General features: G+C 65.8%; 100 protein-coding genes and 3 tRNA genes (2 of these 103 only partly in view). 44 read left to right on the forward strand and 59 right to left on the reverse strand.

The features are described from left to right. Both arsH and ACOYJQ_RS02760 read left to right on the forward strand, forming a co-directional pair. A protein-coding gene (arsH, locus tag ACOYJQ_RS02755; protein WP_183754321.1) for an arsenical resistance protein ArsH crosses the window boundary here: on the forward strand, positions 1-378 show its final stretch. Its footprint begins 378 nt before the window's first position; the window shows 378 of its 756 coding nt (coding positions 379-756); its start codon lies off the left edge, out of view; the stop codon is at positions 376-378. Further along, positions 375-1457 (forward strand): ArsO family NAD(P)H-dependent flavin-containing monooxygenase, encoded by a 1083-nt coding sequence (locus ACOYJQ_RS02760; protein WP_183754323.1) that lies wholly within the window; start codon positions 375-377, stop codon positions 1455-1457. Before arsH ends, ACOYJQ_RS02760 begins: the two co-directional genes overlap by 4 nt. Here ACOYJQ_RS02760 and ACOYJQ_RS02765 read toward each other — a convergent pair. The 4 genes from ACOYJQ_RS02765 to ACOYJQ_RS02780 all read right to left on the reverse strand — a co-directional run bounded on the left by ACOYJQ_RS02765 (position 1445) and on the right by ACOYJQ_RS02780 (position 4934). Next, on the reverse strand, positions 1445-2614 hold the full coding sequence (locus ACOYJQ_RS02765; RefSeq protein ID WP_183754382.1) for an MFS transporter: 1170 nt from the start codon (positions 2612-2614) through the stop codon (positions 1445-1447). The genes ACOYJQ_RS02760 and ACOYJQ_RS02765 overlap by 13 nt on opposite strands. 62 nt (positions 2615-2676) lie before the next feature. Continuing rightward, entirely contained in the window at positions 2677-4074 is a 1398-nt protein-coding gene (locus ACOYJQ_RS02770) for an NAD(P)-binding domain-containing protein (protein WP_183754325.1), read from the reverse strand. 48 nt (positions 4075-4122) lie between these two features. Beyond that, positions 4123-4446, reverse strand: coding sequence for an ArsR/SmtB family transcription factor (locus tag ACOYJQ_RS02775; RefSeq protein ID WP_183754327.1), 324 nt, complete (start codon positions 4444-4446; stop codon positions 4123-4125). A 119-nt stretch (positions 4447-4565) separates the two neighbouring features. Next, entirely contained in the window at positions 4566-4934 is a 369-nt protein-coding gene (locus ACOYJQ_RS02780; protein WP_210281741.1) for an ArsR/SmtB family transcription factor, read from the reverse strand. Positions 4935-5099: 165 nt separating this feature from the next. Between ACOYJQ_RS02780 and ACOYJQ_RS02785 the strand changes: the two genes are divergently transcribed. The 6 genes from ACOYJQ_RS02785 (at position 5100) to pstB (ending at position 11086) form a co-directional block, all read left to right on the forward strand. Continuing rightward, the gene (locus tag ACOYJQ_RS02785; RefSeq protein WP_183754329.1) at positions 5100-5678 is read left to right on the forward strand and encodes an arsenate reductase ArsC; all 579 of its coding nucleotides are present in this window, start codon (positions 5100-5102) and stop codon (positions 5676-5678) included. A 124-nt stretch (positions 5679-5802) separates the two neighbouring features. After that, positions 5803-6912 carry a phosphate ABC transporter substrate-binding protein PstS gene (gene pstS / locus ACOYJQ_RS02790; RefSeq protein WP_377590811.1) on the forward strand — a complete coding sequence of 370 codons (1110 nt, stop codon included), beginning with the start codon at positions 5803-5805 and terminating at the stop codon, positions 6910-6912. Positions 6913-7237: 325 nt separating this feature from the next. Beyond that, positions 7238-8275, forward strand: coding sequence for a PstS family phosphate ABC transporter substrate-binding protein (locus ACOYJQ_RS02795; RefSeq protein ID WP_183754333.1), 1038 nt, complete (start codon positions 7238-7240; stop codon positions 8273-8275). Positions 8276-8341: 66 nt separating this feature from the next. Continuing rightward, the gene (gene pstC / locus ACOYJQ_RS02800; protein ID WP_183754335.1) at positions 8342-9265 is read left to right on the forward strand and encodes a phosphate ABC transporter permease subunit PstC; all 924 of its coding nucleotides are present in this window, start codon (positions 8342-8344) and stop codon (positions 9263-9265) included. Next, positions 9265-10215 carry a phosphate ABC transporter permease PstA gene (pstA, locus tag ACOYJQ_RS02805; protein ID WP_183754337.1) on the forward strand — a complete coding sequence of 317 codons (951 nt, stop codon included), beginning with the start codon at positions 9265-9267 and terminating at the stop codon, positions 10213-10215. Before pstC ends, pstA begins: the two co-directional genes overlap by 1 nt. 22 nt (positions 10216-10237) lie before the next feature. Further along, the gene (gene pstB, locus ACOYJQ_RS02810; protein ID WP_183754340.1) at positions 10238-11086 is read left to right on the forward strand and encodes a phosphate ABC transporter ATP-binding protein PstB; all 849 of its coding nucleotides are present in this window, start codon (positions 10238-10240) and stop codon (positions 11084-11086) included. A gap of 96 nt (positions 11087-11182) precedes the next feature. Here pstB and ACOYJQ_RS02815 read toward each other — a convergent pair whose 3' ends face one another. The 5 genes from ACOYJQ_RS02815 to ACOYJQ_RS02835 form a co-directional block, all read right to left on the reverse strand. Then, positions 11183-12049 (reverse strand): metalloregulator ArsR/SmtB family transcription factor, encoded by an 867-nt coding sequence (locus ACOYJQ_RS02815; RefSeq protein ID WP_377590809.1) that lies wholly within the window; start codon positions 12047-12049, stop codon positions 11183-11185. Between the two features lie 256 nt (positions 12050-12305). Then, complete coding sequence (locus tag ACOYJQ_RS02820; protein ID WP_433456173.1) at positions 12306-13571, reverse strand: acyl-CoA dehydrogenase family protein; 1266 nt, start codon at positions 13569-13571, stop codon at positions 12306-12308. A 423-nt stretch (positions 13572-13994) separates the two neighbouring features. Continuing rightward, positions 13995-15968 (reverse strand): copper-translocating P-type ATPase, encoded by a 1974-nt coding sequence (locus tag ACOYJQ_RS02825; protein ID WP_433456175.1) that lies wholly within the window; start codon positions 15966-15968, stop codon positions 13995-13997. Positions 15969-16067: 99 nt separating this feature from the next. Further along, the gene (locus ACOYJQ_RS02830) at positions 16068-17534 is read right to left on the reverse strand and encodes a multicopper oxidase family protein (protein ID WP_183754348.1); all 1467 of its coding nucleotides are present in this window, start codon (positions 17532-17534) and stop codon (positions 16068-16070) included. A gap of 108 nt (positions 17535-17642) precedes the next feature. Further along, on the reverse strand, positions 17643-18077 hold the full coding sequence (locus tag ACOYJQ_RS02835) for a hypothetical protein (RefSeq protein ID WP_377590805.1): 435 nt from the start codon (positions 18075-18077) through the stop codon (positions 17643-17645). A gap of 300 nt (positions 18078-18377) precedes the next feature. Between ACOYJQ_RS02835 and ACOYJQ_RS02840 the strand changes: the two genes are divergently transcribed. After that, positions 18378-19196 (forward strand): chromate resistance protein ChrB domain-containing protein, encoded by an 819-nt coding sequence (locus ACOYJQ_RS02840; protein ID WP_183754352.1) that lies wholly within the window; start codon positions 18378-18380, stop codon positions 19194-19196. Between the two features lie 11 nt (positions 19197-19207). Further along, positions 19208-20605, forward strand: a complete 1398-nt coding sequence (gene chrA / locus ACOYJQ_RS02845) for a chromate efflux transporter (RefSeq protein ID WP_183754354.1) — start codon at positions 19208-19210, stop codon at positions 20603-20605. Here the strand turns inward: chrA and ACOYJQ_RS02850 are convergent. Then, the gene (locus tag ACOYJQ_RS02850; RefSeq protein WP_183754356.1) at positions 20590-21960 is read right to left on the reverse strand and encodes an ATP-binding protein; all 1371 of its coding nucleotides are present in this window, start codon (positions 21958-21960) and stop codon (positions 20590-20592) included. The two genes, chrA and ACOYJQ_RS02850, sit on opposite strands and share 16 nt — an antisense overlap. Beyond that, positions 21957-22616, reverse strand: a complete 660-nt coding sequence (locus ACOYJQ_RS02855; protein ID WP_183754358.1) for a response regulator — start codon at positions 22614-22616, stop codon at positions 21957-21959. The genes ACOYJQ_RS02850 and ACOYJQ_RS02855 overlap by 4 nt, the downstream gene beginning before the upstream one ends. 141 nt (positions 22617-22757) lie before the next feature. Between ACOYJQ_RS02855 and ACOYJQ_RS02860 the strand changes: the two genes are divergently transcribed. Together ACOYJQ_RS02860 and ACOYJQ_RS02865 are read left to right on the forward strand one after the other, a co-directional pair. Next, entirely contained in the window at positions 22758-23096 is a 339-nt protein-coding gene (locus tag ACOYJQ_RS02860) for a PepSY domain-containing protein (protein ID WP_183754359.1), read from the forward strand. Between the two features lie 61 nt (positions 23097-23157). Next, on the forward strand, positions 23158-23655 hold the full coding sequence (locus ACOYJQ_RS02865) for a cytochrome b (RefSeq protein WP_183754361.1): 498 nt from the start codon (positions 23158-23160) through the stop codon (positions 23653-23655). Positions 23656-23683: 28 nt separating this feature from the next. Here the strand turns inward: ACOYJQ_RS02865 and ACOYJQ_RS02870 are convergent, their stop codons facing one another. Next, positions 23684-25573, reverse strand: coding sequence for a heavy metal translocating P-type ATPase (locus ACOYJQ_RS02870; protein ID WP_246375050.1), 1890 nt, complete (start codon positions 25571-25573; stop codon positions 23684-23686). Positions 25574-26195: 622 nt separating this feature from the next. Here ACOYJQ_RS02870 and ACOYJQ_RS02875 point away from each other — a divergent pair. Further along, positions 26196-26615, forward strand: a complete 420-nt coding sequence (locus ACOYJQ_RS02875) for a hypothetical protein (protein ID WP_377590804.1) — start codon at positions 26196-26198, stop codon at positions 26613-26615. A 284-nt stretch (positions 26616-26899) separates the two neighbouring features. On the opposite strand, the gene ACOYJQ_RS02880 is transcribed toward ACOYJQ_RS02875, so the two are convergent. The 7 genes from ACOYJQ_RS02880 to ACOYJQ_RS02910 all read right to left on the reverse strand — a co-directional run bounded on the left by ACOYJQ_RS02880 (position 26900) and on the right by ACOYJQ_RS02910 (position 31858). Beyond that, positions 26900-26974, reverse strand: a tRNA-Gly gene (locus ACOYJQ_RS02880). A gap of 196 nt (positions 26975-27170) precedes the next feature. Then, on the reverse strand, positions 27171-28115 hold the full coding sequence (locus ACOYJQ_RS02885) for a 2-hydroxyacid dehydrogenase (protein ID WP_433456180.1): 945 nt from the start codon (positions 28113-28115) through the stop codon (positions 27171-27173). Positions 28116-28285: 170 nt separating this feature from the next. Continuing rightward, positions 28286-28906, reverse strand: coding sequence for an N-acetyltransferase family protein (locus tag ACOYJQ_RS02890; RefSeq protein WP_433456182.1), 621 nt, complete (start codon positions 28904-28906; stop codon positions 28286-28288). Between the two features lie 195 nt (positions 28907-29101). Next, a complete protein-coding gene (locus tag ACOYJQ_RS02895; RefSeq protein WP_433456184.1) occupies positions 29102-29590 on the reverse strand; it encodes a TerB family tellurite resistance protein in 489 nt (162 codons plus the stop codon). 162 nt (positions 29591-29752) lie between these two features. Continuing rightward, on the reverse strand, positions 29753-30028 hold the full coding sequence (infA, locus tag ACOYJQ_RS02900; RefSeq protein WP_433456417.1) for a translation initiation factor IF-1: 276 nt from the start codon (positions 30026-30028) through the stop codon (positions 29753-29755). Positions 30029-30445: 417 nt separating this feature from the next. After that, positions 30446-30655: a cold-shock protein gene (locus tag ACOYJQ_RS02905; RefSeq protein WP_433456186.1), complete on the reverse strand. Its 210-nt coding sequence runs from the start codon at positions 30653-30655 to the stop codon at positions 30446-30448. Between the two features lie 522 nt (positions 30656-31177). Then, positions 31178-31858 carry a response regulator transcription factor gene (locus ACOYJQ_RS02910; protein ID WP_433456188.1) on the reverse strand — a complete coding sequence of 227 codons (681 nt, stop codon included), beginning with the start codon at positions 31856-31858 and terminating at the stop codon, positions 31178-31180. Positions 31859-32621: 763 nt separating this feature from the next. Here ACOYJQ_RS02910 and ACOYJQ_RS02915 point away from each other — a divergent pair. Together ACOYJQ_RS02915 and ACOYJQ_RS02920 are read left to right on the forward strand one after the other, a co-directional pair. Further along, positions 32622-33323 (forward strand): sugar transferase, encoded by a 702-nt coding sequence (locus ACOYJQ_RS02915; protein WP_433456190.1) that lies wholly within the window; start codon positions 32622-32624, stop codon positions 33321-33323. Further along, positions 33320-34186, forward strand: a complete 867-nt coding sequence (locus tag ACOYJQ_RS02920; RefSeq protein ID WP_433456192.1) for a glycosyltransferase — start codon at positions 33320-33322, stop codon at positions 34184-34186. Before ACOYJQ_RS02915 ends, ACOYJQ_RS02920 begins: the two co-directional genes overlap by 4 nt. A gap of 113 nt (positions 34187-34299) precedes the next feature. On the opposite strand, the gene ACOYJQ_RS02925 is transcribed toward ACOYJQ_RS02920, so the two are convergent. From ACOYJQ_RS02925 to ACOYJQ_RS02950, 6 genes are all read right to left on the reverse strand, one after another. After that, positions 34300-35235 (reverse strand): 1,3-beta-glucanase, encoded by a 936-nt coding sequence (locus ACOYJQ_RS02925; RefSeq protein ID WP_433456194.1) that lies wholly within the window; start codon positions 35233-35235, stop codon positions 34300-34302. Positions 35236-35298: 63 nt separating this feature from the next. Beyond that, positions 35299-36381, reverse strand: coding sequence for a glycosyltransferase family 4 protein (locus tag ACOYJQ_RS02930; protein ID WP_433456419.1), 1083 nt, complete (start codon positions 36379-36381; stop codon positions 35299-35301). 116 nt (positions 36382-36497) lie between these two features. Further along, a complete protein-coding gene (locus ACOYJQ_RS02935; protein ID WP_433456421.1) occupies positions 36498-37595 on the reverse strand; it encodes a glycosyltransferase in 1098 nt (365 codons plus the stop codon). A 260-nt stretch (positions 37596-37855) separates the two neighbouring features. Then, a complete protein-coding gene (locus ACOYJQ_RS02940; RefSeq protein WP_433456196.1) occupies positions 37856-39508 on the reverse strand; it encodes a hypothetical protein in 1653 nt (550 codons plus the stop codon). Next, positions 39505-41526, reverse strand: coding sequence for a glycosyltransferase (locus tag ACOYJQ_RS02945; RefSeq protein WP_433456198.1), 2022 nt, complete (start codon positions 41524-41526; stop codon positions 39505-39507). Before ACOYJQ_RS02945 ends, ACOYJQ_RS02940 begins: the two co-directional genes overlap by 4 nt. Further along, positions 41523-42938 (reverse strand): hypothetical protein, encoded by a 1416-nt coding sequence (locus ACOYJQ_RS02950; protein ID WP_433456200.1) that lies wholly within the window; start codon positions 42936-42938, stop codon positions 41523-41525. The genes ACOYJQ_RS02945 and ACOYJQ_RS02950 overlap by 4 nt, the downstream gene beginning before the upstream one ends. A gap of 633 nt (positions 42939-43571) precedes the next feature. Between ACOYJQ_RS02950 and ACOYJQ_RS02955 the strand changes: the two genes are divergently transcribed. From ACOYJQ_RS02955 to ACOYJQ_RS02970, 4 genes are all read left to right on the forward strand, one after another. After that, positions 43572-44909, forward strand: coding sequence for an NAD(P)-binding protein (locus ACOYJQ_RS02955; RefSeq protein ID WP_433456202.1), 1338 nt, complete (start codon positions 43572-43574; stop codon positions 44907-44909). Between the two features lie 342 nt (positions 44910-45251). Beyond that, positions 45252-47891, forward strand: a complete 2640-nt coding sequence (locus ACOYJQ_RS02960) for an NAD-dependent epimerase/dehydratase family protein (protein WP_433456204.1) — start codon at positions 45252-45254, stop codon at positions 47889-47891. Further along, positions 47888-49045: a glycosyltransferase gene (locus tag ACOYJQ_RS02965; RefSeq protein WP_433456206.1), complete on the forward strand. Its 1158-nt coding sequence runs from the start codon at positions 47888-47890 to the stop codon at positions 49043-49045. The genes ACOYJQ_RS02960 and ACOYJQ_RS02965 overlap by 4 nt, the downstream gene beginning before the upstream one ends. Before the next feature lie 12 nt (positions 49046-49057). After that, positions 49058-50491 (forward strand): lipopolysaccharide biosynthesis protein, encoded by a 1434-nt coding sequence (locus tag ACOYJQ_RS02970; RefSeq protein WP_433456208.1) that lies wholly within the window; start codon positions 49058-49060, stop codon positions 50489-50491. Positions 50492-50573: 82 nt separating this feature from the next. On the opposite strand, the gene ACOYJQ_RS02975 is transcribed toward ACOYJQ_RS02970, so the two are convergent. Beyond that, positions 50574-51863 carry a polysaccharide biosynthesis/export family protein gene (locus ACOYJQ_RS02975; protein ID WP_433456210.1) on the reverse strand — a complete coding sequence of 430 codons (1290 nt, stop codon included), beginning with the start codon at positions 51861-51863 and terminating at the stop codon, positions 50574-50576. 101 nt (positions 51864-51964) lie between these two features. Beyond that, positions 51965-53080 (reverse strand): glycosyltransferase family 2 protein, encoded by a 1116-nt coding sequence (locus ACOYJQ_RS02980; protein WP_433456212.1) that lies wholly within the window; start codon positions 53078-53080, stop codon positions 51965-51967. 516 nt (positions 53081-53596) lie between these two features. On the opposite strand from ACOYJQ_RS02980, the gene ACOYJQ_RS02985 reads away from it, so the two are divergent. After that, complete coding sequence (locus ACOYJQ_RS02985; protein ID WP_433456214.1) at positions 53597-55561, forward strand: hydrolase; 1965 nt, start codon at positions 53597-53599, stop codon at positions 55559-55561. Positions 55562-55712: 151 nt separating this feature from the next. Here the strand turns inward: ACOYJQ_RS02985 and ACOYJQ_RS02990 are convergent, their stop codons facing one another. From ACOYJQ_RS02990 to ACOYJQ_RS03000, 3 genes are all read right to left on the reverse strand, one after another. After that, on the reverse strand, positions 55713-56462 hold the full coding sequence (locus ACOYJQ_RS02990; protein WP_433456216.1) for a hypothetical protein: 750 nt from the start codon (positions 56460-56462) through the stop codon (positions 55713-55715). 515 nt (positions 56463-56977) lie between these two features. Continuing rightward, positions 56978-57922 (reverse strand): 4-hydroxybenzoate octaprenyltransferase, encoded by a 945-nt coding sequence (gene ubiA / locus ACOYJQ_RS02995; protein WP_433456218.1) that lies wholly within the window; start codon positions 57920-57922, stop codon positions 56978-56980. Position 57923: 1 nt separating this feature from the next. Continuing rightward, a complete protein-coding gene (locus ACOYJQ_RS03000) occupies positions 57924-58418 on the reverse strand; it encodes a hypothetical protein (RefSeq protein WP_433456220.1) in 495 nt (164 codons plus the stop codon). 299 nt (positions 58419-58717) lie between these two features. Here ACOYJQ_RS03000 and ACOYJQ_RS03005 point away from each other — a divergent pair, with 299 nt between their 5' ends. After that, positions 58718-59485, forward strand: coding sequence for a 16S rRNA (uracil(1498)-N(3))-methyltransferase (locus tag ACOYJQ_RS03005; RefSeq protein ID WP_433456222.1), 768 nt, complete (start codon positions 58718-58720; stop codon positions 59483-59485). A gap of 75 nt (positions 59486-59560) precedes the next feature. Here the strand turns inward: ACOYJQ_RS03005 and ACOYJQ_RS03010 are convergent, their stop codons facing one another. From ACOYJQ_RS03010 to ACOYJQ_RS03030, 5 genes are all read right to left on the reverse strand, one after another. Beyond that, positions 59561-59977 (reverse strand): VOC family protein, encoded by a 417-nt coding sequence (locus ACOYJQ_RS03010; RefSeq protein WP_433456224.1) that lies wholly within the window; start codon positions 59975-59977, stop codon positions 59561-59563. A 50-nt stretch (positions 59978-60027) separates the two neighbouring features. Further along, complete coding sequence (gene dksA / locus ACOYJQ_RS03015) at positions 60028-60447, reverse strand: RNA polymerase-binding protein DksA (RefSeq protein ID WP_433456226.1); 420 nt, start codon at positions 60445-60447, stop codon at positions 60028-60030. Between the two features lie 161 nt (positions 60448-60608). Next, on the reverse strand, positions 60609-60968 hold the full coding sequence (locus ACOYJQ_RS03020) for a gamma-butyrobetaine hydroxylase-like domain-containing protein (protein ID WP_433456228.1): 360 nt from the start codon (positions 60966-60968) through the stop codon (positions 60609-60611). A 46-nt stretch (positions 60969-61014) separates the two neighbouring features. Next, positions 61015-62136: a TRAP transporter substrate-binding protein gene (locus tag ACOYJQ_RS03025; protein ID WP_433456230.1), complete on the reverse strand. Its 1122-nt coding sequence runs from the start codon at positions 62134-62136 to the stop codon at positions 61015-61017. Between the two features lie 171 nt (positions 62137-62307). Then, the gene (locus tag ACOYJQ_RS03030) at positions 62308-63432 is read right to left on the reverse strand and encodes an Mrp/NBP35 family ATP-binding protein (RefSeq protein ID WP_433456232.1); all 1125 of its coding nucleotides are present in this window, start codon (positions 63430-63432) and stop codon (positions 62308-62310) included. A 215-nt stretch (positions 63433-63647) separates the two neighbouring features. Between ACOYJQ_RS03030 and ACOYJQ_RS03035 the strand changes: the two genes are divergently transcribed. The 6 genes from ACOYJQ_RS03035 to ACOYJQ_RS03060 all read left to right on the forward strand — a co-directional run bounded on the left by ACOYJQ_RS03035 (position 63648) and on the right by ACOYJQ_RS03060 (position 69052). Continuing rightward, positions 63648-64568: an NAD(P)-dependent oxidoreductase gene (locus ACOYJQ_RS03035; RefSeq protein WP_433456234.1), complete on the forward strand. Its 921-nt coding sequence runs from the start codon at positions 63648-63650 to the stop codon at positions 64566-64568. Between the two features lie 53 nt (positions 64569-64621). Then, positions 64622-65470 carry a siderophore-interacting protein gene (locus ACOYJQ_RS03040; RefSeq protein ID WP_433456236.1) on the forward strand — a complete coding sequence of 283 codons (849 nt, stop codon included), beginning with the start codon at positions 64622-64624 and terminating at the stop codon, positions 65468-65470. A 173-nt stretch (positions 65471-65643) separates the two neighbouring features. Beyond that, on the forward strand, positions 65644-66462 hold the full coding sequence (cysE, locus tag ACOYJQ_RS03045; RefSeq protein ID WP_433456238.1) for a serine O-acetyltransferase: 819 nt from the start codon (positions 65644-65646) through the stop codon (positions 66460-66462). A gap of 165 nt (positions 66463-66627) precedes the next feature. Then, positions 66628-67437 carry an ABC transporter substrate-binding protein gene (locus ACOYJQ_RS03050; RefSeq protein WP_433456240.1) on the forward strand — a complete coding sequence of 270 codons (810 nt, stop codon included), beginning with the start codon at positions 66628-66630 and terminating at the stop codon, positions 67435-67437. Positions 67438-67604: 167 nt separating this feature from the next. Continuing rightward, positions 67605-68363 (forward strand): amino acid ABC transporter permease, encoded by a 759-nt coding sequence (locus ACOYJQ_RS03055; protein ID WP_433456242.1) that lies wholly within the window; start codon positions 67605-67607, stop codon positions 68361-68363. Next, positions 68360-69052: an amino acid ABC transporter permease gene (locus ACOYJQ_RS03060; RefSeq protein WP_433456244.1), complete on the forward strand. Its 693-nt coding sequence runs from the start codon at positions 68360-68362 to the stop codon at positions 69050-69052. The genes ACOYJQ_RS03055 and ACOYJQ_RS03060 overlap by 4 nt, the downstream gene beginning before the upstream one ends. Positions 69053-69213: 161 nt before the next feature. Here ACOYJQ_RS03060 and ACOYJQ_RS03065 read toward each other — a convergent pair whose 3' ends face one another. From ACOYJQ_RS03065 to ACOYJQ_RS03080, 4 genes are all read right to left on the reverse strand, one after another. Next, positions 69214-69768, reverse strand: coding sequence for a DUF2497 domain-containing protein (locus tag ACOYJQ_RS03065; protein WP_433456423.1), 555 nt, complete (start codon positions 69766-69768; stop codon positions 69214-69216). Between the two features lie 322 nt (positions 69769-70090). After that, a complete protein-coding gene (locus ACOYJQ_RS03070) occupies positions 70091-71479 on the reverse strand; it encodes a TolC family outer membrane protein (RefSeq protein ID WP_433456246.1) in 1389 nt (462 codons plus the stop codon). A gap of 264 nt (positions 71480-71743) precedes the next feature. Continuing rightward, a complete protein-coding gene (locus ACOYJQ_RS03075) occupies positions 71744-72379 on the reverse strand; it encodes a protein-L-isoaspartate O-methyltransferase family protein (RefSeq protein ID WP_433456248.1) in 636 nt (211 codons plus the stop codon). A 139-nt stretch (positions 72380-72518) separates the two neighbouring features. Next, positions 72519-72592, reverse strand: a tRNA-Cys gene (locus ACOYJQ_RS03080). A 240-nt stretch (positions 72593-72832) separates the two neighbouring features. Here ACOYJQ_RS03080 and ACOYJQ_RS03085 point away from each other — a divergent pair. Further along, positions 72833-72908: transfer RNA gene (locus ACOYJQ_RS03085), tRNA-Asn, on the forward strand. Between the two features lie 497 nt (positions 72909-73405). Further along, a complete protein-coding gene (rnk, locus tag ACOYJQ_RS03090) occupies positions 73406-73939 on the forward strand; it encodes a nucleoside diphosphate kinase regulator (protein WP_433456250.1) in 534 nt (177 codons plus the stop codon). Between the two features lie 75 nt (positions 73940-74014). Here the strand turns inward: rnk and ACOYJQ_RS03095 are convergent, their stop codons facing one another. Beyond that, positions 74015-77335: a YhdP family protein gene (locus ACOYJQ_RS03095; protein ID WP_433456252.1), complete on the reverse strand. Its 3321-nt coding sequence runs from the start codon at positions 77333-77335 to the stop codon at positions 74015-74017. A 222-nt stretch (positions 77336-77557) separates the two neighbouring features. Here ACOYJQ_RS03095 and ACOYJQ_RS03100 point away from each other — a divergent pair, with 222 nt between their 5' ends. The 3 genes from ACOYJQ_RS03100 (at position 77558) to ACOYJQ_RS03110 (ending at position 82005) form a co-directional block, all read left to right on the forward strand. Continuing rightward, entirely contained in the window at positions 77558-78022 is a 465-nt protein-coding gene (locus ACOYJQ_RS03100) for a peroxiredoxin (protein ID WP_433456254.1), read from the forward strand. A 105-nt stretch (positions 78023-78127) separates the two neighbouring features. After that, positions 78128-80857 (forward strand): valine--tRNA ligase, encoded by a 2730-nt coding sequence (locus ACOYJQ_RS03105; RefSeq protein WP_433456425.1) that lies wholly within the window; start codon positions 78128-78130, stop codon positions 80855-80857. Positions 80858-81186: 329 nt separating this feature from the next. Next, complete coding sequence (locus tag ACOYJQ_RS03110) at positions 81187-82005, forward strand: tetratricopeptide repeat protein (RefSeq protein ID WP_433456256.1); 819 nt, start codon at positions 81187-81189, stop codon at positions 82003-82005. A 153-nt stretch (positions 82006-82158) separates the two neighbouring features. On the opposite strand, the gene xth is transcribed toward ACOYJQ_RS03110, so the two are convergent. After that, complete coding sequence (gene xth / locus ACOYJQ_RS03115; RefSeq protein WP_433456427.1) at positions 82159-82941, reverse strand: exodeoxyribonuclease III; 783 nt, start codon at positions 82939-82941, stop codon at positions 82159-82161. Positions 82942-83295: 354 nt separating this feature from the next. Continuing rightward, a complete protein-coding gene (recG, locus tag ACOYJQ_RS03120; protein WP_433456258.1) occupies positions 83296-85398 on the reverse strand; it encodes an ATP-dependent DNA helicase RecG in 2103 nt (700 codons plus the stop codon). A 120-nt stretch (positions 85399-85518) separates the two neighbouring features. On the opposite strand from recG, the gene ACOYJQ_RS03125 reads away from it, so the two are divergent. Together ACOYJQ_RS03125 and mfd are read left to right on the forward strand one after the other, a co-directional pair. Further along, positions 85519-85845 carry a succinate dehydrogenase assembly factor 2 gene (locus ACOYJQ_RS03125; protein WP_433456260.1) on the forward strand — a complete coding sequence of 109 codons (327 nt, stop codon included), beginning with the start codon at positions 85519-85521 and terminating at the stop codon, positions 85843-85845. 20 nt (positions 85846-85865) lie between these two features. Continuing rightward, on the forward strand, positions 85866-89396 hold the full coding sequence (mfd, locus tag ACOYJQ_RS03130) for a transcription-repair coupling factor (protein WP_433456262.1): 3531 nt from the start codon (positions 85866-85868) through the stop codon (positions 89394-89396). Positions 89397-89412: 16 nt separating this feature from the next. Here mfd and ACOYJQ_RS03135 read toward each other — a convergent pair whose 3' ends face one another. Continuing rightward, positions 89413-90204 (reverse strand): heparan-alpha-glucosaminide N-acetyltransferase, encoded by a 792-nt coding sequence (locus tag ACOYJQ_RS03135; protein ID WP_433456264.1) that lies wholly within the window; start codon positions 90202-90204, stop codon positions 89413-89415. A 279-nt stretch (positions 90205-90483) separates the two neighbouring features. Here ACOYJQ_RS03135 and ACOYJQ_RS03140 point away from each other — a divergent pair, with 279 nt between their 5' ends. Continuing rightward, positions 90484-91065, forward strand: a complete 582-nt coding sequence (locus tag ACOYJQ_RS03140) for a cold-shock protein (protein WP_433456266.1) — start codon at positions 90484-90486, stop codon at positions 91063-91065. 53 nt (positions 91066-91118) lie between these two features. Continuing rightward, entirely contained in the window at positions 91119-91598 is a 480-nt protein-coding gene (locus tag ACOYJQ_RS03145; protein ID WP_433456268.1) for a DUF192 domain-containing protein, read from the forward strand. Between the two features lie 90 nt (positions 91599-91688). On the opposite strand, the gene ACOYJQ_RS03150 is transcribed toward ACOYJQ_RS03145, so the two are convergent. From ACOYJQ_RS03150 to ACOYJQ_RS03190, 9 genes are all read right to left on the reverse strand, one after another. Next, positions 91689-92117 carry a DUF2852 domain-containing protein gene (locus ACOYJQ_RS03150; protein WP_433456270.1) on the reverse strand — a complete coding sequence of 143 codons (429 nt, stop codon included), beginning with the start codon at positions 92115-92117 and terminating at the stop codon, positions 91689-91691. Between the two features lie 173 nt (positions 92118-92290). Then, the gene (locus ACOYJQ_RS03155; RefSeq protein ID WP_433456272.1) at positions 92291-93046 is read right to left on the reverse strand and encodes an arginyltransferase; all 756 of its coding nucleotides are present in this window, start codon (positions 93044-93046) and stop codon (positions 92291-92293) included. A gap of 166 nt (positions 93047-93212) precedes the next feature. Further along, positions 93213-93659, reverse strand: coding sequence for an RDD family protein (locus ACOYJQ_RS03160; RefSeq protein WP_433456274.1), 447 nt, complete (start codon positions 93657-93659; stop codon positions 93213-93215). 185 nt (positions 93660-93844) lie between these two features. Next, entirely contained in the window at positions 93845-94621 is a 777-nt protein-coding gene (locus tag ACOYJQ_RS03165; protein ID WP_433456276.1) for a MerR family transcriptional regulator, read from the reverse strand. 416 nt (positions 94622-95037) lie between these two features. Next, entirely contained in the window at positions 95038-95355 is a 318-nt protein-coding gene (locus ACOYJQ_RS03170) for an integration host factor subunit alpha (protein WP_433456278.1), read from the reverse strand. Positions 95356-95720: 365 nt separating this feature from the next. Next, entirely contained in the window at positions 95721-96704 is a 984-nt protein-coding gene (locus tag ACOYJQ_RS03175) for a beta-ketoacyl-ACP synthase III (RefSeq protein ID WP_433456280.1), read from the reverse strand. 261 nt (positions 96705-96965) lie between these two features. After that, positions 96966-98003: a phosphate acyltransferase PlsX gene (plsX, locus tag ACOYJQ_RS03180; protein WP_433456282.1), complete on the reverse strand. Its 1038-nt coding sequence runs from the start codon at positions 98001-98003 to the stop codon at positions 96966-96968. A gap of 128 nt (positions 98004-98131) precedes the next feature. Beyond that, positions 98132-98671, reverse strand: coding sequence for a YceD family protein (locus tag ACOYJQ_RS03185; protein WP_433456284.1), 540 nt, complete (start codon positions 98669-98671; stop codon positions 98132-98134). 98 nt (positions 98672-98769) lie between these two features. After that, entirely contained in the window at positions 98770-99297 is a 528-nt protein-coding gene (locus ACOYJQ_RS03190; RefSeq protein WP_433456286.1) for a ubiquinol-cytochrome C chaperone family protein, read from the reverse strand. 296 nt (positions 99298-99593) lie between these two features. Here ACOYJQ_RS03190 and ACOYJQ_RS03195 point away from each other — a divergent pair, with 296 nt between their 5' ends. After that, positions 99594-100052 carry an outer membrane protein assembly factor BamE gene (locus tag ACOYJQ_RS03195; RefSeq protein ID WP_433456288.1) on the forward strand — a complete coding sequence of 153 codons (459 nt, stop codon included), beginning with the start codon at positions 99594-99596 and terminating at the stop codon, positions 100050-100052. A 45-nt stretch (positions 100053-100097) separates the two neighbouring features. Here the strand turns inward: ACOYJQ_RS03195 and ACOYJQ_RS03200 are convergent, their stop codons facing one another. The 4 genes from ACOYJQ_RS03200 to tal are packed head-to-tail and all read right to left on the reverse strand — an operon-like array spanning position 100098 to position 104645. After that, positions 100098-100982, reverse strand: a complete 885-nt coding sequence (locus ACOYJQ_RS03200) for a DMT family transporter (RefSeq protein ID WP_433456290.1) — start codon at positions 100980-100982, stop codon at positions 100098-100100. Further along, positions 100964-102388 (reverse strand): argininosuccinate lyase, encoded by a 1425-nt coding sequence (argH, locus tag ACOYJQ_RS03205; RefSeq protein ID WP_433456292.1) that lies wholly within the window; start codon positions 102386-102388, stop codon positions 100964-100966. Before argH ends, ACOYJQ_RS03200 begins: the two co-directional genes overlap by 19 nt. Next, a complete protein-coding gene (gene pncB / locus ACOYJQ_RS03210; RefSeq protein WP_433456294.1) occupies positions 102385-103677 on the reverse strand; it encodes a nicotinate phosphoribosyltransferase in 1293 nt (430 codons plus the stop codon). Before pncB ends, argH begins: the two co-directional genes overlap by 4 nt. Continuing rightward, positions 103674-104645, reverse strand: a complete 972-nt coding sequence (gene tal, locus ACOYJQ_RS03215; protein ID WP_433456429.1) for a transaldolase — start codon at positions 104643-104645, stop codon at positions 103674-103676. The genes pncB and tal overlap by 4 nt, the downstream gene beginning before the upstream one ends. A gap of 314 nt (positions 104646-104959) precedes the next feature. On the opposite strand from tal, the gene ACOYJQ_RS03220 reads away from it, so the two are divergent. Next, positions 104960-105940, forward strand: coding sequence for an ABC transporter substrate-binding protein (locus ACOYJQ_RS03220; RefSeq protein WP_433456296.1), 981 nt, complete (start codon positions 104960-104962; stop codon positions 105938-105940). A gap of 13 nt (positions 105941-105953) precedes the next feature. After that, positions 105954-107687, forward strand: coding sequence for an ABC transporter permease (locus tag ACOYJQ_RS03225; protein ID WP_433456298.1), 1734 nt, complete (start codon positions 105954-105956; stop codon positions 107685-107687). Here the strand turns inward: ACOYJQ_RS03225 and ACOYJQ_RS03230 are convergent. Continuing rightward, complete coding sequence (locus tag ACOYJQ_RS03230) at positions 107641-108711, reverse strand: ABC transporter ATP-binding protein (protein WP_433456300.1); 1071 nt, start codon at positions 108709-108711, stop codon at positions 107641-107643. The two genes, ACOYJQ_RS03225 and ACOYJQ_RS03230, sit on opposite strands and share 47 nt — an antisense overlap. Before the next feature lie 245 nt (positions 108712-108956). Here ACOYJQ_RS03230 and ACOYJQ_RS03235 point away from each other — a divergent pair, with 245 nt between their 5' ends. The 5 genes from ACOYJQ_RS03235 to tgt all read left to right on the forward strand — a co-directional run bounded on the left by ACOYJQ_RS03235 (position 108957) and on the right by tgt (position 113822). Next, positions 108957-110273, forward strand: a complete 1317-nt coding sequence (locus ACOYJQ_RS03235; RefSeq protein WP_433456301.1) for an O-antigen ligase family protein — start codon at positions 108957-108959, stop codon at positions 110271-110273. Positions 110274-110469: 196 nt separating this feature from the next. Continuing rightward, a complete protein-coding gene (locus tag ACOYJQ_RS03240) occupies positions 110470-110994 on the forward strand; it encodes a peptidylprolyl isomerase (protein WP_433456431.1) in 525 nt (174 codons plus the stop codon). 94 nt (positions 110995-111088) lie between these two features. After that, positions 111089-111592, forward strand: coding sequence for a peptidylprolyl isomerase (locus ACOYJQ_RS03245; RefSeq protein ID WP_433456302.1), 504 nt, complete (start codon positions 111089-111091; stop codon positions 111590-111592). Between the two features lie 11 nt (positions 111593-111603). After that, entirely contained in the window at positions 111604-112689 is a 1086-nt protein-coding gene (queA, locus tag ACOYJQ_RS03250; RefSeq protein ID WP_433456303.1) for a tRNA preQ1(34) S-adenosylmethionine ribosyltransferase-isomerase QueA, read from the forward strand. Continuing rightward, positions 112686-113822, forward strand: coding sequence for a tRNA guanosine(34) transglycosylase Tgt (tgt, locus tag ACOYJQ_RS03255; RefSeq protein WP_433456304.1), 1137 nt, complete (start codon positions 112686-112688; stop codon positions 113820-113822). The genes queA and tgt overlap by 4 nt, the downstream gene beginning before the upstream one ends. Here the strand turns inward: tgt and ACOYJQ_RS03260 are convergent. Then, positions 113779-114852 carry a hypothetical protein gene (locus ACOYJQ_RS03260; RefSeq protein ID WP_433456305.1) on the reverse strand — a complete coding sequence of 358 codons (1074 nt, stop codon included), beginning with the start codon at positions 114850-114852 and terminating at the stop codon, positions 113779-113781. The genes tgt and ACOYJQ_RS03260 overlap by 44 nt on opposite strands. 5 nt (positions 114853-114857) lie before the next feature. Further along, positions 114858-115343, reverse strand: the 3' portion of a protein-coding gene (locus ACOYJQ_RS03265) for a DsbA family oxidoreductase (protein WP_433456306.1). Its footprint extends 174 nt past the window's final position; 486 of the gene's 660 nt are visible here — the last part of the coding sequence; the start codon falls outside the window, past its right edge; it ends in the stop codon at positions 114858-114860.

Here is a 115343-nt window from a genome sequence, read left to right on the forward strand (position 1 = left end):
CTCAGCATGGGAGGGATTCGACCGACCCAGGGGCGAACGCTTGCGTTGATGCAGGTGTCGGGAGGCTCCCAGAGCTTCAACGCGGTCAATGCGCTGCGTCTGCTGGGGCGTTGGATGCGCATGTTCACCATCCCCAACCAATCGAGCATTGCCAAGGCGTTTCAGGAGTTCGACGAGAATGGCCGCATGAGGCCGTCGAGCTACTACGATCGCATTGTCGACGTGATGGAGGAACTCGTCCGCTTCACCATCCTTCTGCGGCCGCATGCCGGTGAACTCGTCGATCGCTATTCCGAACGCAAGGAAGCTGGCAAGCCGATAGACGCCGGAACCGACCTGTCGTCCATCGCCACCGCATCGCGGAAGAAGTCGGCATGACGAAGCCGGATCACGAGGTGATCGTCGTCGGAGGCGGTCAGGCGGGGCTTGCCGTCGCCTACTATCTTCGCCGACTCGGACTGGATTTCCTCATTGTCGACGCAGGTGACGGGCCGGGCGGAGCATGGGTCCACACCTGGGACTCGCTACATCTGTTTTCGCCGGCGGCCTACAGTTCGCTGCCGGGCTGGCCCTTTCCGCCGGGCGCAACGGACGGATATCCGACTCGAGACGAAGTGATCTCCTATCTTACGCGCTATGAGGCGCGCTATGATTTCCCGATCGATCGGCCTCGGACCGTTGGAGCCGTCGAGCGGGAGGGCACTTTTCTCCGGATCGGATTCCGTGATGGCGGGAGCCTTGCCGCTCGCGCGGTGGTCAGTGCGACCGGCACATGGGCCGCGCCTTTCGTGCCCGACTACCCCGGACGCGAATTGTTCGAAGGCGTCCAGCTCCACTCGGCCCATTACCGGACGCCCGCGGCATTTGCGGGGAAGCGCGTCCTGATCGTCGGCGGAGGGAATTCCGGTGCGCAGCTTCTCGCGGAACTGAGCGAGGTGGCCCAGACGACCTGGATGACGCTCAGGGAACCCGTCTTCCTGCCCGACGATGTCGACGGGCGCGTGCTGTTCGAGCGCGCCAGCGCCCGCGTGCGTGGCATCGACGACGCCTCCTCGACGACGACCATCGGCGATATCGTCATGGTGCCGCCAGTGAAGGAAGCCCGGACACGTGGTGTGCTCAAGGCCGTTCGCCCGTTCGCACGCCTCATTCCGGGCGGCGTCGTCTGGCGTGACGGAACCGAAAGCACGGTCGATGCGATCATCTGGTGTACGGGCTTCCGGCCTGCGACCGATCATCTGAAGCCCCTTGGCATCGTCGAACCCGACGGGCGCATCGAAGTCGTGGAGCAGCGGGCGGTCAAGGAACCGCGCCTTTGGCTCGCCGGCTACGGCAACTGGACGGGCGCAGCGTCGGCCACGCTCCTGGGGGCGGGAAGGACGGCACGAGAGATGACGCCGCGCCTGGCGCAAGCGCTCGCCGAAGCCATATCGGCGGCGCCGTATCAGGCGGGCTGATGTCTGCGTGCGGATGTCGGCAGGATGGCGAACAGGACGGTGACCAGCGCGACATTGGTCAGCGCGACGGCAAGCAACATACCAAGCGTCGCATCCGCTCCGAACCGATCGATGAGCACCGCTCCGACGGACGGAGCGGCCGCCTGGGCGATCAGGCTCGGCATGGCGATGCGTCCCATGACGACGGCATAGCGCTCCTCCCCGAACAGGGCGAGGGGCAGCGTGCCGCGCGCGATCGACTCGATGCCGATTCCCGCGCCGTAGAAGATCAGCGCGGCGGAGATCAGCGGAAGCCCGGCCCACAGGGCGCCGACACCGGCGGCGACGAACACCGTCGATGCGAGCTTCGTCCAGATGGGATGGTGATAGCGGCTGATGGCCATCTCGATCACGCGCGCCCCCACCTGCGCGGGACCGACCGTCGCGCCAAGCGCCACGGCGGCGGCCAGGGCGATATCCCGGGCCTGCAGGATGGTCAGCAGATGAACCGAGAGCAGCGCCGAGATCATCGAGCTGACCGTGATAGTCAGGGCGACGAGGATGAACAGCAAACCGGACGCGCGTGCTGTCTGGACGTCGGGGGAGCCGACAGCGGCCTGCGCCTGCTCCGGTTTCGCCGGCATGGGGCGTTCGGGCTCGCGCGGCAGGGCGAAGAGGTAGAGCGGCATCAGCAGGCCAAGGTGAATGCCTGCGTAGACGAAGCAGGCGCCCCGCCAGCCAAGCTCGGACACCAGCCAGGCTGACAGCGGCCAGCACAGCGTGCTGGCGAAGCCGCCGAACAGGGTCAGCGCGGTAATCGCCGAGCGGGCCTTGAGCCCGTAAAGGCGTCCGAGCGTGGCGAAGGCGGCGTCGTAAAGCCCCGCGCCCATGCCGACGCCGACGATCAGCCACGCGGCGATATAGACGAGCAGGTTTGGCGACAGCCCGAGCCCCGCCAGACCGAGACCGAGGCAGGCCGCGCTGAACGCCAGCACCGGGCGGCCACCCAAACGCTGGATGCTGCCGCCGACGCGGGGCGATACGATGCCTGCGGTGAGAAGGCCGAGCGACAGGCCGCCGACGATCCAGGCAAGAGGCCAGCCGGTGTCGGCCGCGATGGGCGCGGCGAGCACCGCGAGCAGATAGTAGGACGAGCCCCACGCCAGTATCTGCGTCATCCCAAGGACGGGGATGACATGGCGTCGCGACGGCACGGCCACGGGAATATTCGCCCCGGCCGTCATGCTGCACAGCAACGATCGCGGGCGCAGCAGGCCGTATCGGCACTTTCAACGATCCGGGGTGCATCATCCGTTTCCGGTCCGCCACAGCAGCTTGCTCTAGATGGTCCATCGGCGACAGGCGGTCCGTCGGCAATCTGCGTGGTGCAGACGCCGGTCTCCGGAAGCACGAGACGGACGTCGTCCGCCGCCGCAAGGTCGCCGGACAGCGCCGCTGCCACCGAGCGGGCCTGTTCGTATCCCGTCAGCAGCAGGAAGGTCGGCGCCCGCCCGTAGCTCTTGACCCCGACCGTGTAGAAGCCCTTTTCCGGATGCGACAGCTCCCGGTGGCCGTGAGGCGGCACTGAGCCGCAGGAATGCAGATTCGGATCGATGGCAGGGCCGAGCCTTCTCGCGCACTCCAGCCCCGGATCAAGTTCGAGGCGCAATTCGCGGGTGATGGCCAGGTCCGGGCGCTGGCCGGTGCAGACGACGATGCGATCGACCGGGGGAAGTGCCTGCGGCCCGTCGGCCGTCTCCCCCTCGACGAGCAGGCGTCCGGCCTCCTCGCGCACGTGCCGGATCGCGAAACCGGCAACGAGCCGGATGCGGCCGTGCTCGATCAGCCGGCGTGTACGGGTACCGAGATCCGCGCGCGAGGGGAGTTCATCGGCCGCGCCGCCGCCGAACACGCGCGCGAGATTCGCGCCCCGCGTCGCCCAGACGATCGCCGTTTCCGGTGCCTCCCTCGACAGGCGGTCGAGATCGAGCAGGACATTGGCGGCGGAATGCCCGGCGCCGACGACCAGCGTCGTCCGGCCGGCATAAAGCGGCCGGTCGCGCCCGAGCACATCCGGAATGCCGTAAGCGATCCGTTCCGCGAACGCGGCTTCGCCTGTCGCCGCGATGCCGTCGGCGCCGAGGGGATTGGGCGAGGCCCAGGTGCCGGAAGCGTCGATGACCGCCCGCGCCAGATCGCGGCGCTCGCCCTCGGGTGTCTCGACAACGAGAACGAAGGGCCGCCCGTCGCGGCCGCGGCTGACGACCTTGTCGATGCCATGGCGGGCGATCGCGGTGACGCGGGTGCGTGTCTCGATGATAGCCGACAGCGCCGGCGTGGCCGCCAGCGGTTCGAGATAGCGGGAGACGAGTTCATGACCCGTCGGCACCATTTCCCCATCCGGCATCTGCCAGCCGTGCCGCGCGAGGAGCCGCACCGCCTCCGCATCGACGCAATATCGCCACGGCGTGAACAGGCGGACATGCCCCCAGTCGCGGATATTCTCGCCGACGATTGAACCGGCCTCGTAGACCTTCACCGGCATTCCCCGGCCGACGAGATGAGCGGCCGCCGCAAGCCCGATGGGACCGGCGCCGACAACCGCGATCGGCAATGCAGAAGGAAAAGGCGCAGACATATTTTATCCTTCCGGGATTATGGAAATAGTTGGCGAAGAAAAAACGCCTCAGGCGAGCGCGGCGGCCTTTTCTCGTGGAGCGCAGCGGGCGTCGATGCAGCATTCGTCGACCAGAAAGCCGACGAGGCCGTGCATGGCCGGATAGTTCGCGCGGCAGATCAGCGTCGTTGCCTGCCTTTCCTGGGTGACGAGCCCCGTCGAGATCAGGCGGTGCAGGTGGTGGGACAATGTCGACGCGGCAATCCCGATCCGCTCCTGCAGGCTGCCGACGGGAAGACCGTCGTCGCCCGCGCGCACCAGCGTCCGGTAGACGCGCAGGCGCGTGACGTTCCCGAGGGCCTCAAGCTGTTTTGCCGCTGTTTCGATGCTCATGGAAATAGCGGTAACCTCCGCTCGTTCATCGAGTCAAGTCATATTTCGAGCTTCTTCGAAATATGGGCCCGAACGGCGCGATCGGGGGCGTTCTTCGGCCCCGCTGTCCGGTCCGGATGTCAGTGCTGCGTTTCCGGTCGCGCACACGACGACGCTGGATCGAGCATGGCTGCCACTTCGCCACAAAGACCGGGCTGTCCCTTGCAGCAATCCTGCACGAGATAGAGGACCAGCGCCTTCATGGCATCGAGCCGGGCGCTGTAGACGATCGAGCGGCCGGAGCGCTGCGATGCGATCAGTCCCGCGCGCTCGAGGATGGCGAGGTGCGTCGACATGGTGTTGGACGGAACGCCGACAATCCGCGCGACGTCGCCAGCCGGTAAACCATCCGGTCCTTCGGCGACCAGCAGCCGGAACGCCTCGAGCCGGGTTTCCTGGGCGAGCGCCGCCAGCATGGCAAGTGACTGGTCCGTCGTGATTTCGGTCATCGTGCAATCCGTTCGGTGGGCATCGAGCAAATATCTATCTATCGCGAATAACGGAAGTTGATGAACGGCGCAAGAAAAATATCGATATTTCTCGAAATATCGTTGCATGTGACATTTCGATGGTTGTAGAAATGAGGGCAACGAACAACAGGAGGAGCCACTTCCATGCCGTCCCAGCCGTTCCGCACCCTCTTCCTCTGCCGAGAGAACGCCTGCCGTTCCATTATGGCCGAAGCGATCCTCCGCGACATGGACGATCGGTTCGAGGTATTCTCCGCCGGTAGCCATCCTGCGGCCGCAATCGATCCGGACACACGCTTGCTCCTCGGTTCGCTTGGACACGACACGACGCCGCTTCGGACAAAGAGTTGGGCAAGTTTTGCAACGTCCACCGCACCTGCACTCGATTTCGTTTTCACGGTTTGCGATCGTACAATGGGCGAGATTTGTCCGAGTTGGCCCGGAGATCCCATCACCACCCATTGGAGTATCCCTGACCCGACGCTCGCTCAAGGCAACACCGCCGAGCGGGCGTTGGCGCGGTGTGAAGTCTATCAGATGCTTGCCCAGCGCATTTCTATTTTCACGAGCTTTCCGCTTGAGACTCTGGATCGTCTTGCGCTGACAAACAGGATCGCCGCGCTTGGTCGACTTCGCTCCATCTCCCATGAAAGTGCGGGACGTCAAGACTATAGTCCAGTTTATAACTCCCAAGCGACCATATCAGACCGCCATAATGGATGAAATTCTTCTATATATCCAAGTAAAACGATATTTATATTATTATAATATTATGTATTGTGTATATAATAAATATTTATTATTAGAATGCGTCAGTTCGTGTTCTGCAACAGAGCAAGAGGTTATCATGATCAGCGGAAATAAACTTTTCCATCTCGTTCAAACAAGGCGCACGCCTGTCACCGTTGCCCGATCCTGCTTTGGAGAATGGTTCATGGAGAGCTTTAGCCCGAAGAACGCGCTTTATGCGGCAACGCTTGCAGCGGCCTTCTGTCTTGCCGGACAGGCGAGAGCCGTTGAACTCAATGGAGCCGGATCATCATTCCATTCCAATCTCTACAAAGAGTGGATGGCCGAGTTCAACCGGGCCAACCCGGACATCACCGTCACCTACAAGAGCGTTGGCAGTGGTGAGGGCATTCGGCGCTTCACGCAGGGGAGCGTTGCTTTCGGCTCGACCGAGCGCCCGATGACCGATGCAGAAATCGCGAACGTGCCGGAGAACGTGTTGCATGTGCCGACCACCGCGGGGATGGTCGTTCTGGCCTATAACATCCCGGGCTTCTCGGGGGATCTGCGGCTAAGCCGCCAAGCCCTCGTCGGCATCATGAGCGGCAGGATCAAGACGTGGGACGATCCGCTGATTCGTGCCGCCAATCCGGGCGTCGACATTCCGAAGCGCAATATCGCTGTCGTTGCCCGGCGAGACGCGAGCGGCACGACCTTCTCTTTCACCACCCATCTCGCTGCGGTGAGCGACGCCTGGAAGGAGGTCGGCACCACCGTCGCCTGGCCGAACAACGCGATGATCGTTTCAGGCAATGAAGGTGTCGCAGGCCGGATCGCGATCGCGGAATACTCCATCGGATATGTCGAGTATTCCTTCGCCGCACAGTTGAACCTGCGGTCTGCGCTGATCGAGAACAGGGCCGGGCAGTACGTTCGTGCGGACGGCGCTTCAGGCTCGGCAGCGCTTGCCTCTGCGCTTGATGGCATGCCGGAGGATGGACGTCAGATCATACCCGACCCCGTGGGCGATACGGTCTATCCCATCGTTTCCTATAGCTGGACCTTGTTGCGCAAGGCCAACAAGGATCCGCAGGTCGCCGATGGACTGAAGCGGTTCGTCGGCTGGGGACTGGTAGAGGGCCAGACTTTCGCCGAAGGACTCGGCTACATCCCGTTGCCCGCGCCCGTCGTGAACCGTGCGCAGGCGATCCTTGCGGGGTTGCACTGACGGAGGGCGATTGCAGAGGGGCGATCGCGGGTTTCCCGCGATCGGGAAAGTGGCTGCGCCATCCGACGAAACGTCATCGGATGGCGCTCGGGGGCGCGATCGAAAACGCAACGCCTCACCAAACCAGCCCTGTCGGATGCGGGTAATAAAAATGTAACTGCCAGATTATATGTGTATTTCACATAGATAATTGCCATTCAATATATATCAATACATCCAGATACTATGATATTACTTATTTGACACACAATTGTCATCTGTGATTACTATGTGAAGCATAGGCGCTGTCGGTGCCGCCCCTTCCCATGTTCATAAGAGAGTCGCCATGACCAGCAGAACCCACCCCATCGCTCCCGCGTCGAAGTCGCTCATCAAGGCGGCAACGGCCGCGTTCATGCTTGGCTGCCTGCTTACGCCTTCCTTCGCCCAGCAGGCGCCGACCGTCCTGATCGATGGATCGAGCACGGTTTTCCCGATCTCCGAAGCCATGGCGGAGGAGTTTCAGAACAAGCAGTCAGGCAAGATCCTAGCTACCGTCGGCTCGTCCGGCACAGGCGGCGGGTTCAAGAAATTCTGTCGCGGCGAAACCGACATCACCGGCGCATCGCGTCCGATCCGCTCCGAGGAAATCGCGCTTTGCAAGGAAAGCGGCATCGAATTTATCGAGCTGCCGGTGGCCGTCGATGCTCTGGCAACCATCATTAATCCGGGCAACGATTGGGCTACCTGCCTTTCCGTTGCCGAGTTGAAGAAAATCTGGGAACCGGAGGCACAGGGCAAGGTCCAGAACTGGAATCTGGTCCGCGAAGGCTTCCCGAGCGGTCGTCTGGCCCTGTTCGGCGCCGGCACTGATTCCGGCACATACGACTATTACACGCTGGCTATCAACGGTAAGGAACACTCCAGCCGCGGCGACTACACGGCGACGGAAGACGACAACATCACCATCCAGGGGGTGATCGGCGACAAGAATGCCCTCGGCTTCCTCGGTCTGGCATACCTCACCGAGAACGCCGGCAAGGTGAAGGCCGTCGCGATCAGGCAGGCGGACGGCTCCTGCGTGGAACCCTCGATCGCGACAGCCACCGACGGCACCTATCAGCCGCTGACCCGCCCGCTCTTCTATTACGTGTCCAAGCAGGCGGCGGACGCGAAGGAACATGTTCGTGAGTTCGTGGCGTTCCTGTTCGATGCCGATAATCAGAAGGAACTCGTCAGCGAGGTTGGCTACGTGGCGCTGCCCGCCGAGGCTGCGACCCTCGCTCTCATGAAGTTCGAGAGCCGCAAGACAGGCTCCCATTTCGAGGGCGGCTCCAAGATCGGCGTGACTGTGACCGATCTGGTTCAGGACGCAGCCAACTGACGCGATGACCAGCCCCGATGGCTGAGGTCAAGCGCCTCGGCCATCATCACTACCGGAGATGCGCCAATGAGTTCGTCGGCTGACGCCTTCCGGCCTTCCGAGGCCTTCCTTCGCCGACGCCGGTTGATCGATCTCGGCATGCGCGCCGTGCTCTTTCTGTCGGCGGCGCTTTCCGTGTTCGTGACTGCCGCGATCGTTTATGTCCTCGTCAGCGAGTCGTGGGGCTTTTTTACCGAAGTATCGCTATGGACATTCCTCACTGATACTCAGTGGACCCCCGTTTTCGCGCAACCCCGCTATGGCATCCTGCCGCTGCTGACCGCGACGCTTTGGGCTGCGGGTATAGCGATCGCCATCGCGATCCCGTTCGGAACCGTTCTCGCTGTCTATCTCAGCGAATATGCTCCGGCCGCCGTGCGCGAAACCGTTAAGCCGATGCTCGAACTGTTCGGCGCCATACCGACGGTCGTCTATGGATATTTCGCCCTGCTGTTCCTGACGCCGCTGTTTCAGACCTTCATTCCGGGCTTGACCGGGTTCAACCTGCTGGTTCCGGGGATCGTGCTCGGCATCATGATCCTGCCCTACATCGTCTCGATCAGCGAGGATGCAATGCGTGCCGTTCCCGCGTCGCTGCGCGAGGGCGCATTCGCGCTCGGCATGACGCGCCTTCAGACCACCTTCAAGGTGATCATCCCGGGCGCGTTCTCCGGCATCACCGCGGCATATCTGCTCGGCATGTCCCGCGCGGTAGGGGAGACCATGGTGCTTGCCATTGCGGCCGGGCAGAACCCGAACCTGACTGCTGATCCACGTGAGGGGGCGGCGACCATCACATCCTACATCGTGCAGATGAGCCTCGGCGATCTGCCGCACGGTTCACTGGCGTACCAGACCATCTTTGCCGCCGGCCTTGCGTTGTTCCTGCTGACGCTCTTCTTCAATATCGTCGGTTTCTTCCTGCGCCGACGCTTCCGGGAAGCGTACTGATGACCTCCGAAATTCTCACACGGGCCACCACGGCCTCATCCGAGCAGGACGAAATCGTTCTGGTAGGCAGGGCACGCCGAAGGGATGCCATCTTCGCCGGCCTCGGTCTTTTCATTCTCTTCGTGGCCATGGCGTTCCTGCTGGCGTTGATCGCCGATCTATTCGTGGATGGCTTTTCCAGAATAGACATGGCTTTCCTGACCGATTTTCCTTCCCGGCGCCCCGAACGATCCGGCATCCTTTCCGCATGGGTCGGCACATGCCTCGTCATGTTCGTCACTGCCATGCTCGCCATCCCGCTCGGTATCGCCGCCGGTCTCTACCTCGAGGAATATGCGCCGAAAAACTGGTTGACCGACATCATCGAGATCAACGTCACCAACCTCGCCGGCGTTCCTTCGATCATTTACGGTCTGCTGGCGCTCGGCTTCTTCGTCTACCTGGCCGGGCTTGGCCGGTCGGTCATGGTTGCCGGCATGGTGCTTGCCCTTCTCATCCTGCCGATCGTCATCGTCGCAACGCGCGAAGCCGTCCGCAGCATTCCGCAAATGATTCGGGAAGGGGCTTACGGGATCGGGGCGGACAAGTGGCAGACCATGTGGCACTACATCCTGCCGGCAGCCCGGCCCGGTATCCTGACCGGAGCGATAGTCGGCCTGTCGCGTGCGATCGGCGAAACGGCGCCGATCATCACCATCGGCGCGCTGACCTTCATTGCCTTTCTGCCGCCGGCGCCGGTTCAGCCAGATTTTCCCTTCGTCAACTTTGACTGGTTGCACGCGCCCTTCACCGTGATGCCGATCCAGATGTTCAACTGGATCTCGCGCCCGCAGGCTGCCTTCCACGTCAACGCCGCCGCCACGGGTGTCGTACTCCTCATCATGACTCTTGGCATGAATGCCATTGCGATCTGGATCCGCTTCAGGCTGCGTCGCCGGATTGGCCTCTGAACCAAGGACAGGACTTGAACATATGGTCGAAACGCCCGCTCCCACCTTTCAGAAGCCGATTGCCGGGGAGACCGAATCTGGCGGCATCGGCGGTATCCTAGTCCGCCCGGAAAAACTCCGGGCCGAAGTTCGCAACTTGTCCTTCTGGTATGGCGACTTCCTCGCTCTGAAATCGGTCAACCTGCCGATCGCCGACCGGGAGGTTACAGCGCTCATCGGTCCTTCCGGATGCGGCAAGAGCACCTTGCTGCGCTCGTTCAATCGCATGCACGATCTGTATCCGGGAAACCGCTATGATGGCGAGATTACGCTCTTGCCGGAGGGAAGGAACGTGGTCGGGCCGCAAACCGACGCGATACTGATCCGGCTTCGCATCGGCATGGTATTCCAAAAACCCAATCCCTTTCCGAAATCGATCTACGAAAACGTGGCGGCGGGGCTTCGGGTTAGAGGCATCAATCGCAAATCCGTGCTTGACGAGCGGGTGGAAGAGGCACTCAGGGGCGCGGCGCTCTGGAACGAGGTCAAGGACCGTCTGCACGATTCCGCCTACGGCCTTTCGGGTGGGCAGCAGCAGCGCCTTTGCATCGCCCGGACGCTCGCGCCCAATCCGGAAATCATTCTTTTCGATGAGCCCACGTCCGCGCTCGACCCTATCGCGACCGCGCGTATAGAGGAACTGATCGACGAGCTCCAGCAGCACTACACGATCGTCATCGTCACCCACAACATGCAGCAGGCTGCACGCATATCGAGCTACACGGCCTACATGCACCTGGGCGAAATGACCGAGTTCAACGCGACCAAGGAATTTTTCACCAATCCGCGCCACGAGCGGACCCAGCAGTATATCACCGGGCGGTTCGGTTGAGGCGACGGGAGGGAGCGGTGAATCTCGCGGCATGATTCGCTACGACGCGCGAGGCGCGAGCCTGCATCGTCACGCAAGACAAGAAGCCGCGGTGCCTTACAAACTGCCGATCGTCCGGAGCTTGTCGCGAAGGGACATCCGGTCGAGCGAATCCAGCGGGAGGCTGATGAACGCGGCGACACGATTTCGGATGTAACCTGCCGCCTGGCGGAATGCGGCGGCTTGCCGAAAATCAGCCTCTCCGACGATGGAGGGGTCTTCGATGCCCCAGTGGGCCGTCAGCGGGCGCCCTGGCCAGACCGGGCATTCCTCACCCGCCGCGCTGTCGCAGAGCGTGAATACGAAATCCATGATGGGAGCTTCGGGGCTCGCGAATTCGTCCCAGCTCTTCGAACGCAATCCCTCAGTCGGATAATCGAGTTCTGCCAAAGTTGCGATGGTGGTCGGGTGAATCTCGCCTCGTGGCTTGTTACCGGCAGAGAAAGCACGGAATCGCCCCCCGCCATCGCGGTTCAAAACGCTCTCCGCGAGGATCGACCGCACGGAGTTGCCCGTACAGAGAAACAAGACGTTGTATACGGGGTCGGGTGCAGCGCCAGCCCGCGGAATGACGGCTGTTGAAATGGACCTGTCCGTGGTCGCCGCGAGAGCCGCAAAGTCTGTGACCAGAAAATCGACGAGTTGCCAGACCCGCTCGGTGTCCGGCCGGTAGATGATCGTCGTTCCGTGCCGTTCGGTACGAACGAGGCCGGCCCGCTTCAGCACCGCAAGATGGGCCGACATGGTATTCTGCGGCACGTCGAGCAGCTTCGCGACGTCGCCCGCCGGCACTCCCGTCTCCCGGCGATCCAGGAGCAGGCGCAACGCATCCAGTCGTGTAGCTTGCGCGATGGCTGCAAAAGCCTCGACGATTATGTGTTTTTCCATGCGTCGAGATTTATCGAAATAATATGCCGAACGCAAGTACCTCCACAAATGAGCGCGATCAGAATATCTCGCCGGCGCGTGCAGCAACACCCTCAAGAAAACGGACGATACGCAATCGGCTCAGGTTGTAGAACCAGCATGTTCAATGAGATGCACCGCTACAAGCTATTTTAGCTGAACACCGTGCTGGAGCAACGCGAGAACGAGATTTCCACGAAGAAAGTGCGATCGGCGATCGATGCACTCAGGGCTTTGGCCTCGCGCCCGACCGGGGTAGTCGCTCTGCATCGCATCAGAGTGTGGCGATAACCTTCTCGTCGATAGCGAAGCCGAGCCGCTGTTGTCCGTGAATTAGGAAAAATTTCTCCGATACCAACAGATGCTGGGTGGCGACATGGGCGTCCCTGAGTCGCTTCTGGAGCGGATTCGCTAAGAATGTCGAGGTGGCGCCGCCTAGCGTATACAAGGCGTCAACCACCTTCGAGGCTTCCTGAGCAGCGTGGCTGATGGCGAGGCGGGCGGTCGTCCTCTGGTCTACTGTCGCTGGATCGCCAGCCTGAATGGTTTCCCATATGCTGGCCAAAGATTCGCGTACGAATGCGGAGGCTGCAAGAAGCCTAGCTTCGGATTGAGCAACCGTCAGTTGCGTCAACGGAGTTTCAGCAAGTGTCGCCTCGCTACCAGTCGGAACCTTGTGCCTAGCCAGATCAACGAGTTCATGGATGGCCCCCCGCGCGTTCCCTAGCAGTACTGCAGCATAGGCAGCGGCGATGTAGACGAAGCCCGGAAAACGGGCAAGGGCGCTATCGGCGGCAGGAACGAAGCCCTTGCCGAACTCAAGGATACGGTGCCCGGGAACGATGGCTCCCTTGCGAACCGAAAAATCATTTGAAGCCGTCGCCTTTAGACCGAACGCATGCCATGTATCATGCGGCTCAAAATCGCCGCGGGGGAGGAAGATGATGAAGAGACGGTCGCCGTCGAGAACCCCACCAGTCATCCAGTCTGCTTGAAGGCCACAAGATCCCCACGGCCACCGCCCCTCATCGACCCGCAGCCTTCCGTCAACCCATGAGCCGCGCCCCGTCGGGGCGAACGAGCCCCCTGTGAGAGACGCCGGATTGGCAACGTAGATTTCTCGGACCGCCTCGGGCTGCAGATACCATGCGAGCACGGATGTCGTAGATGAAACAGCAGCGTACCATCCGGCAGCCGCGTCCCCCTCCGACAGAGCTGCTATCGCGTCGACATAGGTCACGGGATCTGCCTCGGGTCCGCCATACACGGCAGGCACTGCTAGCCTGAACAGGTCGGCAGCCCCGATTGCGTCTACCACCTCTCGCGCCAGGACCCGAGCATTCTCCGCGGCGACGGCGTGCTCACGGGCAAGACTGGCAATCTCCCGCGCTCGCGAGACGAGGTGGCTGCCAGAGGCATTTAGCGGATGATTCACCGGGCTGTTCATGGAGAGGTACCTCATAAAGAGCGGTCGCGACTTGTTTGACGATGAATCGCAATGAATGGAATTCGGAGCAGTTTCGGTCTCCTTTCCAAGCATTTCGACGTTTGTACGATTCTCATAAATTACATATAGTTTATAAAAAATCTAGAATTCTATGGAAATAGCTATGCGATTCTCCGGAGAGGCTCGTGGGACGCCCCTGAAAGGGAGCATGCCCAACGTCTATAGATTGGTCTCGCCATATAAGAGGCAGAGGAAGGCATCATTACCTTTGCCGCGCCGCGTGTACCGACGCACGTTTGCGTCACTCGATAGCAGCCTCCTGCTAGTCTATGAGCCTTGCTTCTGCGCCGAGACCTGGACCGCTCATGGATAGGATTGTCCGATTAAGTGCTTTCACGCACGCCAAATTTTCGACACCTGTAGTGCGCCATCTGCAGTATAGAATTGGCGATAAATCGTGCATGGACTGGGTATGAAAAACACCCTGGTCTCTGCGCGATTTCTTGTTGCCGGTTGTCAATTGCCGGTCCGGTAGAATCGTAGCAATTGTGCGTTGATTGCGACGATGATCGTGCTCGCGGACATGAAGATCGCGCCAACGGCTGGCGTCATGAGAAAGCCGGTGCCGAAAGTAATGCCCGCCGCCATTGGAATGGCAATGACGTTATAGGCGGTTGCCCAAATCAGGTTCTGCACCATTTTTCTGTAAGTAGCGCGCGACAGACCCAAGATCGCTGCAACATCGCGCGGATCGCTCCGAACCAAAACGATATCCGCTGATTCCACGGCCACGTCGGTCCCGGCGCCGATGGCGACACCGAGATCAGCCTGCACCAGCGCCGGCGCGTCGTTGACACCGTCGCCCACCATGGCGACCTTGAGCCCGCGGGCCTGAAGCTCCTTGATCTTGGCCGATTTCTGATCAGGCAGAACCTCGGCGAAATACTTGGCGATGCCGAGATCTTCCGACACGGCCTTGGCCACGCCCGCGGCGTCGCCGGTCAGCATCACCGAATTGACGCCCAGCCGCTTCAGTTCCGCGATGGCTTCCCGGGATTCGGGGCGCACGATGTCGGCCAGCGCGAGCAGCGCCTGCGGGACACCGCCTCGGACCAGCACGACAACGGTCTTGCCCTGCGCCTCAAGCTGCTTGAGACGTTCCCCGCCCACAGGATTGCCCTGCCGCGCCAGATGGCCGGGGCTGACGATGCGCACGTCCTCGCCGCCCACCGTCGCCGCGATCCCTTCACCGGTGATGTTGCGCACGTCGCCGGCTGGCGGCGGTACAAGACCCCTTCTCTTAGCCTCGGCCAGGATGCCATGGGCGATCGGATGCTCGGACCGGCTCTCGGCGGCGGCGGCGTAGCGCAGCGCCTCAGCCTCATCCCCCGCCAGGAGCACGATGTCGCTGACCCCGAACCGGCCTTCGGTGAGGGTGCCGGTCTTGTCGAAGACCACCGCATTCAGGTTGCGTGCCCTCTCGAAGGCGGCCCGGTCGCGGATCAGGAGCCCGTTGCCGGCGCTGAGCGAGGTGCTGACCGCTACGACCAGCGGCACGGCGAGGCCGAGCGCATGCGGGCAGGCGATCACCATCACCGTCACCATGCGCTCGATGGCGAACTGGAAGGGGGCGCCGAGGGTGAGCCAGACGACCAGCGTGCCGATGCCCACCGTCAGTGCGATATAGGTCAGCCAGGCCGCGGCGCGGTTGGCGAGGTCCTGCGTGCGCGACCGGCTGGCTTGCGCCTCTTTCACGAGCGTGATGACCTGTGCGAGATAGGTCTTGTCGCCGGTCGCCGTGACCTCGATCGTCACCGAGCCTTCGCCGTTGATCGCCCCGCCGATGGCGTTTGCCCCTACCGCTTTGGAGACCGGCCGCGATTCGCCGGTCAGCATCGCCTCGTTGAACGAACTCGCGCCCTCGATGATCTTTCCGTCCACCGGCACCTTGGCCCCAGGGCGGATGAGCACGCGGTCGCCGGGCTGGAGGGCGGAGATAGGAACATCCTGGGTTGCACCATCCGCGCCGATCTTCGTGGCGGTGTCAGGCAGCAGCCTGACCAGCTCCTCCAGGGCGCGCGAGGCCCCCATCACCGAGCGCATCTCCAGCCAGTGGCCGAGCAGCATGATGGTGATCAGCGTCGCGAGCTCCCAATAGAAGGACTCGCCGGGAAGGCCGAAGGTGACGGCGGCGGAGTAGAAATAGGCGGCCGAGATCGCCAGCGCGATCAGGGTCATCATGCCCGGCTGCCGGTCGCGCAACTCCGATGCGAACCCGGTCAGGAAGGGCCGGCCGCCGTAGACATAGACGATGGTGGAGAGCGCGAAGAGCACGAGCCCGCTACCCGGGAACGCCAGCGCGTCGCCGAGCCCCAGCCAGTGCCGGATCATCGGCGACAGCAGAAGGATCGGCGGCGTCAGCGCCAGCGAGATCCAGAACCGGCGCCGGAAGTCGGCGATCATGGCAGCGTGGGACTTGTGATCGGTCATCCTCTGAAATCTCCGGGGTAGTGTTGTTTGCTCTGGAACGAGCGATCCGAAATACGAAAGGCGCGCACGCTGCGGGCGCCGCTTTCCCAGACGGAGGCCTCAGGCGGCGTAGTCGACGAATGCCATCATGCCCGCCGCCATGTGATAGAGATGGTGGCAGTGGAGCGGCCAGCGGCCGGAATTGTCGGCGTCGAAGACGACGGTCACACGGGCATGCGGCGGCACCAGCACCGTGTCGCGCACGGCGCCGCCGATGGCCCTGCCGTCGATGCCGGTCACCTGGAAATGGTGGCCGTGCAGGTGCATCGGGTGCGCCATCATCGACGTGTTGACAAGCGTCACCGCGATCCGCTCGCCGTGGGCGGCTGTAAGGGCGTCGCTGCTGCCGAAACCCCAGACGTAACCGGCCATGTCGCCAGTGAGGGCAAGGGTATAACGGCGGTCCGGCGCGCGGTGCGCGAGCGGTGCTGTCGCCGACAACTGCCTTTCGAGGTCGAGGTCGAGAACCGGCCCGGCAACCGCGCCATGCACCGGGATTCTGCGGACCGGCGCGCCGGGCGTGGCGAGGACGATGCCGGCGCGCTCGACGGCGCCCTCGCGCAGGGCAAGGATCGGCCACGCGCCTCCGCCTTGCGGCAGTTGCAGCCGGATGTCGACGCGCTGGCCCATCGACACCGGAAAGGCGTTGCCCACGATCGGCCGCACGTCCTGTCCGTCGACGGCGATCAGGGTCCCGCCGAGGCCGCCGGTGTCGATGGTGAAGGCGGTCGCCGTCGCGCCGTTGATGATGCGCAGCCGTATCCGGCCGCCCCTCTCCACGTGCACGACTTCCGGATCGTCGAGCGTGCGGTCGTTGGCGAGATAGGCGTCGTACTCGATGTCGTTGAGGTCCATCACCGGTATCGGCATTGTGCCGTGTCCTCCGGCGGCTCCGTGCGCTGCAGACCCGTGCATCGCGGATTGGCTCATGGCGGCGCCGTGCTGGCCGCGCCCGCTACCCGTGGCATTCTGCAGCCGATTGAGAAGTTCCTCCGCCGGTGTGAAAGAGAAGTCGTGCAGCAGGATCACGACTTCCTGCTCGTCCCGCGCGCGGTCGGCGGCGGTGCGTACGATCAGCGGGGCGGCCTGCTCCTGCAGCGTATGGGCATGCATCCAGTGGGTGCCGCCGGCGCCCGCCGGAAAGCTGTAACGGCGGGTTTCGGCCGGTTGCAGCAGGGCAGCCGGGTTGTCCGGCACGCCGTCCTGTTCCCACGGCGGCGTCAGACCGTGCCAGTGGATCAACGTCGGTGCATTGGCCCGGTTGGTGAGCGTCACGTCGAAGCTGCCGCCTGCGTCGAGAGTCAGCCCCTGCGTTCCGTCGGGCTGTGCGAGCCCGAAGACACGCGCGGCCCTGCCGTTGATGTCGAGCGTACGGGTGATGACGGCGAGCTGGCGCGTTTCGTCTTCAGCCGGAGAGGCCGGGCTGGCGGTTTGCGCCCGGGCAAGGCCGGGAAGGGACATGGCGGTCGGCGACGCGAGCGCTACCGCGCCGGCCGTCAGCCGCGTGAGGAAGTCACGACGATTCATGTTGGGAACCCGTTTCCATGCCGACACGGTGGTCGGCGAATTGATCTATGCGCGCCCTTGCGGCGCACAATCATCCACATGACGCCGGAGAGCGGCGTCCTGACGGCTTCAGACCATGGATCGGGGAGGAGTCAGCAAGGGCAAGACCGACAGGCCAAGGGAAATCTGGTCGGCCCATCCGTAATATTGCCTGACGGAAGCCGGAACGAAAGTGCTCGCATCCGCTGCACCGGCCACGACGGCGCACACGCCGCAGGCGAAGCTGCAGCATACCTTATAATCAGCCGCGTGTAACTGACCGTTTCCGGTATGGATCTTATGAACGGATACGGCGGCTTGATGTTGATTCCCAACGCCGTCTTGCGCCGGTACCTGAACGGTCTGGCTGTGGCACGGTACCGGCATGGCATGAGCCAACGGCGCAGCAAACAACGCGACAGCAACCAGCAGGGCTGGCAGCAAGCGCATCCGTGAAAGCGTGTACCAAACGGCCATCCGCCAGCTCACTTTCCGCCACATGGTTTGCCGCTTGTAGCAAACCATCCGGTTGCGCCTCAATAACCGGCGCGTCGGCTTCCTGTCAAGGAAAGCCGATATCAAGACAACACGATCCGCCCTCGGATAACAGCGCCTCGCCGGCAGGAAGCGATATGCGGTGGGCCTGCATGTCTGCAGGTATCGCGTATCCCCGCGCGGGCGAAAATCGTTCGGAGGCGCTTTCCTAGCCCTTGCGCAACCACCGGTCTGCGAGTAATTTCCGGTGCAAGGGGTTGATCGCGATTACCCCGTGAGGCGGCAGCCTAAACATCGCGTCCATGTTCCCTGAAAGAGGAATGGACGTTCATGCCGTCTCATACCGAAATCACCGTACCGCAGCTTTCCCGTCTTGCCGGCCTGCCGACCGCGCCGGTCATCGTCGATGTCCGCGTGCAGGCGGACGTCGATGCCGACCCGCGCTTCCTGCCTGCTGCCCTGAGCCGCGACGCTTCGCGTGTCGCGGCCTGGGCCTGCGAATTAGCCGGCCGCCACGTCGTCGTGGTCGACGGCAGGGGGCGGGATTTCGCCCAGGCCGTGACCGCCTGGCTGCTCCACGAAGGCGCCAGAGCGGAAACGCTCGAAGGCGGTTTCGACGCTTGGCGCGCCGCCGGTGGGCTCCTCGTCAGGCCCGACAGGCTGCCGCCGCGCGACGACGCCGGACGGACCGTGTGGGTCACGCGGGCGCGGCCCAAGGTCGACCGCGTCGCCTGCCCCTGGCTCATCCGCCGCTTCATCGATCCGAACGCCGTGTTCCTCTACGTCGGCGCGCCGGAGGTGACGGCGGTCGCCGAACGCTTCGGCGCAACACCCTTCGATATCGACGGGGTGTTCTGGAGTCACCGGGGCGAGCGCTGCACCTTCGACGTCATGCTGGAGGAATTCGGGCTCGTCTCCGAACCGCTCGGCCGTCTGGCGGCGATCGTGCGCGCGGCGGACACGGCGCGGCTCGATCTCGTGCCGGAGGCCGCCGGCCTTCTCGCCGCCTCGCTCGGCCTCTCCCGCATGTTCCGCGACGATCTCGAACAGCTCGAGGCGGGTCTGCTGCTCTACGACGCCCTCTATCGCTGGAGCCGGGATGCCACCGAGGAAACGCACAACTGGCCTTCCACCAAGAAGCCGGCATAACGGAGGTCGCTATGACAATCACTGTCACGACGGATGAAGCCGTCGCCGCGCCGGCCGTCCCGACCTTCGCCGAGGCGACGCGGGTGTGGGCTAAGATCGGCCTGCTCAGCTTCGGCGGGCCGGCCGGCCAGATCGCGCTGATGCACAAGGAACTGGTCGAGGACCGGCGATGGACCGGCGAGCAGCGTTTCCTGCACGCCCTCAACTACTGCATGCTGCTGCCAGGCCCCGAGGCACAGCAGCTCGCCATCTACATCGGCTGGCTGCTGCATCGCACCTGGGGCGGAGTGGTCGCCGGGGTGCTGTTCGTGCTTCCCGGCGCGCTGGTCATGCTGGGCCTCAGCCTGCTCTATGTCTTCTTCCGGGAACTGCCGTTCGTCGATGCCATGTTCCTCGGCGTAAAGGCGGCGGTGCTGGCCGTCGTCATCGACGCCGTGCTGCGGATCGGCCGGCGGGCGCTCGCCAGCCCCGCGCTGGTCGCGATCGCGGTCGCGGCCTTCATCGGCATCTACGCGTTTCGTATCCCGTTCCCGCTTCTCATTGCGATTGCCGCCCTCACGGGCTGGCTCGGCAGCCGCGCCATGCCGCAGCTCTTCGTTGCCAAGGGGCACGGCGCGAAGGGGAGTGCGGCGGACGACGCGGGCGTGGTCGACGGGATGTTTGCGCGCGGGGAACTCACCCACGCCGATCCGTCGTCGGCGGGCTTCCTCAAGGTGCTGGCGCTGTGGCTGCCGATCTGGCTCGGGCCGGTGCTGCTGCTGTGGCTGCTGACGGGCTCGTCCAGCGTCTGGACGCAGCTTGGCGCCTTCTTCAGCGCGATCGCGGTGGTCAGCTTCGGCGGCGCCTATGCGGTGCTCGCCTATGTCGCGCAGGCAGCGGTCGACGGCTACGGCTGGCTCTCCACCGGCGAGATGGTCGACGGGCTCGGCCTTGCCGAAACCACGCCGGGGCCGCTGATCCTGGTGCTGCAGTTCGTCGGCTTCCTCGCCGCCTGGCGCGCGCCGGGCGCCCTCGATCCGCTCCTCGCCGGGGCGCTGGGCGCGCTGCTGACCACCTGGGTGACGTTTGCGCCGTGCTTTTTGTGGATCTTTCTCGGCGCGCCCTATGTCGAGGCGCTGCGCGGCAACAGGGCGATCTCGGCGGCGCTGTCGGCGATCACCGCCGTCGTGGTCGGCGTGATCATGAACCTCGCGCTGTGGTTTGCGCTGCATGTCGTCTTCGACGCGGTGCAGAGGGTCGACGTCCTCGGCGCCAGCCCCTATGTGCCGGTCCTTTCCTCGGTCAACTGGCGCGCGGCCGTGCTCGCCGCCGCCGCGATGGTCGCCATGCTGTGGTTCAGGGTCGGCATGATCACGACGCTTGTCGCCAGCGCGGCGGCGGGATTGATCATCGGCTACTGGCTGGCGTGACGGCCAGCCGGCCGGAAACGCGCCTCGAAGCCGTCGCTTCTGCCGGGCGCTGGCGAAGTCAGGGTCAGCGTCGCGCCGGTTCCTCTAGTGATGGCGGCGGCGATGGCTAGGCCCAGCCCCGAGCCCCCGCTGATGCTTCCCGCCCGCTCGAACCGGGCAGTGAGGCGCGAGAGAACTTCCGGCGGGATGACGGGGCCTGCGTTGCTAACGGTCAGCCCGCCGTCGGGTGCGAGCGTCACCTCGACCGGCTTGGCGGAATCGCCGTGGATCAGCGCGTTCTCGATCAGGTTGCGGGCGAGGATGGCGAAGGCGTCGGGGTCGATCCGCGAGCTTGCGCCGTCCTCCGGCAGGCTGAGCCGCAGACGCTCGCCGTGCCCCGCGCGAACAAAGTCTTCCGCCACCATCGACAGGATCGGCGCCATGTCGCTTGCAATGTCGGCCAGCACGCCGCCGCCTTCCGCGCGCGACAGGTGAAGCAGCTTTTCCGCCAGGCGTGCGACACGCTTCAGCTCGGCCTCGATCCCCTGCGCACGCTGGCGCAGCGGTCCCTCCGGGGCCTCGGCGACGAGCCGCTGCGTCTGCGCAAGCACGGCAGCCACCGGCGTGCGCAGCTCGTGCGCGGCATTGGCGGTGAAGCTGCGTTCGGCGTCCAGCGTGCGGGAAAGCCGGGCCATCAGCCGGTCCACGGCGGTGCGGATCGGCACCAGTTCGAGCTGCAAGCCGGGCGTGGTCAATGGCGAAAGATCGGAGGCGTCGCGCCCCGCCACCTCGACGGAGAGCGCCGCTATGGGCGCCAGCCGCGCACGGGTGAAGAGGCCGATGCCGATAAAGCTTGCCGGCAGCAGCAGGATGAGCGGCAGGAACATCGAGCCTATGGTGTCAAGCCGCGCCTCGCGCCGATAGGAAAACGGTTCGGCCACCTCGATCCGGTAGGCGCCCGACACGGCCGAGCGCGCGTAGATGCGGTGGTCGTTCACGGTGTGGAAGCCTTCGGCCAACGGTTGCGCGAAGACTGCGAGATCGGCGTCGTCCGAGAACAGCGCGATCCTGCCGTCGCGCCCGCGCAGGACATAGGTGATCTGCCCCGTCATCGGCGGCCCGAGCGCCGAGATCTGCCGCGAGGTGGGCGCGTCTTCCGCGTTGATCTGCTCGATGACCGCGAGCGGCAGGATGCGCTCGGCCGTCTGGCGCAGGGCGGCATCGAAGATTTCCTCCAGCTCGTGGCGGACGACGAACCCCGCCGTGATCATCGCCAGCAGCCAGAACAACGACAGCCCGAGCGACAGCCCCACCGCCAGGTCGCGGCGCAGGCTGGGGGGGCGGCCGGCGGGACTGGCGATTTCGGGCGCACTCATCCGCGCCCCAGCCGATAGCCGAGGCCGCGCAGCGTCTCGATACTGGCCCGCCCGAGCTTGCGGCGCAGACGGCTGACGTAGACCTCGATCGTGTTGCTCTCCACTTCCGCGTCGAAGGAATAGAGCCGTTCCTCGAGCCGGGATTTTGGCACGACGATGCCGGGGCGCTGCAACAGGGTCTCGAAGATGGCCCATTCCCGTTGGCTCAGCCCGATCTCGCCGCGCGGACCAGTGACGCTGCGGGCGGCGAGGTCGATGGCGAGCGGGCCGAGCCGGATCAGCGGGTTGGGATTGCCCGCATAGCGGCGTGCTACCGCACCGACGCGGGCGGAAAGCTCGGCGAGGTCGAAGGGCTTGACCAGATAGTCGTCAGCTCCCGCGTTCAGCCCCTCGATGCGCTCGGTGATGCGGTCGCGCGCGGTCAGGATGATGACCGGCGTCACCGAGCCGCCCCGGCGCAGCGCCCGCAGGAAGTCGAGGCCGCCGCCGTCGGGCAGCATCAGGTCGAGCAGGATCAGGTCATAGGCCACGGTCTCGGCGCAGGCGCGCGCATTGGCGAGCGTCGACACCCAGTCGGGCGTGTGGCCCTCGGCGGCCATCTGGGCGCGCACGGCGTCTCCGATGCCACGGTCGTCCTCGACCAGAAGGATGCGCATGACCTGTCTTTCACCTGTCCCGGCGATGGTCGGCCCACAAGCTGACGCGGGGCTGAATGCCGCGGAGTGCGACGTTCAGCCCCGCGTCAGCAGAACCATATATCGTCGTAACATTGAATGATTATAAAGAGGAGTGGAGGGATGAAACGACATGTTCTGCTCGCGGCGCTGGCCTTCGTCGGCATCGGCGCCGGCGCAGCGCGGGCCGACGACGGTTGTCGCGTGCCGATGGCGCGCTGGCAGCCGCGCGAGTCGGCGGGCCAGGCGGCCGAGGCGCTGGGCTGGCAGGTGCGGCGGATCCGCACCGATGACGGCTGCTACAGGATCGACGCCGTCGATGCGCGCGGCAACCGCATCGAGGCGCAGCTTCAGCCGGACACGCTGACACTGCGCCGGATCGAGGTGGAATTCGCCCCCGGCGGCGGCCTTGCGGATCTTGACGCCGCGACCGTCTCCGGATCGCTCGCCGCGCCCCGCTAATCGACAGGGAAGCGATCCCCAAGGGGATCGTCCATCGACAACCCATTCAGGAGAACCCACGATGTCTGCTTCGAGACCCATCGACTATTCGTCTGCGCAGATCGCGCTCCACTGGCTCATCGCCGCACTGGTGCTCTTCCAGCTCATCTTCGGCGAAAGCATGAAGGAAGTGATTGATGCAGCCGAGGAGGGCAAGGCGATGTCCGCCACCGACGCGGCGTTGGGGAACGCCCATTACTGGGTCGGAATCGCGGTACTCGCCCTTGTGGCGCTGCGTCTTGCGCTGCGTATCGCTCGCGGCGCGCCGGCGCCGATCGGCGAGGGCATCCTGACCAGGGTTGCGGCGGGCACGCATCATCTCTTTTACGTGCTGCTCGTGCTCGCACCGGTCACCGGGCTGCTCGGCTTCTACGTCGGCGAACCGTGGGGAGACCTGCACGAAATCTTCAAGCCCATCTTCATCATCCTCATCGTCCTGCATGCAGCCGGCGCGCTCTTCCACGCCTTCTGGCTCCACGACGGGACATTGCGGCGGATGCTGGTTCCGCAAAGGAGCTGACATCGCTCGCGCGGCCGGGGCGAGGCGTTCAGCCCCGGTCGCTGCGGATCGGGTCGGCGAGGAGCCGCAGCCCGTTCAGCACCACCAGCACCGTGCCACCCTCGTGGCCGAGCACCGCGAGCGGCAGCGGCAGGTCGAGGAACAGGCTCGATGCCACCAGCACCGCCATCGCTCCCATGGCGAAGGCGAGGTTCTGCCGGATGATCCGCCGGGTTCGGCGAGCCAGCCTGCGGGCGGCGGCGAGCCGCTGCATGTCGTCCGACAGCAGCGCAATGTCGGCAGCCTGAAGTGCCACCTCGCTGCCGGCGGCCCCCATGGCGATGCCGACATCGGCCCGCGCCAGCGCGGCGGCGTCGTTCACGCCGTCGCCGACGAAGGCCACCCGGCCGCGGCCCGTCAGTTCGCCGACGAGCCGCACCTTATCCTGCGGCAGCAGATCGGCATGGATGTCGGCGGGTGCGAAGCCGAGTGCGGCGCCCATGCGCAGCCCGACCGCGCGGCGGTCGCCGGTCATCATGACGATGGTCGTGACGCCTTCGGCCTTGAGCGCGGCAAGCCCGGCGGCGGACGTCTCGCGCGGCCGGTCAGCGACGCTGACGGCGCCGAGCACCTGGCTGCCGCGCCCGAGATAGACGACCGTCTGGGCGCTCTCGGCGAAGCGTGAGAACTCAGGCGTGTCCGCCGGCGCGCCCATCCGTGCCGCCATGCGCAGGTTGCCGGCCCACAGCGTGCCCTCGGTGTCGGCCCCGACGATGCCCTCGCTCGGGATGGACTGCACGTCGCGCATGGTCGTCGGAACGACGCCGCGCGCCTGTGTATGGCGGCGGATCGCCTCGGCGACGGGGTGCTCCGACTGCGCCTCCAGCCCCGCCAGCAGCGCCAGGAACGCCGCATCGTCGTCGCGGGCAACGATCCTCGTCACCTCGGCCTTGCCGGTGGTGAGCGTGCCGGTCTTGTCGAAGGCGAAGGTGTCGACTTCGGCGAGCGTCTCCAGCGCCGCGCCGCCCTTGAACAGCACGCCGCCGCGCGCAGCGGACGCGAGCGCCGACAGGATCGCGGCGGGAACGGAGATCACGATGGCGCAGGGGCTTGCCGCCACCAGCAGCGTCGCGGCGCGGTAGAGCGCGTCCCGCATCGGCCAGCCGAGCCAGGCGAAGGCCGCGAAAGCGAGCGCCGAGCCAGCCAGCACCGCCACGGTGTAGCGTTGGCCGAACCACTCGCTGAACCGTTCCGACGGCGCGCGGGCGGCCTGCGCCTCCGTCACCAGAGCGATCATCCGCGCCACGGTGCTGTCGGCGATGGAGCGCGCCACCTCCACCGCCAGCACGCCGTTGAGGTTGACCGTGGCCTCGAACACCTTGGCGCCGGGGCGCTTGTGGACGGGCATCGATTCGCCGGTGATCGTGGCCTCGTCCAGCGATCCCTCGCCGTCGAGGATCACGCCGTCCACCGGCACGCGCGCGCCGGGCCGCAGCATCACGACATCGCCCGGGGCGAGCGCCGCCGCCGGCACCTCGGTCACCGTGCCGTCCGGTTCGCGCCGCAGGGCGGTATCGGGACGCAGCGCCATCAGCGCCTCGACGGCGCGCCGCGCCCGGCCCATGGCGCGGTGTTCGAGCGTGGTGGAGATGCTGAACAGCGTCAGCAGCACCGCGCCCTCCAGCGCCGCACCCACGGCGGCGGCGGCAAGCGCCGCGATCACCATCAGCAGGTCGATATCGAGGATCTTCTCGCGCCACAGCGCCGACAGCGCCCGCGCCCCGGCCGGCAGCCCGCCGGCGAGATAGACCAGGGCGACGCCCGCCGACCCCCAGACTCCCGGAATGCCGAAAGCGTTGAAGGCGGCAAGCGCCATCCCCGCCACGGTGGCGACGGTCAGCGCCGTCGTCAGACGGTCGGACGAAAGATCGACGTGCAATGCATCTCCCCCGCTCTGCGGCGCCGACAACGGCCCCGCGACGAGTGGGGGAGTTTCCTGACACCAGCCTGAACGCGGGCGCTTCCAGCCTGTCAGGCGGCGCGACGTGTATCGCCGGCTCGCTCGGCCTTTCCGGCGTCAGCTACGCCGGCTGACCGACACGGTGTCGTCCGGCTCGGCCGCGGTGCCCTGATTGGCGGCATAGACGAAACGGCCGTCCGGGGTGGCATGGACCTGGATAGGCTGGCGCCCGACATCGATGCGGGCAACGACCTACCGCTGCGTGGTATTGATGACGGTAACCCTGTTCTCGCCACGCAGCGAGACGTAGACGCGGCTGCCATCGGGCGTGAAACCGACCTGCACGGGAGCGGCGCTCGCCACGATCCCGTCGACCTCCGTCAGCGAACCCGTGTCGATGACCGATACCGTGCCGTCCCGGACATTGGCGACATAGGAGGGACTTCCCGTTCGGGCTCAGGCGCAACCCGTGCGGAGATTCGCCTGTTGCCGCGGCTGCAACCGCCTTGCGTGCCTGCAGATCGACGGTCGATACGGTGTCGTCGCCCGCATTCGTCACGTAGGCGCGCTGGCCCTCCGCGTCCGCCACGACATGGGCGGGATGGCTGCCGACAACGATCGAATCTCCCGGCCCGGAGGCGGAGCTGTCCGTGCGCAGCAGAACCGGCGCGCCCACCGCCCCGTCGTGCCCATGACCGCCGTCGCCGTCATGGCCGTCGTCCGCACACTTTCCACCGCCATGGCCGTGGGAGGTTTCGTTCTCCTCCCCCACAACCGTACCGGCGGCGAGCAGGAGATTTCCGGCCGGCACGAACTGGACATTATGCAGCTTGATGCCGATCGCGACGATGTCCACGGTTCCGTCGTACAGGTTGATGCGGCTGATCGTGTTTCCGTGCTCGTTGGCCGTGTGGACGAAGCCCGATGCAGCGGGCTCCGCATTCCCCGGGAGAAAGGAGGACGACAGCGCCAGTGCCGATGCAGCGGCAAGTACGAGAGTCGAATAGAACCATCCCCATAACGGCGATCTTGATTGTATTAACGGCGGAACATGGCGCACGTCCAAGCCGTGCAGGGGGCGGTAGAGTCGCACGGAGCCGCTTGACGACGCTGCAATCGCTTTCAGGAAACCAATGGATCGTACCTGCACACAAGGGGTTATCCGCGCAAAAAAACACGCCAGGACATCCCAAAACGCTCTCTCTCGTGCTGACAACCTGCTGACAAAGAGCCATCGCGCAAGCGCTGTAAGCAAAAACGGCCCCGAAGGACCGTCTTTATCGCTTTGATTTTCCTGAAGAAATTTGGAGCGGGCGAAGGGATTCGAACCCTCGACCCCAACCTTGGCAAGGTTGTGCTCTACCCCTGAGCTACACCCGCATCCATCGTTCGGAGCGACTATCGCCGCCGCCGATGGGTGTGTTATTGCTGGAATTTTCCCTGAGCGCAAGTCCCAATTTTCGCCCTGTGGAAAACTATGCCGGCCACATAAATGCGTGCAGCCGATTTCTTTTGCCTGGTAAGGGGTTTTGCCAAATGTCAGATGCTCGCTGCCGTCGGAAGGCCGGGCGTCTTGTCAGTATCCTTCTGTCACGTTGACCAGACCCTCGGGCGTTTCGCCCGCCTGAACCGCCCTGATCTGGCTTGCGACTCGTCGGGAGATGGCTTCGTGATCGCTCATCGCCGCGCTGTGAGGGGTGATTATCACCGAAGGATGGTCCCACAGCGGCGAATCGACAGGCAGCGGTTCCGTCTCGAAGACGTCGAGCGATGCGGCGCCCAGCGTGCCGTCACCCAGCGCTTCAAGGATATCCGCTTCGTTTTGCAGGCCGCCACGCCCCGCGTTGATGATGACGGGGCGGCCGATGCGCCCGTTACGCGCAAGCCCGGAAAATACGCTCTTGTTGAGCACGCCGCGCGTCTCTTCAGTCAGCGGCAGCAGCGATACCAGAATATCCGTCCGGGCAAGGAAGGCGGGCAGTTGCGCTTCGCCGGCGAACATGGCAATGCCCGGAACGTCCTTTGGCGTGCGGCTCCAGCCCGCGACGTCAAAGCCGATGTGAAGCAGCTTTTCGGCGGCGTCACGCCCCAGAACGCCCATGCCCATGATCCCGACCCTCACGTTGCCGGCCGCGGGTTGCAGCGGATCGGGCGCCCAATGGCGCTGTCGCTGATTCTGCATGTCCCTGAGCAGGCCGCGCAGATGCAGCAGGCAATGCAGCACGACATACTCGCTCATCCGTCCCGTGAGGTCGGCGTCCACAACGCGATAGATCGGGACATGCGGCAGGTCCGGGTCGCGCAGCAGATGATCCACCCCGGCCCCGGGGGAGAAGATCGCCGCCAGATTGGGAAGGCCGTTCAGGCTGCGCGGCGGATGCCGCCACGCAACCGCGTAATGAATCGCCCGCCGGTCGAACGGCTCTCCCGGCGTATAGACGTTCATGTCCGGCAGCAGCGTTTCGAATTCTCGCTGCCACATGTCCAAGGGCATGCCGGAAATGGCAAGCAACACGCTCATCGATCTCTCCCCGCCGGATTTCCCGTCCGCGATCTATCGGCGCGCCCAACGGGCCTCTTCGCCTCGCCTTCGAGGATGGCCCGCTTGCGGGGAAGGTGCAAGGGCGCCGATGCGCAAAGAATCCCCTGCACAAAATTTCCCTTGCACATGGCCTTCCGGCCCCTGACGGCTCAGGCCGAGGACTGCCCGCCGGCAATAAGCGGCCGCTGCGATCCCCAGACGCGGCGATGAATGCCGATCATGGCCCCCGCAATGGCGCGCCAGTCGTCCGCCGCCTCCTGTGCGAGGCTCATCGGCGTGGGCGCCAGATCGAGAATGACGCCCGTCCGTTCATCGCGGCGCTGCCGGAGGCGGGCATTGAATTGCATGGCGAGTTTCTGCATCGCGCGGTTGTCCGGCAGGCAATGCATGACCAGTTGCGCCGTGCGCCTGTTCCGCGCGGCAACGAGCAGCTTTTCGAACAGCGCGCTGCCTATCCCGCGCCGCCGCCAGCCTTCCTCGACGCTGAACGCCACCTCGGCATAGCGGACGTCTTCTTTGCCATAGGGCCTGAACTCGGCGGCGCCACGCATTTCGCCGTTCTCGATGTAGCCGAACAGCAGGGCATCATCGCCGAAACTGCCGCCTGCGTATGATTCGATGAATTCGTCGCGCACGCAGGTGCCGAAACGATTGTAGCGGGTCTGGGCGTCAAGGCGCAGAAGATGCGCACGATACTCCGGCAGATCCGTGCTGAACAACTTGCGGATACGCAATGCTTGCAGGGGGCGAAATGATATGGGTTCCATCATCGACGGGTTTCAAGCTCCGGTTATCCCCGGGCGTCCCATCCCTTGCAAGGAACCGGCTTGCATCGCCGGCTTCATGTTGGCGGACCGGACGCGCCAAGGCGATCCGATGTCCGCATCCAACTCACGCACGATAAGATATGTTGCATCGCAATATGAAATGCAAGCATCTGCCGGCCGATTTCAAGACCGTGCCCGTCATTCGTGTGCACGAATCGGTGAAGTGGCGGATGGCGCGGGGTTTGCGGCGGCTTCTTCCCGCAGCGCTGCGATCTCGCTCTCGCTGAGGTCGAGCAGCCTGGCGGAGCGCCAGATCGCATCGTCCTCGAAAGCATGGACGGCGCCGTCGGATCGCGCCACGCCCCAGGCGATGCGGATGAGCCGTTTGCGCTCTTCCCGGTCCAACTCGCGCCGCAGCGGCCGCAGTACGGCTGCGATCCCGATGGAATCGCGTTCCGCGTCCTGCGCTCTTGCGAGAAGAGCCTGGGCATCGGCCGGAGGAAGGCCGAAACGCTCGACCAGCGCGGCCACCAGATAATCTTGCTCGCGCTTCACGATCACCCCATCGACGCGGGCGACGTGCACAAGCACCGCCGCAAGCGCCATCAACACCGGCTCCGGTGTGGCGGCAGCGGGGGAGGTGGAAGCCGGACGCGACAGAAACCGCCTGACGGCGTTGTCGACCAAGGAAAACAAGCCCGCCGGAGATGCCATGCGCCGCCCCCTGACACGATCAACAACAAGAACGGTCCGCGATGCATCCAGGCGCTGAACTGAGAAGCGCCGAACCGAGACATGCTCCGCACGGAAGCTTGCCCCGACGAAGGTGCGAAATCTTCGCCGGCTTGCTCAGCGACGCCGGAACTGGGGCCGTGCGGCGCCGCCGGGACGCGGTGCGGTATTCTGCTCGCGATGCCGGAAAATCAGCCGGCCCTTTTCAAGATCGTAAGGGGACATTTCGACCGTCACACGGTCCCCCGCAAGCGTCTTGATGCGGTGCTTCTTCATCTTGCCGGCCGTATATGCAATGATGGAATGCCCTGTATCGAGCTGGACCCTGTAGCGCGCATCCGGCAGAATCTCGGTCACAAGACCCTCGAATTCCATCACTTCTTCTTTAGCCATAAAAACACCTTCTCCATCGCCGCGCCATGACCGCTCAACGGCCGCGTGCCGGCGGAACAGCACCTGACACCTCCGACCCATAGCGAGATGCCATCAAGATACAGCGCAAAGGGGCCGGAAACGCCGTTCAATTGTCGTTGGTATAAAGCATTTCAGGCGAAGCAATCAATGCCCCGCCTGAAAAAGCGTTATCAAAGCCGCAAATTCGCCGGTGTCGCCGGCCTCATCCTTCGAAGACCGTTACGGCGGGGCAATATGTATCTGGCGAGAATCGAAAATCTGCTCTGACGATTGTCCCCGCATCAACCTCGGCGAAAAAGCGGCATCCGCTTTGCGGTCCGGCGTGGCGCGGCCGCTGCGTGGCGAGAGGCGCATACCCGCTTCCTTCCCGGAAGCAGGCGGGCGCCTCAGGCCGGATTACTGCACTTGCAGATTGACAGCGGACTCACGTCCGGTGCGGCGGTCGGTTTCGAGTTCGTAGCTGACCTTCTGACCATCGCCGAGGCTGTTGAGGCCCGCGCGCTGAACCGCCGTCACGTGAACGAAAACGTCCTTGCCGCCGGCGTCGGGCTGGATGAACCCGTAACCTTTTTGTTCATTATACCATTTTACCGTGCCGGTAGCCATTACATCAATCCTCGTCATAAAACGCGTATAGAAGGGTGGAGCAAGGACGCTCCTGCCCGGATGGGTCGAAACTTGGAGCTTGCTGAACGTCCACCCGCGACAGCACAGGCAACGGCCCAGTCATCTGGCCAAAATCGATAAGCTTAACGTAGGTTTGTGTAGGGCGTTTGGCAAGCCTCGCGTTGCCGATTGGAGGATATGTCGCGGTTTCTGCACGGAAAACCGATATCGCGCGGCACGAAAAGGGCGCGGGAACGGCCACGGTGAGGCTTGCCGGCCGCTGAGCCGTTGCCATTCCGCATCGCCCGTGGGGTAAAGTTGCGGCTCGACGACGATCCGGGCGAGTGGCGAATCGGGTTGGAAAAGCGCTTTCCTTGTCGCGCCGATGAAGACGGCATGACCGTTGCGTTCCGGTTCGCCGCGCTGCGGCCCTCGTCCGTCCGACAAATACTATCGACGATAAGTATTGCCGAGTCGGGCGGCTGACGATCTTCAGGCGTCTCGTCCTCCCGGCTGCCGCCGTCAGGGGCGGAGTTGGCCGCGGGCGCGCAGCACCCACATCGCAGCCTCGAAGCGATTGCGAACGTTGAGCTTGCGCAGGACTGCCTTGACATGACATTTGACGGTCGGCTCCGCGATGCCGAGCGATCTGCCGATATGCTTGTTTGGCAGCCCCTCCGCCAGCAACGCGAGAACTTCCGTCTCGCGCGGCGACAGAAGCGACCGGCGATCGATTTTACCGGCGGCATCGTCCGCCTGCTCCCGCTGCTTGCGTTTCGACAAGGGCAGGGCCGCGACGCGGCGCGGAGACGCTTTTCCGTTGCAGGCCGCGACGACCGGAAAGTCGCCCGCGCCGAATGAGGCGCGCATGCTGGCGATGTCGGCGACATATTCCGGCGGCGCCTCGAATGCAACGCGAATCCGCCTCTCCGCATCCGGCGACGATTTCTGACCTATCTGCGGGGGGAGGGCCTTCTCAATAGTTGCGGAAACAACTGACGATTTCATCGAAAGCACCTCGCACGCACCCTCACGCTCAATCGTTCTTTCCGTAAACCTGAAGATTGTCAGTGACTGCGGATGGTGCCCGGATGAGGTCAGGCCGTCCGATTGCAGTGTCGGCCGGCCCGATGGGCCAAAAGGCGCGGCATCGCCGGATTCCCGGCGCTCGGTTGAAATCACCGATGTCCAGACCTCATCCATGGTCAATAACAGCCTTTAGTGCATGCTTTCATGTCAGAAATTGCTGCGGTCAAAGTAAGGAAACAGAACCGAACTGCTTGAAACCTATGTTCAGTGTGTGTTTTATGTCAAGTAATTTTTTCGTAATCGGCGCTCATGCGCAATAGGGAGGCAGATGTACAGTCTGCATGATGAATAAATTTGCACGATTGGCGTGTAATATGCGATCGCTGGATCAAAGTATTTTTCATTTTATTTCTGTGATAAATCGCCGACATGCGATGTTTATCGACTGCCATATCGCGCATTATGATGCGTTAAGTTAGATTATATGACCGGTATTGTTATATAGATACCAATATGGGCAGGGCAGTTGAAGCTATTTTGTCGCCAAATGTTCCAAAATCGCTTTTCTTTAGCCTGATGCACGCATAGCGCGAAAATAGCGGTCTCCGCCGCGCGTCGTTTCTTGCGCGTCGACCGTGCCTATTCTGCAACAGTTCTGCGCCAACCAATGCTCGCCAACGCTTGTCGATCCCTGCCGCAGCCGGATTGAACGCCATGAACGCTCTCATTCCAAGGGATTAAGCCATCATGATAGTTGCATTCGGTTAGCGTATTTCTGTATTCAATCATGGACTAGAGCATACTGGTTATGGTAACTAGAGCCAGAAAAATCTGAACAAGCATATCCGCGCGGGATGCATGTCGGTAATTCCGGCATCGGCGCGGCTCGCGCCTTTGCGGGCTTGCTTGGAGATATGGCTCGACGCGGGGTGCGGTCATGGTTCAGCGAATGATCGGCAAGGTGCCTTCCGGCTTTTCCGGCCACTCGGCGCCGGTTGGCGAAGCGCGTCCGAGGCGCGTCATGCATGTTTTACGCGATGCGGCGAAGCGTGTTTTCGATATGGCGGTGAGTTTCATCCTCATCATTCTGGCGCTTCCGCTGTTCCTCGTCGTGGGCGCCATCGTCGCCATGGACGGTGGCCCGGTCTTCTTCCGCCACAAGCGGGTGGGGCGCGGCGGTGAACTGTTCGGCTGCTGGAAGTTCAGGACGATGATCGTGGATGCCGAGGCGTGCCTCGGCGAATATCTCGCCCTGCACCCCGAGGCGGCCGAGGAATGGCGGCATGACCAGAAGCTGTCTTTCGATCCGCGGGTTACGCCGGTTGGCCGTTTCCTGCGGGGCACAAGCCTCGATGAACTGCCGCAGTTGTTCAACGTGCTGCTGGGAGATATGAGCCTCGTCGGGCCGCGGCCGGTGACGAAGGGCGAAATGGCCCATTACGGCGACGTCGCTGCGCTCTACACGATCGTGCGTCCCGGAATAACCGGGCTGTGGCAGGTGAGCGGCCGCAACGACATCGGTTATCGGGAGCGTGTGGCGCTCGACAAACGCTATATCCTGAACCACCATTTGTTGTTCGACTTCATTATTCTGTATCGCACCATCGGCGTCGTGCTGTCGCGAAGGGGCGCGCGATGACCTCGGGTGCGCTCCCGGCCGGCGATGCCGCAAGCGATACGGCGGTGCAGCCTTCCATCAGCCTTCTGATGTCCACCGGCGGCGACGAGACGGCCGCTGGCCTGGAAAAAAGCCTGGACAGCCTGCGGGCGCAGACGCTGCCGCCGGACCAGATCGTGCTTGTGGTCGACGGTCCCGTCGACAGCGCGCGGGAAGCCCTGATCGAGCGATTCGGGCTGCTTTACGAAAGCGGCCCCACGACCTTCACGCTGCTGCGCCTGCCGCGCAGCCAGGGCTTCGTGTCTGCGATGAACGCCGGTCTTGAGCTTTGCAGGGGCGCCTATACCATGCGCATGGATGGCGGCGACGTGAACCTGCCCGACAGGATCGCGGTCAAGGCATCCTATCTGCGCGATCACCCGGACACGGATTTCGTCTCGTCGTGGACGGAAGAGTCTTTCGATGACGGCCGGCCGTCATCGCTCAGAACGTCGCCCGTCACCCATGAGGCTATTCTGCAAGCCCTGCGCTGGCGCAACGTGATCGTGCATCCCACGATCTGCGTGCGCACGGAATTGTTGCGCGCGGTCGGCGGCTATCGCAACCGCTTCGGGCTGCCGGACTACGATTTGTTCGTGCGTCTGGCGCAGGCCGGAGCGCGCTTCCATGTCATTCCCAAGGCCTTGCTCAAGATCCGTTCGGAAACGGAACGGAACGGCGAGGCGGGCAGGCTGCGATACGCACTGCGCGAACTCGACTTCCGGCGCGGGCTTTATCGCACCGGCTTCGTCAACCTGCGTGAATTCGTTCTCGGCGCGGGCATCGGCGTGATTTCCCGCCTTGTCGCGGGTGGCGGGGGCGGAAAGAAACATGCCGCCGCGTGAGGCGGTACGCCGCCCGGCGGCCGCACGGAAATATCCCGCCTGACAGCCTCGCTCCCGCAGCGGGGCTTTCATGCCGTCCGGCGAGCCGGGTCCGCCGGACATCGACCCTGCCGTTACTGATAAACGCGAAAGTAATCGACCCGCATGTGCGCGAGATGATGTTCGGGCAGCAGGGGGTTCGGATAGGCGTAGTCGGAGCGCAGCGCGAGGGTGAAGATCGCCCAGAACACGTCATTCTTCACGTCCATCTCCGCCGAGCGCCCCATGGTCCAGACGAGCGGCTCGCCGTTGAAGGTGCTGCGGATCGGCTTGCGGTTGAAGTAGACGACGCATTTGTTCCTCACCAGCAATATGCCGTAGAGGTTGTATCCTTCCGTCATGTCGACGTCGGTCGGCACGCCGCTGCTCTGGTGGCGCTCGCCGGGCTGCCCCCATTCGTGCAGATAGGCGCCGTAGAGGCGGGGCTCGAAGCCCTTGTGCTCGACCACGTCGAGCTCGATGCTGGTGCGCGGGTGCAGGATGCTGCGGCCGTTCAGGAACCAGAAGGCCGGCCATGTCAGCGGATGGGCGGGAAAGCGCATCCTCGCCTCGAAGTAGCCGCGCCGCCAGCCCTTGAGGATGGTCCCGTCCGGCTGCGCGGTTTGCAGGTTGCCCGAGATCCACTGGAATTCCGGCAGGTTGTTGCCGTAATATTTCGGCACGTTCATCGGTTGGCCGATATATTTCACCGAGATCCGGAGCGCCTTGCCGTTCTCCGTTTCGGGATCGTCGACGATCGCATAAGGGTTGAACCCTTCCTCACCGTCGATGCGGGAGAAGGCCGAGCGGCCGTAGAAACCGCCATCGGCGGTTCCGGCCTTGGGGCCGGCATGCCAGATCGCGGGATCGATCCTCTCAAAACCCTCGTCGAACACGAGCGAACGGTTGAACGTGGGGTCTTGCGTCGGATCGAGCGAGGCGTCGGCATGGGCGGCGCGCGCGAGAAGGGGAAGCGACACGAGGCCGGCGCCGGCTTTCAGCACGGTGCGTCGGGAAAGGAATGACTGCATCGAAACTCTCCTGCCGGTAGACCGGAATCGGGATATTCAAGGAGCGGCGACGGGGCGTGACCGTCAGTTCTTCGCCGCGCGCCCGGACCGCTTTCCTGCTCCCGCGGCCTCGTAAACGGCCAGCGTTTCGCGCATGACGCGGTCGATCGTCAGATGGCCGATGTTGAGCTGGCTTCGCCGGCGCCATTCGGCCAGATTGTCGGGGTCGTCCAGAAGGCTCAACAACGCCTCGCCGATCGCCTGCGGCGATTGCGGCGGCACGAGGATGCCGGCCTCGCCCATTTCCAGCAGCTCGGGAATGCCGTCCACCTTCGTGCCGATGATGGCGCAACCCGCCTCGCGCGCCTCCGACAGGACCAGCGGCGCGGGATCGGCGAGCGACGGCAGCACGAGGATGTCGGCGCCGAGCATCCAGGGAAAGGGATCGTCCAGTCCGCCGACGAAGGTGACGGCCTCCGCGTAGGGCGCCTTGCCGACCATTTCCTGGTAAGTGGAAAGGTACGGCCCGCCGCCGACGATGTAAAGCCGCGCATCCGGGTGTTTCGCGCGGGCGATGGCGAAACCGTCGAAGAGGTCCGGCAGTCCCTTTCGCGGGTGCTGGCCGCCGACGAAAAGGATGGAAGGCGATTCCAGCGCGACGGGCGTGCGGTCCCTGCCGCGGAACCGGATCGAGCCGATGGTTCCGTTCAGCACCATCGCCAGCCGGGAGGCGGGTATGCCGCGCTGTCGCATCGACGCCCGGACGGCCTCGCTGACGGCGATGACGCGGTTGCCGAGCCCCATGAGGATGGCGCTCTTCTCGAAGGCGTTGTGAACGGTCGTCACCAGCGGCAGCCCGGAGAGCTTGCAGACGGGGAACGCCAGCACGGCGCTCGTCATCATATGGGCGTGCACGACGTCGGGACGCCAGGCGCGGACGAAGCGCCGCAGCGCGGTGAGCGCCGTCACCAACTCCCGCGGCTTGCGGGTGTGGTCGAGAAACGTGGTCTCGACCCCGGCCTTTGCCAGCAGGGCGTCGAAATCCCCGCCGCCGCTGGCGATGGCGACGTCGTGGCCGCTTTCCTTCTGGGCGCAGGCGAGGTCGACGGCCGCATGGACATGTCCGTTGAGGCGGTTCGTGTGGTTCAGGATGTGAAGGATGCGCAGCGTCATTCTGGTCCGACCCTCAAATTTCTGTCATCGTGCGGAGCGGCGCGGGCCGTCCGCATCGGCCGCTGAAAACAATGCGAGGTCCGGTTGCGCGTCCGCCGGTTGCCGCATGATCAGATTCCGTCGCTTCCCAGCAGGGGGGAAAGCTCGGCCCACATGCGGCGGCGGAACTGCGGTTCGGAAAACCCGCGCGCATGGGCGAGGATGGCTTCCTGATCGACCGCGAACCTGTCCATGCGCTCCACGCCTTCGATGAGGGCATCGACCGACTGGGTATCGAAGAACAGGCCCGATACGCCCTCGGCGACCGTCTCCAGCGCGCCGCCGCGGCGATAGGCGAGGACGGGCCGGCCGCTCGCCATCGCCTCGACGGGAACGATGCCGAAATCCTCCTCGCCGGGAAACACCAGCGCCCGGCACCGGGCGTAGTGATGGCGCAGCACGTCGAAGCGCTGCGGCCCCATCACCGTGACGGTCGGGCCGGCCAGCCGCCGGATCGTTTCGAGAAGCTCGCCGCCGCCGATTACCACCAGCTTGCGTCCGAGGCGGTTGAACGCCTCCACCGCGATCTCGGGGCGCTTGTAGCTGACGAGTTCGCCCACCATCAGATAGTAATCTTCCGCCTCGGCGGGCGGCACCGGCGTGAAATCCTCGACCTTGACGGGCGGGTAGACCACCGACGCGTCGCGCCGGTAATAGCGTTGGATGCGCGAGCGCACGTTGTCGGAATTGGCGACGAAATGATCCACGCGCATCGAGGATACCGCGTCCCAGTTGCGGATGTAGTGGCTGAGCGGGGCCATGGCCAGCCGCTTGAGGGGGCCGCTGTTGTCGCGGTAATCCTGATACATGTTCCAGATGTAGCGCATCGGCGAGTGGCAATAGCAGACATGCAGCGCTTCCGGCGGCGGTATGATTCCCTTGGCGGGGCCGGACTCGCTGCTGATGACGAGGTCGTATCCGCGCAGGTCGAGCTGTTCGAGCGCCAGCGGCATGAGCGGAAGATAGTTCTTGTAGTAGCGCGCGGGGCGCGGCAGGCCGCCGATGAAGGTGGTCTTCACCTTGTGGCGGCTGACGATCGGCGAGACGGCTTCCGGGTTGTAGGCGTGGGTGAAGATATCCGCGTCGGGAAACATCCGGCACAGCGATTCGAGCACCTTCTCGCCGCCGCGCATCGTCACGAGCCAGTAGTGGACCAGCGCAACCCGCATGCCGCGGGTGCGGGCCTCGATGCCGTCCGCCGCGAGGTCACCTTCGGCGTCCGCCGATTCCGCAGTCCCGGTTGTATCTGTGGTCGGCATCGTCTTTTATCCGATATCATATGTGTTGCTATTGGACATGCATTATGTCGCCAATTCTTGTCGTCCATAAGAAAAAGACGAACAAGCGCGAAGCTCGGCGATCGATAAACGGCGCCTGTGGCGAGCATGCCTCGCGAAACAGCGCCTGTGATCGCCGGCGCGGCCGGTTCTCACGTTTCGGCCCGGTTGACGATGGCGCCGATGATGTTCACCCCGACGCTTCTGATGTGGTATTCCGCCTCCCTGATATCGTCGACGGACGTGTGCGCCGCCGCGACGATGATGACCGTATCCGCGTGGCGGGCCAGCGCCTTGGCATCGGCGGATTCGGACAGCGGCGGCAGGTCCAGCAGGACGTCGCCGCGCGCCTTGGCGAAATCGAGCAGTTCCGCCATCGCGGGATCGCGCAGGTCGGCGAAGGTGCTGACGCGCACCCGCAGCTCCGTCGCAGGCAGCAGGGCGATGCCGTTGGCGTCGAGCAGCGTGCCATGTTCCGGGGAAGGGCCTGAAAGGGCGTAGCGCGCCGTCAACCCGCGTCCCGAACCCTCGACGTCGCCGTCGACCACGGTCACGATCCGCCCGTTCGCCTGCATCAGATGCGCGAGGTTCATGCACAGCATGCTGCATCCGACATCGGGCCCCCAGGCGACGAGAGCGATGACGCGGTTCCCCTTCCGCAAGTCCGGCGCGGAAGCCAGATTGATCGAGGTGCGCAGGTCGCGAATCGCCAGCGCGAAGGGCGAGCGGGGCTGCGATGTCACGAGAGCGTCCCGCTGGATGGCGGTGAGCTGATGAGCGCGCCGCCCTTCCGGCACCGAGGCGAGGCAGGCGATGCCCGTCTCGCGGGTCAGCCGCGCGCCGCTGCGCACGCTGCGATCCAGCGCCGTGGCGATGGCGATGACGAACAGCCCGCTCATCAGCCCCAGCACGCCGCCCATGGCGATGATCAGTTTCGGACGGGGGGCCGAGGGAGACAGCGGACGCAGCGCCGCGCCGATGACGCGGCCGTCGGCGTCCGGCATCTGACCTTCCGGCAGAACGCCGCGTCTCACCGCATCCGCCGCGTCCTCGACCTGCGCCGACAGCGCATCGACGCGCCCCTGGACGAATTCCGCGCCGCCGCTCGCCGCCGCGGCCTTGAACGCGACCGATTGCAGCAGATAGGCCGAGGCGGCCGAGTTCGCGACACGCGAGGAGATTTCGGGATCTGAGGACGAATAGGAGATCTCGATCACGTAGGACTGCCCGATGCGGCGGGCCGAGAAGCGGCTCTGGAACTTCGCGAAGGCCTCCCGCCAAGCCTGATCCACCGCGCTCGGCGCGGGGAACGGCTGTGCGTCGTCCGCCGGCGGCGAGGCGCCGGAGCCGCCGCCGCCACCGAAAATCCGCGTGATGCCGGACAGCAGTTGCGACATCCCGCTGGGAGGCTGCGGCCCGAGCTCGGGCAGGTCGATCAGGCCGAGGCTGTTGAACACCTGCGCCTGAAGGCGCTCCGAGCGGATCACCTGCAACTCGCTGTCCACCCGGTTCAGGTCGAGCGACGTGATCGTGGTATCGCGCGAAAAACCGCCCGACTGGCGCGGCGGCTCGAGAATGATGACCGACGAGGTGGTATAAACCGGCGGCTGGGAGCGGGCATAGAAGAAAGCCACCACCACGCAGGCGGATACCCAGATCGCCAGCGGCAGCTTGCGGCGGCGCACCGCCCGGATCACCGCCCGGATGAGCGCGATGGGGCCGTCCTCGGCGCCGGAGGGCGGCGCGTCCGCGCCCAGTCTTGCGCGCACGGTGCGGTCTGTCGGGATGTCCCTGTCCTGTATCACTTGCGGCCTCCTGCTCCGATTGCGGCCGCTTTTTCCGGCTCGATGCGTCCGCGGAGAAGATCGGCCACGCCGAGGAGGTTGCCTCTCAACCGCCCTCTCCGGTCTATGAAAGCTTCCGGCCGCGCCGAACGCAAGACATTGCTGGTAACGTTCCGAAAAATGTGATCGACGACCTGTCCCGGCGTCATTGTTTTCTTGAGCATCATGTAGATCGGGTTGACGATTTGTGAATATCCGAAGCGCTCGCCGCTGACGCGGCCGCCCTTCGTGCCCATGTGAACGCCGCGGGCATCCGCGCATTTGGCGAACCTGCCGCCGCTTTTGGCGAGTTCCCCGGCGAAGTCGCGGTCTTCCAGCCAGCCGTAGAGCACGAGGCGTTCATCGAACTTGACCTCGCCGATGGCCGAGGCGCGAAACGCCATGTTGCAGCCGTAGGGGCTGTAAGGCTCGATCCACGACCAGTCGCAATCCGCCCCGGAACTTTCGACGATGCCGACCGCCTCCTCGAAGCCGATGCCCGGCCCCTTGACGCCGTCCGCGAGCACGCGCCCGGTGAAGCCGGCGAGGCTCGACTCGTCGCGGAACGTCCGGGCGGCGACGGCCAGCCAGTCCTCGTGAGCGACGAAATCGTCGTCGAAGAAGGCGACGACGTCCATGCCCGGCTTCAGCGCCGCCAGCGCCGTATTACGCTGCGTCGGCAGTCCGCCCGGCCCCGTCACGACCCTGACGCCTTCTGCCTGCGTGAGATCGCCCGCATCCGCCACGTCGACGCAGGACACGACGACGTCGACGGGTTTGAGCGTCTGCGTCGCGAGCAGGTGGCGCAGGGTGATGCTGACCGTCTCCGGCCGCCCCCGCGTCGCCACGACCACCGCGACCTTGTCCGTCGGCGGCGGCGCGGCGTGCGCCGGCACGCGCCGGGCCGGGTCATGCAGAAGATCCAGATAGCCCGCCGCCGTCGCCGACCAACTGAAAAGGCGCACGCGCTCCCGTCCCCGGCCCGCGAGATCCTCGCGCAGCGCCTCCGAGCCCGCGAGCGCGTCGATCCGCCCGATCCAGGCGTCCGGGTCCTCGGGCGAGGCCAGCAGCGCCGCGTCGCCGCATACCTCCGGCATGCTGGCGCGATCGGAAGACACCACGGGGCAGTTCCGGGCCATCGCCTCGACGATCGGCAGGCCGAAGCCTTCCGTCCACGACGGGAAGACGAGGCAAAGGGCATGGTCCATCAGGCAGGCCAGATCGTGATCCGATACGCGGCCGATCACCCGCAGATTCGGCGCTTCATGCAGCGTCTCCGGCGCGAAGATGCCGGCGTCGCCGCCCGCGATGACGATGTCGATGTCTCGCGCGGCCAGCCCCGGCGCTAGTCTGGCGAGCAGTTGCAGGTTCTTGTGGCGGGCCTGCGATCCCAGCGCCAGCACGAATCGCCTGCCGGCGGCGCGGACGGATTCCACGACGGGCGGCGCTATCCGGGCCAGCGCGGGATCCCACGCGAGAGCATGTTCATGGCCGTTGGGCAGCACGGCGATGTCGGCGGCCCGGATGGGGAGATGGCGCGCGATCTGCCGCGCCGAAGCCTGCGACACCGTGACGATGCGGGCGGAACGGCGGACAAGCAGCGGCTGCAATACGCTGTAGAGCCGGCGAAAGGCGCCGCCGTAGCTCTCGTGGGCGACGAAGACATTGGCATCGTGGATGCACACGATCTGATCCGCCTTCGCGGCGGGGGCGGTGTTGCCGAGGTTGAGCAGGCGCCCGGCCCACAGGCGGGGCAGCACCAGTTGCTCCCACGGGTGGCCCGACAGAGGCCCCTCGCTGACGAAGGTCATGGCCTTGAGGCCCGGATTTTCGATGCCCGGCGGGGCGATGAGCCGGGCGGTCGCCTTGCGGTCCGCGAGGATGTCGTCCAGCGCCGCGACCACGTTGCGGGCATAGCGCTGCACGCCGGTCACGTTCTGGCTGAGGAAGCGCCCGTTGACGGCGAAAGAGGCGGATTCACGGGAGGCGGAGTCACTCATGCCATCACTCCTGCATGTCGTCCGGTGGTCGGCGTTCCCGCCCGCATCTCGTCCGGCGCGCGTTCGGGGCGCGCGGAGGCAATCGCGGCGAGCGCGTAGAAGAAAAGCCCCTGATCGACGGTCGACCCCACCATCAGGTCGCCGATCATCAGGCCGAAGCAGCCGTTGCGTGCGGCTGTCCGCGCATCCGTGGCGAAACTGCCTGTCGGTCCGGGATTGATCAGCAGCGCGGTGATCAGGAAGATCATGTAGAACAGCGTGCCGATCACGCCCACGCCGGCCAGCAGCGCCGTGGCGATGCTCGACGTGCGGATGGTGCCGAGGCCGACGCCGATCCCGCCGCTGTCGATGAAATTCGTGATCGCGATCGTGTTCCAGGAGCCGCGCTCGACACCCGAGGAGGTGGTTGCCTTGGAGAGGACGACGAGATCGATGTAATCGCCGACGATGGCGGAGGTTTTCGGATCCAGCAGAATGGCGAGAACGGTGAAGATCGCCAGCAGCGGCAGAGACAGCACGACGGCCGAACTGTTGCGGGTGCGCGGCGAGATGCCGCACCGCGTCACCGCCGTCACATAGAGCACGCACATCATCACCGGAAGGCCGGCCAGGCCGGTCGAGGACGTCGACAGGAGGGTGAGGAGGAGGGTGACGAGGGCGAGGCTGCCCGTCAGCAACGGCTTGTAACCGCAGAGCCAGAGGGTGCCCGTGACGCCGAGCACGCCCAGCGAGGAACGGGCGAAGGAAGACGCTTCCGTGAACGCGCCGACGATCCGCTTCATGCCGCCGACATCGCTTTCGGTATGAAGCGCGTAGCGGGCGTTGCGCATGAAATCGAGCACCGCCGCCGTGCCGGTGGCGTCGGTGACGAGGTCCACAAACGCGAAGAAGGTGTTCGCCATCGCATAGGCGAGCATCGCCGCGACCGCCGCCTTGAAACCCTCGGCGGTGGAACTGAGCGCCGCAAAGACGCCGAAGCCAAGAACGCTCGCCGCCATGTAGACGCTTTGCGTGAAGTTGCTCGATACCGGGCCGAGCGGCACCGTGGAGCCGGTGTTGTCGAAGGCCGATGCGCCGAGCGGCACGATCTGCGTGAGGCCGGCCATGACGCGCGGATAGAACATGGCGGTGGCCACGCCGTAAACGGCCGTGCACACCAGCCAGAATCCCGGCCGGTCGGGATGCAGGGCTTGCAGGAAAGCCGCCGTCTCGCGCCGGCGCGTGAACACGGTGACAGCCGTGATGCCGAGGAAAACATGCCCTGGCGGAACATTCGCCGGGCCGATGAACATCGCCGACGCGGCGCCGAACACCGTCGCGATCACGAGAAGGATCAGCGCGGTGCGATAATCGAGAAACAGGCACAGCAGAGCGATCGCAATCGTCACCAGCCCGATCGGTTCTATGCTCATGACGCTACGGTGAATGACGCGAAAACAGGGAAGACGATGGTACGGCCGGCCCCGCCGTCGCCACGCTTTTCGGCCTGCGCGGGAGCGTTTTCTGGCAGGTTTCCGCAACAGACCATCACTTAGCCGACTCCGCGAAGGTTACACAGGCGATGCCGGGGACTCTATACCCGAATAGACGAACGAATTGCAATTGCCGCTTAACCAACGTGCCGAAATTGCGATATCTTATCCGATTTTAAGGCAGACTGTGATCACTAAATAAGCTGTGTGTGATATATATATCAATCATGATACCGCTATGGGTGGCGATGCCGACAGTCGATAAGCTTCTTCGGCCCTTTCTGGCCATAGAAAAGCGCGAATTTCGGTTTAAAGACATGATTCCATGACGCATTAAGGGTTATGCATTATTCGCATATTGTCCACGATATTCTTGATGGCGTATATTCACTGAGTCGTTGCCTGTTTTCGAAATGGGTCTACAGTGTGCCGGTTCGGTCGCGTTCGCGGCCGGATGGAGTCTCACATTACAGGTATGTCTCTCGCGCGGCCGGGCGCATGACCGGCCGTTCTGCTGTGCCGTCTTGATGAAGCGCCTGTCCGGTGTTGCTTGAACTGTGTTCGGGGTCGGGAATGAGCGAATTTTCAGCGATTGTACTTGGAGCGGGTGTCTCGGGCCTGGTGTCCGCCGCGGTTCTGGAGGCCCGTCTGAATGGGCCGGTATTGCTTGTCGATGAATATGAGCGGGTCGGCGGGAACCATATTTCGGTGGATGTGGGTCCTTATACTTTCGATATAGGGAGTTTTTTCTTTCAGGACGATTCGCCCCTTCTGACCCATTTCCCCGAGATGCTGCAAGTCTACCATGATATCGGCAGATACAGCATTTCGCGGCTCACGCCTTACGGCGGGGTTTCGCGGTATCCTGTCGATGTCCGCAGGGACCTGTTCGGCGGCGGCCCCGTCGAGCTTGCCCGGATATTGTTTTCGCTTCTCTCGGCGCGGCTGCGGGTCGATCCGGCCAGGAATGCGGAAAGCTATATGACGTTCTGGATGGGCCGTCGCTTCGCCGCGCGTTCCGGGCTTCAGGGATATCTGGAGCGTTTCTACGGCACGTCCCCGGAGCGGATAGAAGCGCTTTTCACCCAGAAGCGCATGGGCTGGATCGCCGAGGCGGGCAGTCTGAAAGGGGTGCTTGGCGTTTTGCGTCCCAAGAAGCGCAGCGCCGGCCCCACCAATCGCCAGTTGATCCGTCCGCGGGAGGGCTTTCGTCCGCTTTATGCGGTCGCGGCGGAAGCGCTGCGGGCGAAAGGCGTGACGATCGCGCTCGGGGCGCAGATGCAAGGCATCGACCGGCTGGAGGACGGCCGCATCAGATTGCGGACGGCGCAGGGCGAGCATGTCGCGCCGATGATGGTGTCGACGATCCCCGTGAACCGGGCGCTTGCCCTTTGCGGCCTGCCGGAGGACCCCAGAATCCGCAGCACCACGCTGACAAGCCTGCTCTACAGTTTCGAGGGCAACCGGAACTTCGATTCGAACGTACTCTACAATTTCTCCGATGGCGGGTTGTGGAAGCGCCTGACGGTGTTTTCGGATTTCTACGGCGAGGTCGCGGGGCGGAGTTATTTCGCCGTCGAGGTCGTCTCCGCCAGCGAGGCGATCGCGCCGGATGCGGCGCATGCCGATTTCCGGCGCCATACGGAGAAGGCGGGAATCCTGTCGGGCGATCTTCGGCTCGAAGGGGCGCTGATCACCGGCAATGCTTATCCGGCTTATCTCGACGGAGCGAGCGTGGCGGCCGAAGCGGCCGCAAGGCAGCTTGAGGAGCACGGCATTCTGGCCTTCGGCCGGCAGGGGGGATTCGATTATCAGCCCACCGCGCGCGTGTCGACGCTGGTGGCCGAGGAGCGGATATCGGCCGCTCTGGCCCCGCAAGGCCGGAGCGCGCCTGATGCCGCTGGCCGATGAGCTTGACCCGGACAAGGTTGATTCAAGATCGATCGAACGCCGGAGCCGATGGGAACCGCCGGCGGCTTGGGGCTGTTTCCTGCGTGATTTCGCTGCATGGACGCTCCGTCCGCGTCGCTGTATTGATAAATATCTATTGTAATCCGAATCGGGAGTTGCCTAAAAACTAAAGTTCAGTACAAGCGTATCTATAATTGTGGCAACTTCCGGTGGAATTGTTTATGATATGTAAGTGAACGGCTGGGGTTCTGCGGGGCGCATTCTTTTGTTCCCGATTCGGGGGTGACGAGGATAGGCCCCCGGAAACCGGACCCGGTCGAGGTTCGCAGATAGCGGGTTAAAATGCCGGTCATTGATTTATGGGCTGACGGAAGTGCATTTCCGGTTGCAGAGTGCGATATCTGCATCATCGGTTCGGGGCCTGCGGGCAGTTCGATCGCCCGGGAGCTGTCCGGCGTGGGCGTTCGCGTCGTCGTGCTCGAAAGCGGCGGCTTCGAGCGGCGCGCCGAGTCCGATGCGCTCAACGAGATCGAGAATGTCGGCCGCCCGCGCGCCGATCAATGGGCCGTGCGCAATCGCATCGTCGGCGGAAGTTCCCATACGTGGGGCGGCCGCAGTGCGCCTTTCGACGAAATAGACTTCGAGAAAAGGTCCTGGGTGCCCGATTCGGGCTGGCCTTTCGGGCTGGACGAGCTGGAGCCCTATCTCGACCGGTCGGCGCTCCATCTCGGCCTGGTCTACGGCAACGACTACAACGGCGAGCGTTTCTGGCAGCTCGCCGGCCGCAAGGCGCCGCAGGACGTGCCGGACCCGGCCCGGCTGTTGCAGTTCTTCTGGCAGCACAGCCGCGATGAGAACGAGTCTTATCCCTACGAATATACGCGCTTCGGCCGCAATCCGGAGCGGCGGCTGGGGCCCGACGTCACGCTGGTCGCCGGGGCGACCGTGCTGCGGATCAAGACCGTGGATTCCGGCCGCGCCGTGAGTTCCGTCGCGTTCGCGCGGCCGGACGGGAGCCTGCAATCGCTGTCCGCTCCCATCGTCGTGCTGTGCGGCGGCGGCATCGAGAACGCCCGCCTGCTGCTGTCGTCGGACGACCTGTCGCCCAACGGTCTGGGCAACGCGCATGATCTCGTCGGGCGATATCTGATGGATCATCTGCGCGGGCCTGTCGGGCATTTCGATGTCGCCGGCACGCAGGCGCTGCAAAAGCGCTTCGGACGCTACAATGTCGAGAACCGCTTCTTTCGGGCGGGCGTGCGCCTGAGCCCGGCGATACAGGAAGCCGAAAATCTGCTCAACGCCGCGGCCTGGCTCGGCGAGACTTTCGCCGAGGACGATCCCTGGAATGACATCCGCCGCATTCTCAGCGGCAGGCCGAGGGCTTCGGACATCGTGACCCTCGCCTCCAACGCGGGCCTGTTCCTGGGCAGCGTCAAGGATTATTTCATCGAGGGCAACGGCATACGGCGCAAGCTCTCCGAGTTGAACCTGCTGTGCATGGTCGAGCAGCGGCCCGACCCCGACAGTCGCGTCACGCTGTCCGACAAGCGCGACCGCTTCGGCATGCGGCTGTCCCGCATCGACTGGCGCAGCCACGAGGACGAATCGCGCACGATGCGCAGGACGGGCGAGCTGGTCGCCGAGCAGTTCCGCCTGCTCGGCTTTCCCGTGCCGACCCTCGCCGAGTGGGTGCGCGACGGGGCCGACATGCCGCTCGATTTCCGGGATGTCGCCCACCCGACGGGCACGACCAGGATGTCCGACGATCCGGCGAAGGGCGTCGTCGATATCGACAGCCAGGTGCACGGCATCGACGGCCTTTATGTCACGGGCAGCTCCGTCTTTCCGACGGCGGGCCATTGCAATCCCACCCAGATGATCGTCGCCCTCGCGCTGCGTCTGGCGGATACGCTCAAGGAGCGTGTCGCGGCGGCGCGCCCCGTCGCGGTGGCGACATCCGCCGCCCCGGACGCCGGGCCGGCGAAGGTGCTCGTCACCGGCGCGACCGGCCGCATCGGCCGCATTCTGGTCGAGGATCTTCTCGATCGTGGCTATCGTGTGCGCGCCACGACGTCGAAAACCCCGCCTGAGGACGACCGCGGCGGCAGGCTCGAATGGAAGCGCTTCGATTTCCTTGAGGATACCGATTACGACGGGCTCGTGGCCGGCTGCGACGCGGTGCTGCATCTCGCGGCCGAACTGGGCAAGATGGCGCGGATGCAGCGCGTCAATGTCGAGGCCACCCGCCGGCTCGGCGAGGCGGCGGAGAAGGCGGGCGTGCGGGCTTTCTGTTACGCCAGCTCCGTCGCGGTCTACGGCAGCGGGCTGACGCGGCGGATGTCGGAAGACGCGCCGGTTCTCACCGCCGAACGGGACGTGCCCTCCGAATACTGGGCGCTGGATTATGTCCGCGCCTACGGCAGAACCAAGCTCGCGGGCGAATATGCGCTGCGGGAGATCGCGAAAACCGTCCGTTACGTGATCCTGCGTCCCACGGTGGTGGTCGATATCGGGCAGATCATCGGCCTGCGCGACTGGGGCCGCGTGAAGCGGACGCTCGCCGCGCACCGGCACGCGCATCATGTCTATGTCCGCGACGTGACCCACGCGTTCATATGGGCGATGGAGCGCGCCTTCGCGAGCGCCGGGGCGCCGGGAAGCGTCGAGACCTTCAATCTGTCCGAAGACGAATATCCCGAGCCGACCCATGCCGATTTCATGCGCAAGGCTTTCGCGGCCAGCGGTGACAGCCGCTTTCGCGTCTTCCGCGCGCCGGGGATAGGCGACTGGCTGCACGATTTCCTCAGATTCCGCACGCTGCCGCTGCGCAACCCGCTCTGGCGCATGCAATTTCCGAACGACCGGCTGCGCGAGGCAGGCTACAGGCACCGGTTCGGGATGGCCGCGGCGGACGCGCAGGCGCTTGCGGCGCTGCGCGACGAATCCCGCAAGCACTCTCAAAAGGAAGCCGGTCGATGACGGTCGTGGCAGCCATGCCGGGCAAGGCCGAGCGTGACGTTTCCGCCGGAAAGCGCAGGTTTCTCTATATCCAGCCCGGCACCGCGTCTTTCGCCGGCATAGAGCGCGTCGTCGACACGGTGTGCACGGAGCTGGCCGAGCAATACGGTTCCGAATTCGAGGTGGACGTGCTTTATACGTCCATTCACAAGAACTATCCGACCGAGCCCAGGAAATACAACGCGATCCGGGAGCTTGCAAAGCACCGCCTGAAGCTCATGGCCGTCTATCGCGATATCATCAGCCGCAACAGGTATGATGTCGTCGTGGTTCCCCAGGTGGAGCCGACCGTGACGTGCTGGCTCTCCTGCCTCGGCCTCGGTCAGAAACTGATCATGCATATCCACGGCAACCCGGACGTCGAACGGCGCAACTTCAAGTCGGGGATCATGTTCTTCGTGATGAAGCATGTCGTTCTGCGCCGTCTCTCCTCGATCTTCGGAACGTCTCCCCGGCAGCTCGATTCGTTCAATGCGCTGTATCCGAGCGCGGTTCCCCGCGTCTGGGTGCCGAACCCGGTGCGGCGCTTCGACGATGGCCCGGAGAGAGCCTCCGAGAGCGGCGCCGGTGCGGCGCGTCCCGTGACTTATGTGAACGTGGGGCGTTTTTCCGATCAGAAAGGTCAGGATATCCTGATCGATGCATTCGCGAAGCTGCACAAGGAAAGGCCCGACACCCGGCTCAAGCTGGTCGGGCATGGCGTCAACGAGCCCGCCTTGCGCGCGCAGATCGACCGGCTCGGGCTCGCGGATGTGGCGACGATCGAGCATCATCCGACCAATCCCCAGGCCGCGCTGGCCGCGAGCGACATCTACGTCTCGACCTCGCGCTGGGAAGGCTGGTCGCTCGTGATATGCGAGGCGCTGCGGTTCGGGCTGCCGGTCATCGCCACGGATTGCGATTTCGGACCCAGCGACATTCTCACCGACCGCCGGCTGGGGACGCTCGTTCCCGCTTCCGCGGAAGAGGCGCTGGTCGAAGCCATGAAATACTATTACGATAATCTTGCTTCCGAAAAGGAATTTTCGGAGTACAGGAAAGAAGCGGTCGATGTTTACAGCGCGGAGCGTGTCGTTCACGTCCATGCGGAAGCGTTGAAGCGCGCGGCCGGGTGACGAATGCTTGCGATGAAGACCATAGCGGGGGCCGGTTGGCTGGTCCTGTCGCGTTTTCTGGGAAGATTTATCGATTTTATTGCCCTTATCGTTCTGGCGCGCATCCTGACGCCGGCCGATTTCGGCCTGACGGCGCTGGCGATGACGCTGATCGTCATCGTGGACATGGTGCTGGAGGTGCCCATCGTTCAGGCGCTGGTGCGGTTGCGGAGCTTCGACAAATCGCACCTGGATACGGGGTTCACCATCAGCCTGATGCGCGGCCTTCTCGTGGCGCTGATCGTGCTGGGGGCGGCATGGCCGTTCGCGCAGATCTACGGGGATGAGCGGCTCGTGCCGCTGCTGGCCGTTCTGGCGACCGCGCCGCTGGCGCGCAGTCTCATCAGCCCCGCCATGGCCCGCTTCGCCCGCGCGCTCAGCTTCCGCCAGTTGTTCATCGTCGAAACCAGCGGCAAGATCGTCGCGTTCGTCATCGCGGTGTCGGTCGTGTTTCTGGGCGGCGGCTACTGGGCGATCGTGATCAATACCGTCACATCCGCCGTGATGGCGATGATCGCATCCTATCTGCTCGCTCCCTACCGCCCCAGGCTCTCGCTATCGCGGTTTTCCGATTTCTCGCATTTCGCCGGCTGGTTCAGCGCGGCGCAGATCGTCTCCGCGCTCAACTGGCAGTTCGATCGCATGCTGCTCGGGCGCTTCGTGGATGCGGCGACCTTCGGCAAATACGTGCTGGCGAGCGACATGTCGGCTTTTCCGACGCAAAGCGTGATCGGTCCCGCGATGCAATCGGTAATGGCCGCCTTCTCCAACATCAACAACGATGCGCAGCGCTTGCGGCAGGCGTTCCTGAAGGCCGCCCGCTTCGTGATGCTGATTTCGGCCCCCGTCTGCATCGGCATATCGGTGACGGCGGATCTGGCCATCGAGATTCTTCTGGGCGCCAACTGGCTGGAGGCGAGCAAGATCCTGCAACTGCTGGCCATCGCGGTGCTGCCGGTGCCCTATTTTCAGGCGCTCTACTCGTTCAGCCTGGCCCTCAACCGGCCCGCGGTCATCTTGCAGATGAACGCAATCGATTTCGGGCTGCGGCTGCTGCTGATCTCGGCCGGCGTGTACTTCTTTTCGATCGACGGCGTGCTCTGGGCGCGGCTCGTCATCGCGGCGGCGATGTTCATCGTCTACCTGCTCTATGCGCGCCTGCTGTCCGGGATCGGCGTCGTGACGCAACTGGTCAACATGTGGAAGGTCGCGCTTGCGGTGCTGCTGATGGCGGAAGCGGCCCTTGCGTTGCGCGGTTTCCTCGCGCCGCTCGGCCTGGGGGCGCTCGTGGAACTGGCCGTCACCGCCGCCGCCGGCGCCGCCGTCTATGTTTGCGTCCTTCTGGCGTGCGGCGTGCGCGTGATGCGCGGGGAGGGGCGTTTCGCGCTGCACGATCGCTGGTGGTGAGGCGAGCAGGTGCGAACAATCCGGGGCAAAGGCCGATGAGTCAGGCGCATCGGCCTTTGGTGCCGCTCCGAAGCATGTCGCTCTATCGATCGATCGATCCGGCCTGTTGGCCCAGAATCCGGGAGGAGCGAACGGGCGCCTGCCGGAGGCTGACGTGCAGCACGTCTCCCGCCTGAAGGATGGCGTCGGTGCCCACATCCGACGATACCGCGCCCGATGTGGTCAGTCTCGTGATCGTGTAGGCGGGCACGAGCTTCGTATCGCCCGTCGCTTCCATCATGCGGGTCATGGCCGTCTCGTACAACCGGTTTACCGTCGTCCGGCGTTCCTTGCTCCGCTCGAGCTGGGTGCGCGTTTCCACCAGGCTGTCCAGCGCCTGCTTGCGGTAGCGCGCGGCCACGTCCACCGTGTCGCGCCGCGCGCGCGCCAGGCTTTGCTGCGCCCGGAGCTTGGCGAGCTGCGCGTCCAGCATCGAGCTTCGTATGTTGAGCTGCGAATTCTCCGCCGCGATCTGGCGGCTGGACACGGCAAGGCCGCGGCCCCGCAGGTCTGTCGTCACGGCGAGGTCCTGCGTGAACAGTTCGAGCTGGCGATCGAGCGAGAGGGCCTTTTCGTCCAGCGATTTCAGTTCCTGTGTGAGAAGCTGCTTCGATTGCTCGATTTCCCGCAGCTCGGCCGCCAGCGCGTTTCTGCTCGCCGTGAATCTCAGCGTCTCTTCCCGCATCGCGGTCTCGACACGCGGATCGTCGCCGCGCTCCGTCAATTCCTCGGGAAAGGAGATCGTCGTCTCCGTCTCGGCGGCTTCGGCCTCCAGCCGCGCCATCTGGGCTTCCAGCTTGATGAGCTCCCCGTCGAGCTGCCGCAACTCGCCCTGCGTGGTGATCGTCTCGCGCTCGACGCCGGCAATATCGGTGGAGCGCTCGAAGCCGTTGGCGACGCTGACCGCCTGCAACACGGTCATTCCGGGCTGGAACTCGTACTTGCCGGGCTGCTGCACCGCGCCCATGATGAAGAAGGGACGATAACGCGTCACCTCGACGGCGGCGGAGGGGGATTCGGCCAGATTGGCCGCCTGCTTCAGGCTTCCGCTGATGCTGCTCGCGAGTTCGGATGTCGTCTTGCCGGCGGCCGGCAACCGGCCGACGATCGGAATCGACACCATGCCGTCGGCCTCGACCAGAAACTCGCCGGTGAGCGGCGTCCATGCGTAGACTTCGCCGGTGTTGCGCCGCAACGAATGCACCCGTACCATGACGCGATCCTGCGGGCCGAGAAGGTAGCGCCCGTCTCCCGCGTCCACGGTTTCGGCGACGCCCGCTCCGGGCGCCAGTGCGATTCCGGCCGCGATAACGGCAAGGCGGGCAAATCTCATGCGTCTGTCTCCGGTGCGCAAGACCCGTATTTAAGGGGTCGGTATGATGCTCGAACGAATGGACGGGATGGGAACGTTATTCCGACGTGCATCCGCCCACCCTATTTCCTGATCACGGCGCTCAGCAGGCCGCCCATGGAGCGCTCGCCCGCGTTCAGGCGGTAGGCGAGCAGCGCCTGGGAGCGGCTGCTCGGCAGCAGCGACGCAATGATGTAAAAACCCGACATGACGCACTTGTTCTTCAACGGCATCGCCGTCTGCTTGTAGAGGGCGGTCAACAGCTCCGGCAACCCGGTGAGCGGCGGCCGCTCGCCGCGCGCGATGCTGGCGCAGAAATGGCGCTCAAGAAAGAAGAACATCTGCTGCGGCCTGGGCAGCTTGTCGCCCAGCCCCATGCGATCCAGTATGACACGCAGATGTTCCATCCGGTCGACGAAGCGCGTGGCGTGGCGTTCGAGGCGATCCGCGTCGGGCAGGCTGCCCAGCCCCGATTTGCCGCCGCCGTGGACGCGATAGCAGCCGAGTTCGTCCGGCAGGCTGACGACATCGCCCATGAACGGCGCCGCGAACAGGATGGCGCCGTCCACGCCGTCCTCGTATTCCGCCTCGCGCAGAATGTCGCAGAGGTCGCGCCGGAACACGTTCCCCGAGGTCGGGGGGCTTATGTAGGTGCCGCTGCGCAGGACCTGCGCAACGAGATCCTCGCGCGCGCGAAAGGCCTCAAGGGCAGGGAGGGCGGCGCCTGTCACCTTGCCGTCGGCGTCGATTCGCGTCAGCGAGAACTGCAACTTGGCGACGTCGGGGTCGAGATGGTCGAGAATCGCCGCGATCGAACCGGGCTTGAGCGTGTCGTCCGCATCGAGAAACAGCACGAACGGCGCCCGTGTCCGGTCCGCGCCGAACAGGCATGCCCCGACCTGCCCGGAATTGCGGATGCGGTAGGCCGTCACGCCGGAACGGGAGATGATGTCCCAGGAGGAATCGGTCGATCCGTCGTCGACCACGACAAGCTCGCAATCGTCGCGTTGTTGCGAAACGACGCTCTGGATCGCCTGCGCGATGTACTTTTCATAATTGTAGCAATTGATGACGATGGCGAGCCTGGGAGCGACAACGGGGGCATCCGTCAGCCGGACTTCCGCAAGAACCTCACGCGCAAGAACCTCACGCCCGGCCGGCCCGTTATCGGGGATGTCCTGTGAAAGTGCCGAAACCATGATGTTTTCCCTTTTCAAACCCTTATTCCACCGTCAGAACGTATCCTGATCGAGTTGAATCATTTGATTGATAAGAATTCTCTCAAAGTCAAAGACTTTTATAGCGTCATCCGAACCGGCGAAAACGCATGACGCCACATCGTCAGTTCCCGTCATCGGCCCAGGACCGCTCTCCACATGGCAGCGGATAAAAAACCCCGCTGGATCATGCCTGAAACAAGCATATCGAGCAATAGGGCGTGGCGTCTGGCCATGACGCGAACGTGCCGGCGAAGCCGCGTCAGCGTGCAGTGCACAATACCACAATTATGAGCCGATGATTTGATAAAAGATGAGATCGGACTTGAAATTCTCGTTTGCTCATGTCTATGGTCAAATAAAATCGAAGCCGTAACTTGTGATATCGGTTGTGGGTTGCGCGGTGGTCAAGAAGGAAAAAGATATTTTTTCCACATCTTTGTCACGATGCTTGGCACAGGCTATCGATAAGGGCGATCGACGGCGAAGGAGTATCGGGTGCTGCGGCGAAGCTTCGACGATCTCGGGAATCCTCTTTCCCGGACTGATCTGATCACGACGGACGTATTCGATACATTGCTGCTGCGCAGCGGAAAGTCGCGGCGGTCACGCATCGCGGCGGGCGAGGCGCGGTTCGCCCGCCTGTTGGCGGAGCGCGGTTCGCCCGTGCCGGCGGACGATCTGGTCCGGGCGCGGCTTCTCGCCGAGGATCTGTCCTACCGGGCTTTGAACATGGGCGGCGGAACGGGCGAGGTGCGTCTGGCGGACATCGTCGAGCGCCAGCTTGCGATGCTCGGCCTTGCCCCGTCTCTGGCGCAGGATCGCCTTGCGATCGAGATGGCGGTCGAGAAGACGGCCTTGTCCGCGAATGCCGCGCTGGCCGGGCGGTTGCGCCGGCAGCGGCAGGCGGGCATCCGGGTGGTGGCGGTGAGCGACACGGCGCTGTCTGCCGGGCAGGTCGGGGAACTGATCGATCATTTCCACGGCCCCGGCCTGCTCGATCGGGTTTATTCCAGCGCCGATGCCGGGCTCAGCAAGCGTCACGGCGGGCTGTTCTCCTTCGTGCTCGGGGCCGAAGGCGTCGAAGGCGCCCGCAGCCTGCATATCGGCGACGATCCGGAGGCGGATCGGCTCGTGCCGGAAAGGTTGGGCATTCCGACGATCCATGTTCCGAAGCCGCCGCTCAGGCGCTTCGTCTCGCGTGCCGACGGCGCCCTGACCGAGGGCGCCAGAAGGCTGCGCGGCCATATTGCGCCCGGCGGCGGCCGGATTGCCGCGACCGATGATCAGACCGCTTTCGGGCGAAGCGTGTTCGGCCCCATCGTGGCCGAGTTCTGCCTTCTTCTGTGGTTGTACGGCCAGCAGGCGAATGCGGACGGCAAAGCGGTCATGCTTTTCTGCGCCAGGGGCGGCATCGGCATCCGGGAGGCTTTTGAGAGGCTCGTGTCGGTGCTCGGCCTGCCGACGAACTTCCGGCGGGAAAATCTGCTCGTTTCGCGGCTCATCGCCGCCCGTTCCGCCATCGTCGTCCGCAGTCCCGCGGTGCTGGACGAACTGGGCCGCGAATTCAGGGGCTCCAGTTTCGCGGATGTCGCCAGCGCGCTCGGCGGGCGCAGCTTCGTCTTGCCGGCCGCCTGGCAGGAGCCTTTTGCGGCGGATAGCTTCTTTCCCCTGCTCGATACGGACGCGGGGGCGGAAGTCCTTGACGCCATCCGGGAGCAGAACGACCTTTTCGCGCGTCATCTGCAACAGGTGTGCGGTGATGCGACACGCATCATCCTGTGCGATACGGGCCTTTACGGCAGCACGCAGAAGTTGCTCGCCGCCGGATTTCCGGATCGCGATGTCGAGACCGTCCAGTTCGCCCGCTGCAATTACAAGGGCCTGAGCGAGGAGCATTTTCCCAAGGTCGCCGGTCTGGTGGTGGAGGAAAACCTCTATAACCCGTTCAAGGTCAGAACCGTTGTTCTGCGCTATTGGCAGATCATCGAGAGCCTCTTCGAGCCCGCCATTCCTTCCGTGCGGCATTTGCACGAGACGCCGGACGGCGCGATTGCCGGCAATTCCGGCGATATCCGCTATGGTGAAGTGGACCCGGCGGCGGGAAACCCGCTTCTGTCGGGCACATTGCAATATATCGGCGGCCTGAAAGACGCCGCCGCGCTGCTGCGCGATGCGGACAGGGCGTGGGCGAAGCTCAAGCAGGCCATCACCAACCCCGGCAAGGCGGATATGGCGGCGCTCGGCGTGGCGCCCCGCTCGGTCGACTTCGGCCGGGCCGGCCTCGTGCCGGTCGTCGCGTCCTCCGAAGGCGCCGGTCTCAGGCAAAAACTGATGTCGGTGAAATCGCAATTGTGGCGGGAAGGCTCCATCGCCAGGGATTTCCCCGTTCTGAAGCCGGCCTTGCTGGGCGCGCTTGAAACGGTTCACCTGCTGCGCGGCGTGTCCCGCCTCTTGCGCTGACTTCAGACCGGCCCTCGCCGGCTCGGCCCGACGCGCGCTTCATCCCGCCCGGAGCGGTTTGCGTTCAAGCCGATTGATCGCATTGAACGCAAGTTGCGGTAAAATATGGAATTGAGAGCGGCGTGACGATTCCACCTGAATGCACGCCACTTTAGGTTGCCGCCTCACCGCTGCGCCCGGTGCCGCGCGCCCGAATCGCCCGCTTCAGGCCGCTGTCGGCGTGCGGGTCGGCATAGTGCAGCAGCGCCGTGGCGCGGATCTCATCGGCGTCGCAGGGCTCGTTCGTGTGCAGGGAACGGTAGCCCCAGAAAAAATACAGGTTGCCGGGCTTCAGTTCGAGGCTGATCATCTTCCCGATATGGCGCTTGTAGGCTTCCCTGAACACGATCTGCGAAAGCCGGTTGTCGACGAGCAGCTTGTCGAGCAGGTTGAGACCGTAGGAACTCCTGATGCGCCGCAACTTCGGCAGGATGATCAGATTGCCCCTGCTGCCGTGAGACGGCATCGTGATCGGTATGAGCAGGGTCAGGACGTAGGAATCGTAGTGGAAGCGCCAGGAATGGAGCCGGGCCTGCTCGCCGGAAAGGCAGCGCAGAATCTGATAGAACTCCACCGCCGGCGCGGATGCGCCCGTCGCCTGCGTGTAGATGGCCTGGCATAATTCGGTCAAGCGGGGATCTTCGGCAATCTTTTCAAGAAACGTGCCGGTCAGATCCTTTCCGCCGTTGAATCCGACATATTCGCCGCCGTTTTTCTCCACTGCCTGACGAACGAATTCTTGTGCTTTTTGAAGTTCTGCGGGGTTTACGAAGTTTTCTACTACCGCATAGCCGTCTTCATCTATATGTCCGGTAATATCCAGCGCGTTCAGTACGGGCATAGGCATCGCGATTTCGCTCATGGGCCACCTGTCATGTTGCCGATCCGTGCGTATGATCCCGAATGTCGTTTGCGGGGCGACGTCGAATATATGATACTATTTTATGACGTCCTTTCAATGACTGTCAATCGTCATCAAACATTAGATATATTCTACTCATTCATCTGCCATTATGCGAATTTGCACATTCAAGTATCGACGATGTTTTTATAAGTTTGAATATTATACGGTATTCACTGGGGCTTGCGTTGCTTTCGAGGCTGCCATGCAGCATTCGCGTGCCTCGGCAACCGGACGGCATGAGGCGTGTCGCGACGCTCGCGCTCCGCTCAAACGGGATCGTTTGAACGATTGAAACAGGGCATATTCCGGTGTTTTCAGATCATGGAAGGTTGGAGCGCCGATTTCACGAACTGGACGCGTTCGCGCTACCATGGAGCGGGATGCGGTCAGGTCGAGGCGCCATCCCGCTCTCAATTTCACGTTTTACCGCAACTTGCGTTCAATGCGATGGATCGGCTTGAACGCAAAGTGCTCTAGGCGGCGCGCAGGATGGTGTCGGCGGCGATGCCGATGAAAAGCAGCACGCCGGCCTCGCGGTTCGATTTGAACAGCCGCAGCGCCAGATCGCCATCCGCGGGATCGAGGGATTTTACCTGCCATGCGAGGTGCGCCGCGAACAGAGCCAGCCCGGCATAGGCGGCGTGTCCCGCGCCGGCAAAGATCAATGCGCCCGATAGCAGCAGCACAGTGATGACATAGCAGACCGCGATGCCTTCCCACACGCGCGTGCCGAACAGGCGGGCGGAAGACTGGATGCCGGCAATGGCGTCGTCCTCGATATCCTGTAACGCATAGATCGTGTCGTAGCCGATGGTCCACACGATGGCGGCCGCGTAAATGAGAAAGGCCGGCGCTCCGAGGCCGCCGGTGATCGCCGACCAGCCCACGAGCCCGCCCCATGCGAAGGCGAGCCCGAGCACGAGCTGCGGGATCGGCATGATCCGCTTCATGAACGGATAGGCGACGACGATGACCAGCGAACCGAAGCCGAGCAGGATCGTGGAGGGATTGAACTGCAACAGCACGCACAGGCCGAGCAGGCAGAGCCCGGCCATGAACAGAAGCGCCTGCTTCACGCTGACCTGCCCGGCGGGGAGCGGCCGGTGGCGCGAACGCGCCACCTGCGCGTCGAGGTCGCGGTCCACGATGTCGTTATAGGTCGTGCCCGCGCCGCGCATGGCGACCGTGCCGACGATGAACAACATCAGGTGCCACACGTTCGGATAAAGCCCCAGCGTGCCGGACGCGAGCGCCGACGACCACCAGCACGGCAGCAACAGCAGCCAACTGCCGATCGGACGCTCGACCCGCGCGAGGCGCAGATAAGGCCGCCACGGAGCGGGCGCATGCCGGTCGACCCAATTGTCGGGCCGCGCATCCGGCAATGGGGGATCGGCGGGCAGTTCGGCGCGGCTCATGTCACAGCGCGCCTTGCGGAATTCTCATCTGGCCCGTCACCGGATCGCCGGCGTTGCCGCCGAGCATCGGCGATTGCTGGCTCTGCTGGCGCTGGACCTCGCGCGCCCGCTTCTCCATGGCGGCCTGCTGGGTTGCGGCCTTGCACGCCTGCCCGCGGATTTGCGACGCCTTGGCGTTGTCCGCCTTGAAACCCTGAATGAACTGGTCGGGGATCTGGCACCAGTCCTTGTTGGTTTCAAGCCATTTCAGCGTGGCGTTGCCGTTCGACACGAGATTGCCGAAGAGCGAACAGGCGCTTTTCGCATCGGGACGCTTGCCGAGCTTGTTGATGCGGCCGACAAGCTTCTTGCGGTCTTCCAGATAGGTCGAAATCTTCTCGCAGCTCGAAGTCTGGGCATGGGCAACCTGCATGCTTCCCCCGACGAGAGAGGCTGTGGACAGCACGATGGCGAAGACCGTCCCGATCCGTGCGCAAACGATAGCGGATCGCATCATATTTCACTCTCTCCAATCATGATCTGCACGATCGATTAACGAATCGCTCCCGCAAAGCCAACCGGCTTCGATCATCATACCCCGTTTTCAGTGGCGGATGATGCCGCCCGCCATTTCCGCGCCGGGTGGCGGTCGCTCGCCCCGAGGGGTTACGATATGCTGCAATAAGGATAACATAGGTTTTATGCGCCGTCAGGCAATAGACTATTACGTGAGTTTGCCGGCTTCGCTCTATACGGGCGGTTTGTTTCGTTTCGTCGCCGGCGCGCCGCGCCGGTTGCGTTCAGCAGGGTTTCATCTTGACAGATCACGATTTTTCCGCACCGCGGCTTTTCATTCCGGCGGCGATTTCGGCCGGCGCGACCATTGCGCTCGACAAGGCGCAGGCGAATTATCTCGGCAACGTGCTGCGTCTGTCGGCCGGCGACACAGTGCTGATCTTCAACGGGCGCGACGGCGAGTGGGCGGCGCGGGTGGAACAGGGCGGCCGCAGGGTCGTCGGGCTGATGCCGGAGCGGCAGGTGCGCCCGCAGCCGGCGGCGCCGGATCTGGTCTATCTGTTCGCGCCGCTGAAGCACGCGCGGCTCGATTACATGGTGCAGAAGGCGGTGGAAATGGGCGCGGGCGTGCTGGCCCCCGTGCTGACGCGGCGCACGCAGGTCGCCCGCGTCAATCTGGAGCGCATGGAGGCCAATGCCGTCGAGGCGGCCGAACAGTGCGGCATCCTCGCCGTGCCGGCGGTGCGCGAGCCCGTGCGCCTCGACGATGCGCTGGCGCAGCTCGAGCCTGAAAGGCTGCTCGTGTTCTGCGACGAGGGCGCGCCGGTGGCCGATGCGATCGCGGCGCTGACCCAGGCGGAAGGGCGCGCGCGGGAAGCGGGCATCGCCGTGCTCATCGGCCCCGAAGGCGGTTTCGATCCGGCGGAGCGCAATCTGATCCTCGCCCGTCCGCGTACCCTTCGCCTGTCGCTCGGTCCGCGCATCCTGCGCGCGGATACGGCAGCCGTTGCGGCGCTCGCCGTCGTGCAGGCGGCGCTGGGCGACTGGAATGCGTCCGTTTCCGAGTGAAGCGCGGAAACGCCATAACATTTTGATTCCGCGCGCTGTCGTCACGCAAAGCGGATGCCGCTTTGCGTGAAGGCTTCAGGCGAAGCGCCCCGCCTTTTCGATGACCTCGATCTTGTAGCCATCGGGGTCCTGGATGAAGAAGAAGCGGGCGAGCGGCGCGCCGCCATGTTCCAGCGCGCGAACCGGTCCCGGCGAGAGGCCGGCGGCGTCCAGGCGCGCGCGTTCCGCATCCGGATCCGCCACGACCACGGCGAGATGGCCATAGCCGTCGCCGAGCGCATAAGGTTCCGTGCGGCCGTGGTTGACCGTCAGTTCGAGTTCGAAGGCGGTCGCGTCGTTGCGCAGGTAGATCAGGGTGAAATCGTCGAAGACGAGCCTGTCCACCGGCCGCAGGCCGAACGCCGTTTCATAGAAGGCCAGCGAACGATCCGCGTCGAGCACGCGCACCATCGCATGCGCGAGCCTTGCGGGCGTATCCTGATTCGTCGCCATGACGGTTGCTCCATTACGGTGCGGCGGCCGCGAAAGGCCCGGCCGGCGCGTCAATCGTCGCGGTGCACGCGCTCGTGGCGCTCGTGGCGCTCCTGCGCCTCGATGGAGAGGGTCGCGATGGGGCGCGCCTCGAGGCGCTTCAGCGAGATCGGCTCGCCCGTTTCCTCGCAATAGCCGTAGGTGCCGTCATTGATGCGTTCGAGAGCGGCGTCGATCTTGGAGATCAGCTTGCGCTGGCGGTCGCGGGCGCGCAGCTCGATCGAGCGGTCGGTTTCCGACGATGCGCGGTCGGCGATATCGGGGTGGTTCTCGCTCTCGCTTTGCAGCGCAAGAAGGGTCTCGCGGCTTTCACGCAGGATATCGTCCTTCCACGCCAGAAGCTTGCGACGGAAATACTCCCGTTGCCGGTCGTTCATGAACGGCTCGTCTTCCGTCGGACGATAGCCTTCGTCAATCAGCGTATCAGACATGCGCGGCTAATGCTCTTCACATTCGATAGCGCCAGGACCATTCCGTGGCTGCGCCTATATAACGGCACGGCGGGCATCCGACAACGTTCTTGAACGTTATCTTTCTGTCGTGATCGGCCACGCGCGGTGCGGGCCTGCGCGAAGCCTCCGGCCTTCGGTGTTCAGCGCGGGTCGCGCGACAGATTCTTCGCGCCGAGTTCCGCGAGATAGGCCTGCCACCGCGCCGCCTGATCGCTGCCGAGTTCGTGGAGATAGTCCCAGGTATAGATGCCGCTGGCGTGCAGGTCGTCGAACACCAGCCGCACCGCGTAGCGGCCGACGGGCTCGATGCCGAGAATGGCGACGTCGCGCTTGCCGGCGACGGTGATCGCCTGTCCGGGGCCGTGGCCGCGCACCTCCGCCGAGGGGCTCGATACGCGCAGATATTCGGCCGGAAGCCGGAACACCGCGTCGTCGAAGGCGACGGCGAGCGTCGCGCGGTCGCGGGAGAGGCGCAATTCGCTGGGCCAGTGGCTTGGCATCGGTCGTTTCCCGTGATTGGCGTCCGCCCGCGCGGTGGGCCTGTGCTTACCCTTGGGCGCGCGCCCGGATCATGAAGTTGTCATACGTATATTCCGCCACCTGCCACCAGAGATAGGCGTCGGTGCGGAAAATCCTGACGGAATCGTACAGCGTCCGAAAATCGGCGTTGTCCGCGCCGATGGCGCCGGCGAGCGATTCGGTCGCCTTGAGAAATTCCGTCAGCACGGCTTGCGGCATCGGCTTGAGTTTCGCGCCGCTGGCGACGAGCCTCTTGATGGCGGGCGCGTTGCGGGCGTCATAGGCGGTTTGCACGCTGTCGCGCGCACGAACCGCCGCAGCCGTCAATGCCGCCTGATGCCGGCGGGGCAGGGCGTCCCACGCCTGCGCGTTGACGAGATAGCTCAGTTGCGACGTGCCTTGCCAGCCGGGATAGTAATAAAAAGGCGCGGCCTTGTGCAGCCGGAGCTTCTCGTCGTCATAGGGGCCGCTCCAGAGGGCGGCGTCGATGCGCGATTGTTGCAGGGCCGCCGCCAGCCCGGCCGGGTGAACCGGCTGCGGCACAGCGCCGAATCGCGCGAGCATGGCGCCGCCGAGCCCCGGCACGCTGGCGCGCAGGCCGGCGATATCCGCGAGGCCGTTGATCTCGCGCCGGAACCAGCCGCCGGTGAGCGCGCCGGTATCCCCGCCCGGCAGAAGGCGCACGCCATGGCGGCGATAGCTGTCGTTGAGCAACTCCAGCCCGTGCTGATGCAGCAACCAGGCGTTGAACTGCCGCGCGTTCGGGCCGAAGGGCAGGCCCGCGCCGATGGCGAACACCGGGTCCCGGTCGGCGTAGAGCGCCGTCGAGGTATAGCCGATCTGCGCCCGGCCCTCGCGCGCGGCGTCGAGCGCGATCGCCGCCTGCGTCCCGCCCTTCGCCGTCTCGCTTTTGGCGATCTCGATGCGGAAGGCGCCGTCCGTGATGTCGGCAAGGGCCGTGGCCAGTGTTTCCGCGCCGGCGCGGGGGATGTCGAGCGCGTCGGGAAAGTCCGACACCAGCCGCCAGACGAGCGGGCCGGTCGCCTTCTCGGTCTGCGCCTTGCCGTCCCGCGTCTGCGCCGCGGCCGGCAGGGGGGCTGTCGCGGCGGCGGCAAGGCCCGCGGCCTGCAGGAAGTGGCGTCGCTTCATGGCTGTCGTCTCCTCGTCCGCGTCAGCAATATCAGCCAGTGTCTGGAGCAGTTTGCGTTCATGTCGATTTATCGGCCCGAACGCAAGTTGCGGGGAATAGGGAATTTGGAGCGGCGTCACGATTCCACCTGAATGCACGCCGCTCTGACCGGATGCGAACGGCGCCACCCGTCACCGTTCGATGACGATGCGCGGCGGCGGGCGCTGCGCGGCCTCCAGACCCTCCGCCACCCGGCGGGCGATGGCGAGATAGGCCGCCGCGTGCGGCCCGTCGGGCGACGAGGCGACGACGGGATTGCCGGCGTCCGACGTGGCGCGGATCGTCATATCGAGCGCGATCTCGCCGAGGAAGGGAACGCCGCGGCGCAGCGCCTCGTCCCGCGCGCCGCCGTGGCCGAAGATGTCGGACCGCTCGCCGCAGTGCGGACAGATGAAATACGACATGTTCTCGACGACGCCGAGCACCGGCACCGCGACCTGCTCGAACATGGCGACGCCCCGGCGCGCGTCGATCAGCGCGAGGTCCTGCGGCGTGGAGACGATGACCGCGCCCGACAGCGGCACCGTCTGCGCCATCGTGAGCTGCGCGTCGCCGGTGCCGGGCGGCATGTCGACCACCAGCACGTCGAGATCGCCCCAGGCGACCTCATGCAGCATCTGCCGCAGGGCGGACATCACCATCGGCCCGCGCCAGATCATCGCCGCCTCCTGATCGACGAGAAAGCCGATGGACATCAGCCTGACGCCGAGCGCCTCGATCGGCTTGAGCGTGCGCCCGTCCACCGCGTCGGGCTTGCGGTCGGCGACGGCGAAGAGCTTCGGCAGCGAGGGGCCGTAGATGTCGGCGTCGAGAATGCCTACCTTGCGGCCGAGCCGCGCCAACGCCAGCGCCAGATTGGCGGCGGTGGTGGATTTGCCGACGCCGCCCTTGCCGCTGGCGACGGCGATGATGTGCCGCACGCCCGGCACGCCCGCCTTCGTGGTGGCGGCTTGCGCGCGCGGGCCGGGCTGTCGCCCGCCGCCCGCCGGCGGGGCGGACGCGCTTTCGCCCGTCAGCGAGACGATGGCGCCGGAAACGCCCGGCACGGCCCGCGCGGCGTTCTCGGCGGCGAGCCGCAGCGGTTCGAGCCCGGCGGCGCGCGCGGCGTCGACCTGGATGGAGAAGTAGACCTTGCCCTTGTGCACGACGATTTCCGACAGCGCGCCGGAACGCGGCAGGGGCGTGCGGCCGTCGGGGCCGGGAACCGCCGCCAGCGCGGCGAGGATGCTGTCCGTCGTCGGTTCCTGAGTCGCCATGCATTCCATCCGTTTCCTGTGGCCCCGTTTTCGCCGTTGCGGCCATGCGGCAAACCGGCGGTGACAGGGGGCGAAATTCCGGCCTATTATCCGCGCGGGGCGGATTGGCAAATCGCCGCCCTTGGAAGCATGGACGGCAGCCGCGCGCAAGGACCCTCTCCGGTCGCGAGCGGGCGCTCTCCTCATCATGGTAGCGGTGCAGAAGGAAAAACGAAATGACGCAGGCAGCAGTCGCAGGGGATGCGCGGACAGAGGGTTCGCCGGTAAAGGTAGCCTTTCTCGGCCTTGGCGTCATGGGTTTTCCGATGGCGCGTCATCTCGCGGTCGCCGGGCACAACGTCGTCGTCTACAACCGCACGCCGGCGAAGGCGCAGACGTGGGTGAGCGAAAACGGCGGACGCGCCGCGCCGACCCCGCGCGAGGCGGCGGCGGGGCGCGACATCGTTTTCGCCTGCGTGGGCAATGACGACGACCTGCGCGCCGTCGCGACGGGCGCGGACGGGGCCTTCGCCGGGCTCGCGCGCGGCGCGCTGTTCGTCGATCACACCACGGCATCGGCGGCGGTGGCGCGCGAACTGGCGCAGATCGCGGCGCCGCTGGGCGTCGGCTTCATCGACGCGCCCGTCTCGGGCGGGCAGTCGGGCGCGGAGAGGGGCGCGCTGACCGTGATGTGCGGTGGCGCACAGGACGATTTCGCCCGCGCCGAGCCGGTGATCCGCGCCTATGCGCAGGCGGTGCGTCTGCTGGGGCCGGCCGGCAGCGGGCAACTCGCCAAGATGGTCAACCAGATCTGCATCGCCGGTGTGGTGCAGGGGCTGGCCGAGGCGGTTCACTTCGGCAAGCGCGCCGGTCTCGACATCGACGCCGTCATCGCCACCATCTCGAAGGGCGCGGCGCAATCGTGGCAGATGGAAAACCGGGCCGGGACGATGGCGAAAGGGGAATTCGATTTCGGGTTCGCCGTCGACTGGATGCGCAAGGATCTGGCCATCTGTCTCGACGAGGCGCGCCGCAACGGCGCTCACCTGCCGCTCACGGCGCTCGTCGACCAGTTCTATTCCGAGGTACAGGGGCTGGGCGGGGCGCGTTGGGACACGTCGAGCCTCATCGCCCGGCTGGAGCGGAAGCCCGCCTGACCGGCAAACGCTCCGCAGCGGCAGGCGGCGGCAATGAAAGGCGTCATCGGATCATGACTGGTATCGGAGAAACGGCGGCCGGCGCTTCGTCGGCGCGTCATCGCGTCGAGCGCGTCCGCCACGGGCTTCGCATTCGCCTCGCCACCGTGCGGGCGGCGCGGCTGCTGACGCCGCGCATGGTGCGCGTCACGCTGGGCGGCGAGGAACTGGCCGGCTTTCACAGCGGCGCGCATGACGATCACGTCAAACTGTTCTTCCCGCGTGCGGGAGAGGCGTTGCCGATCCTGCCGACCGTTACGGCGGAAGGCCGCGTTCTCGTCGACGAGAACGCCCGGCCGACGGCGCGCGACTACACGCCCCGCCGCTTCGACGCCGCGACGGGCGAACTCGACATCGATTTCGCGCTTCACGAGACGGGACCGGCGAGCGACTGGGCGCGGACGGCCGAACCCGGCAAGACGATCGGCATCGCAGGTCCGCGCGGCTCCTTCGTCGTGCCGGACGATTTCGACTGGTATCTCTTCATCGGGGACGAAACCGCCTGGCCGGCGATCGGCCGCCGGCTGGACGAACTGCGGCCCGGCGTTTCCGTCACCGTGCTCGCGGAGGTCGCCGACAGTGCCGAGGAACAGGCCGTCCCCGAGCGGTCGGGGCTCGATCTGCGCTGGCTGCATCGCGGGGCCGGTGCGCATGCGGGAGATGCCGGGCTGCTTGAGGCGGCGGCCGCGGCATTCGTCGCGCCGGCCGGGGAGGGCTACGTCTGGATCGCAGGCGAATCCACGGTCGCCAGGCGGCTGCGCGATCATTTCATCGCGGAACGCGGCCATCCCAGGGCCTGGCTGAAGGCTTCCGGCTATTGGAAGCGCGGCGCCGCCAACGTGCATGAAGAGCATGACGATTGATCCGCCGTCCTCGCCGCAAAGATTCCTGGCGGGCGGAGGAAGGCCATTGTCTGTCGGAATAATAGTATATAAAATCTACAGACAATTAATTATCGTCGCAGGCGGCATCGCCTGAAAGGGTGGATCGGGATGATGGGGATCACGACAAGATTTTCCGCCGCGGGCGAACGGCCATGAGCGCCGAGGCGCGGGCGGCCAGGCCGCAGGTGACTGATTGGCTCTGGCGCAAGGTCCGGTCGGAAGCGCAGGATGTCGTCCGGCGGGAGCCGGAGCTGTCCACCGTCGTCTATGCCTCCATTCTCGGCCATCTCACGCTGGAGGAGGCGCTCGCCTACCGCATCGCCCAGCGGCTGGACCGGGGCATGGTGTCGGCGGAGCTGATTCGGGCGGCATACATCGAGGCCCTGCGGGAAGACCCGGATATCAAGCTGGCTTTCCGGGCCGATCTCGTGGCGGTTATCGAGCGCGATCCGGCCGTGGGGCGCTACATCGATGCGATGCTTTACTTCAAGGGCTTTCACGCCATCGAGGCGCACCGGCTGGCGCATTGGCTATGGAAGAACGGGCGGCGCGATTTCGCCCGCCACCTGCAAAGCGTCGCCTCCGAGGTGTTCCAGACCGACATCCATCCGGCGGTGCGGCTGGGGCGCGGCATCTTCCTCGATCATGCCACGGGTTTCGTGGTCGGCGAGACGGCGGAAATCGCCGATAACGTGTCGATCTTGCAGGGCGTGACGCTGGGGGGCACCGGCAAGGGGCTGGGCGATCGCCATCCCAAGGTGCGCAGCGGCGTGCTCATCGGCGCGGGCGCGAAAATTCTCGGCAATATCGAAGTGGGCGAGCGCGCGCGCGTCGGCGCGGGCGCCGTCGTGCTGTCGTCCGTGCCGCCGCGCACCACCGTGGCCGGCAGCCCGGCCCGCGTCGTCGGCTCGGCGGGCGCGGACGAACCGTCGCAGGCGATGAACCAGATGTTTTACGACGTGGGGCTGTAAGGCCGCGCGCCAAAAGACGCGTGCATCTGTAAAATTCTATAAATACCATAGGATAATTGACTTTATGGGGCGGGGCGTTCAATATCCCTGCTGTTCATGGTTGCGCGGCGCCGTGGCGGGCGATCCCGCCGGTTGCGGCGTGACGGTAACGTTGAGGGAAGAATCATGAAGCTCGGTGCACTTGTTCTGCTGGCTGCGGTTTTCCTGGGCGGCGCGGCGCATGCCGATCGGCTGGACGATATCAAGAAGGCCGGCGTCCTGCGCGTGGCTGCCTTCGACAGCAATCCGCCTTTCGGCTATGTCGACGAGAAAACCCGCCAGATCGTCGGGCTCGATGTCGATTATGCGAAGGCGTTCGCCGACAAGCTCGGCGTGAAGCTCGAAATCCGGCCGACGAATCCCGCCAACCGCATTCCGCTGCTGACGTCGGGCAATGTCGATCTCGTGCTCGCCAATTTCACGATCACGGAAGAGCGTGCGAAGCAGCTCGATTTCAGCATCCCCTATTTCTCCTCCGGCCAGCAGTTCCTCGCCAAGAAGGGCGTGCTGAAATCCGCCGACCAGCTCAACAGCCTGCGCATCGGCGCGGACAAGGGCACGACGAACGAGATCGTGCTGCGCCGCGACTATCCCGGCGCAACCATCATCGCCTATGACGACACGCCTTTCGCCTTCACGGCGCTGCGCAACGGCAACGTCCAGGCCATCACGCAGGACGGCCCCAAGCTCGTCGGCCTGCTCGCCAATGTGCCGGACAAGGAAAACTACGAGATCCCTCCGTTCACCATCTCCGACGACTACATCGGCGTCGGCGCTCCGAAGGGAGAGGAGCGGCTCGTCGCATTCGTGAACGAGACGTTGACGGAACTCGAAGCCTCCGGCAAGGCGCAGCAGATCTATGACGCCTGGTTCGGCCCCGATACGAAGACGCCGCTGCCGCGCCTGTTCAAGATCGGCGACAAGGCCGGCAAGTAACCTTCATTCCCCCGTTCCGGAGCCGCGCGGGCTGCTTTCCGCGCGGTTTCTTCGTTATCCGCATCCTGTACGATCCCTCCGGCGTTCGAAAACATCCGGTCTCACGATATCCGGCGGCGCGTAGTCCGCCATGTCGGGTGCAGCGGCTTTCAAGGAAGCGTTCGACCATGAGCCTATCGGTCTTCGGACTGGCGCCGGTTTACGTGGAATGGCTCCTGTGGGGTTTTGCCGTCACGCTGCTTCTGTCGGCGGCGGCATGCGCGGCGGCGACGCTGGGCGGCATTCTGCTCTGTGCCGCGCGCATCAGCCCGCTGCGCGTGTTCAACCTGCCCGCCCGCATCTATCTTGCCGTGTTTCGCAACACGCCCCTGCTGGTGCAGATCTTCTTCTGGTATTTCGCCGGCTCGGCGGTTTTTCCGGCTCCCTTGCTGGAGTGGTTCAACACGCCCCACACGGTCGCGCTCGGCTTCGCGGGGCAGACGTGGCTGTCGTTCCGCCTGCCTTCGTTCGAGTTCTGGGCCGGATTTACGGCGCTCTCGTTCTACACGACGGCTTTTGTCGCGGAGGAGTTCCGCTCCGGGTTGCGCGCCGTGCCCGAGGGGCAGCGCGAGGGCGGCGCTTCGCTGGGTCTGTCTCCGTCCCTCGTCTTCATGCTGATCGTCATTCCGCAGGCCGTGCGCCACGCCTTCGCGCCGCTGCTCGGCCAATACATGAACGCGGTGAAGAACTCGTCGCTCACCATGGCGATCGGCGTGGCCGAACTGTCCTACGCCTCCAGGCAGGTCGAGACCGAGACCTTCCAGACCTTCGAGGCGTTCGGCATTGCGACCGTTCTCTACATCGTCGCGGTCGCGGCGATCGAAGGCGTGGGCGAACTGGTGCGGCGCCGGCGCGAGCGTAAATACGGCCGGGGGGCGCTGACGTGAATTTTGACGTGGTGCTGAACAATCTGCCCTACCTGCTGTGGGGGGCGTGGCCGGACGGCCCCATCGGCGGCGCGGCGCTGACCTTGTGGCTGAGCGTGCTCTCGGGCGTGGCGTCGGCGGTGCTCGGGCTCGTGCTGGGCGTCGGCCTGTTCATGGCGCGCGGCGCGCTTCACACGGGGCTTGTCCTGTTTCTCGGCTTCTTCCGCGCGATCCCCGTGCTGATGCTGATCTTCTGGACCTATTTCCTGCTGCCGGTGGTGCTCGGTTTTTCGGTGCCGGAACTGTCGACCGTGGTTTGCGCGCTTGCGCTCATCGGCGGCGCCTATCTGGCGCACGGCGTCGCGGCGGGCCTGCACAGCGTCGGGCCGGGACAATGGGAGGCCGGCATCTCGCTCGGTCTCGGCCGCTGGCGCGTGCTGGGGCTGATCATGCTGCCCCAATCGCTGCGCCGCATGGCGCCGTCCTTCGTCAACCAGTGGATTTCGCTGATCAAGGATACGTCGCTCGCCTATGTCATCGGCGTGCCGGAGCTGTCTTTCGTCGCGACCCAGGTCAACAACCGCGCGATGGTCTACCCGGCCGAGGTATTTCTGTTCGTCGCGCTCGTCTACTTCGTCATCTGCGGCGCGCTGGATCTCGTGGCCAATGCGATCGCGGGCGAGAGCGATCCCGGGCGCCGCAGCCGCTAACGCGGGATGCATTCAAGCGGAATGCGTCATGCCGCTCCAGATTTCATATTTTACCGCAACTTGCGTTCAAATCGATCAGTCGACTTGAACGCAAACTGCTCTAAAGCGGGATGCGATCAGGCTGGATCGCCACCCCGCTCTACATGCCATATTTTACCGCTCTATCGCCGGTTGCCGCGCGCGATGCGCTCGATTTCCGCCCGGACCAGTTTTTCGACCAGCGGCGGCAGGTTTTCGTCGAGCCACGCTTTCAGTAACGGCCGCAGCATGTCCTGCACCAGATCGTCCAGCGTGCGCGGGTTGCGGCTGAGCACGACGGATGACAGGGATTCGAACGCCGACGCCGCCGACGCATTCGCCGTGGAAGAAAGAAGCGGCTCGTCGGCCTGTCCGGCAGCGGGTATCGCCTCCGCATCATCGGCGGGACGCTCGTCCTGCCGGGGTTTGGGCTGGGGCGCCGGCGTTGCCGGTTCCGGCGTTCGCGTTTCGCGTGGGGCGGAGCGGGCGGGCTTTTCCGCGCGGCCGGCGGCCGGCTCGCCGGCCGGAGGCTCGCCGCTTTCTTCGGGAGACGAGACGTCGTCGTCGAAGGTGATGCTGCTCGTGTCGCGGCCGAGCGCGCCGCCGTCGAGGTTGAGCGGATCGGGTTGGAACGGCGGCAGGGAATGCGCCTGATCGTCGGCGATGATCCGGCGGATCGACGCCAGTATCTCTTCCATCGACGGCTCGATGCCCAACCTCTCATTCCCGCTCCGGGGCGCTTCCCTCGGGACCGGCTGGAGCCTCTGGCTTACTGCTGCGCTCATCGACAGACCTGCCTGTTCTACCGCCGCCCCGACGGGCGACTTCCTTCCTGAAACTGTGCCGTCGTCAAAATACCTTGAGCAGATTCGGCTGCACAGAGGTTAACGAAAGATTAAGGTTGATACTTTGTTGAAAGAAGATTTTTCGGCAAGCCGCTCATTGTCCGGCCGAAATGCAAAAGCCACGGCATCGCCGTGGCTTTGAGCTGCCTGAATGGAGCGCGTCCCTGCCGTCCGATCAGCGCCCGTCGGGCGTCGTGGTGCCGATCCACTTGCCTTTGACCTGCTCGAAATGACGCTTCGAATCGTAGCGCGCCACCTTGAGGCCGAGCGTCTCGGCCGACAGCCGGCCGATGGCGTTCAGCACTTCGTAGGAAGCGACGATGCGGTCGCGCTGCGCCGTCACCAGCGACACGCGCGAGCTCAACAGCGTCTGCTGCGCATTCAGCACGTCGAGCGTGGTGCGCTGGCCGACCTTGGCTTCCTCGCGCGTGCCGGAGAGGGCGATTTCGTTGGCCGCGACCGCGGCCTGCGCGGCCGTGATGCGCTGCTTGGAAGCTTCCAGATTCGCCCAGGCGGACACAACGGCCTGCTGAACCTGATCGCGGGTGATGTCCACCTGAAGCCGCTGCTGCCCCGCCTGCTCCTTGGCCTGCCGCGTCTGGGAATAGACGAGGCCGCCTTCGTAGATCGGAATGCGGAGCTGGCCCACGATGGTGCCGGATGTCACGACGCTCTTGGCGGTGCCGGAAGCGTCCCAGTTGCGGCTCACGCCCGCGCTGACGCCGAGCTGCGGATAGAGCGCGCTTTCGACGACCTTGACCTGGAACTCGGCCACATCCACGCCGTGCAGGGCGGCGATGATGGCCGGGTGCTCCGCGAGACCGACACGGATCGCCTGTTCGAGGCTCTTGGGCAGGTGCCGCTCGGCGGGAACGCCCGGTCCCAGCTTGCGCGGCGTTTCGCCGATGTACTGGCGATAGATGGAGATGCTGGTGCGCAGGTTGGCCTCGGCAAGGCTCTCCTGGGCCCGGCTGCTGGCGAGCTGCGCCTCGGACTGCGCCACGTCGGTGCGCGTCACCTCGCCGACGCTGAAGCGGTCCTGCGTCTGGCGAAGCTGCTCCTCGAGCACCTCGACGTTGTTGCGCTGGAGGTTGAGCACCGCGGTATCGCGCAGCACGTCCATATAGGAGGCCACGCTGTTCAGCAGAATGCCCTGCTCGGTATTGCGCAACTGCTCGCGGCCGCTCAGGATCTGGGATTCCGCCGCCCGCACCGAGTTGCGGGTCCGGTTGCCGTCGAAAATGTTCTGGTCGATCTGGAGGCCCAGCGAGCTGGGATAGAGCGTCTTCGTCGTTTCCTGGCCGGGGATGCGGGTTTCCGTTCTGGTGAGGGCGGTGCTGCCGGAGGCGTTGACGGTCGGCCGGTAGCCGGACAGCGCCTGCGGCATGTTTTCGTCGGTCGCCCGCAAGGTGGCGCGCTGGGCGTTCAGGGAGGGATTGGCCGCATAAGCCTTCGCCAGCGCGCCGAGCATTGTCTCGGCCTGCACCGGGGCGGAGAGCGCCGTGCCCATGAGAAGAAGCCCGCCAAACACCGCTGCCCGGGTGGTTCTGCCGTTGTGTTTCACGTTCACCTTCCCGACTTACTCATGACTCGAATGACGGCACGACCGTCAGGATACGGTTAGCCGAATCCCGTTAATAAATCCGCTCCGCCAGATGCTTATTGTAGATTGATCGTTTCCGGCCGGAAACAGCGCTCTTGCGGTGATGCGAACGTTTGGCGCAAGGTGCAGCATAATTACGACACTGGAAAGTCGCTCCGGCCGATCAGGTCGGGCTGTTCGCACGCTCTCGTCTTTCGGAGAGGGGACCGCCCGTCCGATTCAACGTCAGAACACGAAACCCTGCCGTGCCCTGAAGGCGTCGAGCAGAGGCGCGGGCGCGTTGAACAGCGTCCGCGTGCCGATGGCCTCTCCGGCCCGCTGCACGACCACGGCTTTCGGCGCGCCCGAATCGTTGTCGATTCCGACCAGCCGCCCGCCGTCCGCGAGCTGCGCGAGGAGGGCGGGGGGCAGAATCTCGAAAGCGCCGTTGATGAGGATGGCGTCGTAGGGGGCGCCCGCCTGCCAGCCCGCATCAAGCGGGCCGGTGACGATGTTGATTCGTCCGTCGCCGAACTCCGCCCCCAGCTCGCGGGCGCGGGCGGCGATCGTTTCATCCGATTCGAGCGCCGTCACCTCGGCGCCCAGTCGCGCCAGCACGACCGAGCCGTAACCGGTCGCCGCGCCGACATCAAGCACGCGCTTGCCGGGAACGATGCCGAGTTCCTGGGCCAGACGGGCGAAAATCAGCGGCGCAAGCAGGAAGCGGCCCCGCTCGATATCGGCGGAAACGACGAGGTGCTGGTCGCTGAAAGCGAGCACCTGCCTGTCTTCGGGCACGAAACGTTCGCGCGGAACGTCTTCGAGCACCGCGAGCAACGCCCTGTCGGTCACATCGAAGGTGCGCACCTGACAATCAACCATCCTGCGCCGGGCACGGGCAAAATCGAACATCGGGCGGACCTTCCGTCTGCTTGTCACGTATACAGGCGCCATCTGCCCGTCGGTGGCTCTTCCGGCCGATCCGGCCCGGAAGGTTGCCGCCGAAGGCGTGGCGTACCGCTGGAGGCCTCGCCCGGAATCGAACCGGGGTGCAAGGATTTGCAGTCCTCTGCGTAACCACTCCGCCACGAGGCCCCACTCCGTGCTTCATAGCAAAGCCTTACGGCGGATGGCAACCGTCCTGTTCCGCTTTGTCCGCGCCTGTGGAGATTTTCCCGGCAGCAACGCGCTTGTCCGCCGGGAGGGGCGGCCTGCCGCGCCCTTTGCCGGCCGGCCGGGCGACGCAGGTTATCCACATGCTTCCCGCCGGGGGAGCGATGAGCGCGGAAAACACTTGCATCGGCTAAAAGCTTCCTATAATCACCTCTTCATCGATCCTCGATAGCTCAGCCGGTAGAGCAAGCGACTGTTAATCGCTGGGTCGCAGGTTCGAGTCCTGCTCGAGGAGCCAGTTTCATGACAGCCCGTGGGTCAAGCGATCCACGGGCTGTTTTGATTGCGATGAAGCTTGCCGCCGGCCGGGTGGTCGATTGACAAATGCCCTGATTGCGGCAACCATGATTCCGATGCTGAACGTCGCTGACATAAGGTCGATCGCGCCTTGCGGGGAAGGTTCCGTCGGCGCAACCGCCGCGGGGGCCGTGTCTTCCGCGCGCCGGGGCCTGTGTACGGGCGGGGCGCGGGAGCAACGTTCCCGCAGGATGGCCGCCGCACGCCTTCAGGAGCGGCAGCCGGCGGCGCCCACGCCGGGCGCTGAAGCCGGTCGGGCTCTGCCGCTCGCCTGACGGTCTGCTTCGGCCGGCGCTGGCCGTGTCCGACCCCTGTAGAAGCTTTTTCCGTTGAATATCGGGATGTTCGCGCCGGCGTAGGGCCCGCGGACCACATTTTCCCGCCATTGCATCCCGCGCCGTCGACGCCGGGACATTGAACCGCATGAAGGTGAATACCATGACGAAATCAGGCCGTGGCCGCTTGCCGAAGATCGTTGTCAGCCACGACGAGCAGGAGCGTCTTTCCGCGCTCGCCGCCTCGATAAGCGTTCGCAATCCCGAACTCGCCGAGGAACTGCAAGGCGAGATGGAGCGTGCGCGCGTCGTCGCGCCGGACAAGGTGCCGGCCGGCGTGGTGCGGATGAACTCGGAGGTCGAATTCGAATCCGACGACGGGCAGCGCCGGCGCGTGACGCTTGTCTATCCCGGCGACGCCGATATTTCGGCCGGGCGCATATCGATCCTCACCCCCATCGGCACGGCGCTGATCGGGCTCTCCGAAGGCCAGTCGATCACCTGGACGGCGCGGGACGGACGCGAGCAGCGGCTGACGGTGCTGTCGGTGCACGGCGGCGGACCGGAAGAGCCGGCGCAGGACGGGGCGGAAGCGGGGCCGGTGGTCGATTTGTCGGGCGTTCGCGCGGCGCGCTCGAGACGGACTTCCGCGGCCGGGGCAGCCGGCGGCGACGATCCGGGGCCTTCGGCGGCGTGAGCGTCGCCGTCCGATTCGCGGACGGGAATCGGGCCGACCCTTGATTCGAGCGCGAGCTTTTCCGAAAAACGTGCCCTATTGCCCGGACGGTTGTTGTCCGCTGTCGGCGCGGCCGAGGTCGAAGAACTTTCGAAAGATGCCCGGCGCGATGGCGGACAACGGGTTTACCGTGACGGCGGGCGACGCGAGCGCGCCCGTCGCCCGGAAATTGATGGCGAACAGACCTTCGTACTGACCGCCGCCCAGCAGCGGGCCCAGCAGCGGCACCTGGCTGAAGATGTTGTTGAGCGCGTAGGCGGGCACATAGGTGCCGGATACGTCGATGCGCTCGTTGCGCGTATCGACGTTGCCCTCGATCGTCACGCCCACGCCCGGCCCCCACAGAACGCCTTCCCGGATGTTGATGCGGCCCGGCACATGGGCGAAGCTCACCCGGAGTTTGGTGAACGGCACGTTGCCCGGGTCGACCGGGAGCTGTTTCGGGCTTTGCGCGAGCACGCGCTCCATCGTCGGCTCGTTGCGAATCGCGAAATCGCGAATCATCACCATGCCCGTACCGTCTCCTCCCGGATCGACCCGCAACTGCATGTCGCCGCCGGCCATGTGGGCGTAAATGTCGGCGAAGCGCAACGCGCTGCCGGCGTTTCCCGTGGTCAGCGAGATCGTCCCGCCGGCGGCGCCTCCCGATTCGGCGGACAGCGGCGCGCCGCTGAAGCTGCCGGTCAGGCGCAGTCGCGCGAGCGCTCCCCGCCGCAGCCCGAGTTTCAGCGCCGCTTTCGATATCGCCTCGTTGTTGAAGCCGGCGAGAATGTTCACCGCGACGTCGATGTCGGCGTCGATGCCGGTGCCGCCCGGCGTCCGGCCGCTTCCTTCCCGGATCAGGCGCAGGAACGGACGCGCGTCGATCAGGTTGCCTTGCGCGGCGAGTTTGTAGACGCCGTTGCCGTTCTCGATGCCGAGGGCGAAATCGTCGTTCGGAGACAGCCGCGCCTGCGTGAGGCTGGCGCTTTTCAGGGCGCCGTCGGCACCGAGCTGGGCGCGGCCCCTGGCCATGACTCCGCCGGCGTTCAGCGCGATGTCCGTCAGGGCGTAGCCGTTGTCGCTGACGGCTGAAAACGTCAGGCGCCCCGGCCGGCCGATCGCCTTTGTCCAGCCAGGCAGAAGATTGTCGATGCGCGCGCGCGTCAGGTCGATATCCACTTTCACGGGTGTCGGCGGCTTGCCCGCCTCGCCGCCGAACGGCGCGGTGATGCGCGTGACGATCGGGCCGGTCAGGCGTTTGCCGAGATCGACGCCGCGCGCCGCCCGCGCCGCATCGTCGAGGGTGAGCGTGACGTCCGCTTGCGCGCCGCCGCCGCGCTGCCGCAACGGTTGTCTCAGGTCGATATCGGCCGGCATGCCTCCCAGCAGGCCCTTTCCGGCAAGCGACAGATTCCGGGGATCGAGCGTGAGCTGCATGCTCGCCTCGGTAAGCCGGTTCTCGGCCTGTCCGAAATCGAAGGCGAGACGTTCGATGCGCCCCGATGCCCGCGTCACGATCTGATCCGCCTGAAGATGCCTGATCAGCGGCAGGGAGAGGGAGACGGAGAGATCGGCGTTGCCCGAGAGGGCTTCCGGCGCGAGATCGACATTGAACATCGGCTTCAGCGCCTCGCGTTGCAGCAGGCGCGCCAGCGCGGGGGCGGCGCCGCGCAGGCGGAAGCCGATATCCGCCTGGATGGGCGGCGTCAGCCGCGAGATGTCCATGCGTCCTTCGCCGAGATCGAGAAACTCGCCGGGGGCGATCTGCGCCCTTGCCGACGACGCGGCGATGGCGGCCGTCGCGCCGGTGACGACGCCGCTGATCGTCATCTGCTCGAGCGGCGGGAAGCCGGGCGCGGCGGCCAGCGTGACCTGCGAGGCGGCGAACTGCGTGTGCGCCACCTCCGCCGGCAGCGGCTCCTTGCGGCGGGAGGCGGCCAGTTGCGCCGCGTCCATGCTCACCGCGACATTCAGCGATTCCATGATGCCGGCCGACAGATTGTCGATCAGGTAGCGGCGCGGCTCCGGCGTGACGAACGGCGGCCAGAACCGCAGGATGGCGCGCACGTTGGAGCGCGCCGTCTGGACGCCGAGGCGGATGCCGCCTTCGTTGCCGGGGCCGCCGATCCGGCCGTTGAGCGCCACGCCGTATCCCGCGCCGGAAACCGCCAGTCGTTCGAGCTGCACGCCGCCGTGGCGGGGACCCGACATCTTCAGCTCCAGCGTGTCGATCGCGAGCGGCTCCTCCCGCGGCGACAGCGGCGGCATCACGGCGTCGCGGCCATCGAGGGAAAGCCGCCAGAAATGCGCCGGATCGTCGAGGGCGAGGCGGCCGGCGAGCGCGAAGCGGGAGCCGTTCGTCTCCAGCAGGAGAGAGGGAATGCGGATGTCGCCGCTGTCCGCTTCACGTTCCGCCTCCAGGCGCAGGGCCGTGACGGTGAACGGCGGCTGGTCGCGGTCGTGATAGGTCACGGTGCCGGGTGACGCTTCGAGCACGCCGGACAGGTCCGTCAGCCGGCCGTCGGCCGCGACGGCGACGCGCGCGCTCGCCGAGAAGGCGATGTCGCCCTCCACCGGCCCGCCCTGCGCATCGGCGAGCAGCAGGAGGTCGGTCAGCGGCAGGTCGCGGAGCGTCAGCGCGACGGTTTGCGCCTGTCCCGCGCCGCCGGCGATATCGCCCAGCGCGCGCCACCGGCCGGAGGGACCTTGCGCGTCGACGGAGACGGTCAGCGAATCGGGTGTCCGGCGCGTCATGTCGATGGCGACGCCGGCCAGCGTCAGGCGTTCCGTTCCGTCCTGCCCGGCGAGCGTCACCCGCGCGTCCGACAGCGCGAGGCGGTTGAGCGAGCGGGTGAGCCCCGTGCGGTCCGACAGCAGGCCGACCATGCCGACCACGGCGTTTTCCAGCGAGAAAGGTTTATCCGGCGCCTGGTCCGGCGGCATCGTCAGCCGCACGTCGAGCCCGGAAAAGGCGATCGAGGTCGGGCTGATGGCGCCATAGGCGAATCGCCGCGGATCGATGGCGATCTCGCCCGCGCGCGCGCGCAGGAACGGCGTCCCGTCCGGCTGGAGAATCTCGATGTCGCTCGCCAGCAGCGCCGGGCCGTTGTCTGTCATGGCGATGCCGGTTTCGGCGATGCGCGCGCTCCATCCGGGCGCGAGCCGGTCCGTCAGCGCCGCGGCGAGCGGCTCCGTCAGCATTTCGGTCGAGAGCGTGCCGAAGGACAGCCGCGCCGCGATGGCGGCGATGCAGAACGCCAGTATCGCCGCCGTCCACAGGCCGCCGCGCAGCAGGCCGGCCACCGCCCTGCGGGCGGCGCTCCTGCGCCGGAACCGTCTGCGGCGTTTGCTGCGATGCTGTCGTGGCCTTAACATGTCGTGTCGTCGTATCCTGTCGTTGAAACCGCCGGATTCGCCAGTGTAGCGCCGATGCCGGCCCGTCAGGCGCGCCGGATGGGATATCCGCCCGGAAAACGCTCCTTGCCCACAAAATTCGTCCATTCGGCGGCACTTCGGTGCACGGCTCATGCCGGGAACCTGTTAACAATACGATGTACGTCGCCTATTCTTTAATGATTATCGACAATGGAGGATGCCATGACTTTGGGTGCTGGCGATGTCGCCCCCGATTTCACGCTGGCCGGCGCCGGCGGAGAAACCTTTTCCCTGTCCGCGTTGCGGGGCCGGAAAGTGGTGCTGTACTTCTATCCCAAGGACGATACCAGCGGCTGCACGAAGGAGGCCATCGCCTTCAACGGGCTGCGGCACGCCTTCGAGGAAGAGGGGGCGACTGTCATCGGCGTGTCGGCCGACAGCGTGCAAAGCCACGACGCCTTTCGCGAAAAGTATGATCTCGCCATTCCGCTCGCCTCCGACGAGAAGAAGGGCGCCATCGAGGCCTACGGCGTGTGGGTCGAGAAAAGCATGTACGGGCGCAAGTATTTCGGCATCGAGCGCGCCACTTTCCTGATCGACGGGGAGGGCAAGGTCGCGCAGGTATGGCGCAAGGTGAAGGTGCCGGGCCATGCGGAGGCGGTGCTGAAGGCCGTGCAGGCGCTGTGACGGGCGATCGACCTTGACAGGGGCTTGCCCCTGCGTTTCATCTCCGGCTTCATGAAGCGCGCCGCGCCCCGGCGCGTCACGGAATGGGTGTGCAAGTTGAGTGCGATGGAAAAGACGTTCGAGCCCGCCTCCGTCGAGGCGCGTATCGCCGGGTCGTGGGAGGAGGCGGGCGCCTTTCGCGCCGGCCGGCCGGAGCGCGCGGGTGCGCCGCCCTATTCCATCGTCATTCCGCCGCCCAACGTCACCGGCTCGCTGCACATGGGCCACGCGCTCAACAATACGTTGCAGGATATTCTCTGCCGGTTCGAGCGCATGCGCGGCAAGGACGTGCTCTGGCAGCCGGGCATGGACCACGCCGGCATCGCCACGCAGATGGTGGTGGAGCGTCAGTTGGCCGAGCGCAAGGAGCCAGGCCGGCGCGAGATGGGGCGCGAGGCGTTCGTGGCCCGCGTGTGGGAATGGAAGGCCGAATCGGGTGGCGCCATCGGCCGCCAGTTGCGCCGTCTCGGCGCCTCATGCGACTGGTCGCGCGAGCGCTTCACCATGGACGAGGGCCTGTCGCGCGCGGTGCGCAAGGTCTTCGTGCAGCTCTTTCGCGACGGGCTGATCTACAAGGACAAGCGCCTCGTCAACTGGGACCCGCGCTTCCAGACCGCCATTTCCGACATCGAGGTGGAGCAGGTCGAGGTGAAGGGCCATCTGTGGCACCTGCGCTATCCGGTGGCGGACGAACCGGGCCGCTTCATCACCGTCGCCACCACGCGGCCGGAAACCATGCTGGGCGATGTCGCGGTTGCGGTGCACCCGGACGACGAGCGCTACAGGGATCTCGTCGGCAAGGATGTGTTGCTGCCGCTCGTCGGCCGGCGCATTCCGGTTGTCGCCGACAGTTATTCCGATCCCGAAAAGGGCACCGGCGCGGTCAAGATCACGCCCGCGCACGACTTCAACGACTTCGAGGTCGGCAAGCGCCACGGCCTGCGGCTCATCAACGTGCTGGGACCGGAGGCGGAAGTGCGCATCGCCGGCAGCGAGGACTTCTTGCGCGGCGCCACGCCCGGCCCCGATCTCGACGCCGTGCTGGCGCTGGAAGGCGTGGACCGGGCGAAGGCGCGCAAGGCCGTCGTCGCGCTGCTGGAAGAGCGCGAGCTTGTCGCTGCCATCGAGCCGCACACGCATGTGGTGCCGCACGGCGACCGCTCCGGCGTCGTCATCGAGCCGTGGCTGACCGACCAATGGTACGTGGATGTCAAGCCGCTGGCGGAGCGGGCGCTGAAGGCCGTGCGCGACGAGCGCACCGTGTTCATCCCGAAGAACTGGGAAAAGACCTTCTTCGACTGGCTGGAGAACATCGAGCCGTGGTGCGTGTCGCGGCAATTGTGGTGGGGCCACCAGATTCCCGCCTGGTACGGGCCGGACAACCACGTTTTCGTCGCCGAGACGGAGGAGGAGGCGTATGACGCCGCCATCCGCCACTACGGCAATGGCGACGTGGCGCTCACGCGCGACGCGGATGTGCTCGACACCTGGTTCTCGTCGGGCCTGTGGCCTTTCTCCACGCTCGGCTGGCCGGACGAGACGCCGGAACTCGCGCGCTACTATCCCACCAGCACGCTGGTGACGGGCTTCGACATCATTTTCTTCTGGGTCGCCCGCATGATGATGATGGGGCTGCACGTTCTGGGCGAGGTGCCGTTCCGCAACGTCTACATCCATGCGCTGGTGCGCGACGAGCGCGGCGCGAAGATGTCGAAGTCGAAGGGCAACGTCATCGATCCGCTCGATCTCATCGATCGCTACGGGGCGGATGCGCTGCGCTTCACTCTCGCGGCCATGGCGGCGCAGGGGCGCGACATCAAGCTCTCCACCCAGCGCGTGGAAGGCTATCGCAACTTCGCCACCAAGCTGTGGAACGCCGCGCGCTTCGCGGAGATGAACGGCTGCGTGCGCGTGGCCGGTTTCGATCCCGCCGGCGCGAGCGGGACGCTGAACCGCTGGATCGTGTCGGCGGCGGGGCAGGCGACGGCCGAGATCACGAAGGCGCTGGAGGAATTCCGCTTCAACGAGGCGGCGGGCGCGGCCTATCGCTTCGTCTGGAACCTGTTCTGCGACTGGTATCTGGAACTGGCGAAGCCCGTCCTGCAAGGGGACGAGGGGCAGGAAGAGAACAGGCTTGCGAAGGAAGAAACACGCGCCACCGTTGCCTGGGTGATCGACGAGATCAGCAAGCTGCTGCATCCCTTCATGCCCTTCATCACGGAAGAGCTGTGGCGGATCAAGGGCGAGGGCGGCCCGGCGCGCGAGGAGCTGCTGACGCTGAGCCCCTGGCCGCAGCCCGTGGCGACGGACGGCGAGGCCGCGGCGGCGGAGATCGGCTGGGTGATCGAACTCGTTTCCGCCATTCGCTCCGTGCGTTCCGAAATGAACGTGCCGGCGGCGGCGCAGATCCCGCTTGCCCTTGTCGCCGCCTCGCCCGTCACCCGCGAACGCGCCGGGCGCTGGCGGGAGACGATCGCGCGGCTGGCGCGCCTGTCGGACATCGACTTCGCGGATGTCGCCCCCGCCGGCGCGGTGCAGCTCATCGTGTATGGCGAGGTGGCGGCGCTGCCGCTTGCCGGCATCATCGACCTGGAGGCGGAGCGTGCGCGCCTGACGAAAGAGGCCGACAAGCTCGCCGCCGACATCGCCCGCATCGACGCCAAGCTCGGCAATGCCGATTTCATCGCCCGCGCGCCCGAGGAAATCGTCGAGGAGCAGCACGAGCGCCGGGCGGCGGCCGAGGCGCGGCAACGGCAGATCAGCGCGGCGCTGGAGCAGCTTGCATCGCTCGGTTGATGGCGGGGACGCGGAGCGTGGCCTTTATGTCACGCCCGTTGCCTTGCTGCATCGGGGGCGGGCCGGCCTGTGCTAAACGGAAACATGCTGCCGCGAAGCCGCCATAAACCGCGCGCTTGATAGCGTGCAGCGGAAGCAGGATCGGGCTTTACGGTATCAACGATACCGGGGCGGTCCGGTCTTCCCGTTCGCCGGCTTGGGCGGGCGGGCGCATGGTGTGCGAAACTGTCGGTGTTGGCGTGGCTTGGAATCGGGCGCTGAAGTAAATGAATTACGCTCGGGGTAGATCGGTCATACGGTCGTGTGTGGCGTCTTGTCTTGTTACGGGTATGCTGTCGCTCCCGGCGCGGGCGGAAGACGCCGCGCATGCCGCTCTCACGCAGGTGGGGACGATCGGCGTGCCCAATCCGATCGAGGCGGCCAATCCGCTCAAGCCCGAGTCGGGTTTCAAATCCGTCGGCGACGCCTTCCGCAGCGGCATTCGCGACTACAATGCGGGCGACAAGGCCGGCGCCGTGCGGGCGCTCCAGTATGCCGCCATGCAGGGGCATACGGTGTCGTTGTGGAAGCTCGGGCGCATGTTCGCCGAGGGCGATGGCGTCGATCATGACGATCTGAAAGCCTTCGAGTATTTTTCCCAGATCGCGGACCGCTACGCCGACGAAAGCCCCGGCACGCGGCAGGCGCCGTTCGTCTCCAGCGCCTTCGTCGCGCTGGGCGGCTACTTTCTGGAAGGCATCGCCGGAAGTTACGTCAAGCCGGATATCAGCCGCGCCGTCGATATGTTCCAGTACGCCGCCTCCTATTACGGCGATCCCGATGGACAATATGCGCTGGCCCGCCTTTATCTGGAGGGGCAGGGCGTGCCCAAGGACGCGCGCCAGGGAGCCCGCTGGCTGAAGCTCGCGGCGGAGAAGGGGCACCGGCAGGCGCAGGCGCTGCTCGGCAACCTGCTCATCATGGGGCAGGGCGTGCCCCGCCATCCCGGATTGGGGCTCATGTGGCTGACGCTCGCGCGCGATGCCTCGGACGCCGACAAGGATGCGTGGATCACCGAGCTTCACGACAAGAATTTCGCCGCGGCCAGCGAGGCCGAGCGAAAGCAGGCGCTTTCCTATCTCGAACAATATATTCGCAAGAAGCAGTAACCGGACGGAATATCCGTTATCTCCGGTCTCTTTTCGGGTGCGCGCCAAAACGACATGTCTTGCGCCCCGCTCGGGATCGCGACGACAAGTCCACGGCCGCAGTGGTAAGCTTTGTACGGCGTGAAGGTAAAGATTTTCTTAACCGGCCACTGCTCATAGCGCGAGATCGATCGTCACCGGCACATGGTCGGAGGGTTTCTCCAGTCCGCGCAGGCTCTTGTGAATGGCCGCTCCCTTGAGCCGGTCGGCGGCCTGCGGCGACAGCAGCAGGTGGTCGATGCGGATGCCGTTGTTCTTCTGCCATGCGCCGGCCTGATAGTCCCAGAACGTATACAAGCCGCCACGGTCGTCGCAGGCGCGCACCGCTTCCGTCAGGCCGAGGTTGAGAAGCGTCCGGAACTTCGCGCGGGTCTCCGGCAGATAGAGGGCGTCGCCGGTCCATTGTTCGGGATGGGCGGCGTCGCATGCTTGCGGGATGACGTTGTAATCGCCCGCGAGCACGAAGGGCTCTTCCAGCGTCAGCAGCGCGCGCGCGTGGGCCGCGAGGCGGTCGAGCCACGCCAGCTTGTAGGTGAATTTTTCGGTATCGGGCGGGTTGCCGTTGGGCAGGTAGAGGGAGGCCACGCGCACCGCGCCGCTGTCGACGGACACCACCGCCTCGATGTAGCGCGCCTGCTCGTCGGCCTCGTCGCCCGGCAGCCCGCGCGTGACATCCTCCAGCGGCAGACGGGAGAGGAGCGCGACGCCGTTGAACGTCTTCTGCCCGTGCACCGCCACGTTGTAGCCCTTGTCCTCGATTTCCGCGCGGGGAAAGGCATCGTCGACGCATTTGATTTCCTGAAGGCATACGATGTCGGGCTTCGCCTCGTCGAGAAACGATGTCAGATGGCCGATCCGCAGGCGGACGGAATTGATGTTCCAGGTGGCGATGCGCAGCATGGCGTTTCCTATGTGACAAAAGGTAAAGCGGGACCGGACGATTGTGACAAGTGTGTTTGACAGACAAAGCCTTTGTTTTTCAGCGCTCTATTGCCGCCGCGGGCGCGGAGGCTCATGAGAGAGTGACGCCGTTGTGACGCGGAAACCTAAAGCGTTTTCAAGCAAAGCGGATATTGCTTTGCATGAAGAAAACGCGTCGAATCAATAAGATAGAGTATTTCGGCGTTTCAACGAAATGCCGAAATACTCTAGAGCGGCGTGCATTCAAGCGGAATCGTCACGCCGCTCTAAATTCTATATTTTACCGCAACTTGCGTTCAAATCGATCAATCGACTTGAACGCAAACTGCTCTAACCCGCCCGCAGCAGCCGGATGGCTTCGTCACGTTCGAAGAGATAGAGCAGGATGCGCAGCGCCTGCCCGCGCTCGCCGGCGAGGCCGGGATCGCGTTCTAGGATCAGGCGCGCGTCGTCGCGGGCGATGCGCAGCAGGTCCGCGTCGTCCTCGATGCGGGCGAGATGGAAGGCGGGCGCGCCGGACTGGCGGGTGCCGAGAATTTCGCCCTCGCCGCGCAGTCTGAGGTCTTCCTCCGCGATGCGGAAGCCGTCCTCCGTCTCGCGCATGATGTTGATGCGCGCTTTCGCCACCTCGCCGGGCGGCGCCTTGTAGAGCAGCAGGCAGGTGGAGGCGTCGGCTCCCCGCCCGATGCGCCCGCGCAACTGGTGGAGCTGCGCGAGGCCGAAACGCTCGGCGTGCTCGATGACCATGATGGTCGCTTCCGGCACGTCGACGCCGACCTCGATCACCGTGGTGGCCACCAGGATGCGCGTTTCGCCGCGCTGGAAGGCGCCCATCGCCGCATCCTTGTCGCGCCCGCTCATCTTGCCGTGCAGCAGGCCCACCACGGGGCCGAAGATGCGTTGCAGATCCTCGAAACGCTCCTGCGCCGCCGCGACGTCGATCGTCTCCGATTCCTCCACCAGCGGACACACCCAGTAGACGCGCGCCCCCCGCGCCAGCGCGCGATGCAGCCCGTCGACGACATCGTGAAGGCGCTCCAGCGGCATGGCGCGGGTGTCGATGGGCTTGCGGCCCGCGGGCTTCTCCCTGAGGACCGATACGTCCATGTCGCCGAAACAGGTCAGCGTCAGCGTGCGCGGAATGGGCGTCGCCGTCATCACCAGCATGTCGACGCCCTCGCCCTTGCGGCTGAGGCCGAAGCGCTGATGCACGCCGAACCGGTGCTGCTCGTCGATGACGGCGAGCGCGAGATCGTGGAACGCCACCGCATCCTGAAACAGCGCATGGGTGCCGACGGCGATCTGCGCCGCGCCCGATTCGAGCGCCGCCAGCGTCGCCGCGCGCGCCGCGCCCTTCTCGCGCCCGGTGAGCAGCGCCATGGTGATGCCGGCGGCGCGCGCCAGCGGCTCCAGCCGGGCGAAATGCTGGCGGGCGAGAATGTCGGTCGGCGCCATCAGCGCCGCCTGCCGCCCTGCCTCGACCGCGCTCGCCATGGCGAGCAGCGCCACCACCGTCTTGCCCGATCCCACGTCACCCTGCAAAAGCCGCAGCATGCGCTGCGGCTCGGCGAGGTCGCGGCGGATGTCGGCGACCGCCTGCCGCTGCCCCTCCGTCAACGAAAAAGGCAGCGCCTGCGTGACGGCCGCGACGAGCCGGCCGTCGCCGACATTCACCCGGCCGGACGCCCTGCGGCGCGTGGCGCGCATCAATGCGAGCGCGAGCTGGGAGGCGAGCAGCTCGTCATAGGCGAGGCGCTTGCGCGCGGCGCTCTCGGGGGCGAAGGCAGTCGCCGATTCGGGCCGGTGCAGCGCCGCGAGTGCGGCGGCGACATCCGGGGAATGCTGTTGCGCGAGCCAGGCGGCATCCTGCCATTCCGGCAGATGCGGCAGCCGCCCCAGCGCCGCCTGCGCGATGCGGGCGATGGTGCGCGACGCGAGCCCCTCCGTCTGGCCGTAGACGGGCTCCACCAGCGGCTGATCGCGCGCTTCCTCCTCCCTCATGATGCGGTCGGGATGCACCATCTGGCGAAAGCCTTCCCAGAATTCGATCCGCCCCGAGACGACGCGCGTCTCGCCGAGCGGCAGCATCTTGTCGATGCGCGCCTGCGTCATGGAGAAGAAGACCAGCGTCACGTCGCCGGTGCCGTCCTCCACCAGCACGCGGAAGGGCGCGCGGGCGCGTCCCGGCGGCGGCGGGCGGTGCTCGGCCACGCGCACCGTGAGCGTCACGATATCGCCCTCGCGCGTGTCGCGAATCGGCGGGCGGCGGCTGCGGTCGATGACGGAATGCGGCAGGTGGAACAGCAGATCGATCACCCGCGCGGGCCGCTCCGCCGTGCCCAGCAGCCGGTTGAACAGCGCCCCCAGCCGCGGCCCCACGCCCGGCAACGCCGTGACGGGCGCGAACAGCGGGTCGAGAAGGGCGGGGCGCATGCGGGAGAAATCCGGTTGGTGACGAAAGCGGGACGCGAGACCGATGACAGGCGCGCATGTCTACGCTATATAGTCCAGCCGAACGCCCGTGGCGACCATAAGTCTTTCAAAGGACAAATCATGAACAGCTTTTCGGAGGCAGACGGCGATATCGATGGCGGCGACCTGTCCGGCGGGCTTGCGCTCGATGCGCGCCGCCGCCGCATCCGCTTTCGCGCCTGGCATCGCGGCACGCGCGAGATGGACATGGTGCTGGGGCCGTTCGTCGATTCGCAGCTCGACGAGCTGGACGAGGAGACGATTACCGCGCTGGAGCGGCTGATGGCGCTGCCCGACCGCGATCTTTTCACCTGGTTCAGCTTCGGCGGCGTGCCGCCGGAGCATGACACGCCGATTTTCCGCCGGATCAAGGCGTTCCACGCCCATGCCACGCCGATCCACGTCTGACCCGTTTCCGGCCTGACAGAATGTCGAATTTGAAACACGCCGTCGCCGCCCTCGCGCGGGGCGACAGTCCCGTCATCGCCAGCGTGCCCGATGGCTACGACGCCCTTGCGGTGGCGGGGATGGCGCGCGGCCTGCGCGAGAGCGAGCGGGCGGCCGTGCTTCTCCACGTGGCCCGCGACGACCGGCGCATGGCGGCGCTGGAGGCGGCGCTCGCCTTCGTCGCGCCGGAGATCGAGACGCTGACGTTTCCCGGCTGGGATTGCCAGCCGTATGATCGCGTCTCGCCGACATCCGCGGTGACGGCGCGGCGCATGATGACGCTGGCGAGGCTCGCGCGCACGCGCTCGTCCGAGCAGAAGCCGCGCGTGGTGCTCACCACGGTGAACGCGCTGCTGCAACGGGTGCCGCCGCTGCGGCAGGTGGCGACGGAAACGTTTTCCGCCGCGCCCGGCAACGCCATCGACATGGACCGGCTGATCGAGTGGGTTGAGGTCAACGGTTTCGCCCGCACCCCCACCGTGCGCGACACGGGCGAGTATGCGGTACGCGGCGGCATCGTCGATCTGTTCGCGCCCGGCCTTGCCGAGCCGATCCGCCTCGACTTCTTCGGCGATACGCTCGAATCCATCCGCGCCTTCGATCCCGAGACCCAGCGCACCACGCATCAGTTGCGCTCGCTCGATCTCGTGCCGATGAGCGAGGCGAAGATCACCACCGAAACCATCCGCCGTTTCCGGCAGGGCTATGTGAAGGCGTTCGGCGCGGCGACGCGGGACGATACGCTCTATGAGGCGGTATCCGAGGGCCGCCGCCATCCGGGCCTCGAACACTGGCTGCCGCTGCTGCACGACGGTCTCGACACGCTGTTCGACTACCTGCCCGGCGTGCCGCTGGTGCTGGACACGCTGGCGGCCGACGCGGCGGCCGAGCGCTTCGCGCAGGTGCGCGACTATTACGAGGCGCGCCGGGCGGCGGCCGATGACACGGCGCTCGCCAGCGCCAGCCCGCCCTACAACCCGCTGCCGCCCGACGCTCTTTATCTCTCGGAACGCGAATGGACCGAGCGGCAGGCGACGCTGCCCGTGGCGCGTCTGTCGCCCTTCCGCGAGCCGGAGGACGCGGCGCGCATGATCGTCGACGCCGGCGCGCGGGCCGGCCGCAATTTCGCGCCGGAGCGGGTCGACGACACCGCCAACGTGTTCCAGGCCGCTGTGGACCATGTGCGCGATCTCGTCGCCGCGAAGAAGCGCGTGCTGATAGCCGCCTGGTCGGAGGGCTCGCGCGAGCGCCTGACGCATGTGCTGGCCGATCACGGCCTCAAGCCGCTCACGCCGGTGGGGCGGCTCGACGTCGCGCTCGCGCTGCCGCGCAACGAGGTGAGCATCGCCGTATGGGGGCTGGAAGCCGGCTTCGAGACGGACGCGCTCGCCGTCGTCGGCGAGCAGGACATTCTGGGCGACCGCCTCGTGCGGCAGAAGCGGAAATCGCGCCGCGCGCAGGACGTCATCACCGAGGCGGCGGGCCTGACGGCCGGCGATCTCGTGGTGCATGTCGATCACGGCATCGGCCGGTTCGTGGATCTCAAGACGATCTCGGCCGCGGGCGCGCCGCTCGATTGTCTCGAAATCCACTACGCGGGCGGCGACAAGCTGTTTCTGCCGGTCGTCAACATCGAGCTGCTGTCACGCTACGGCTCCGGCGACACCGAGGTGGCGCTCGACAAGCTCGGCGGCGGGGCGTGGCAGGCACGCAAGGCCAAGCTTCGGCAGCGCATCCGCCTCATGGCGAGCGAGCTTATCAAGGTCGCGGCCGAGCGGGCCATGCGCGAGGCGCCGCGCATCGAACTGCCCGCCGGCCTCTACGACGAATTCGCCGCCCGCTTCCCCTACGATGAAACCGAGGACCAGCAGAACGCCATCGACGCCGTGCTGGACGATCTCGCCGCCGGCCGGCCGATGGACCGGCTCGTGTGCGGCGATGTCGGTTTCGGCAAGACGGAGGTGGCACTGCGCGCCGCCTTCGCCGTGGCGCTCTCCGGTCATCAGGTGGCGGTGGTGGTGCCGACCACGCTTCTCGCGCGCCAGCACTATAACGGCTTCGTGCAGCGTTTTCAGGGCCTGCCGGTGCGTATCGCGCAGATGTCGCGCCTCGTCTCCGCCGCCGAGATGAAGAAGGTGCGCGCCGGGCTCGCCGACGGCACGGTCGATATCGTCGTCGGCACCCATGCCGTGCTGGCCAAGACCATCCGCTTCAAGGATCTCGGCCTCATCATCGTCGACGAGGAGCAGCATTTCGGCGTCGCGCACAAGGAGCGCCTGAAGAACCTGCGCGCCGAGGTGCATGTGCTCACGCTCTCCGCCACGCCGATTCCGCGCACCCTGCAATTGGCGCTCACCGGCGTGCGCGAACTGTCGATCATCGCCACGCCGCCGGTGGATCGCCTTGCGGTGCGCACTTTCGTGATGCCGTTCGACGGCCTGTCGGTGCGCGAGGCGTTGTTGCGGGAACGCTATCGCGGCGGACAGTCCTTCTATGTGGTGCCGCGCATCGACGATCTCGCCGAAGTGAAGGAATTCCTGGACCGCGAGGTGCCGGAGGCGAAGGTCGCCGTGGCGCACGGGCAGATGCCCTCCGGCCAGCTCGAGGACATCATGACCGCCTTTTACGAGGGCAGGTTCGACGTCCTTCTGTCCACGACCATCGTGGAATCGGGGCTGGACATTCCGCGCGCCAACACGCTGATCGTGCATCGCGCCGACATGTTCGGCCTCGCGCAGCTCTATCAGTTGCGCGGGCGCGTCGGGCGCTCCAAGACGCGCGCCTATGCGCTCTTCACCATGCCGGCGAAGCGGCGCATCACCGCCACGGCCGAAAAGCGTCTTGAAGTGCTGCAATCGCTGGATACGCTCGGCGCCGGCTTCATGCTGGCCAGCCACGATCTCGACATCCGCGGCGCGGGCAATCTGCTGGGAGACGAGCAGTCCGGCCATATCCGCGAGGTCGGCTACGAGCTTTACCAGCAGATGCTGGAGGAGGCCGTGGCGCAGCTCAAATCCGGCGCGGTCGATGAGGAGGCGGACGACCAATGGTCGCCGACGATCACCATCGGCACGCCGGTGATGATCCCGGAAGGCTATGTCGCGGATCTGCAATTGCGCCTCGACATCTACCGCAGGCTTTCCACCATCGACGAGGATCGGGATATCCAGGCGTTCGGCGCGGAACTCGTGGACCGTTTCGGCCCGCTGCCGGAGGAGGTGGAGCAGTTGCTGCGCATCGTCGCCATCAAGGCGTTGTGCCGGCGCGCCAATGTGGAGAAGATCGAGGCGGGGCCGAAGGGCGTCATCGTCTCGTTCCGCAACGGGGCTTTCGCCAATCCCGCCGGCCTTGTCGCTTATGTGGCCGAACAGGGCTCGCTCGCCAAGGTGCGGCCGGACATGCGCATCGTCTTCATCGATTCCTTCGACACGGCGGAGCAGCGGCTGAAGGGCGCGGCCACGATCCTGAAGAATCTGGTGCGCATCGCCGAACGTCCCGTGAAGGCCGCGTGAACGCGCCGCCCTTTCCTTATCGAAGGGAGGCGAGCCCCGTCAGGATGCCGAGCAGCACGATCTGGTGCGTGAGGTAGATGACGAGGCTGTGCCGCCCGGCGAAGACGAGCCCGCGCCCGACGGGGCCGTTCGCCCGCCAGCGCGCCGCCTCCTGCCGCAGGCCGGGCGGCAGCCATCGCCAGAAGGCGATGCCCGCCAGCACGAAGCCGAACCAGGGGAAAATCGGCACGTAATCATTGCTGAGGGGCGGGATTTCGCCGAGGCCGAGCCACAGCAGCCACCATACTTCGAAAGCCGGCGAGGCGAACACCTGCGGCAGCACGAGCACGACGAGCGCCGCCAGCGCCGTCGCCCACGCGGGCGCGCGCAGAAACGGCAGGGCCAGCACGCTCGACAGCGCGATGCAATGCAGGATGCCGAAGAAGATGAAGCTGTGGGGAAAGGCGAACCACGATCCGGCCGTCACCGCGAGCGCGGCGGCGGCGATGGTGGCGAGACGCCGCAGAAACCGCCGTCCGCCCGCGCCGCCCTCATGCGCCAGCACGAGCGCGATGCCGGAGACGGTCAGGAAGGAGGCGGCGATCAGCCGCGCATAAAGCCGCAGCCACGGATCGGTGGCGGCGTTGATGCTCGTGAATCCCGTGACGTAAAGATCCCACGTGAGATGATAGGAGATCATGGCCACGATCGCGAGCCCGCGCGCCGCGTCGAGTGCGGTCACGCGCCGCTGTGCCGTCGCGTCGCCGTTGCGCGCGGGCGGGGCTGCGTCATCGGAGGACGTTCCGGGCGATGCGGTGGGGGCGATCATGTGATCTGGCTTTCCTCGTCATGTGGATGCACGGGCGGCATTTTCCGCTTCCGGGATAACGGCATCCGGCCCCGGCCCGCAAGCGCCGCCCGAAAGCGCGGGTTGCAGGTGTCCGATATCGGCTCCCGATGCGGGGTCCCGATGTGGGTTCCTTTCCTGAAAACCCGGTCTATAAAGACTGTGCGCGAATCACGCGGATATCCGGTTTGCGCCTGTATTCGGCATTTGTTGATGCTATCGTTAACACATCTGGATTCGCATTTTCATGTGCAGGACACCATGACGGACGAAACGCATTCTGATACGCGCGCAGCCGGCGAACGCGGCGAGGCGGATGGCGTTTCCTGCGATCTGATCGAGATCAGGGGGCGGATCAAGTGGTTCGATTCCGCGCGCGGCTTCGGCTTCATTGTGCCCGATAACGGTCTGCCGGATGTTCTGCTGCACGTCACCTGCCTGAAGCGCGATGGACACGAGACCGCCGTCGAAGGCGCCACCATCGTCTGCGACGCCGTTCGCCGGGAGCGCGGGTTGCAGGTGCTGCGCATCCATTCCATCGATGTTTCCACCGCGCCGCATCCGTCCGAATTGCCGGTGCGCACCCATGTCTCCGTCGTGCCGACGGGCGGGTTCCAGACGGTCGTGGTCAAGTGGTTCAACCGCCAGCGCGGCTTCGGTTTCGTCACCTGCGGCGAGGGCACGCCCGACATCTTCATCCACATGGAAACCATGCGCCGCTACGGCCTGATGGAGCTCGTTCCCGGCCAGACCCTGCTGGTGCGCTACGGCGACGGTCCCAAGGGCCGCATGGTGGCGGAGGTGCGCCTGCCGGACATCGGCCACGCGCCGGTTTCCCACTGAAGCGGTTTGTTGCGCGCTTTTCGCTTTGCGGCCCATCAGGACGGAGGACGGGCATGACGGTGAGCAGACGGCGTATGGTTGTCATGCTGGCTGCCGCGCTGATATCGGCGGCGATGATGCCGCCGTCCGTCGCGCTGGCGCAATCGGCGGCGCTTCCCACCGAAACGCTGGTGATCGTCACCGCATCGGGCCGGCACGGTTTCGAGGTCGAGGTGGCGCGCACCGCCGCCGAGCAGGCGCGCGGCCTGATGGAGCGGCGTTACCTGCCGGCGAATCGCGGCATGATCTTCGATTATCCCGAGGTGCAGCCGGTATCGATGTGGATGGAGAACACGTTCATTCCGCTCGACATGCTGTTCGTCGGCGCTGACGGCAGGATCGTGCGCATCGCGGAGAGGACGGAGCCGCACTCGCGTCGGCTCATTCCCTCCGGTGCGCCCGTCCGCGCGGTCATCGAGCTGAACGCGGGAACGGCGGCGCGCATAGGCGCCGCCGTCGGCGACCCGGTCGAGATTTCGTTTATCCGCCGGTAGCGCTGTCGCCAGTCGCTGAATCGCGGAAAACGCCCTGATTTTCCCGGAAAGCGGCATCCACTTGCCGGATTATGCCTCGGCGGCGGCGCGTCAGAGCGCCGCGCCGTTTTCGCCGTGTTGCCTGCGGAAACGGTCGTATACATCCTCGCCGCCGGCCCGTTCCTGATCGAGGAAGGCGCGGAAGGTGCGCACTTCGTCCGCCAGCTTGCTCCGTTCGGCGTCGATACGCTGTAACTCGCCGCGGATATACGCATCGAAACGCGCATTGCCGGTGGGAACGAACTCGTCATCGGCCTGGGGGGCGTTGCCGAACACGTCCCGAATTCCGGCGCGCACCCGGCGCGCGCCTTCGTTCACGACGTCGTCGAGGCTGCGGGGAGAGGCCGAGCGGTCGTTCCAGTACTTCCACGCCAGCACGGCAAGGCCGAGCGGCCAGAAGATGATGAACCCGATGACCAGCGCTGCAAGCTCGGCGGGACGCCAGTAACCCAGCGCCGAGCCGTTGTTCTGTTGTGCCATGGTTGTCTCCGGTAGCCCTGTCCGCGCCCACCGATGGCGCGGCTGCGGGCTCTTGCCGAAGAGGTAGTCATCGTTTGCGGCCATACAAGGGTGTTCGGCCAGGGGTGTTCGGCCAGGGGTGTTTGGCCAAGGGTGATCGGCCAAGAGTGATCGGCAGGGTGCGGACCGACGCTTCAGGCGGTGCGGCCCCTGGGTGGCGCATCCGGCCGCGTCTCGTCTGACCGCACCCATCCCTCCGGCAGCAGGCGCTCCTGCGGATGAAAACGGCTCTTGTAGCCCATGCGCCGCGAGCCCTCGACCCAATATCCCAGATAGACGTAGGGCAGGCCGAGCATCTGCGCGCGCGCGATATGGTCGAGGATCAGGAATGTGCCGAGGCTTCGCTGGACGGCTTCGGGATCGTAGAAGGAATAGACCATCGACAGACCGTCGCCGAGAATGTCCGTCAGCGCGGTGGCGACGAGTTCGCCGCTCTCGCTCCGGTATTCGATCAGCCGGGTCGTGACGTGCGTGTCTTCCACCATCACGGCGTAGTCGAGCATGCTCATGTCGGCCATGCCGCCATCCGCGTGACGGGCGTCGAGATAGCCGCGAAAGAGCGAATATTGTTCCGAAGTCGCATGCGGCAGCACCATGATCCCGGTAAGATCGCGGTTATGGTTGACGATGCGCCGGAAACTGCGCGTGGGGCGGAAATCGTCGGCGACCACGCGCACCGACACGCAACTGCGGCAACCCTCGCAAGCCGGGCGATAGGCGATGGTCTGCGAGCGGCGAAAGCCGCCTTGCGTCAGGACATCGTTGATCTCGCCCGCTCGCCGGCCGACGAGATGGGTGAAAACCTTTCTTTCCTGCTGCTCCGGCAGGTAGGGGCAAGGTGCCGGCGCTGTCAGGTAGAATTGCGGTGCGTTGCGCGCTTGCGTCGTCACGGCAGGGATCACGGTTGTCGGGCTTCGGGCGCGGCAGGCTTGACCGCGAGGCACGAAAAATGGCCGCCGACCCGACGCCGCACATGAACAGTCACGACGCCGAGGATAGCATGTCGCCCGCACAACTCAAGTGGCCCAAAGATCCCAAATGGCCTGCCGCGCCGGATCACGAGCGGACCACGGACACGCCGGTCAGGAGATCGTGCAGCAGGCGTCTGTCGTCGCGCACCAGCCCTGTCAGGATGTCGATGACGAAGAGGATGAAGGTGCCGATCGCGATGTAGAAGAAGATCGCATGGACGGCCGCGATCAGATAATCCACGCGCGCGCCATCCGGCCCGACGACGCGCAGCCCGAGCCAGCGCATGCCGATGGTTGCCTGCGCCTCCCCGCCCACGGTGAGGGCGCTGTAGATGACGCCGGTGCCGGCGAGCAGCGGAAACAGCAGCCACGCCACGCCCAGCGTCACCACGCCCAGCAGGGCGATGATCCAGCCGAGAACCAGCGTCAGCACGAAGATGACGGCGGCGTCGATCAGATAGGCGAAAAACCGTCCCGCCAGCACGCCGCGCGTGTCGAACGCCGGCCGCAACGGCGCAGGAACCTCATTCATCGATCGTCTCCTTCCCGCTCGCTCCGCAATCGCGCGCTTCTGCCGGCAGCCGCGCGGCGGAGGTGCCCAGCGATATAGGTGAGCCGCGCGCTTCTGTCATCCCCCGCGGGCCGGACAGGGGTCACGGGAAGCCGTGAAGACCGGAGCCGCCGGCTTGCAAGCCGAATCGGGAGGGGCAAATCGCGTTATTCGGCCTGGCCGTCGAGCGCGCCGGCAAGCAGGCGGCGGCACTCGCGCAACTCGTCGGCGACCGTTCGGAGCCGCTCGCGCGTGGCGCCAGCCAATTGGTAATTCGGCGTGATCACCCGATCCGCGCCGTGTTCTCCCCAAATCCCGCTTTCCTGCGCTTTGCCTTCTTGCGTCCTGCTTTCCTGCGCCCGACCCTCGGGCCCGCGGCCATCCTGCCGCCGCGCCGACAACGGACCGGGCGCGTAGCGATTGATGACGGCATCGATCTGTGTCGCCGCGACGGGCCGGGAAGCGTGTTCCGAAAGGCTTTCCGCCCCGGATGCCGGAACCTGCGGCGCGTCGTCCGGCCGATCGTCGGCCAGCGCCGCAGGCTCGTCCGGGTCGTCGGCGGGCGCATGGCGACCGATGGCGTTATCGTCTTCGGCGATCGTGTCCGGGAATGCGTCGTCAGGAAGAGGGGGCGCCTCGCCGGTCTGCGGCGCGGAAAGAGCCGTTACCGGCGCCTGCGCCACCAGCCGCTGCACATGGGCGACGCCCTGCTCCCTCAATATCCGCTGGACACCGCGTATCGTATATCCCGCACCGTACAGGAGATGGCGGATACCGCGCAGCAGCGCGACGTCCTCGGGACGGTAGAACCGCCTGCCGCCGCCGCGCTTGACGGGCCTGATCTGCGAAAAACGCGTTTCCCAGAAACGCAGTACGTGCTGGGGAATGTTCAGCTCTTCCGCGACTTCACTGATGGTGCGGAAGGCTTCGGGTCCCTTGCTCACCTGTCACTCCTTCACGCAACGATCCGAACCGCGGGCCAGGCGCTCGCAGTCCGTCCCGCGCTCCAGTTTTGCGCTGTCTGGGGTGTTGCGTAAATCCGTTATGACACGCGAAACTGTCGCCAGGCTGTCGCATTGTTGGCTGTCGCACCGTTGCCGCCGCGTGACGAGCCTGGCGGCAGGCCGCCGCGGGTGACAAGCCAGCGTTCGAAACATGTCCTGTTCAGATTGAAACAGGACATGTTTTGGATTTCCTGTTGTGAGCGAATTCTGATCGATTGGAGCGGGATGCGACCGGGCTGAATCGCCATTCCGCTCTCAACTCCATAATTTACCGCAACTTGAGTTCAATTCGATGGATCGACTTGAACGCAAACGGCTTTAAATGATTCCATTTGATCGGAAAGCGCTCTCGCGGCTCAATCCTGCTCCGTGACGCCGTGTTCGTCGCCGTTGATGCGGGCGCGCAGCACGTTGGAAGGGCGGAATATCATGACGCGCCGCGGCTCGATCGGCACTTCGACGCCCGTTTTGGGATTGCGGCCGATACGCTGGCCCTTGTCGCGGACGATGAACGATCCGAAGGAGGACAGTTTCACCGTCTCGCCCCGCGCGAGAGTATCGGAAATCTCCGTCAGCACGGATTCCACCAGCGCCGCCGATTCCGTGCGCGACAGGCCGATCTTCTGATAGACGACCTCGCATAGATCCGCTCGTGTAACTGTCCGTCCTGCCATCGTATCCCTTCGCGCGTCATCCGCGCTCCCCTGTGTCGCCTGCCACCGGCCGGCGCCGGCCCCGGCGCTGAAATCGCCGCTCCTTGCACGCGGACCGGCGGCTACGCCGGCCCAGTGGCGCGTGCGACGCGCATCCGGCCGTTCGCGAGTGTACCAACAGCGAAAACCAACGCTATTGAAATCACATGCGCCGGTCAATGGCGCAATGCGCCATCAAGCGGCAGGTCCGCGACGACCCGCTCAAGCAATCGCATGGCGTTGCGGCTATATCATGACATCGGCGCCCGCGCCGGACCCGGAGCGCTTTCCGGTCGGATGGATAAATCATCTGATCGATGGGAATTCGCTCCGGGCTGAAGAAGCGCCTACCAGCGGATGATGGCGCTGCCCCAGGTGAAGCCGCCGCCCAGCGACTCGATGAGCACCAGATCGCCCTCGCGGATGCGGCCGTCCGCCACCGCCGCCGAGAGCGCGAGCGGAATGGACGCGGCCGAGGTGTTGCCGTGGCGGTCGACGGTGACGACGACCTTTTCAGGCGCGATGCCGAGCTTCTGCGCGCTGGCGTCGATGATGCGCCGGTTGGCCTGATGCGGCACGAACCAGTCGATATCCTGCGCGCCGATACCGAGGGCGTTCAGTGAATCCTCTATGACGTCGGTGATCATGCCGACGGCGAAGCGGAACACCTCGCGCCCTTCCATGCGCAGATGGCCCACGGTGCGGGTGGAGCCGGGGCCGCCGTCGACGAACAGTTTCTCGCGGTGCTGTCCGTCAGAGCGCAGATGCGCGGTCAGCACGCCACGGTCGGCAAGGGACTGCGCGCCCGGCCGGGCCTCCAGCACGATGGCGCCGGCACCGTCGCCGAAAAGCACGCAGGTGCCGCGATCTTCCCAGTCGAGAATATGCGAGAAGGTTTCCGCCCCGATCACGAGCGCGCGCCGGTGCGAGCCGGAGGTGAGGAACTTGTCCGCCGTGGTGACGGCGAACACAAAACCGGAGCAGACGGCTTGCAGATCGAAAGCCACGCCGTGGCGGATGCCGAGCGCGTGCTGGATCTGCGTGGCGGTGGCGGGAAAGGTGTAGTCGGGCGTCGAGGTGGCGCAGACGATGAGGTCGATATCGTCGCCGGTGAGCCCGGCCGAGGCAAGCGCCGCCTGCGCCGCCCGCGTGCCGAGTTGCGATGTCGTCTCGCCTTCCGCCGCGATGTGACGCTGGTGGATGCCGGTGCGCTTGACGATCCACTCGTCGGACGTATCGACCATGCGGGACAGTTCGTCGTTGGTCAGGATTCGCTCCGGCAAGCAGGCGCCGCAGCCGCGCACGACGGATCTCAGGTTGGCGAGATGCAAGGAATGGCTCCCCAGTTGGCGTTGGAATCCCCATTGTGTTTCATCGGAACGCAAAAGGACTCTATCTTTTTGATTTAACGCGTTTCCTTCAGGCAAACTGGTATCCGGCCTGCTTGAAAACGCTTCATGACAATACGTTTGATCCGCTCATCAAATCAAACGCGAGTTGCCGAAAATACGGAAATCCGACGGGCTTGCACAGCGAAGGCGAATGCGGCGATCATGCGGGTTGCTCCAGCGGGCTGCTTCATGAGCGCCGGGTCAGGCTTCGGCCGCCACCGGCTGCGTCAACGTCAAGGTATCGCGAATGCGATCCATCAGACCGAAACGTGACATGTCGTAGGCAAGTTCCACCGCCGCCGCGAAGCCGACGGCGTCCGTGCCGCCGTGGCTCTTGATGACGATGCCGTTGAGGCCGAGAAAGATGCCGCCGTTGGAGCGGCGCGGATCGAGCTTTTCCCGCAGCGCGTTGAAAGCGCCGCGCGCGAACAGGTAGCCGATGCGCGCCCAGAACGAGCGTTCGATGGCGCTGCGCAGATAGGTCGCGACCTGCCGCGCGGTGCCCTCCGCCGCCTTCAACGCGATGTTGCCGGCAAAGCCTTCGGTCACGACCACATCCACCGTGCCCTTGCCCAGATCGTCGCCCTCGACGAAACCATGGTAGGCGAAGTGCTCCGATTCGCGCTCGCGCAGGATGCGGCCGGCTTCCTTCACCGCCTCGTTGCCCTTGATCTCCTCCACGCCGACATTCAGCAGCCCCACGCTCGGGCGCTCGATGTCGAACACCGCCCGCGCCAGCGCCGTGCCCATCAGGGCGAGGTTCACGAGCTGGCGGGCGTCCGCGCCGATGGTGGCGCCGATGTCGAGCACGATGCTCTCGCCGCGCAGCGTCGGCCAGATGCCGGCGATGGCGGGACGGTCGATCGGCGCCATGGTTCTGAGGCAGAACATCGCCATCGCCATCAGCGCGCCGGTGTTGCCGGCGGAGACGGCCGCATGCGCCTCGCCGTTCCGCACGGCCTCGATGGCCTGCCACATGGAGGACTTGTAGCGCCCGGCCCGCAGGGCCTGGCTGGGCTTGTCGGCCATGGTGACGAAGACGTCCGTATGGCGGATTTCCGAAGCCGCCCGCAGCGCGGGGTGCGCCGCGAGCAAGGGGGCGATGATTTTTTCGTCGCCGTGCAGCAGAAAGCGGACATCCGGCCTGCGCTCCAGCGCGATCGCCGCGCCGGGGACGACGACCTCGGCGCCGCTGTCGCCGCCCATGGCATCAAGCGCAATCGTGATCGGTGCGGACATGATGAACGTGTCAATCTCCAGAGGGACAGCCGCAAAAACGCGAGCTTGCAGCGGCCGCCGTCCGGGAAGCGTGGCCGAAAGCAAACGATTCACACCCGCGCACGAAGGCGGGCGAAGCGCAACAGGCTCTATTCCTTATTGCCGGAAGCGGCTTGCTTCAACCCCGACAGGGCGGCAAACGGCGATTCATTTCCCGCCAGGCTGCTGTCGTAGGAAAATTCGACGCCCGGCTTGCGCGGGTAAGGATCAAGACCGAGCGCCAGAAACTCCGCCGTCAGCGCGCCGAGGTCGATCTCGCCGTCGATCAGGTCGTCCGGGGCATCGAGTTCGGTTTCGGGGTCGCGCGGCTCGCGCAGGTCGGGCTGCGGCAGATCCGGGTCGGCGAAGACGACCTCGACGTCCTCGTCCACCGATGCGTCGAAGGGTTCGAGCGAAACGGTGCACACCTGCGCGATCACCGCCCGCACGTCGCCGCGGACCGTGACGCGCCGGTCGTTGCCGGAGAGATGGAAGACGCCGGTCAGCGCGTGAATGGCGGGCAGTTCGAGAAAAGCCGCCAGAGCCGCGCGTTCCTCGGCCGTCGCCTCCACCGTGAAATCCACGCCTTCCGGCTTGAGATCGGCGACACTGAACACGCGCTGAAGAGGAAATGATTCGGTGCCCGTCATCGTCGAACTCCATCGGATAGGGGCGCTGCGGCTGACCGGCCATGCGGGCCGCCGGAGGGCCTCGGTTGAAGGGGGCTCCATCGCGGGAGCCGGGTTGATCAGTCTCCGGGCGCCGCCGGAAACAGCGGCGCCCCGGACAGAATATAAGCCAGATCGTAGACAGTCATTATTTCATCAGCATGGCGGATATGTCGGGCGAAGGCGGGCAGGTTTTGCGCGTCTCCGCCCGAGGCGCGCGACAGCGCCCTGCACAGCGCGTCGTCCGTATCCGCCTCCAGCGCCTCGTCGAAAAGCCGCGCCCGGCCGTAGAAGGTCTGCGCGAACAGCTTCATCTTCTTCGGGATGGAAAGGTCGCCGATGCCGATTTCGCGCAGGGTTCGATCGACCTCCCGGAAGAGGATATCAACAAGATCCTGCGCCACCGCGCCCGCCGGGGGCGGCAGGGCGCGCAGCCGGCGCATGACCAGGGCGGCATGCAGCGTCAGCGAATCGAATCGCCCCTCCAGCGTGTCCGGCATCGCGAAATGCGTATAGAGAAACGGCGCGCGCGACGCCTCGCTGATGCGCCGGTACAGCGCTTCCACGGCTTCCTTGTCACGCTTGCGGCCGAATAATCCGAAAAACATCGCTCCCCGCCGTTTCATCGCGCCTTGCAAATCCGCCCTATGCGGGTTACGGCATATGCGCGGTATTTTGCAAGCGGAATGCCGCCTTTCGCGTCGGGGCGGCCGGCCACCGGCGACGTTTGTGTCGCGTTCGGGCCGCAAGCTCCGCGCAACGGCGGGCGGCGGGCCGTGTTGTCCGGCGCCGGCGGCGTTCAAAGTCGGGAGACCATCGGGTGAGCCATTCTTCTGCCCAAGATTCGACGTCCAGCGGCTCTTCAACGTCCAGCCGTCCGATGGCCCGGCGGGCGAGAAGCGGAATGTCGCCGCTGCGCCTGTCGGTGGCTGCCGTGCTGACGGTGGCGCTGGGAGCGGGGCTCGCCTCCTGCGGCAGCAGCGAGACCATCTCGCGCGGCTACGTCATCAACGAGGACGAACTCGCCAAGATCACGCCCGGCACCAGTGTCGAGCAGGTGCTCACCGTTCTGGGCACGCCTTCCACGGTGTCGACGGTCGGCAACAAGACCTTCTACTACATCAGCCAGAAATTGCAGCGCACGGTGCAGTTCATCGAGCCGCGCATCGTCGATCAGCGCGTCGTCGCGATCTACTTCAACCAGGCGTTCAAGGTGGAGCGCGTCGCCCATTACGGCCTGAAGGACGGTGTGGTGTTCGACTTCATCAGCCGCACGACGCCGACGAGCGGCGCCGAACAGAGCTTCCTCACCCAGTTGTTCCGCGGCGCCGGCACATCGTTCAATCCCGGCATCGGCCTCTGACGCGGGGTTTGCGCGCGCGTCCCGCGGAAGGGCGCGCGCCGCCCTTCATGGCCGGTTGGCGATCGCGACGCCCGCCGCGGACAGGGCCATGCCTGCGATCTGGACGGTCTCCAGCGTCTCGTCGAACAGGAAGAACGCCATCAGCGCCGAAACCGGCGGCACCAGATAGAGCAGGGCCGCGACGCCGGCCACCGCGCCCTGCCTGATCAGGTAGAGCAGCAGCGTGATCGCGCCCAGCGACAGGCCGAATACGGCCCAGACGAGGCCGATCCACATCTCCGCCGTCCCGTCGAGATGCATATCCTCGGTGAAGAACGCCAGCGGCAGCAGAATGGCCACGCCGCCGATGAACTGCACGGCGGCATTGGTGCGCAGGTCCGCCGCGGCTGCGGTGCGCTTCTGCCAGATCGTGCCGAGCGTCATCGAGACCATGCCGGCGAAAGCCACGGCGATCGCCGCAGCCGGCAGCGCTGCGGATGCATCGCCGACGCGGGGAAACAGCACCAGCAGCGCGCCCGAGAAGCCCAGCCCGATGCCGAGCCAGCGCTGGCCCGATACCCGTTCTCCGAGCAACGGCACGGACAGCAGGCCCGTCAGCAGCGGCTGCAACCCCATGACCAGCGCGACGATGCCCGCTTGCAGGCCGTGCTTCGTGGCCCAGAAGGTCGCGCCGAGATAGAGCCCCTGCATCAGCACGCCGGCGACGAGCGCGTCGAACCACTGGCGCGGCGTCGCCGGCCACGATGCGCCGACGGCGAAGGCGATCAGCGCGAACGCCGCCGCCGCCAGCGCGCAGCGCAGGGCGAGAAAGGTCATCGGGTCGGCGTGCGGCGCGACGAGCCGGGCGACGATGAAGCCCGTCGCCCAGATGATGACGAAGAACGCCGGAATGGCGCGGACGACGGCGGGGTTCACAGGTGCGCCTTCCACCAGGCGGCCTGCGCCGCCACCTGATCCGGCGCGGTGCCGCCGAAGCTCTTGCGCGAGCGCACGGAATTGTCCACGCCGAGCACGCCGTAGATGTCGGCCGTGATGCCGGGCTCGACCGCCTGGAAGGCGTCGAGCGGCAGTTCCTCCAGCCCGACGCCGCGCCGCTCCGCCTCCGCCACCAGCCGCCCGGTGACATGATGAGCATCGCGGAACGGCATGCCGAGGCTGCGCACCAGCCAGTCGGCGAGGTCGGTGGCCGTGGAGAAGCCCGCACCGGCGGCGGCGGCCATGCGCGCCGGCACCGCTTCCAGATCCTCGATCATGCCGGTCGTGGCCGCGAGCACCAGTTCGAGCGTATCGGCGGCGTCGAAGAGCTGCTCCTTGTCCTCCTGCATGTCCTTGGAATAGGTGAGCGGCAGGCCCTTCATCACCGTGAGCAGCGCGATGAGCGCGCCGAAGACGCGCCCGGTCTTGCCGCGCACGAGCTCCGCCGCGTCCGGGTTCTTCTTCTGCGGCATGATGCTGGAACCCGTGGTCCAGCGATCCGACAGGCGCACGAAGCCGAATTGCGCCGTCATCCACAGCACGGTTTCTTCAGCGAGCCGCGACAGATGCACGGCGCAGATGGCGGCGGATGACAGATATTCCAGAATGAAATCGCGGTCCGACACCGAATCGAGCGAGTTGCGCGTCGGTCCGTCGAAACCGAGCGCCGCCGCCGTCGCGTGGCGGTCGATGGGGAAGGAGGTGCCGGCCAGCGCCGCCGCGCCCAGCGGGCATTCGTTGAGCCGCGTGCGCGAATCGCGGAAGCGGCCGCGATCGCGCCCCAACATTTCCACATAGGCGAGCAGATGATGGCCGAAGGTGACGGGCTGGGCGCTTTGCAGATGCGTGAAGCCCGGCATCACGGTGTCGGCGTTGCGTTCCGCCTGCGCCACCAGCGCCCGCATCAGGCCGGTGATCTGGACGATGGCGCGGTCGTGCGCCTCGCGCACCCACAGCCGCACGTCGGTCGCGACCTGATCGTTGCGGCTGCGCGCCGTATGCAGGCGGCCGGCGGGCTCGCCCGCGATATCCTTCAGCCGTGCCTCGACATTCATGTGAATGTCCTCGAGCGCGGTCTTGAAGTCGAAGGTGCCGGCCTCGATCTCGGCCTTCACCTGCGCCAGCCCGGCGTGGATGGCGTCGCGGTCGGCTGCCCCGATGATACCTTGCGCCGCGAGCATGTCGCTATGGGCGAGCGAGCCGCGGATGTCCTGATCGGCGAGCCGCTTGTCGAAGCCGATGGAGGCGTTGATGGCTTCCATCAGCGCCGCCGGCGAGGCGGCGAAGCGCCCGCCCCACATGGCATTGGACTGCCCGTTGGCGTTGGATTGGCTAATTTTTTTCGTTTCGTCCGACATCATACCACCACTTCACGCACGGTCTGTTCGCCCACGTGGAAAATGCGCTTGTAGCGCTCGATCTCCTCCGGCGGGCCCAGCGCCTTGGCCGGGTTGTCGGAGAGCTTGACGGTCGGCCGGCCGTTGGCGGACACCACCTTGCATACGATGGAGAACGGATCGAGCAGCGCATCGGGCGCGAAGCCGCGAAAATCGTTGGTGAGCAGGGTGCCCCAGCCGAAGGCGAAGCGCACGCGGCCGGCGAAACGGGCATGGATCTGCCGGATCACCGGCACGTCGAGGGCATCGGAAAAGACGATCAGCTTGTCGCTCAGGTCCGCGCCGCGCTTCTTCCACCAGGCGATCGCTTCCTCCCCGCCTTCGATCGGGTCCTTCGAATCGACGCGGATGCCGGTCCAGTTGGACAGCCACGACGGCGCGTTCTCGAGAAAGCCGGTGGTGCCGTAGGTGTCGGGCAGGATGACGAGCAGATTGCCGTCATAATCCTCCTGCCAGTCGTGCAGCACCTGATAAGGCGCCTGGCGCAGCGCCTCGTCGTCGGGCGCGAGGGCGGCGTAGACCATCGGCAGCTCATGCGCGTTGGTGCCGACCGCCTCCATCTCGCGGCGCATGGCGATGAGGCAGTTCGACGTGCCTGTGAAGGAGGCGCCGAGCCCCTCCTGAAGCGCTTGCACGCACCAGTCCTGCCACAGAAAGCCGTGCCGGCGGCGCGTGCCGAAATCGGCGATCAGCAGCTCCGGCACGTGCTTGAGCTCCTCGACCTTCTCCCACAGCCGCGCCATGGCGCGGGCATAAAGCACTTGCAGCTCGAAGCGCCCCATGTGCCTCAGCGCCGCGCGCGAGCGCAGCTCGGTGAGGATGGCGAGCGCCGGAATTTCCCAGAACGTGGTTTCGACCCACGGCCCTTCGAAAGTGAGCTCGTATTGCCCGTCCTTTTCCTCCAGCTCGTAGGGCGGCAGGCGGAAATTCTCCAGCCAGGCGATGAAATCCGGCTCGAACATCTGCCGGCGGCCATAGAACATGTTGCCGCGCAACCAGGTCGATTCGCCGCGCGTCAGCGAGAGCGTGCGCACATGGTCGAGCTGCTCGCGCAGCTCCACCACGTCGATGAGATCGGCGAGCCGCACGTGCTTCGAGCGGTTGATGATGGAGAACGTCACCCGCGCGTCGCGCTTGCGGCGGAAAATCGTTTGTGCCATCAGCAGCTTGTAGAAGTCCGTATCGAGCAGCGAGCGCACGATCGGATCGATCTTCCAGCTATGGTTGTAGACCCTTGCGGCGATATCGGTCACGCGCGCTCTCCCGTGGCGAGGCGGTCGTCGACCAGCGCGCGCAGGGTGCGCAGGTCCTTGACGAAGGCCCGGATGCCCTCGGCCAGTTTCTCCGTGGCCATGGCGTCCTCGTTGAGGGCGAAGCGGAACGCCTTTTCATCGAGGCGCAGGCGCTCGGGAGCCTCGGCGGCGGCGTCGGGCGCGAGGGCGCGCGGCAGCGGTCCCTGGCTCGCGGCGAGTTCATCGATGAAGGCGGGCGAAATGGTGAGCCGGTCGCAGCCCGCCAGCGCCTCGATCTCGCCGAGGTTGCGGAAGGAGGCGCCCATCACCACGGTGCCGATGCCGTGGCGCTTGTAATAGGCATAGATGGTGCGTACCGAGAAGACGCCGGGATCGGCCTCGCCCGTGTAGGGGCCGCCGCCGTTCTTCACATGCCAGTCCAGAATGCGCCCGACGAAGGGCGAGATGAGGAACACGCCCGCATCCGCGCACGCCGCCGCCTGCGCCAGCGAGAACAGCAGCGTGAGATTGGTGTCGATGCCCTCGGCTTGCAGGATCTCGGCGGCGCGGATGCCCTCCCACGTCGCGGCGATCTTGATGAGGATGCGCTCGCGGCCGATGCCGCGTTCCGCGTAGTCGGCGATGAGCGCGCGGGCCCTGGCGACGGTGGCCTGCGTATCGAAGGAGAGGTCGGCGTCGACTTCCGTGGAGACGCGGCCGGGCACGATGCGCGCCAGTTCCGCGCCGAAGCTCACCGCGAGCCGGTCGGCCACGCGGGAAACGATTTCGTCGCGCGAGCCGTCGAGCCGGCGGCCGAAGGCGAGCGCTTCCTCGACGATGGCGGGGTGGGCGCCCGATTGCACGGCCCGCAGCAGCAGCGTGGGGTTGGTGGTGCAGTCCTGCGGCTGAAGGCGGCGCACGGTCTCGATGTCGCCGGTGTCGGCGACGACAACGGTAACGGCTTTCAATTGATCGAGTTTCGTCGTCATCGTCCTTCCCCCAATGCTTTCCGCCGTGCGCTCCTGCTCCGCCGCACCGGCCTGTTTTTCCGACTGGCGCGCGGTATTTCCCGCGCCAGTCGTTTGGATCACGGACGTCGCCCCAGTGCAAGGCGCAAGTGCCGAGAAAGCAGCCGCAAAATGCCCGCGAGGCGCTCGCGCCGCCGTGCGGCGAGGATGCCGGCGCGCCGGTGCGTCATATCAGCGTCACGCCGGAAGTCTAGGCAACGGGTTCGTCGTTTCGATGGTCCGCGCGGCCGGTATGCAGGCTGTCTCGCGGTCCGATGCGTTCAGGAGCCCGTTCCATGAAGCGTATTCTCGCCGCCGTTCTCGCCGCAGCCCTGGCGCCCGCCGCCGCCCACGCCGCCGACGTGTCTGGCAAGCTCGTGCTCTACACGAGCCAGCCCAACACGGATGCGCAGCAGACCATCGACGCCTTCAAGGCGAAACATCCCGCCGTCGATATCAGCTTCGTGCGCGATGGCACGCCGCCGTTGCTGGCGAAGCTGCGCGCCGAGTTCGAGGCCGGCCAGCCGCAGCCCGACGTGCTGCTGATCGCCGACAGCGTCACCATGGAAGGGCTGAAGAAGGAAGGGCGTCTGGCCGCACACGAGGGCGCCGACGTTTCCGCCTATCCGGCCGGCACGCACGACGCGCAAAAATTCTGGTTTTCCACGAAGCTCATCACGACCGGTTTCGCCTACAACACCAAGGCGGCGTTCAAGCCGGAATCGTGGGAAGACCTGACGAAGCCCGAGGTGAAGGGCCAGCTCACCATGCCGAGCCCGCTTTCGTCGGGCGCCGCGCTCATCCACGCCGCGACGCTGACCTCGACCCTCCCGGAAGGCTGGGGCTATTACGAGGCGCTGAAGAAGAACGACGCCGTCGCCGGCGGCGGCAACGGCGCGGTGCTCAAGGCGGTCGCGGGCGGCGACAAGCTCTACGGCGTGATCGTCGACTACATGCCGATCCGCGAGAAGGCCAAGGGCGCGCCCATCGAGTTCGTGTTCCCGAAGGAAGGCGTCTCCGCCGTCACCGAACCGGTGGCGATCCTGAAGACCACGCGCAACCCCGAGGCGGCGAAGGCTTTCGTCGACTTCATCCTCTCCAGGGACGGGCAGGAACTCGCCCGCAAGCAGGGCTACCTGCCGGCTCATCCCGAAGTCGCGCCGCCGGAAGGTTTTCCGGACCGCAGCACGATCAAGGTGCTGAGCTTCGATGCCGCCAAGGCCCTCGCCGACGAGACGAAGAACAAGAAGGCGTTCGCCGACATCTTCGGCCAGTGAGCCGGCGGCCCGGATGACGGATGCCGTCCGCGACGTGACGACCGGACGGCGCGGCGTCGTATGGCCGCGCCTTCCCGACGGATGGTGGGTGCTGGCGCTGCTCGGCGCGGCGGTGTTGCTCTTCGCGCTGTTGCCGTTCGGGCGTCTGGTGCTCGCGGCCGTCGCGCCCGGCGGTGCGTTGGACATCGCGCCGGCGCTGGCGGAGATCGGCGGCCGCGCCGCGGTGCGGGCGACATGGCACAGCCTCGAAACCGGCGTCGTGTCGGCGTTCCTCGCGCTGCTGCTCGGCGCCGGCGTCGCGCTGGCGCTCACCCTTACCGACGTGCGCGGCAAGCGCGCCATCTCGTTCTGCTTCCTGCTGTCGATGATGATCGCGCCGCAGGTGGTGGCGCTGGCCTATTTCACGCTGGCGGGGCCTTCCTCGCCGCTGCTGAACGCCGTGGGGCTCGCGCCGCCGCCGGGCAGCGACAATCCGCTGATGAGCCGGGAAGGCATCATCGCCGTGCTCGCGCTGCACCATGCGCCGCTGGTGTTCGTCACCGTGCGGGCGGGGCTGCGGACGGTGCCGGCCGATCTCGCCGAGGCCGCGCTGACGGCCGGCGCACGGCCGCTGCGGGTATTGCGCGTCATCATCCTGCCGCTGTTGCGGCCTTATTTCGTGGCTGCCACCGCGCTCGCTTTCGTGGCGGCGGTGGGCAATTTCGGCATTCCGGCGCTGCTCGGCGTGCCGGTGAATTACCTGACGCTGCCGACGCTCATCTATCGGCGCATGGTCAGTTTCGGCCCCTCCGTCATTGCCGACGCGGCGGCGCTGTCGGTGCTCGTCGCGTTCATCGCCGGTATCGGCGTGCTGCTCGGGGCATGGATTCTCGGAAGCCGGTCGGCGCGATTCGGGCGCGGCAAGCCCATCGGCGTCGTCTGGCACCTGAAGCGCCGCCGGCTCGCGGAGGCCGGGCTCTGGCTCGTCGTCGCGGTCGTGCTCGTGCTGCCTCTCACGGCGCTTGTCGCTTCGGCGCTGGTGCCGTCCTACGGCGTACCGCTGTCGTGGGCCACGGTGACGCTCGACAACTTCGTGGAGGTGCTGGCGCGGCAGGATGTGACGATGCGCGCCTTCCGCAACTCCTTCGTGTTCGCGCTCACGGCGTCTGTCCTGCTGGCGCTCGCGGCGGTGCCGCTCGCCTACGCGCTTGACCGGCGGGCGGGCCGACTGCGGGGGCCGCTGGAACTCGCGCTGGAAATTCCCTACGCCTTGCCCGGCGTGGTGCTGGCCATCGCCTGCATCCTGCTGTTCCTGCGGCCCTTGCCGGTCGTCGGCGTGAGCATCTACGGCACGCCCTTCATCATCCTGTTCGCATATATGGCGCGCTTCCTGCCCATCGCGCTGAAGGCGCCGGGCGCGGCGGTGGCGCAATTGCCGATCGAGCTGGAAGAGGCGGCGCGCGCCTGCGGGGCGCGCTTCTCGCGCCGGCTGTTCGCCATCGTGCTGCCGATCGTCTTGCCGGCCGCGGCGGCGGGCGGGCTGATGGTGTTCCTGACGGCGTTCAACGAACTGACCGTTTCCGCGCTGTTGTGGTCGTCGGGCACGGAGACGATCGGCGTCGCGCTGTTCAGCCTGGAGGAAGCCGGCTTCGCCTCGCCCGCCGCCGCGGTGGCGCTGACGGCGGTGGCGGCGGTGGCCGTGATCATGGGTCTGCTCGACCTCAGCGCCCGGCGCCTGCCGCCGGGGATTCTGCCGTGGCGGGAATGATCCAGCCGTCATCGACCGAGAGCCGCAGGATCGCGCCCGGCGCGGGCGCGACGGGCAGGTGCAGCGAGAGCCGCTGCTCGTCCGCAAGTTCCACCGTCACGCTGTGGAACGCGCCTTTGTAGGTCGTGGCGACGACTCGCACATCGATGTCGCCGCCGAGGCTGACGCCTTCGGGGCGAATCAGCACCTGCGCCGGGCCGGGAGCGGCGCCGGGCGGCGCGCGCAGCAGCAGTTTCCGGCCGGCGAGCCGCACGGCCGCCCGGCCGTCTGTCGCAGCCGTTTCCGCCGTCGCCGTCACGATGGCGCCTTCGCCGACGAATTTCGCCACGGCGATATTGGCCGGTTCGTTGTAGACGGTTTCGGGCGCGGCGCGCTGCGACAGCCGGCCCCGGTCGAGCACGGCGACCTCGGTCGCGAGCGCCAGCGCCTCCGCCTGATCGTGGGTGACGTAGACGAAGGTGCGGCCGGTCTCGCGGTGCAGGCGGCGGAACTCTTCCAGCATCGTGGCGCGCAGGTGGATATCGAGATTGGCGAGCGGCTCGTCGCACAGTATGATGGAGGCGTCCTGCACCAGCGCCCGCGCGAGCGCCACCCGCTGGCGCTGGCCGCCGGAAAGCGCCTCCGGCCGGCGCGCGGAAAGCCCGGCGAGCCCCACCGCCTCCAGCGCCTGCGCCACGCGCCGCGCCGCGCCCGCCCGGTCTGCGCCCGCGACGGAAAGAGGAAAGGCGACGTTCTCCGCCACGCTCATGTGCGGCCAAAGCGCGTAGGACTGGAAAACCATCGCCACCCGCCGGTCTTCCGGCGGCACATGGAAATCCGGCCCGGCGACGGAGCGGCCGCCGAGGACGATCGTGCCGGAAGAGACCTTCTCGAAGCCCGCGATGAGGCGCAGCAGCGTGGTCTTGCCGCAGCCGGACGGACCGAGCAGGGCGAGGAAAGCGCCGTCCGCCACCGAAAGGCTCACGTCGTCGAGGGCGACAACCGCGTCGTAGCGGCGGCTGACGTTGGCAATGTCGAGCGTCATGATCGCGGTTCCGGGCGGCGGCCGATCGGGCGCGATGCCCGCCTGCGCCTTCTGTGCGCATCTGCCGTGACATTTTCATGAATGCCGGATGTGACGGACGGGTGCCGGGACGCGGCGGCTTTCTGGAAGTGTTACATCTCGCGGAGTGTTGCATTCCCCCTACAGTATCCGGGCGCGTCACGGGTTAGGCTATGGGAGATGGGCGTGCATCGGGCGCGCTTCTACCGGACAAAGCGCTTCAGGGAATGGTCACGCGCCACCACACGACCCCGCTCGATCCAGCGGCAGATGCGGCAGCCTTGCTGCGCCGTCTCGGCTTCGCGATTCTCGTCGTGCTGCTGCCGTCCGCGACGTTCCTGTCGCGGCGCGCGACGGTCATTCTGGCGCCGGTCGGGGTGTCGCTGCTGATTCTCTCCAGCGTGATCGAGGCGCCGCCGCGCGGCTTCGTCCGCGTGTTGACCGCGATCGCCAGGCATCCGGCGGGCATGGCCGGCATCCTGTTCGTCGGCTGGGCGGCGCTGTCGATTATCTGGGCGCCGGACAGGGGCGAGGCGGGCGACAAGCTGTTCAACGCCGTGCAGGCCATCGTGCTGGGGGTGCTCGGGGTATCGACGCTGCCGGACCGCGTGCGGGCCTCCAACCTGTATCTGACGGGCATCGGCGTGGCGCTGGCGGCGTTGCTGGCGCTGGCGCTGATCGTGACGGGGGCGCGGGAGACGCTGACGGACGAGGCGGCGATTTTCGAACGCGGCCTGACGGGGCTGGCGCTGATGGTCTGGCCGGCCCTCGCGTGGCTCGAATCGCGCGGCCGCCGGGGCCTTGCGGCCGCGCTGGTGCTGGTGACGGCGGTGACGCTGGTCATGGCGCGCGCCGTGGTGCCGCTGATCGGTTTCGCCGTCGCGGCGGCGGTATACGGCCTGACATGGTGGCGCCCTGCGGCCGGCAATCGCGTGGCGGCGTGGGGCTCGGCGGGTTTTCTGCTGGTTGCGCCGCTGCTCGCCGTGTTGATTTCACCCGCGGCCACACGCCTTCTCGCGGAGGAAAACACGGTGCGCGCCGCCATCGCGGCATGGCATACGCTGGTGCTGACGGCGCCCGACAGCTTTCTCATCGGCCACGGGCTCGATACGGTGCTGCCCGCCCGTCTTTCCGGCGCGGTTCCGGTGTCGACGCCGCATGGCCTTCCGTTCGAGATCTGGTTCGAACTCGGGGCCGTCGGCGCGGTGCTCGCGTCGCTGACGCTCTATTTCGTCGCGCGGCGCTTCGATGCGATGGCGTCCGGTCCTGCCGGCTCGGCGCAACTCGTGCCGGGATTGACGGCGGCCTTCGCGGCCGCTTTCACGCTGGCCGTTCTCGGCGCGGGAGTGGCGTTTCCCTGGCGGATGATGACGCTGGCCGTGGTGGTGATCGCCTTCGCGGCGGTGACGCGCGGCCAGTTCCGCACCCGCCGGCCCAAGGCGAACGAGCGACCGGCAAACGGGCGACCCTCGGGCGATCGGCCGTCGGGGCCGCAGACGCCCGCCGCCGCGCGGCCGAGGACAGGCAATGCCGCCGCGCGATAGGCGCGCCGCCGGCCGCCGTTAATTTGCGCCGCGCTCTGGAGCATTTTTCCGCAAGGTGCTATCCAGCCACTTTCGAGGTTGGCGGGCGACGCGGCGTTGCCCCGTCGCGAAGCTTTTGCGGAGGCTGTCCATGCGCGTCCTGATGCTTGCGTCCTGTATCCTTGCTGCCTGTTCGCTCGCGGTGTCCGCGCCGGCGATGGCCTCCTCCGGCCGTCCCGTGCAGGTCGCGCAGGCGGAGGCAGCCGACCCGCAGGACACCGTGCTGCTCGATACGGCGCACGGCCGTGTCACCATCCGGCTGCGGCCGGATCTCGCTCCCCGGCATGCCGAGCGCATCCGCGCCCTCGCGAGCCAGGGCTTTTATGACGGCGTGGTGTTCCACCGCGTGATTCCCGGCTTCATGGCGCAGACGGGCGACCCGACCGGCACCGGGCGCGGCGGCTCCGATCTGCCTGACCTGCCGGCGGAATTTTCCCGCGCGACGTTCAAGCGCGGCACCGTCGGCATGGCGCGGGCGCAGAACCCGAATTCCGCCAACTCGCAGTTCTTCATCTGCTTCGACGATGCATCCTTTCTCGACGGTCAGTATACGGTGATCGGCGAGGTGATCGCGGGCATGGAGGCGGTGGACCGCATCAAGGCCGGCACCAGCGCCAACAACGGCGCCGTCGACAATCCCGACAAGATCGTCAGGATGCGCCTTGCCTCGGACGGCAAGTGATACCGAAGCTCCGGTCTTCGATTGCTCGCGTGCGGGCTTCGCTCAAGCCCGATTACATCAAGCCGGCATCCAGTCGCCGCAGAAAGGAACCATCATGACCGCCACCGTTGACGCGGAAAACACGCTTGTTCTCGAAACGACGAAGGGCCGCGTGGTGATCGCGCTGCGCCCGGACCTCGCGCCCCTGCATGTGGCGCGCATCAAGGAACTGGCGCGCGCGAAGTTCTATGACGGCATCGTCTTCCACCGTGTCATCGAGGGCTTCATGGCGCAGGTCGGCTGCCCGCACGGCACCGGCACCGGCGGCTCCGACCTGCCCGACCTCAAGGCGGAGTTCAACGCCGAGCCCCACGTGCGCGGCACCGTCTCGATGGCGCGGGCGCAGAACCCCAATTCCGCCAACTCGCAGTTCTTCATCTGCTTTTCCGACGCGCGCTTCCTCGACAAGCAATATACCGTCTGGGGCAAGGTGATCGAGGGCATGGAGAACGTCGACAAGATCAAGCGCGGCGAGCCCGTGCGCGATCCCGATTCCATCGTCACCGCGCGCGTCGCCGCCGACGTCGCGGGTGAAACGGACGCCGGAAAGGACGCGTAAGCTTTTCCGCGATGGACGTTTCCCTGTTCGACTTCGCCCTGCCGGAAGCTTCCATCGCCCTGCGTCCGGCCCATCCGCGCGACGGCGCGCGCTTGCTTGCGGTGCGCCCGGAGGGGCTCGCGGATCATGTGGTGCGCGATCTGCCGGGGCTGCTGCGGCCGGGCGACGTGCTGGTGCATAACGACACGCGCGTCATTCCCGCCCGCCTCTACGGCATCCGCGTGCGCGGCGAGGCGGCGACGCGGGTGGAGGTGATGCTGCACAAGCGCGAATCGGCCGATTCGTGGCGCGCTTTCGCGCGGCCCGGCAAGCGCCTGCGGGCGGGCGAGCGCATCCGCTTCGGTGACGGGAGCGAGGGCCATGCCTGCGAGCTGGCCGCGCTCGACGCCGAGATCGTGGAGAAGGGCGAGGGCGGCGAGGTGCTGTTGCGCTTCGCCTTCTCGGGGCCGGCGCTGGACGAGGCGATCACGCGTTTCGGCCACATGCCGCTGCCGCCGTACATCGCCTCTAAACGCGAGGACGACGCGGCCGATCTGGCCGACTACCAGACGATCTACGCGCGGCGCGACGGCGCGGTCGCGGCCCCCACGGCCGGGCTGCATTTCACCGACGATCTCGCGGCGCGGCTGGAGGCGGCGGGCATCGCGCGGCGCTTCGTGACGCTGCATGTCGGCGCCGGCACGTTCCTGCCCGTCAAGGCGGACGACACGCGCGACCATGTCATGCATGCCGAATGGGGTGAGATCGACGCCGACACCGCCACCGCGCTGAACGCAGCGCGGGCGCGCGGCGGGCGGATCGTCGCGACCGGCACCACGGCGCTGCGGCTGCTCGAAAGCGCCGCGCAGGCGGACGGCACCATCGCGCCCTTCGCCGGCGAGACCTCCATCTTCATCACCCCCGGTTATCGTTTCAGGGCGGTCGATATTCTGATGACCAATTTCCACTTGCCTCGCTCCACGTTGTTCATGCTGGTGAGCGCCTTCGCGGGACTCGAGGCCATGCAGGCGGCCTATGCCCATGCGATAGAGGCCGGCTATCGCTTCTATTCCTACGGCGACGCCAGCCTGCTGTTTCGCAATGACGGAGCGGCATGATGGCGGCGTTTTCGTTCGCGGTCGCCGCGCGTGACGGCGCGGCGCGCACGGGCGTCATCAGCCTGCCGCGCGGCGAGATCCGCACGCCCGCCTTCATGCCGGTGGGCACGGCGGCGACCGTCAAGGCCATGCATGCGCATGAGGTGCGCGCGCTCGGGGCCGACGTGCTGCTCGGCAACACCTATCACCTCATGCTGCGCCCCGGCGCGGAGCGGGTGGCGCGGCTCGGCGGCCTGCACCGGCTGATGAACTGGCCGCATCCCATCCTTACCGATTCGGGCGGCTTTCAGGTGATGTCGCTCGCCACGCTGCGCCGCATCGACGAGAAGGGCGTCGTCTTCCAGTCGCATATCGACGGGGCGCGCTACGAGCTGACGCCGGAGCGGGCCATCGCGATTCAGGGGCTGCTCGGCTCCGACATCCAGATGCAGCTCGACGAATGCGTGAAATTGCCCTGCACCGACGAGGAGGCGGCGCGCGCCATGCGCCTCAGCCTGCGCTGGGCGGAGCGCTGCCGCCTGGCCTTCGCCGGCCAGCCGGGGCGGGAGGAATGGGGGCGCGCGCTGTTCGGCATCGTGCAGGGCGGCGCGAACCGCGCGCTGCGCGTGGAAAGCGCGCGGGAACTCACCGGCATGGACTTCGAGGGCTATTCCATCGGCGGGCTCGCGGTGGGCGAGCCGCAGGACGTCATGCTCGCCATGATCGAGACCGTGATGCCGCACCTGCCGGACGGCAAGCCGCACTACCTGATGGGCGTCGGCACGCCGGATGACATCGTGGAATCGGTGCGCCGGGGCGTCGACATGTTCGATTGCGTGATGCCGACGCGGGCGGGGCGGCACGGGCAGGTGTTCTCCCGCTTCGGCCGGCTCAACATGAAGAACGCCCGCCATGCGGACGATCCGCGCCCGGTCGACGAGCAATCCTCATGGGAGCCGGCGCGCACCTATTCGCGCGCCTATCTGCACCATCTGGTGAAGTCCGGCGAGATTCTCGGCATGATGCTGCTGACCGGCATCAACCTCGCCTATTATCAGGAGCTGATGGCCGGCCTGCGGGCGGCGATCGCGGAGCGGCGGCTCGACGACTTCATCGCCGCGACGAAGGAGGGCTGGGCGCGCGGCGATGCATGACGGCGACGAAGTCGTCCGACGGCTGCGGATCGGCCAGCAGGCGCGCGATGCGGCTGGCGAACGGCAGGCGGTAGTGCAGCGGGTCCCAGAAATTGGCATCCTCGCGCGTCATGGCGGACGGGCGGCGGAAGTCGAGCACGGTCGCGTTGCGGCGTGCGCCGAGCATGGCGAAATGCGCCTTGCAGGCGCGCTCCATCTCGTCGGCGCGTGAGCCGGGAAGCGGCAGCGCGCTGGCATGCGCGGGCGGAAACACCAGAAACACGCGCGTCTCGGTCGGAAGCGTCCGCAGCAGATCGTCGAGCCATGCGCTCGCCGGAAAGCGCCATCCGACCGCCGCTTCGGCGGGGGAGGCGGGCAGGTCCTCGGCGCTGCTCACGCGCCGCAGGTGAAGGCGAGCGCGCTCAACATCATAGAAGGCATCCGGCGGAACGAAAATACCGTAGCCGTCCTCGCGCAGCGACGTGTCGCGCAGGCCGAGGCGGTGGGAGACGAGACGGCCGGCGATCTCCAGCGTCTTGAGATTGAGGGCGTCGCGCCAGTCGTTCCAGCGGTCGTCGTCGTAGAAGCGCACGGGGAAGGCGCGGAAGGTGAGGCGCCGGGCCTGCGCGTCGGCATCGGCGTCGCACCAGGCGCGGTCGAGACCGAACACGAGCGCCGCCGGCGCCGGTTCCGCCGCCACGAACAGGCGGGCGAGCTGCATCTGCTCCCACGGCGTCGCCGCGTTCATCGCGAGATTGGCGAAGCGGACCGGCCGGCCGGGCGCCCCGAGCAGGCCGTCGAGTTCCTCGGGATCGAGCAGCCGCAGCGACGAGGTGCCGAAGACGGCGGCATTGAAACGGTGCGAGCGGGCGATCTGCGGATACATGTACCGCTGGTTGATGTCCACGATCGGACGCGGCGCATCGCCCGCGCGCACGCGGATGCCGTAGGGATCGACGATGGCGATGAAGCCGGTGAGCGCAGCGCCCGCCAAGGCCAGCGCGGCGAGAAAGGTCGTTACGAAACGCCGCCAGAGAAACGGGGAATCCATGTCGTTCAGGCGCTCGCCGCCTGATCGAGCACTTCGGCCAGCGCCTCCGCCGGTTGCGCGCCGGCGACGCCGTAGCGCCCGTCGACAATGAAGAACGGCACGCCGGTGACGCCGAGACGGGCGGCGACGGCGATTTCGTCCGCGACTTCCTGCTTGTCCCATTCGCCCGACAGGCGCGTGGCGACGACATCGCCGTCGAGCCCCGCGCTCTCCGCCACGGCGCGCAGAACGGCGGGATCGCCGATATCCGCGCCTTCCGTGAAGTAGAGCGCGAAAAGCCGCTCCGCCACCGCGCCCTGCGCGCCGGATGGCTGCGCCCAGCGGATCAGGCGGTGGGCGTCGAGCGTGTTGGGCGCGCGGGTGATGCGGTCGAAGCGGAAGTCGATGCCTTGCTCGCGGCCGAGTTCGGCGAGGCGCGCGTGGATGGCGTCGATGCGCGCCTGATCGCCCAGCTTTTGCAGCAGGTAGGTCTTGCGGTCGAGGCCGCCGGC

The organism is Pseudochelatococcus sp., from assembly GCF_050946405.1.
Lineage (GTDB): Bacteria > Pseudomonadota > Alphaproteobacteria > Rhizobiales > Beijerinckiaceae > Pseudochelatococcus.

Coding starts and splice junctions, on each gene's coding strand:
- ACOYJQ_RS02975 (WP_433456210.1), bottom strand. CDS start 51,863: ATGAGATTTGCCCGCCTTGCCGTTATCGCGGCCGGAATCGCACTGGCG.
- ACOYJQ_RS03105 (WP_433456425.1), top strand. CDS start 78,128: ATGGAAAAGACGTTCGAGCCCGCCTCCGTCGAGGCGCGTATCGCCGGG.
- chrA (WP_183754354.1), top strand. CDS start 19,208: ATGACAATCACTGTCACGACGGATGAAGCCGTCGCCGCGCCGGCCGTC.
- ACOYJQ_RS02925 (WP_433456194.1), bottom strand. CDS start 35,235: ATGCAGTCATTCCTTTCCCGACGCACCGTGCTGAAAGCCGGCGCCGGC.
- ACOYJQ_RS03010 (WP_433456224.1), bottom strand. CDS start 59,977: ATGGCGACGAATCAGGATACGCCCGCAAGGCTCGCGCATGCGATGGTG.
- ACOYJQ_RS02785 (WP_183754329.1), top strand. CDS start 5,100: ATGCCGTCCCAGCCGTTCCGCACCCTCTTCCTCTGCCGAGAGAACGCC.
- dksA (WP_433456226.1), bottom strand. CDS start 60,447: ATGTCTGATACGCTGATTGACGAAGGCTATCGTCCGACGGAAGACGAG.
- ACOYJQ_RS03100 (WP_433456254.1), top strand. CDS start 77,558: ATGACTTTGGGTGCTGGCGATGTCGCCCCCGATTTCACGCTGGCCGGC.
- ACOYJQ_RS03190 (WP_433456286.1), bottom strand. CDS start 99,297: ATGTTTTTCGGATTATTCGGCCGCAAGCGTGACAAGGAAGCCGTGGAA.
- ACOYJQ_RS03240 (WP_433456431.1), top strand. CDS start 110,470: ATGGCCTCCTCCGGCCGTCCCGTGCAGGTCGCGCAGGCGGAGGCAGCC.
- ACOYJQ_RS02980 (WP_433456212.1), bottom strand. CDS start 53,080: ATGGTTTCGGCACTTTCACAGGACATCCCCGATAACGGGCCGGCCGGG.
- ACOYJQ_RS02890 (WP_433456182.1), bottom strand. CDS start 28,906: ATGATGGAACCCATATCATTTCGCCCCCTGCAAGCATTGCGTATCCGC.
- infA (WP_433456417.1), bottom strand. CDS start 30,028: ATGGCTAAAGAAGAAGTGATGGAATTCGAGGGTCTTGTGACCGAGATT.
- ACOYJQ_RS02905 (WP_433456186.1), bottom strand. CDS start 30,655: ATGGCTACCGGCACGGTAAAATGGTATAATGAACAAAAAGGTTACGGG.
- ACOYJQ_RS03000 (WP_433456220.1), bottom strand. CDS start 58,418: ATGATGCGATCCGCTATCGTTTGCGCACGGATCGGGACGGTCTTCGCC.
- ubiA (WP_433456218.1), bottom strand. CDS start 57,922: ATGAGCCGCGCCGAACTGCCCGCCGATCCCCCATTGCCGGATGCGCGG.
- ACOYJQ_RS02795 (WP_183754333.1), top strand. CDS start 7,238: ATGACCAGCAGAACCCACCCCATCGCTCCCGCGTCGAAGTCGCTCATC.
- ACOYJQ_RS02885 (WP_433456180.1), bottom strand. CDS start 28,115: ATGAGCGTGTTGCTTGCCATTTCCGGCATGCCCTTGGACATGTGGCAG.
- cysE (WP_433456238.1), top strand. CDS start 65,644: ATGAGCGCCGAGGCGCGGGCGGCCAGGCCGCAGGTGACTGATTGGCTC.
- ACOYJQ_RS02830 (WP_183754348.1), bottom strand. CDS start 17,534: ATGAATCGTCGTGACTTCCTCACGCGGCTGACGGCCGGCGCGGTAGCG.
- ACOYJQ_RS02990 (WP_433456216.1), bottom strand. CDS start 56,462: ATGAGCGAAATCGCGATGCCTATGCCCGTACTGAACGCGCTGGATATT.
- plsX (WP_433456282.1), bottom strand. CDS start 98,003: ATGTCCGCACCGATCACGATTGCGCTTGATGCCATGGGCGGCGACAGC.
- ACOYJQ_RS03185 (WP_433456284.1), bottom strand. CDS start 98,671: ATGACGGGCACCGAATCATTTCCTCTTCAGCGCGTGTTCAGTGTCGCC.
- mfd (WP_433456262.1), top strand. CDS start 85,866: ATGTCGAATTTGAAACACGCCGTCGCCGCCCTCGCGCGGGGCGACAGT.
- ACOYJQ_RS03260 (WP_433456305.1), bottom strand. CDS start 114,852: ATGGATTCCCCGTTTCTCTGGCGGCGTTTCGTAACGACCTTTCTCGCC.
- ACOYJQ_RS03055 (WP_433456242.1), top strand. CDS start 67,605: ATGAGCCTATCGGTCTTCGGACTGGCGCCGGTTTACGTGGAATGGCTC.
- ACOYJQ_RS02780 (WP_210281741.1), bottom strand. CDS start 4,934: ATGACCGAAATCACGACGGACCAGTCACTTGCCATGCTGGCGGCGCTC.
- ACOYJQ_RS02860 (WP_183754359.1), top strand. CDS start 22,758: ATGAAACGACATGTTCTGCTCGCGGCGCTGGCCTTCGTCGGCATCGGC.
- ACOYJQ_RS03135 (WP_433456264.1), bottom strand. CDS start 90,204: ATGATCGCCCCCACCGCATCGCCCGGAACGTCCTCCGATGACGCAGCC.
- ACOYJQ_RS02835 (WP_377590805.1), bottom strand. CDS start 18,077: ATGGTTTGCTACAAGCGGCAAACCATGTGGCGGAAAGTGAGCTGGCGG.
- ACOYJQ_RS03225 (WP_433456298.1), top strand. CDS start 105,954: ATGACGGATGCCGTCCGCGACGTGACGACCGGACGGCGCGGCGTCGTA.
- ACOYJQ_RS02875 (WP_377590804.1), top strand. CDS start 26,196: ATGGCTGCCGACAACGATCGAATCTCCCGGCCCGGAGGCGGAGCTGTC.
- ACOYJQ_RS02840 (WP_183754352.1), top strand. CDS start 18,378: ATGCCGTCTCATACCGAAATCACCGTACCGCAGCTTTCCCGTCTTGCC.
- ACOYJQ_RS02950 (WP_433456200.1), bottom strand. CDS start 42,938: ATGAGCATAGAACCGATCGGGCTGGTGACGATTGCGATCGCTCTGCTG.
- ACOYJQ_RS02765 (WP_183754382.1), bottom strand. CDS start 2,614: ATGACGCAGATACTGGCGTGGGGCTCGTCCTACTATCTGCTCGCGGTG.
- rnk (WP_433456250.1), top strand. CDS start 73,406: ATGACGAAATCAGGCCGTGGCCGCTTGCCGAAGATCGTTGTCAGCCAC.
- ACOYJQ_RS03125 (WP_433456260.1), top strand. CDS start 85,519: ATGAACAGCTTTTCGGAGGCAGACGGCGATATCGATGGCGGCGACCTG.
- ACOYJQ_RS03140 (WP_433456266.1), top strand. CDS start 90,484: ATGACGGACGAAACGCATTCTGATACGCGCGCAGCCGGCGAACGCGGC.
- ACOYJQ_RS03075 (WP_433456248.1), bottom strand. CDS start 72,379: ATGGTTGATTGTCAGGTGCGCACCTTCGATGTGACCGACAGGGCGTTG.
- ACOYJQ_RS02910 (WP_433456188.1), bottom strand. CDS start 31,858: ATGGATGAGGTCTGGACATCGGTGATTTCAACCGAGCGCCGGGAATCC.
- tgt (WP_433456304.1), top strand. CDS start 112,686: ATGATGGCGGCGTTTTCGTTCGCGGTCGCCGCGCGTGACGGCGCGGCG.
- ACOYJQ_RS02960 (WP_433456204.1), top strand. CDS start 45,252: ATGCCGGTCATTGATTTATGGGCTGACGGAAGTGCATTTCCGGTTGCA.
- ACOYJQ_RS02855 (WP_183754358.1), bottom strand. CDS start 22,616: ATGCGCATCCTTCTGGTCGAGGACGACCGTGGCATCGGAGACGCCGTG.
- ACOYJQ_RS03235 (WP_433456301.1), top strand. CDS start 108,957: ATGGTCACGCGCCACCACACGACCCCGCTCGATCCAGCGGCAGATGCG.
- ACOYJQ_RS03220 (WP_433456296.1), top strand. CDS start 104,960: ATGAAGCGTATTCTCGCCGCCGTTCTCGCCGCAGCCCTGGCGCCCGCC.
- tal (WP_433456429.1), bottom strand. CDS start 104,645: ATGACGACGAAACTCGATCAATTGAAAGCCGTTACCGTTGTCGTCGCC.
- ACOYJQ_RS02775 (WP_183754327.1), bottom strand. CDS start 4,446: ATGAGCATCGAAACAGCGGCAAAACAGCTTGAGGCCCTCGGGAACGTC.
- ACOYJQ_RS02955 (WP_433456202.1), top strand. CDS start 43,572: ATGAGCGAATTTTCAGCGATTGTACTTGGAGCGGGTGTCTCGGGCCTG.
- ACOYJQ_RS03050 (WP_433456240.1), top strand. CDS start 66,628: ATGAAGCTCGGTGCACTTGTTCTGCTGGCTGCGGTTTTCCTGGGCGGC.
- ACOYJQ_RS03035 (WP_433456234.1), top strand. CDS start 63,648: ATGACGCAGGCAGCAGTCGCAGGGGATGCGCGGACAGAGGGTTCGCCG.
- ACOYJQ_RS03145 (WP_433456268.1), top strand. CDS start 91,119: ATGACGGTGAGCAGACGGCGTATGGTTGTCATGCTGGCTGCCGCGCTG.
- ACOYJQ_RS02965 (WP_433456206.1), top strand. CDS start 47,888: ATGACGGTCGTGGCAGCCATGCCGGGCAAGGCCGAGCGTGACGTTTCC.
- ACOYJQ_RS02970 (WP_433456208.1), top strand. CDS start 49,058: ATGAAGACCATAGCGGGGGCCGGTTGGCTGGTCCTGTCGCGTTTTCTG.
- argH (WP_433456292.1), bottom strand. CDS start 102,388: ATGATGTCGGACGAAACGAAAAAAATTAGCCAATCCAACGCCAACGGG.
- pstC (WP_183754335.1), top strand. CDS start 8,342: ATGAGTTCGTCGGCTGACGCCTTCCGGCCTTCCGAGGCCTTCCTTCGC.
- queA (WP_433456303.1), top strand. CDS start 111,604: ATGGACGTTTCCCTGTTCGACTTCGCCCTGCCGGAAGCTTCCATCGCC.
- ACOYJQ_RS03150 (WP_433456270.1), bottom strand. CDS start 92,117: ATGGCACAACAGAACAACGGCTCGGCGCTGGGTTACTGGCGTCCCGCC.
- ACOYJQ_RS02760 (WP_183754323.1), top strand. CDS start 375: ATGACGAAGCCGGATCACGAGGTGATCGTCGTCGGAGGCGGTCAGGCG.
- ACOYJQ_RS03025 (WP_433456230.1), bottom strand. CDS start 62,136: ATGAAGCGACGCCACTTCCTGCAGGCCGCGGGCCTTGCCGCCGCCGCG.
- ACOYJQ_RS03245 (WP_433456302.1), top strand. CDS start 111,089: ATGACCGCCACCGTTGACGCGGAAAACACGCTTGTTCTCGAAACGACG.
- ACOYJQ_RS02770 (WP_183754325.1), bottom strand. CDS start 4,074: ATGTCTGCGCCTTTTCCTTCTGCATTGCCGATCGCGGTTGTCGGCGCC.
- ACOYJQ_RS03030 (WP_433456232.1), bottom strand. CDS start 63,432: ATGGCGACTCAGGAACCGACGACGGACAGCATCCTCGCCGCGCTGGCG.
- ACOYJQ_RS02850 (WP_183754356.1), bottom strand. CDS start 21,960: ATGAGTGCGCCCGAAATCGCCAGTCCCGCCGGCCGCCCCCCCAGCCTG.
- ACOYJQ_RS03110 (WP_433456256.1), top strand. CDS start 81,187: ATGCTGTCGCTCCCGGCGCGGGCGGAAGACGCCGCGCATGCCGCTCTC.
- ACOYJQ_RS03230 (WP_433456300.1), bottom strand. CDS start 108,711: ATGACGCTCGACATTGCCAACGTCAGCCGCCGCTACGACGCGGTTGTC.
- pstA (WP_183754337.1), top strand. CDS start 9,265: ATGACCTCCGAAATTCTCACACGGGCCACCACGGCCTCATCCGAGCAG.
- ACOYJQ_RS03040 (WP_433456236.1), top strand. CDS start 64,622: ATGACTGGTATCGGAGAAACGGCGGCCGGCGCTTCGTCGGCGCGTCAT.
- ACOYJQ_RS02915 (WP_433456190.1), top strand. CDS start 32,622: ATGGTTCAGCGAATGATCGGCAAGGTGCCTTCCGGCTTTTCCGGCCAC.
- ACOYJQ_RS03195 (WP_433456288.1), top strand. CDS start 99,594: ATGTCGCCGCTGCGCCTGTCGGTGGCTGCCGTGCTGACGGTGGCGCTG.
- ACOYJQ_RS03170 (WP_433456278.1), bottom strand. CDS start 95,355: ATGGCAGGACGGACAGTTACACGAGCGGATCTATGCGAGGTCGTCTAT.
- ACOYJQ_RS02865 (WP_183754361.1), top strand. CDS start 23,158: ATGTCTGCTTCGAGACCCATCGACTATTCGTCTGCGCAGATCGCGCTC.
- pstS (WP_377590811.1), top strand. CDS start 5,803: ATGATCAGCGGAAATAAACTTTTCCATCTCGTTCAAACAAGGCGCACG.
- recG (WP_433456258.1), bottom strand. CDS start 85,398: ATGCGCCCCGCCCTTCTCGACCCGCTGTTCGCGCCCGTCACGGCGTTG.
- ACOYJQ_RS03020 (WP_433456228.1), bottom strand. CDS start 60,968: ATGCCAAGCCACTGGCCCAGCGAATTGCGCCTCTCCCGCGACCGCGCG.
- ACOYJQ_RS02825 (WP_433456175.1), bottom strand. CDS start 15,968: ATGACCGATCACAAGTCCCACGCTGCCATGATCGCCGACTTCCGGCGC.
- pstB (WP_183754340.1), top strand. CDS start 10,238: ATGGTCGAAACGCCCGCTCCCACCTTTCAGAAGCCGATTGCCGGGGAG.
- ACOYJQ_RS03095 (WP_433456252.1), bottom strand. CDS start 77,335: ATGTTAAGGCCACGACAGCATCGCAGCAAACGCCGCAGACGGTTCCGG.
- ACOYJQ_RS02945 (WP_433456198.1), bottom strand. CDS start 41,526: ATGAGTGACTCCGCCTCCCGTGAATCCGCCTCTTTCGCCGTCAACGGG.
- ACOYJQ_RS03065 (WP_433456423.1), bottom strand. CDS start 69,768: ATGGAAGAGATACTGGCGTCGATCCGCCGGATCATCGCCGACGATCAG.
- ACOYJQ_RS03160 (WP_433456274.1), bottom strand. CDS start 93,659: ATGAATGAGGTTCCTGCGCCGTTGCGGCCGGCGTTCGACACGCGCGGC.
- ACOYJQ_RS02820 (WP_433456173.1), bottom strand. CDS start 13,571: ATGCTTGGAAAGGAGACCGAAACTGCTCCGAATTCCATTCATTGCGAT.
- ACOYJQ_RS02920 (WP_433456192.1), top strand. CDS start 33,320: ATGACCTCGGGTGCGCTCCCGGCCGGCGATGCCGCAAGCGATACGGCG.
- ACOYJQ_RS02935 (WP_433456421.1), bottom strand. CDS start 37,595: ATGCGGGTTGCGCTGGTCCACTACTGGCTCGTGACGATGCGCGGCGGC.